103 protein-coding genes and 1 pseudogene (1 of these 104 cut by a window edge) are annotated in these 97,264 nt (G+C 38.9%); 83 read left to right on the top strand and 21 right to left on the bottom strand.

Features of this window, described 5'->3' with window-relative positions; genetic code table 11:
• The 8 genes from ACFSUO_RS05850 to ACFSUO_RS05815 form a co-directional block, all read left to right on the top strand.
• Positions 1-575 (top strand): helicase-related protein (locus ACFSUO_RS05850; RefSeq protein ID WP_382392010.1); only part of this gene is annotated, 575 nt, incomplete at its 5' end.
• A gap of 318 nt (positions 576-893) precedes the next feature.
• Positions 894-1,487: a transcription factor FapR gene (fapR, locus tag ACFSUO_RS05845; protein WP_382392008.1), complete on the top strand. Its 594-nt coding sequence runs from the start codon at positions 894-896 to the stop codon at positions 1,485-1,487.
• On the top strand, positions 1,471-2,475 hold the full coding sequence (gene plsX / locus ACFSUO_RS05840; protein WP_382392006.1) for a phosphate acyltransferase PlsX: 1,005 nt from the start codon (positions 1,471-1,473) through the stop codon (positions 2,473-2,475). Before fapR ends, plsX begins: the two co-directional genes overlap by 17 nt.
• Entirely contained in the window at positions 2,476-3,417 is a 942-nt protein-coding gene (fabD, locus tag ACFSUO_RS05835; RefSeq protein ID WP_382392004.1) for an ACP S-malonyltransferase, read from the top strand.
• Positions 3,417-4,157: a 3-oxoacyl-[acyl-carrier-protein] reductase gene (fabG, locus tag ACFSUO_RS05830; protein ID WP_382392002.1), complete on the top strand. Its 741-nt coding sequence runs from the start codon at positions 3,417-3,419 to the stop codon at positions 4,155-4,157. Before fabD ends, fabG begins: the two co-directional genes overlap by 1 nt.
• Positions 4,158-4,273: 116 nt before the next feature.
• Positions 4,274-4,510: an acyl carrier protein gene (gene acpP, locus ACFSUO_RS05825; protein ID WP_382392000.1), complete on the top strand. Its 237-nt coding sequence runs from the start codon at positions 4,274-4,276 to the stop codon at positions 4,508-4,510.
• A gap of 111 nt (positions 4,511-4,621) precedes the next feature.
• Complete coding sequence (rnc, locus tag ACFSUO_RS05820; protein ID WP_382391998.1) at positions 4,622-5,305, top strand: ribonuclease III; 684 nt, start codon at positions 4,622-4,624, stop codon at positions 5,303-5,305.
• Between the two features lie 199 nt (positions 5,306-5,504).
• Positions 5,505-6,077 carry a Uma2 family endonuclease gene (locus ACFSUO_RS05815; RefSeq protein WP_382391996.1) on the top strand — a complete coding sequence of 191 codons (573 nt, stop codon included), beginning with the start codon at positions 5,505-5,507 and terminating at the stop codon, positions 6,075-6,077.
• Positions 6,078-6,174: 97 nt separating this feature from the next.
• Here the strand turns inward: ACFSUO_RS05815 and ACFSUO_RS05810 are convergent, their stop codons facing one another.
• The 4 genes from ACFSUO_RS05810 to ACFSUO_RS05795 form a co-directional block, all read right to left on the bottom strand.
• Entirely contained in the window at positions 6,175-6,399 is a 225-nt protein-coding gene (locus tag ACFSUO_RS05810; RefSeq protein WP_382391994.1) for a DUF1128 domain-containing protein, read from the bottom strand.
• Between the two features lie 152 nt (positions 6,400-6,551).
• The gene (locus ACFSUO_RS05805; RefSeq protein ID WP_382391992.1) at positions 6,552-7,748 is read right to left on the bottom strand and encodes a site-specific integrase; all 1,197 of its coding nucleotides are present in this window, start codon (positions 7,746-7,748) and stop codon (positions 6,552-6,554) included.
• Between the two features lie 28 nt (positions 7,749-7,776).
• Positions 7,777-8,262: an ImmA/IrrE family metallo-endopeptidase gene (locus ACFSUO_RS05800; RefSeq protein ID WP_382391990.1), complete on the bottom strand. Its 486-nt coding sequence runs from the start codon at positions 8,260-8,262 to the stop codon at positions 7,777-7,779.
• Between the two features lie 111 nt (positions 8,263-8,373).
• Entirely contained in the window at positions 8,374-8,730 is a 357-nt protein-coding gene (locus tag ACFSUO_RS05795; protein WP_382391988.1) for a helix-turn-helix domain-containing protein, read from the bottom strand.
• A gap of 163 nt (positions 8,731-8,893) precedes the next feature.
• Between ACFSUO_RS05795 and ACFSUO_RS05790 the strand changes: the two genes are divergently transcribed.
• The 26 genes from ACFSUO_RS05790 to ACFSUO_RS05665 all read left to right on the top strand — a co-directional run bounded on the left by ACFSUO_RS05790 (position 8,894) and on the right by ACFSUO_RS05665 (position 33,508).
• On the top strand, positions 8,894-9,124 hold the full coding sequence (locus ACFSUO_RS05790) for a helix-turn-helix domain-containing protein (protein WP_382391986.1): 231 nt from the start codon (positions 8,894-8,896) through the stop codon (positions 9,122-9,124).
• A 48-nt stretch (positions 9,125-9,172) separates the two neighbouring features.
• The gene (locus tag ACFSUO_RS05785; RefSeq protein WP_382391984.1) at positions 9,173-9,490 is read left to right on the top strand and encodes a hypothetical protein; all 318 of its coding nucleotides are present in this window, start codon (positions 9,173-9,175) and stop codon (positions 9,488-9,490) included.
• Between the two features lie 24 nt (positions 9,491-9,514).
• A complete protein-coding gene (locus ACFSUO_RS05780) occupies positions 9,515-10,426 on the top strand; it encodes a transcription termination/antitermination NusG family protein (protein ID WP_382391982.1) in 912 nt (303 codons plus the stop codon).
• Positions 10,393-12,594, top strand: coding sequence for an SF1B family DNA helicase RecD2 (gene recD2 / locus ACFSUO_RS05775; RefSeq protein WP_382391980.1), 2,202 nt, complete (start codon positions 10,393-10,395; stop codon positions 12,592-12,594). The genes ACFSUO_RS05780 and recD2 overlap by 34 nt, the downstream gene beginning before the upstream one ends.
• An 84-nt stretch (positions 12,595-12,678) precedes the next feature.
• Positions 12,679-13,338, top strand: a complete 660-nt coding sequence (locus tag ACFSUO_RS05770; RefSeq protein ID WP_382391978.1) for a hypothetical protein — start codon at positions 12,679-12,681, stop codon at positions 13,336-13,338.
• 316 nt (positions 13,339-13,654) lie between these two features.
• Positions 13,655-13,903: a hypothetical protein gene (locus ACFSUO_RS05765; RefSeq protein WP_382391976.1), complete on the top strand. Its 249-nt coding sequence runs from the start codon at positions 13,655-13,657 to the stop codon at positions 13,901-13,903.
• Between the two features lie 219 nt (positions 13,904-14,122).
• Positions 14,123-14,572 (top strand): metal-dependent hydrolase, encoded by a 450-nt coding sequence (locus ACFSUO_RS05760; RefSeq protein WP_382391974.1) that lies wholly within the window; start codon positions 14,123-14,125, stop codon positions 14,570-14,572.
• Between the two features lie 118 nt (positions 14,573-14,690).
• A complete protein-coding gene (locus tag ACFSUO_RS05755) occupies positions 14,691-15,743 on the top strand; it encodes a ParM/StbA family protein (protein ID WP_382391972.1) in 1,053 nt (350 codons plus the stop codon).
• A 3-nt stretch (positions 15,744-15,746) separates the two neighbouring features.
• Positions 15,747-16,100, top strand: a complete 354-nt coding sequence (locus ACFSUO_RS05750) for a hypothetical protein (protein ID WP_382391970.1) — start codon at positions 15,747-15,749, stop codon at positions 16,098-16,100.
• A 180-nt stretch (positions 16,101-16,280) separates the two neighbouring features.
• Positions 16,281-16,502: a hypothetical protein gene (locus tag ACFSUO_RS05745; protein ID WP_138600728.1), complete on the top strand. Its 222-nt coding sequence runs from the start codon at positions 16,281-16,283 to the stop codon at positions 16,500-16,502.
• Between the two features lie 35 nt (positions 16,503-16,537).
• Positions 16,538-17,611, top strand: a complete 1,074-nt coding sequence (locus ACFSUO_RS05740) for a conjugal transfer protein (RefSeq protein ID WP_382391968.1) — start codon at positions 16,538-16,540, stop codon at positions 17,609-17,611.
• A gap of 34 nt (positions 17,612-17,645) precedes the next feature.
• Positions 17,646-17,867 (top strand): TcpD family membrane protein, encoded by a 222-nt coding sequence (locus ACFSUO_RS05735; RefSeq protein ID WP_382391966.1) that lies wholly within the window; start codon positions 17,646-17,648, stop codon positions 17,865-17,867.
• A gap of 74 nt (positions 17,868-17,941) precedes the next feature.
• A complete protein-coding gene (locus ACFSUO_RS05730) occupies positions 17,942-18,406 on the top strand; it encodes a TcpE family conjugal transfer membrane protein (RefSeq protein ID WP_382391964.1) in 465 nt (154 codons plus the stop codon).
• A 15-nt stretch (positions 18,407-18,421) separates the two neighbouring features.
• Positions 18,422-21,007, top strand: a complete 2,586-nt coding sequence (locus ACFSUO_RS05725) for an ATP-binding protein (RefSeq protein ID WP_382391962.1) — start codon at positions 18,422-18,424, stop codon at positions 21,005-21,007.
• A gap of 110 nt (positions 21,008-21,117) precedes the next feature.
• The gene (locus ACFSUO_RS05720) at positions 21,118-21,777 is read left to right on the top strand and encodes a hypothetical protein (RefSeq protein WP_382391960.1); all 660 of its coding nucleotides are present in this window, start codon (positions 21,118-21,120) and stop codon (positions 21,775-21,777) included.
• Positions 21,778-21,837: 60 nt separating this feature from the next.
• Positions 21,838-24,069 carry a CD3337/EF1877 family mobilome membrane protein gene (locus tag ACFSUO_RS05715; protein WP_382391958.1) on the top strand — a complete coding sequence of 744 codons (2,232 nt, stop codon included), beginning with the start codon at positions 21,838-21,840 and terminating at the stop codon, positions 24,067-24,069.
• A gap of 19 nt (positions 24,070-24,088) precedes the next feature.
• Entirely contained in the window at positions 24,089-24,763 is a 675-nt protein-coding gene (locus tag ACFSUO_RS05710) for a hypothetical protein (RefSeq protein ID WP_382391956.1), read from the top strand.
• Between the two features lie 15 nt (positions 24,764-24,778).
• On the top strand, positions 24,779-25,864 hold the full coding sequence (locus tag ACFSUO_RS05705) for a peptidoglycan DD-metalloendopeptidase family protein (RefSeq protein WP_382391954.1): 1,086 nt from the start codon (positions 24,779-24,781) through the stop codon (positions 25,862-25,864).
• 263 nt (positions 25,865-26,127) lie between these two features.
• Complete coding sequence (locus tag ACFSUO_RS05700; RefSeq protein ID WP_382391952.1) at positions 26,128-26,775, top strand: hypothetical protein; 648 nt, start codon at positions 26,128-26,130, stop codon at positions 26,773-26,775.
• 272 nt (positions 26,776-27,047) lie between these two features.
• Positions 27,048-28,115, top strand: coding sequence for a replication-relaxation family protein (locus ACFSUO_RS05695; RefSeq protein WP_382391950.1), 1,068 nt, complete (start codon positions 27,048-27,050; stop codon positions 28,113-28,115).
• A gap of 139 nt (positions 28,116-28,254) precedes the next feature.
• The gene (locus tag ACFSUO_RS05690) at positions 28,255-28,830 is read left to right on the top strand and encodes a biotin transporter BioY (protein ID WP_382391948.1); all 576 of its coding nucleotides are present in this window, start codon (positions 28,255-28,257) and stop codon (positions 28,828-28,830) included.
• 102 nt (positions 28,831-28,932) lie between these two features.
• A complete protein-coding gene (locus ACFSUO_RS05685) occupies positions 28,933-31,104 on the top strand; it encodes a type IV secretory system conjugative DNA transfer family protein (protein WP_382391946.1) in 2,172 nt (723 codons plus the stop codon).
• Positions 31,105-31,167: 63 nt separating this feature from the next.
• The gene (locus tag ACFSUO_RS05680) at positions 31,168-31,500 is read left to right on the top strand and encodes a hypothetical protein (protein WP_382391944.1); all 333 of its coding nucleotides are present in this window, start codon (positions 31,168-31,170) and stop codon (positions 31,498-31,500) included.
• A gap of 51 nt (positions 31,501-31,551) precedes the next feature.
• Positions 31,552-32,397 (top strand): S1 RNA-binding domain-containing protein, encoded by an 846-nt coding sequence (locus ACFSUO_RS05675; RefSeq protein ID WP_382391942.1) that lies wholly within the window; start codon positions 31,552-31,554, stop codon positions 32,395-32,397.
• A 15-nt stretch (positions 32,398-32,412) separates the two neighbouring features.
• Complete coding sequence (locus tag ACFSUO_RS05670) at positions 32,413-33,111, top strand: hypothetical protein (protein ID WP_382391940.1); 699 nt, start codon at positions 32,413-32,415, stop codon at positions 33,109-33,111.
• Between the two features lie 313 nt (positions 33,112-33,424).
• Positions 33,425-33,508 (top strand): putative holin-like toxin, encoded by an 84-nt coding sequence (locus ACFSUO_RS05665; protein ID WP_382392258.1) that lies wholly within the window; start codon positions 33,425-33,427, stop codon positions 33,506-33,508.
• Between the two features lie 243 nt (positions 33,509-33,751).
• Here ACFSUO_RS05665 and ACFSUO_RS05660 read toward each other — a convergent pair whose 3' ends face one another.
• On the bottom strand, positions 33,752-33,874 hold the full coding sequence (locus ACFSUO_RS05660; protein ID WP_382391938.1) for an FbpB family small basic protein: 123 nt from the start codon (positions 33,872-33,874) through the stop codon (positions 33,752-33,754).
• Between the two features lie 126 nt (positions 33,875-34,000).
• Between ACFSUO_RS05660 and ACFSUO_RS05655 the strand changes: the two genes are divergently transcribed.
• From ACFSUO_RS05655 to ACFSUO_RS05620, 8 genes are all read left to right on the top strand, one after another.
• On the top strand, positions 34,001-34,186 hold the full coding sequence (locus ACFSUO_RS05655) for a hypothetical protein (protein ID WP_382391936.1): 186 nt from the start codon (positions 34,001-34,003) through the stop codon (positions 34,184-34,186).
• Between the two features lie 606 nt (positions 34,187-34,792).
• A complete protein-coding gene (locus tag ACFSUO_RS05650; protein ID WP_382391934.1) occupies positions 34,793-35,371 on the top strand; it encodes a cupin domain-containing protein in 579 nt (192 codons plus the stop codon).
• Positions 35,372-35,569: 198 nt separating this feature from the next.
• Positions 35,570-36,589: a DUF3231 family protein gene (locus tag ACFSUO_RS05645; RefSeq protein WP_382391932.1), complete on the top strand. Its 1,020-nt coding sequence runs from the start codon at positions 35,570-35,572 to the stop codon at positions 36,587-36,589.
• 1 nt (position 36,590) lies between these two features.
• Complete coding sequence (locus ACFSUO_RS05640; protein ID WP_382391930.1) at positions 36,591-37,049, top strand: hypothetical protein; 459 nt, start codon at positions 36,591-36,593, stop codon at positions 37,047-37,049.
• A gap of 784 nt (positions 37,050-37,833) precedes the next feature.
• Positions 37,834-39,081 (top strand): RecT family recombinase, encoded by a 1,248-nt coding sequence (locus ACFSUO_RS05635; protein WP_382391928.1) that lies wholly within the window; start codon positions 37,834-37,836, stop codon positions 39,079-39,081.
• 5 nt (positions 39,082-39,086) lie between these two features.
• Positions 39,087-39,845: a hypothetical protein gene (locus tag ACFSUO_RS05630; RefSeq protein WP_382391926.1), complete on the top strand. Its 759-nt coding sequence runs from the start codon at positions 39,087-39,089 to the stop codon at positions 39,843-39,845.
• A gap of 62 nt (positions 39,846-39,907) precedes the next feature.
• Positions 39,908-40,330 (top strand): single-stranded DNA-binding protein, encoded by a 423-nt coding sequence (locus ACFSUO_RS05625; protein ID WP_382391924.1) that lies wholly within the window; start codon positions 39,908-39,910, stop codon positions 40,328-40,330.
• 69 nt (positions 40,331-40,399) lie between these two features.
• The gene (locus ACFSUO_RS05620; protein WP_382391922.1) at positions 40,400-41,122 is read left to right on the top strand and encodes a RecB family exonuclease; all 723 of its coding nucleotides are present in this window, start codon (positions 40,400-40,402) and stop codon (positions 41,120-41,122) included.
• 471 nt (positions 41,123-41,593) lie between these two features.
• Here ACFSUO_RS05620 and ACFSUO_RS05615 read toward each other — a convergent pair whose 3' ends face one another.
• From ACFSUO_RS05615 to ACFSUO_RS05605, 3 genes are all read right to left on the bottom strand, one after another.
• Entirely contained in the window at positions 41,594-42,355 is a 762-nt protein-coding gene (locus ACFSUO_RS05615; RefSeq protein ID WP_382391920.1) for a DeoR/GlpR family DNA-binding transcription regulator, read from the bottom strand.
• A gap of 81 nt (positions 42,356-42,436) precedes the next feature.
• Positions 42,437-43,693 carry an MFS transporter gene (locus ACFSUO_RS05610; RefSeq protein WP_382391918.1) on the bottom strand — a complete coding sequence of 419 codons (1,257 nt, stop codon included), beginning with the start codon at positions 43,691-43,693 and terminating at the stop codon, positions 42,437-42,439.
• A 16-nt stretch (positions 43,694-43,709) separates the two neighbouring features.
• Positions 43,710-44,786 carry an alcohol dehydrogenase catalytic domain-containing protein gene (locus ACFSUO_RS05605; protein ID WP_382391916.1) on the bottom strand — a complete coding sequence of 359 codons (1,077 nt, stop codon included), beginning with the start codon at positions 44,784-44,786 and terminating at the stop codon, positions 43,710-43,712.
• A gap of 184 nt (positions 44,787-44,970) precedes the next feature.
• Between ACFSUO_RS05605 and ACFSUO_RS05600 the strand changes: the two genes are divergently transcribed.
• From ACFSUO_RS05600 to ACFSUO_RS05590, 3 genes are all read left to right on the top strand, one after another.
• A complete protein-coding gene (locus ACFSUO_RS05600; protein WP_382391914.1) occupies positions 44,971-46,638 on the top strand; it encodes a ribulokinase in 1,668 nt (555 codons plus the stop codon).
• Positions 46,639-47,190: 552 nt separating this feature from the next.
• Complete coding sequence (locus tag ACFSUO_RS05595; protein ID WP_382391912.1) at positions 47,191-47,841, top strand: thermonuclease family protein; 651 nt, start codon at positions 47,191-47,193, stop codon at positions 47,839-47,841.
• Positions 47,842-47,873: 32 nt separating this feature from the next.
• Positions 47,874-48,128, top strand: a complete 255-nt coding sequence (locus ACFSUO_RS05590; RefSeq protein WP_382391910.1) for a hypothetical protein — start codon at positions 47,874-47,876, stop codon at positions 48,126-48,128.
• Between the two features lie 237 nt (positions 48,129-48,365).
• Here the strand turns inward: ACFSUO_RS05590 and ACFSUO_RS05585 are convergent, their stop codons facing one another.
• The 3 genes from ACFSUO_RS05585 to ACFSUO_RS05575 all read right to left on the bottom strand — a co-directional run bounded on the left by ACFSUO_RS05585 (position 48,366) and on the right by ACFSUO_RS05575 (position 51,299).
• The gene (locus tag ACFSUO_RS05585; RefSeq protein WP_382391908.1) at positions 48,366-49,373 is read right to left on the bottom strand and encodes a ketoacyl-ACP synthase III; all 1,008 of its coding nucleotides are present in this window, start codon (positions 49,371-49,373) and stop codon (positions 48,366-48,368) included.
• A gap of 315 nt (positions 49,374-49,688) precedes the next feature.
• Positions 49,689-50,048, bottom strand: coding sequence for a hypothetical protein (locus tag ACFSUO_RS05580; protein ID WP_382391906.1), 360 nt, complete (start codon positions 50,046-50,048; stop codon positions 49,689-49,691).
• A gap of 462 nt (positions 50,049-50,510) precedes the next feature.
• Positions 50,511-51,299, bottom strand: a complete 789-nt coding sequence (locus ACFSUO_RS05575) for an HAD family hydrolase (RefSeq protein ID WP_382391904.1) — start codon at positions 51,297-51,299, stop codon at positions 50,511-50,513.
• A gap of 1,306 nt (positions 51,300-52,605) precedes the next feature.
• On the opposite strand from ACFSUO_RS05575, the gene ACFSUO_RS05570 reads away from it, so the two are divergent.
• Positions 52,606-54,402 carry a PepSY domain-containing protein gene (locus ACFSUO_RS05570; RefSeq protein WP_382391902.1) on the top strand — a complete coding sequence of 599 codons (1,797 nt, stop codon included), beginning with the start codon at positions 52,606-52,608 and terminating at the stop codon, positions 54,400-54,402.
• 334 nt (positions 54,403-54,736) lie between these two features.
• Here ACFSUO_RS05570 and ACFSUO_RS05565 read toward each other — a convergent pair whose 3' ends face one another.
• Positions 54,737-55,453, bottom strand: coding sequence for a hypothetical protein (locus tag ACFSUO_RS05565; protein WP_382391900.1), 717 nt, complete (start codon positions 55,451-55,453; stop codon positions 54,737-54,739).
• Between the two features lie 572 nt (positions 55,454-56,025).
• Between ACFSUO_RS05565 and ACFSUO_RS05560 the strand changes: the two genes are divergently transcribed.
• From ACFSUO_RS05560 to ACFSUO_RS05525, 8 genes are all read left to right on the top strand, one after another.
• Positions 56,026-56,268: a hypothetical protein gene (locus ACFSUO_RS05560; RefSeq protein ID WP_382391898.1), complete on the top strand. Its 243-nt coding sequence runs from the start codon at positions 56,026-56,028 to the stop codon at positions 56,266-56,268.
• Entirely contained in the window at positions 56,265-56,633 is a 369-nt protein-coding gene (locus tag ACFSUO_RS05555; protein ID WP_382391896.1) for a hypothetical protein, read from the top strand. The genes ACFSUO_RS05560 and ACFSUO_RS05555 overlap by 4 nt, the downstream gene beginning before the upstream one ends.
• A gap of 116 nt (positions 56,634-56,749) precedes the next feature.
• Positions 56,750-57,400 (top strand): RadC family protein, encoded by a 651-nt coding sequence (radC, locus tag ACFSUO_RS05550; RefSeq protein WP_382391894.1) that lies wholly within the window; start codon positions 56,750-56,752, stop codon positions 57,398-57,400.
• 80 nt (positions 57,401-57,480) lie between these two features.
• On the top strand, positions 57,481-57,660 hold the full coding sequence (locus ACFSUO_RS05545; protein WP_382391892.1) for a hypothetical protein: 180 nt from the start codon (positions 57,481-57,483) through the stop codon (positions 57,658-57,660).
• A gap of 27 nt (positions 57,661-57,687) precedes the next feature.
• Entirely contained in the window at positions 57,688-57,975 is a 288-nt protein-coding gene (locus ACFSUO_RS05540; RefSeq protein ID WP_382391890.1) for a hypothetical protein, read from the top strand.
• Positions 57,976-58,088: 113 nt separating this feature from the next.
• Positions 58,089-59,219, top strand: a complete 1,131-nt coding sequence (locus ACFSUO_RS05535) for an AAA family ATPase (protein ID WP_382391888.1) — start codon at positions 58,089-58,091, stop codon at positions 59,217-59,219.
• Between the two features lie 68 nt (positions 59,220-59,287).
• Entirely contained in the window at positions 59,288-60,730 is a 1,443-nt protein-coding gene (locus ACFSUO_RS05530; protein WP_382391886.1) for a vWA domain-containing protein, read from the top strand.
• Between the two features lie 171 nt (positions 60,731-60,901).
• On the top strand, positions 60,902-60,982 hold the full coding sequence (locus ACFSUO_RS05525) for a putative holin-like toxin (RefSeq protein ID WP_382392256.1): 81 nt from the start codon (positions 60,902-60,904) through the stop codon (positions 60,980-60,982).
• A 203-nt stretch (positions 60,983-61,185) separates the two neighbouring features.
• Here the strand turns inward: ACFSUO_RS05525 and ACFSUO_RS05520 are convergent, their stop codons facing one another.
• Complete coding sequence (locus ACFSUO_RS05520; RefSeq protein WP_382391884.1) at positions 61,186-61,464, bottom strand: hypothetical protein; 279 nt, start codon at positions 61,462-61,464, stop codon at positions 61,186-61,188.
• A gap of 738 nt (positions 61,465-62,202) precedes the next feature.
• On the opposite strand from ACFSUO_RS05520, the gene ACFSUO_RS05515 reads away from it, so the two are divergent.
• The 22 genes and pseudogenes from ACFSUO_RS05515 to ACFSUO_RS05410 all read left to right on the top strand — a co-directional run bounded on the left by ACFSUO_RS05515 (position 62,203) and on the right by ACFSUO_RS05410 (position 83,996).
• On the top strand, positions 62,203-62,589 hold the full coding sequence (locus tag ACFSUO_RS05515) for an ArsR/SmtB family transcription factor (protein WP_382391882.1): 387 nt from the start codon (positions 62,203-62,205) through the stop codon (positions 62,587-62,589).
• The gene (locus ACFSUO_RS05510) at positions 62,579-64,693 is read left to right on the top strand and encodes a heavy metal translocating P-type ATPase (protein WP_382391880.1); all 2,115 of its coding nucleotides are present in this window, start codon (positions 62,579-62,581) and stop codon (positions 64,691-64,693) included. The genes ACFSUO_RS05515 and ACFSUO_RS05510 overlap by 11 nt, the downstream gene beginning before the upstream one ends.
• Positions 64,694-64,810: 117 nt before the next feature.
• Positions 64,811-65,677, top strand: a complete 867-nt coding sequence (locus tag ACFSUO_RS05505) for a cation diffusion facilitator family transporter (RefSeq protein WP_382391878.1) — start codon at positions 64,811-64,813, stop codon at positions 65,675-65,677.
• Between the two features lie 96 nt (positions 65,678-65,773).
• Complete coding sequence (locus tag ACFSUO_RS05500; protein ID WP_382391876.1) at positions 65,774-66,394, top strand: class I SAM-dependent methyltransferase; 621 nt, start codon at positions 65,774-65,776, stop codon at positions 66,392-66,394.
• Between the two features lie 158 nt (positions 66,395-66,552).
• The gene (gene merR, locus ACFSUO_RS05495) at positions 66,553-66,951 is read left to right on the top strand and encodes an Hg(II)-responsive transcriptional regulator (protein WP_382391874.1); all 399 of its coding nucleotides are present in this window, start codon (positions 66,553-66,555) and stop codon (positions 66,949-66,951) included.
• Between the two features lie 45 nt (positions 66,952-66,996).
• On the top strand, positions 66,997-68,658 hold the full coding sequence (gene merA, locus ACFSUO_RS05490) for a mercury(II) reductase (RefSeq protein WP_382391872.1): 1,662 nt from the start codon (positions 66,997-66,999) through the stop codon (positions 68,656-68,658).
• A 543-nt stretch (positions 68,659-69,201) separates the two neighbouring features.
• The gene (locus tag ACFSUO_RS05485; protein WP_382391870.1) at positions 69,202-69,693 is read left to right on the top strand and encodes a PCYCGC motif-containing (lipo)protein; all 492 of its coding nucleotides are present in this window, start codon (positions 69,202-69,204) and stop codon (positions 69,691-69,693) included.
• Between the two features lie 15 nt (positions 69,694-69,708).
• Positions 69,709-70,359, top strand: coding sequence for a c-type cytochrome (locus tag ACFSUO_RS05480; RefSeq protein WP_382391868.1), 651 nt, complete (start codon positions 69,709-69,711; stop codon positions 70,357-70,359).
• Between the two features lie 196 nt (positions 70,360-70,555).
• Complete coding sequence (locus ACFSUO_RS05475; RefSeq protein WP_382391866.1) at positions 70,556-71,257, top strand: response regulator transcription factor; 702 nt, start codon at positions 70,556-70,558, stop codon at positions 71,255-71,257.
• A gap of 1 nt (position 71,258) precedes the next feature.
• The gene (locus tag ACFSUO_RS05470; protein WP_382391864.1) at positions 71,259-72,635 is read left to right on the top strand and encodes an ATP-binding protein; all 1,377 of its coding nucleotides are present in this window, start codon (positions 71,259-71,261) and stop codon (positions 72,633-72,635) included.
• 277 nt (positions 72,636-72,912) lie between these two features.
• On the top strand, positions 72,913-73,128 hold the full coding sequence (locus tag ACFSUO_RS05465) for an SHOCT domain-containing protein (protein ID WP_382391862.1): 216 nt from the start codon (positions 72,913-72,915) through the stop codon (positions 73,126-73,128).
• An 87-nt stretch (positions 73,129-73,215) separates the two neighbouring features.
• Positions 73,216-73,479 carry a hypothetical protein gene (locus ACFSUO_RS05460; RefSeq protein ID WP_382391860.1) on the top strand — a complete coding sequence of 88 codons (264 nt, stop codon included), beginning with the start codon at positions 73,216-73,218 and terminating at the stop codon, positions 73,477-73,479.
• A gap of 829 nt (positions 73,480-74,308) precedes the next feature.
• Complete coding sequence (resB, locus tag ACFSUO_RS05455) at positions 74,309-75,946, top strand: cytochrome c biogenesis protein ResB (protein WP_382391858.1); 1,638 nt, start codon at positions 74,309-74,311, stop codon at positions 75,944-75,946.
• Positions 75,947-75,976: 30 nt separating this feature from the next.
• Positions 75,977-77,167 carry a c-type cytochrome biogenesis protein CcsB gene (gene ccsB, locus ACFSUO_RS05450; RefSeq protein WP_382391856.1) on the top strand — a complete coding sequence of 397 codons (1,191 nt, stop codon included), beginning with the start codon at positions 75,977-75,979 and terminating at the stop codon, positions 77,165-77,167.
• A 252-nt stretch (positions 77,168-77,419) separates the two neighbouring features.
• Positions 77,420-77,956, top strand: a complete 537-nt coding sequence (resA, locus tag ACFSUO_RS05445) for a thiol-disulfide oxidoreductase ResA (RefSeq protein WP_382391854.1) — start codon at positions 77,420-77,422, stop codon at positions 77,954-77,956.
• Between the two features lie 21 nt (positions 77,957-77,977).
• Positions 77,978-78,685, top strand: a complete 708-nt coding sequence (locus ACFSUO_RS05440; RefSeq protein ID WP_382391852.1) for a cytochrome c biogenesis CcdA family protein — start codon at positions 77,978-77,980, stop codon at positions 78,683-78,685.
• 58 nt (positions 78,686-78,743) lie between these two features.
• Positions 78,744-78,905 (top strand): annotated as a pseudogene (locus ACFSUO_RS05435) (NAD(P)-binding protein); the annotation flags it as partial.
• Positions 78,906-79,132: 227 nt separating this feature from the next.
• Entirely contained in the window at positions 79,133-80,047 is a 915-nt protein-coding gene (locus tag ACFSUO_RS05430; RefSeq protein ID WP_382391850.1) for a F510_1955 family glycosylhydrolase, read from the top strand.
• 554 nt (positions 80,048-80,601) lie between these two features.
• Positions 80,602-81,993, top strand: a complete 1,392-nt coding sequence (locus ACFSUO_RS05425; RefSeq protein ID WP_382391848.1) for a sensor histidine kinase — start codon at positions 80,602-80,604, stop codon at positions 81,991-81,993.
• Positions 81,986-82,660 (top strand): response regulator transcription factor, encoded by a 675-nt coding sequence (locus ACFSUO_RS05420; protein WP_382392254.1) that lies wholly within the window; start codon positions 81,986-81,988, stop codon positions 82,658-82,660. The genes ACFSUO_RS05425 and ACFSUO_RS05420 overlap by 8 nt, the downstream gene beginning before the upstream one ends.
• A gap of 84 nt (positions 82,661-82,744) precedes the next feature.
• Entirely contained in the window at positions 82,745-82,987 is a 243-nt protein-coding gene (locus ACFSUO_RS05415) for a hypothetical protein (protein ID WP_382391846.1), read from the top strand.
• 361 nt (positions 82,988-83,348) lie between these two features.
• Positions 83,349-83,996 carry a YdhK family protein gene (locus ACFSUO_RS05410; RefSeq protein ID WP_382391844.1) on the top strand — a complete coding sequence of 216 codons (648 nt, stop codon included), beginning with the start codon at positions 83,349-83,351 and terminating at the stop codon, positions 83,994-83,996.
• Positions 83,997-84,249: 253 nt separating this feature from the next.
• Here the strand turns inward: ACFSUO_RS05410 and ACFSUO_RS05405 are convergent, their stop codons facing one another.
• The 3 genes from ACFSUO_RS05405 to ACFSUO_RS05395 all read right to left on the bottom strand — a co-directional run bounded on the left by ACFSUO_RS05405 (position 84,250) and on the right by ACFSUO_RS05395 (position 87,799).
• Entirely contained in the window at positions 84,250-85,773 is a 1,524-nt protein-coding gene (locus tag ACFSUO_RS05405; protein WP_382391842.1) for a Na+/H+ antiporter NhaC family protein, read from the bottom strand.
• 111 nt (positions 85,774-85,884) lie between these two features.
• On the bottom strand, positions 85,885-86,175 hold the full coding sequence (locus ACFSUO_RS05400; RefSeq protein ID WP_382391840.1) for a hypothetical protein: 291 nt from the start codon (positions 86,173-86,175) through the stop codon (positions 85,885-85,887).
• A gap of 703 nt (positions 86,176-86,878) precedes the next feature.
• Positions 86,879-87,799 (bottom strand): hypothetical protein, encoded by a 921-nt coding sequence (locus ACFSUO_RS05395; protein WP_382392252.1) that lies wholly within the window; start codon positions 87,797-87,799, stop codon positions 86,879-86,881.
• Between the two features lie 308 nt (positions 87,800-88,107).
• On the opposite strand from ACFSUO_RS05395, the gene ACFSUO_RS05390 reads away from it, so the two are divergent.
• Positions 88,108-88,539, top strand: coding sequence for an IS110 family transposase (locus ACFSUO_RS05390; RefSeq protein WP_382391838.1), 432 nt, complete (start codon positions 88,108-88,110; stop codon positions 88,537-88,539).
• Positions 88,505-89,338, top strand: a complete 834-nt coding sequence (locus tag ACFSUO_RS05385) for an IS110 family transposase (RefSeq protein WP_382392250.1) — start codon at positions 88,505-88,507, stop codon at positions 89,336-89,338. Before ACFSUO_RS05390 ends, ACFSUO_RS05385 begins: the two co-directional genes overlap by 35 nt.
• Positions 89,339-89,482: 144 nt before the next feature.
• Here ACFSUO_RS05385 and ACFSUO_RS05380 read toward each other — a convergent pair whose 3' ends face one another.
• Positions 89,483-89,743: a thioredoxin family protein gene (locus ACFSUO_RS05380; protein ID WP_382391836.1), complete on the bottom strand. Its 261-nt coding sequence runs from the start codon at positions 89,741-89,743 to the stop codon at positions 89,483-89,485.
• A gap of 2 nt (positions 89,744-89,745) precedes the next feature.
• Positions 89,746-90,153, bottom strand: coding sequence for a MerR family transcriptional regulator (locus ACFSUO_RS05375; RefSeq protein ID WP_382391834.1), 408 nt, complete (start codon positions 90,151-90,153; stop codon positions 89,746-89,748).
• A 201-nt stretch (positions 90,154-90,354) separates the two neighbouring features.
• Here ACFSUO_RS05375 and ACFSUO_RS05370 point away from each other — a divergent pair, with 201 nt between their 5' ends.
• Both ACFSUO_RS05370 and ACFSUO_RS05365 read left to right on the top strand, forming a co-directional pair.
• A complete protein-coding gene (locus ACFSUO_RS05370; RefSeq protein ID WP_382391832.1) occupies positions 90,355-91,437 on the top strand; it encodes a multicopper oxidase family protein in 1,083 nt (360 codons plus the stop codon).
• A 450-nt stretch (positions 91,438-91,887) separates the two neighbouring features.
• Positions 91,888-94,002: a heavy metal translocating P-type ATPase gene (locus ACFSUO_RS05365; protein ID WP_382392248.1), complete on the top strand. Its 2,115-nt coding sequence runs from the start codon at positions 91,888-91,890 to the stop codon at positions 94,000-94,002.
• Between the two features lie 274 nt (positions 94,003-94,276).
• On the opposite strand, the gene ACFSUO_RS05360 is transcribed toward ACFSUO_RS05365, so the two are convergent.
• A complete protein-coding gene (locus ACFSUO_RS05360) occupies positions 94,277-94,471 on the bottom strand; it encodes a hypothetical protein (RefSeq protein WP_382391830.1) in 195 nt (64 codons plus the stop codon).
• A gap of 142 nt (positions 94,472-94,613) precedes the next feature.
• On the opposite strand from ACFSUO_RS05360, the gene ACFSUO_RS05355 reads away from it, so the two are divergent.
• Positions 94,614-94,958, top strand: a complete 345-nt coding sequence (locus ACFSUO_RS05355; RefSeq protein ID WP_382391828.1) for a four-helix bundle copper-binding protein — start codon at positions 94,614-94,616, stop codon at positions 94,956-94,958.
• 129 nt (positions 94,959-95,087) lie between these two features.
• Here the strand turns inward: ACFSUO_RS05355 and ACFSUO_RS05350 are convergent, their stop codons facing one another.
• Together ACFSUO_RS05350 and ACFSUO_RS05345 are read right to left on the bottom strand one after the other, a co-directional pair.
• Complete coding sequence (locus ACFSUO_RS05350; RefSeq protein ID WP_382391826.1) at positions 95,088-95,474, bottom strand: cytochrome C oxidase subunit II; 387 nt, start codon at positions 95,472-95,474, stop codon at positions 95,088-95,090.
• Between the two features lie 114 nt (positions 95,475-95,588).
• On the bottom strand, positions 95,589-96,131 hold the full coding sequence (locus ACFSUO_RS05345) for a hypothetical protein (RefSeq protein ID WP_382391824.1): 543 nt from the start codon (positions 96,129-96,131) through the stop codon (positions 95,589-95,591).
• A 205-nt stretch (positions 96,132-96,336) separates the two neighbouring features.
• Between ACFSUO_RS05345 and ACFSUO_RS05340 the strand changes: the two genes are divergently transcribed.
• Positions 96,337-96,627, top strand: a complete 291-nt coding sequence (locus ACFSUO_RS05340; protein ID WP_382392246.1) for a metal-sensing transcriptional repressor — start codon at positions 96,337-96,339, stop codon at positions 96,625-96,627.
• 14 nt (positions 96,628-96,641) lie between these two features.
• Positions 96,642-97,264, top strand: partial view of a heavy metal translocating P-type ATPase gene (locus tag ACFSUO_RS05335; protein WP_382391822.1) — the 5' end (the start) only. Its footprint extends 1,786 nt past the window's final position; only the first 623 of its 2,409 coding nucleotides appear in the window; the start codon lies at positions 96,642-96,644; its stop codon lies off the right edge, out of view.

Below are 97,264 nucleotides of genomic sequence, written 5' to 3'. Positions count from 1 at the left end.
ATGGCCAGCTGGAAGAGTTTTACCAGAATGACGTGAGTGTTGGCTTGATGCATGGCCGGCTTGCCACGGACGAAAAAGAGCATATTATGAAACAATTTGCCGATGGAAAAGTGGATGTTCTTGTCTCGACAACAGTGGTTGAGGTTGGTGTGAATGTTACCAATGCAACCATTATGGTTATCTATGATGCCGAACGATTTGGCCTTTCCCAGCTGCATCAGCTCAGAGGTCGGGTCGGCCGCGGCGAGCAACAGAGTTATTGCATTCTGATTGCCGATCCAAAAGGGGAAACAGGCAAAGAGCGGATGCGGATAATGACGGAAACAAATAATGGTTTCGAATTGTCCGAGCAGGACCTTCAACTGCGCGGACCGGGGGATTTCTTTGGAAAAAAACAAAGTGGCCTGCCTGAGTTCAAAGTAGCTGATATGGTTCACGATTACCGTGCATTGGAAACAGCAAGAAATGACGCAGCCACGATTATTGAGAATGATTTACTTAACCGTGATCCAGCATATCAGCAATTGAACATGCATTTGGAGGATAGTGCGATGCTCTATGAGAAATTGGATTAAAGAGGTTGTTCAAAAAGTCCGGTAAATATGACACATCGAATTTCTTTGTTGGCTTGTTTCTCCGCTGCTCATGTATCTAAATGCATACATTCCGCTGCTCGAAACTACGCCGCCTCGAAATTCTCGGTCCTTTTTATCCTCCTTTTTGAACAAGCACTTAAAGATCACTTGCATACATTGGCCTCATATTATATATTACTATTAGTACCAAGTCATAGGATTAACATATAATATAAAACTATAAGTATGTATAAAATTAGATATCATTGGCACATTCGTTGGCGGTGGCCATGTTTGTGCATTGGATGGTGCAGCATAATGAAACGCAGCAAATCAGAGCGGCAGCGGTTATTGAAGGAAACAATCGATACGACACCTTTTATTACCGATGAAAAATTAGCAAAAAAGTTTGGCGTCAGTATACAAACGATCAGGCTTGACCGGATGGAACTTGCCATTCCGGAACTCCGGGAACGGATTAAATCGGTCGCCTCGGATCAATGGAATGAAACCGTTAAAGCCCTTCCACTGGAAGAAGTGATCGGGGAAGTAGTTGATCTGGAACTGGACAATCGCGCCATTTCCATTTTGGAGATAAAAGAGGATCATGTATTTTCCCGCAATAAGATAGCCAGAGGACACCATTTATTTGCGCAGGCAAATTCATTGGCGGTGGCTGTCATGAATGATGAACTGGCCCTGACAGCTAAATCGGAAATTAAGTTTACCAGACAGGTCAAACAGGGTGAACGTGTGGTTGCCAAAGTTTTCGTTGAGGATGTGGATGATAAAGGCAGGACTGTTGTCCGGGCAGACAGTTATGTTGATAATGAAAAGGTATTTACCGGTGTCTTTCACATGTATCGCTCAAACGAGTCAAAAGGGGATAATTCATATGAAAATAGCAATTGATGCCATGGGAGGCGATCACGCACCGGAAGCAATTGTAAAAGGTGCCGTGGAGGCCGTCTCGCAAATGGAGCATTTGCACATAACGTTAGTCGGTGATGAACAGCAGATTAAGCCGCACATGGCTGATGCTAACCGAATTGACATCATTCATACAGACGAGATGGTCACTGCAGATGACGAACCGGTCCGGGCAGTACGGCGTAAAAAGAATTCGTCACTTGTACTGACGGCGAAAGAAGTGAAGGAAAATCGTGCGGATGCGTGCATTTCAGCCGGAAATACCGGTGCCCTTATGAGCGCCGGGTTGTTTGTTGTTGGCCGGATTCAGGGAATTGACCGGCCCGCTTTGAGCCCGACGCTGCCAACAACAGACGGAAATGGATTTCTGCTTCTGGACGTTGGTGCCAACGTGGATGCCAAAGCACACAACCTTGTTCAATATGCGATTATGGGATCTATTTATACAGAAAAGGTACGGAAAGTCACTAATCCGACGGTCGGCCTATTGAACATCGGAACGGAAGAAGGGAAAGGAAACGACCTGACCAAAAAGGCATACAGCCATTTGAAAGAAGCACCGGTCAACTTCATTGGCAACGTAGAAGCACGCGATATCCTGTCAGGTGCCGCTGATGTGGTGGTAACCGACGGATTCAGTGGAAACATTGCACTGAAAACGATTGAAGGGACGGCCATGACCATGTTTTCGATGCTGAAGGAAACATTTATGGCATCCATGAAAACGAAAATTGCTGCCGGAATGGTGAAAGGTGATCTAAAGGGACTCCAAAGCAAGCTCGATTATTCCGAATATGGTGGTGCGGGACTGTTCGGTTTAGCTTCCCCAGTTATTAAAGCACACGGATCATCGAACACCCGGGCGATTTACAACGCGATCCAGCAGGCAGTACATATGGTTGAAAATGACGTGACCGGAACAATTAAATCAACAGTCCAATCGATTAATTGGGATAAGGGGGAAGAATGAATGAAACGAGTTGCGCTTCTTTTTCCAGGCCAGGGATCCCAGACGCCGGGCATGGCAAAAGCATTATACGATGAATTTCCCGAAGTAAAGGAACTATTTCAGCAAGCTGACAGTCTGCTCGGGAAACAGTTGTCCAGTCTAATGTTTGAAGGTCCTGAAGCGGAATTGACAGAAACTGAGAATGCACAGCCGGCACTATTGTTATCAGGCATTGCTGTATATGAGCTCTTAAAGAAGGAAGGTGTCCAGCCGAGTATGGCTGCCGGGCACAGCCTGGGCGAATACAGCGCACTTGTCGCTGCTGGTGCCATGACGTTTGACGAGGCATTGCCACTTGTCGCTGCTAGAGGAAGACTGATGGAAGAGGCTTTTCCAAAAGGAAAGGGATCTATGGCTGCGGTACTGGGCATGTCACAGGAAGCGATTGAACAAACGCTGGAACAGGTTAATGATGATGAAGTGGTAGATATTGCCAACTTGAATTGTCCCGGGCAAATTGTTATTTCCGGATCAAAAGAAGGTATTGATGAAGCCGTTGACCTGCTGAAAGAAAATGGGGCGAAACGTGTGTTACCTCTAAATGTCAGTGGACCGTTTCACTCCGGGTTAATGAAGCCGGCTAATGAACAGTTTGCGAAAGAATTGGACACCATTGCATTCCAGGATGCAGATATACCCGTTTATGCCAATGTAACGGCTTCTCCGGTGACAGACCAAAATAGTATCAAAGACTTGCTTCTCAGGCAGCTGTATTCACCGGTCCGATTTGAAGAATCTATTCGTCATATGATGGACGCAGAAGTCGATGCGTTTGTTGAGGTCGGCACCGGAAAAGTATTGAGCGGTTTGGTCCGGAAAATTAATCGCAGAGCCAAGACATTCGCGGTTCAAGATCCAGAATCGCTGAATGAATTTCTAACATGGTATAAGGAGGACTCCTGATGCTGGAAGGAAAAAACGCGTTAGTCACCGGTGCTTCACGTGGCATCGGTCGTGCCATTGCTCTGGAACTTGCCAGGCAGGGTGCCAACGTTGCCGTTAATTTTGCAGGCAGTGAAGACAAGGCGCAGGCCGTAGTTGAAGAAATCGAGCAATTGGGTGTACAATCAGTGAAGGTTCAGGCTAACGTTGCCGATGAAAACGATGCAAAAACAATGGTAAAAGAAGTTGTCAGCCAGTTTGGCGGCCTGGATATCCTGGTGAATAATGCGGGCATTAATAGGGATAACTTACTAATGCGGATGAAAGAGGATGAATTCGATCAAGTTATTGACACGAATTTAAAAGGCGTTTTCCAGTGCACAAAAGCTGTTTCCAGGCAAATGATGAAACAAAAAGGCGGCAGAATCATTAATGTTTCATCTGTTGTCGGTGTCAGCGGCAATGCCGGTCAAGCCAATTATACAGCTGCTAAAGCAGGCGTCATTGGCTTGACGAAATCAACTGCAAAAGAATTCGCATCCCGTAATATTTTAGTGAATGCCGTTGCCCCCGGTTTTATTGAAACAGATATGACCGACGCGTTAACCGACGAGCAAAAGGACGGCATGCTGTCCGTGATCCCACTGGAAAAACTTGGAAAACCGGAAGACGTTGCCCGTGTCGTTCGCTTTTTGGCTTCTGATGACGCGAACTATATTACAGGTCAGACAATTAATATTGACGGCGGCATGGTCATGTAGATCGAAAAGCGCCGGGAGCCGAAGCTGGACAAAATTCTGAGCCTGCTCCCAGACTTGAAATCCGGTGAATGAGCCAAATTCCATGTTTGAGTATTTATTGAAAGGGGGTGACGATGATGGCAGACGTATTTGACAAAGTAAAAGATATTATTGTTGATAAACTGGAAGTAGAAGAATCACAGGTGAAGATGGAAGCATCTTTTAAAGACGACCTTGAAGCGGATTCACTCGATGTGGTTGAACTTGTCATGGAACTTGAAGATGAATTTGACATGGAAATCGCTGATGAAGAAGCTGAGAAAATCAATACGGTCGGCGATGCTGTTAATTACATAAACAGCAATCAGTCCTGACTCCATATAGTTGTTGGAAGTCTCGCATGATGCGGGACTTTCTGTTATTTACATCTCCTGTCAACTTGTGTAAAATAAACTAAATCTACGTTTTGAGTGGTGATAAGCGACATGACTATGGCACAATTGGAAAAAGAGCTTGGCATTACATTTAACGATCATGACCTTTTAAGACAAGCTTTTACACATTCATCTTATGTGAATGAGCATCGTCATGAATCATCTTCGGATAATGAGCGGTTGGAATTTCTCGGTGATGCCGTCCTTGAGTTGGGCGTATCCCAGTATTTGTATCGGCAAAAAGAACGTTCGGCTGAAGGCGATTTAACGAAATTGCGCGCATCGATTGTCTGTGAACCATCCCTGGAGGAGTTTGCCCGGGAATTAAACTTCGGAGAATATTTGCTTCTGGGCAGGGGAGAAGAACAGACAGGGGGCAGGGACCGACCTGCACTGCTTGCTGATGTGTTTGAGGCATTTTTGGGAGCGCTATACCTTGATCGGGGCTTTGATGTCGTCATTCAGTTCCTTCAGCAATATGTTTATCCGAAAATAACGACAGGTGCTTTTTCGCATGCGATGGATTATAAAAGCAAACTGCAGGAACATGTTCAAAAGCACCGCAACCACAGCATAGACTATGTGATTGCGGATGAAAAAGGTCCATCCCATGACAAAGAGTTTATTGCTCAAGTTTTAATCAACGGCAATGTGTCAGGCAAGGGGACGGGCCATACGAAGAAAGAAGCTGAGCAGCGCGCGGCCAAAAATGCGCTGGACACCTTGGATGATTGAATTGGTAGGCACATAGCAAATAGGAAGTAAAAAGCAGTGGATTCGCATTTGAGTTCGCTGCTTTTTTCTGATTTCCATCTATGACTCCATGTTAAATAAACGTGGAATATTGTATAATAAAGTAAGAAACTTGATATGATCGAAATTTTGGCTGGCATTTTCTTTAATGTAATTCCTACAATTTAAGGAGGGATTCAATATGGCTTTGCCAAGAGAAAACAATTCACTGACATATGCTGAGTACTCGAAATTGGGTGAAGAAGTGCAGTATGAGGTGATTGATGGTCGTATTTATAATATGTCGCCGTCACCGAATGTGAAGCACCAGTCCATTGCCACCGAACTTTTGACAGAATTTAATCTTGGATTAAGGACTACATCCTGCAGGGTAATCGCTGAGATTGATGTTTGTCTTTGCGGAAAAGAAGATACAACACGAACTAATGAATGGGTTAAGCCGGACATCGCAATAGTCTGTGATAAGGACAAGGTAAAGAAAAATCGTATTGCAGGTGCTCCGGATTTGATTGTTGAAATATTGTCAAAGGCCACTGCAAAAACAGATAGAATGATTAAGTTCAACCGCTATCAAAAAGCAGGTGTAAAAGAATATTGGATTGTTGACCCTGCACATGAAACAATTGATATTTATGTATTGGAAAATAACTTCTACAGCCATGCAGGCACTTTTGCGAACAATGAAACCGCAGATGTGAATATTTCCGATGGTCTGTCCATTAATCTTGAAAATATATTTAGGGAAGATTTTTGAAGTTGGTAGGGGAGACACTAGAAAAATATGGGGTAAAAGACCAGAAAAACTGGTTCCGCCGAATTGCGAAACCAGTTTTTCTCGTGCCATTAAAATATTATGCTTTCCTCACAGACCGCAGTTCATCAATAAACGCCTGTGTTTCGGATGCGCTCAGCTGGCCTTTTTGTTTAATCATGTTGTACATAAATTTGATGTCCTCGTATTTACCCAAATCATAGTCCTCCGCATCCATCACTTCGCGGTTGACGACACTTAATGTTTCAGCAAGTTCATCCAGCATAAATTTCAAGTTTTCCTGCGTCGGATTTTCCAGATTCACATGAACACTCCCTTTAAATAGTCTCCCAAAAGCTTATGTATCAGATTAAGCCTTCTTTTGCCCTTCTCTTTATGATAACATAAAAAGTGAACGAATCCCTAGTACTCTAAGGTGTGACGTATTTACTATTTGTCTTTGACCATATTTTGACCTCATTGATGGAAATCCACGACCCCGTCCATTAACATCCTAAATTTTTCAGCATCGCGTTTTCGTGTTGCATTCGTTTTATGCAGGTAAATTTGTCTGGTAGTAAGATCGTTTGAATGTCCTAGGCGTTCCATAATACTTTCCAGACTCACTTCTGCTTCAGCTAACAGCGATGTATGAGTATGTCGAAATGAGTGCAGTGTAAATGATTGATTTAAATTAGCTATTTTTAATAAACGCCTTAGGCGGAAACGTATAACAGTTGGATACAAAGGATAACCTGGGTATTTGTGGCGATTAATAAAAATAAAATGTTTGTCATGAAATTTGTTTGGATACCTTTTTCTCATTTCCCGATTTTCTTGAATAACGGATTTTAGTAACTTTGCAACACTGGGATCGATATCAATGAACCGCTTGGACGTCTTGGTTTTGGGCTTCACTAATATGTAATCAACGCTATTTCCAGTATTATGGTATGTTTTATTAATGTCAAGGAAATATCCATCATCTTCTTTTAAATCCATTTCTTTTAATGCACATAATTCCCCGATTCTCAGCCCTGTATAAGCTAAGGTCAAAAAAATAGCAAAGTCAAGATACATCCCATGTGATTTAGTGTATTGCAGAAATTTTGCGAGCTCCTCTTTTTCCATAAACTTTGGGATATTATTATCCTCGTCTTCTATGGATGCCGAAACTTTCCTAATGGGGATATAACTATATCTAGTGGGATCTTTGTTTATTTTCTCTAATTGCATCGCTTTTTTAAAAATCATTTTAGCAGTTGTGTGAAATCCTCTTACAGTGGTATCACTGTATTTTTGTTGTAATTTACGCAGTACTCCCAAGTAATGGTCTAAAGTTATATCAACAAGTTTTATGTCTCTTAAATAATCCAGGAGAGCATTTATCTCAAAATAACGTTTATTGACTGTTTTTGGCTTGAGAACTTTTTCCTCCTGATATAATTGAAACCATTGTTCACAGAATTCCTTAAAGGTTAAAGTGTTATCATTTTGATTGCCAGATTCTAATTCATTTTCCAATTTTCTGGCATAGTATTGAGCTTCTTTTTTTGTCTTGAACCCTCGCCGGGTTGTCGAACGTTTTCGTCCTGTTTTTGGATCGACGTGAGTGTAAAGTTTAAATAACCATTTCTCACCGTTTTTCGTTTTATATTTTTGATAACTAGCCACTTAATGCATCTCCTTTATAAACATAATTTTACAATGCATCTAATAATTCATTCTTGTACATTTCAATCCGTTGCAGAGCGAAATTTTGTTCAACATTAAATGTCTTCATGAGTAAGTGTATATCAATTGTGTTCAATTGTTTTAATAAAAAGGAAGGTACACAAAAATGAAGGGCAAATTTTCTTGCCTGTCCCTCCTGATAATGGCGAAACAGCCTAGGGATTCCCCATTGGCAGCCTTCGTGTACTAGCACATGTCCTAATTCATGACCAAAATCCTGCCACTGTTTTTGACTGGATTGGTTTTGATTTAAAAAAATACGATAGCAACCACCCAAGTTATTAGCCTCACTAGGCTCATCAAAGTAATGTAGTTGGATATTTAAGTAATTAGCTACTTTCTTCATTATAAATAAAGAATAGAACGCATCAACATCAGTTTCATCAATTGCAAAATATAATGATTCGATATTATTTGCAATATCTAAACTCGAAGTTTTATTACAAATTGTCAAGAAATCACCTCTGTAGGAACTTGTGTTCTATTTATAATTAAAAGAATATCCTATCTAAAATTAGATAGGACTTATCGTGTTTTGGCTTTCAAAGCACTTTTGGATGTAATACTAATTATTACTTTTATCATTTTTGATTATTTGCCACATTTTATAAAGCTTCTGCAGGTCCTCTTCTTTGGAATTAGGCAGCTCTTTATACCAGCGCTTCAGCTTTGGGTCTGAGATCGTATCATAAAAGGCTTTATCTTCTTGGATATAGGAAGAAGAGTTATCCGTTCTTCCAGTAAGATAATCAATGGATGTATCAAGGTGTTGGGCTAATTCATACAACGTATTGTGAGGTGGTTTACTATGACCATTCTCATAATTACTAATAGTCCCTTTTGTTGTGTTAACAAGTTTAGCTAACGCTTCCTGTGTTAAATTCGCTTCTTTTCTTCTTTGCTTTAATCTTTTTGCTAACATATAGCCACACCTTTAAAAGTTTGTACAAATATATTGTACTTTGTTTATAAAAAAAAGTAAATATAAATACAAGAAAATAATAATTTTTCCATTGACGTACAAATATATAATACTTATACTGTGGGTATAGTACAAGTAAATCATACATGCGAAGGGGAATAACATGAAAAATTCGAACCTTATTCAAGCGCGAAAAGCTATGGGTTTAACACAAGAACAATTAGCCAGAAAAATGAACTATCGCAAATCCGCTGTTTCAAATTGGGAAAATGGTTATTCCGTTCCTAGTGTGAATGATGCCATGAAATTGGCCATTATTTTAAACACGAATATACCGTTTCTTTTTTTTAATCATTATGTACAAATATATCATACATTATACATTGATGGCTAATTTACTTGTACTCTTATTTATTCTTTATTTTCCGCCGGGAGGGATAAAATGCAGGTTACCATTGATGAATTAAAAGCCAAATTATTGGAAGAAAATTTGAAGGAATTATTTTTGGAAGCATATGAAAAGGGGCTTGAGGATGGACAAAGTAAATATAATTATCCAGATCTTTTAACGAAAAAGGATCTTAGTAAGATTTTTCAGGTGAAAGAGCCTACTGTAAATAAAATCGTAGCAATTCCGGGATTCCCAAAGTCACAATTTGTTTCAGCTAGGTATCCACGTGATGAGGTTTTTAGATGGATGAGAGAAAACACTGATGCTGGACTAATTAACCAAAATCAACCGAAAAGGTTGTTTGGCTAGAAAATTCATGGGGAGGTGAATGGAATGTCCTTTTTTGCAGTTCAAGTTCGTTCGGGATCTGAAATAGAAGTTAAAAAAATGCTTCAAGATGTACTGATTCGGAAAGGTAATCAAACGATTGAAGCTATCTATGCATTGGAATCGTATACGCAAACAATAAATGAAAAAACAGCCAAATTTGATTTAACAGCGTTAACGTCAACGGATATCGATGATCATTTGTATATCCAGCGATTGCAAACAAACGCAAGTAATTTACGAGCTGCTTATGATCAATTGGAGTCTTATAAGGATGATAATTCCATTGAACTTAAACAAGAGTATCAAAAACAAATAAAACATATTACAGCCAAAGTGAAAAATATTCGCGATACAACCAGAAAGATAGGTAGTGTCTTGAAAGGCTATATATTAGTTGAAGTTGACCAAACATTTGATTATCTACCAAACCACTTATGGCATCTTATTAAATCCATTCCCAAAGTAATGGGAATTCCAAGCAGAATGAATATCCCGCAGGATGAAATAGATGCATTCTTCGAAGAGGTAGAAATGTCCAATGAAATCGAAATGCAACTTGATGAAGTACTAGCATTTGAACGTGCGAAGCAAGAAGAAGATAAACTTATCCAACAACTAAATCAAAACGCTGCTAAAGAAAAGCAGGAAACGATCAGTCAACAATTGGATGATATGTATACAGATATTGAACAAGAAGTTCAACAGGCAAAATCCCATGCTATTAATATCATGAAGCGTGTGAAAGCATTTATTAAAAATAATCGTAAGACCGTAAAGCTACCTGTAACGATTTTTAAGCGTCTATATCAAGACTTAGTGCAAAAAGGGTCTTTCCCACCTCAAATGAATTCATCTTCAATATTTATCTGCCGATTACAACAGTGGCTGCAACAAAGCCGGGCGGTGCTGGAATGATGGAGCTGACTGGAAGTATTACAAGCATATTATATCGAAAAGATGATTTTTTAATTGCTGTTTTACGTACTCAAAAGGAAGATATAAAAATCAAAGGTAATATCCATGGGATAGAAAAGAAAGAAGCTTTAACGGTTTACGGCTCTTTTGAAACCCATCAAAAGTATGGGAGGCAATTTACAGTGGAATATTGGGAACGGCCCTTACCACAAACAAAGAATCAATTGATAACTTTTCTTGCTTCACCATTGATAAAGGGCTGTGGCAAGAAACAGGCACAAGAGATTGTCAGCGGTTTAGGAAAGCATGCATTGTCAACTATCTTCAAACAGGGAAGTTCTTGTTTACTAAACATAAAAGGGATAGGCAAGAAACGAGCTGCAAAGATAGCGGATAGTGTCCGTTCTACCCTTGAAGTACAAGAGATTGTTTCACAACTGCTTGAATATGGCATCACAGCAAATATGGCGTTACGTGTTTATAAAGAATACGGTTCTGATGCTGTTAAAACTCTAAAAGAAAATCCATATGTGTTAACAGAATTAAACCTCATTGGCTTTTCTAAAGCAGATGATATTGCTAAACGTATAGGAATCATGCCTACATCCGGTTACCGGATAGAGGCCTGTCTAAAATATATCCTGCACAAATCATGCTTTCAAGCAGGACATATGTATATGGCGGAAGACCAATTACTTGATGAAACTGCACAAGTACTAAACCATCATGCTTATGGTGAGGATATCATATCGGCCAAAGAATTGAAAAACGGTATTATGAACATGGAAGAGAAGTCTATTGTGATTGAAAATGACTGTGTTTATCCGTCTTTTTTATATCACCATGAACAGAATTTGGCACATCAGCTTTCAAGAATGAAAAGGTCGCGGGATAGCATAGCAATGTCCTCTTTAGAAAGACAGATAGATAAATATCAGAAAAAGCACGGTATTATTTTGGTCACAGAGCAACGAGAAGCAATCCGTGAATTACTGGATAAACAATTACTCATTTTAACGGGTGGTCCAGGTACAGGAAAGACAACGGTCATTCGAACAATGATAGCTATTTATAAGCAATTATTTTCCGGACATACCATTCGCCTTGTAGCTCCTACAGGAAAAGCAAGTCGAAAACTGGCTGAAATGACCGGGAAAGAAGCTTCCACCATTCATCGATTAATTGGGTATCAGCAGGGAGAAATGCCCGAGTATCATCAAGATCATAAGCTGCCTTGTGATTTGCTTATTATCGATGAAATGTCCATGGTGGATGTCCGTTTAGCCAATAATTTAATCCAGGCGATTCACAAAAATACGAAAGTGTTATTTGTAGGGGACATTGATCAGTTACCATCTGTAGGACCGGGAAATGTTCTGCGTGACATGATTCAAGCTGGAGTGCCAACAATAGAGCTAACTGAGGTGTTTCGCCAAGCACGGGAAAGTCAAATCATCAAAAATGCTCACCGCGTTAATCAGGGCCAATCAATTGTCTTTGATAAAGAAAAAGATGACTTTTACTTTCTTATGCAGCAAGATCCGAAGAAAATTGCAGCATTACTTGTGAGAAGTGCGAGTCGTTTTCTGGAATTAGGTTATGACCTATCTGATATTTTGGTTCTCAGTCCAATGAAAAAAGGTCCGGTTGGCACAGAAATTTTAAATGAAATGTTGCGGGAAAAGCTGAATCCAATTGATGAAGTGAAACAAGAATGGAAAATAGGTAAGCGTTTTTTTCGTCTGGGAGATAAAGTTATTCAGTTGCAAAATAATTACGAGAAGCAAATTTTCAATGGTGATACGGGAGTTATTACCGGATTCACACAAGCTACCGATGATGACGGGAACGCAATAGATGTGATGAAAGTTGATTATTTTGGTAAAGAAATCTCCTACACCAAAACAGAGACGAAAGAATTGAACCTGGGTTATGCTATTACGATTCATAAAGCACAGGGTGGTGAAGCGCCGATTGTGCTTATTCCTGCTACCGCAAGTCATTACATGATGCTGGCTAGGAACTTAATATATACTGCTATGACACGTGCTAAAGAAAAAATGGTGGTTATTGGGACAGAAGAAGCTTTAAATATAGCTATTGCAAATAACCAGATAGCAAAACGCAACAGTAAACTTGCTGAACGATTAACGAAAAACACAAATTGATATGAACTTGGTCAGCGAAGGGACATACGGAAATGTGGCAACGTTTAAGTCAGAACATTGCTTATTCCGGATAGGGAAAAGTTTATGACAGACAATCTTAGAAAGTCGTTCAGTGAGGCTGAAGCTAAAGCACGGTCATCTACCATGCAACAGGCAGTTGATTTAAGTGAGGTAACCCAGCAGGAAACAAAAGCTAACCAACAAGGATACGGACTTTACAAATTAAAACAGAAAAATAAAGCACTATTTTGCCAGGCGATACAGGAAAATCTGGATATTGTCATACAAAGTAAGCATCTAACCAATAGCGAGCTGGGTTTGTTGCTGTCCCTTATGCCATTAGTACAATTTCATTCCAATGCCATTATTAACCGGGAAACTAATGAATTTATGAGTGTTTCGGAAATAGCACGTTATTTAAATCGAGAGCGTTCAGCCACAAGTAAGACGATATCCCAGCTTCTTGCTAAAGGAATGTTATTTGAGTTTGTGAATGCGCAGGAAATAAAAGCACATAAACGAAATATATCCCAGCGTCCATTGTTTATGAATCCGGAAATTATTTATGCAGGAGATCGTAACCGCATTAATGCGACATTGGCCAGATTAGTGATGGAATTTGATATATTAGAACGCAAAAAAGTGTATCTAGCCTGGAAACTATGGTTGAAAAATGGACACGAGTTTGGCCGCTTGTATCGGCGTAAAACGTATTTACAATTCAAGCGAAATGAAAGGGTGTGATATAAAACCACACCATTAAACCTTGATATGGCGGGATTAGATTGGGTTATAAAATCGTGCTGTGGTATGAAATCACACCTTGACAATTCCAATATTTTTGGCTTGGGGGGTGTGGCAAAAAAACCACACATGTGTGGTCAAAAAACCACACCCTAAAATTGGTGTCATTGTTGTTATGACAGGAATGATGACGAATAAGGGCGAGATTTCCTTTCTCACTCTTCTCTATACAGCTGTCATTCCAAATTATGCGCTCCCGCCAAGATCGTGTAATGTTAGTGAGCCAAAGTAGAAAACAAGATATTTTAAATCAATGGTGTTAAAAGTATCAGCGAACACACAAGGCTGGACTGGACCGAAAATTACCCCAGTTGATGCAGACATTGTTATAACAGCATCCAGCCAAATAAATGCTTTTCCGGGAGGTGAGATAATCAAGATGCAGATTAATTTAATAGAATTAGAGAATTTCTTATGGTATATACAGGACAAAGTGGAAGAAGTTTACCAAGCTGAAACGAAAAAGGCCATACGAAGGTTTTTAGCAGATAAATATAATAAATAAATCGAAAAGAGGGGTAACATGAACCACTTCAAATCAGCGTACACGATTCAAATGTCGCAAGTTACATCATGCCCGAAATGCGGTAGTAACACGTACTTGTTATTAGGGAAAATGTCCAATGATCCTGCTTTTTATATCTGTTTCCACTGTACCTGGGTTGGACAATTAGGAATTGGAGAAGTTGTTATGTCTAATAAGTAAATAGAATGGGGAATGACCATGGAGTGGAGGACGCATTTATTATCCGGAATAGCTGCAGGTTATGTTGTTACAGGTGGGGACTGGCGGGCAGCAGTGGTAGGTGGCATAGCAGGTATTATTCCAGATCTGGATGAGCATAAATCAAAATTTGGAAAAATCGTATTCCCGTTATCGTTTCTGATCAATAAAATGTTTGGTCACCGGACGATAACACATTCGTTACTATTTTCTGTATTAACCGTTTTAGTATTGTACCCTCTTACAAGTGAGTGGGTATGGTTATCAGCAGGTGTTGGGCTGTTGGCCCATATTGCAGGGGACATGCTTACCGGTCAAGTGCAGTTTTTCTATCCAGTCCCAAAAGCAATCGGGTTCAACGTTACACAAAAGACGTTCCACTTGTTGGATCGCTGCACGGCACTGTTGTTACTGGTTTATTTAGGGAGAGAAATGATCACGAACATATAAACCTAATAATACGGCAAAGCTACACACTTTTTTACACAGGAATCTATTTATCGAGAAAAAAGTATGGGAAGAAACCACTATCTAGCTAAAGATAAGGGGTTGGAAAGGAGAGGTAATTATGGAGCATGTCGCAGTTGATTTGGGTTACGGATATGTAAAGGCTATGTCATCTTCCGGAAAACAAATTGTGTTTCCATCATTAGTAGGGAAAGGATATCATCGAAATCTTACCAGTGTTATGGGGGAGGAACCGAGTAATTTAAGAAATATACATGTTCATTTCAAAGGAGAAGATTACTTTGTCGGTGACTTGGCCAAGGAATCACGTTCTGTTTCTCGTATATTTGATCAGGAAAGATTTACTCATGTTTATACGCAGGTGTTATTAAATGTAGCTGTTCAGTTGGTTACAGATGATGAACATGTACAGGTTTCCACAGGGTTGCCATTGGACTTTTATCAGTCACAGGCAAAGGAATTTAGGCAGGCAATACTGGGAATGCAGCCAATTATGCAATGGGATACTGGTCCATTTAAAGGCCAGGAAAAACGCCTGAATATTGATCAGGCGATGGTGTTTCCGCAGGGCGCATCAGCAATTTTTTCAACTCTCTTAAATCATGAAGGGAAATATACGTACCCGCATTTAATGGAGCAGGGAAATTTCCTTGCGTTAATGGATATTGGTTTTCGAACAACCGATTTTGTTGTAGTCGAAATGCAAAAAAACGGATCTTTCGTACCGCATGCTAAATTGTCGGGTACGGTGGATGAGGGCGTTATAAATTTGCATCGGGACATTAGGCAAGTGTTTAAAGCTCAATCAGGTGGTGCCGATCTGAATGAGTTTCATATCAGTCGAATCTTAAAGAATGAGTTTTTAACTTACAAGGGAAAACGTATTGATTTTGCAGAAGCCATCTATAAAAGTAAGGAATCAATAGCAACGAATATTGCCGATCGGCTAAAAAGCGTCTGGGCAGAAGAAAGCGACCTGTTCGACGCTATTTTTCTGGCAGGTGGCGGTGGTAATTTGTTCGAGTCATTTGTCCAGCCCCACTTTGATCATCGTTTAAAACGTATAACGGAAAGCCAGTTTGCCAATACCATTGGTTACCTTCGGCTCGGACGGTCCATCACCAATCAGAAGCGAGACAAAAAGATGGGTTAGTGTATGCATACGAATTGGAAAAAACGGTATAGTTTTCGTTTAACCAGTGATGATCAAGTAATATATGAATATCTAGAACAACTACCTGCCAATCAGCGAAGTGAAGGTATACGAAAGTTGTTAGGTATTGCAGTAAATGGTTCTCAACAAGGACTGGAGCAACAAGAAATGATTGATTCTCTTAAGAAAGATATAGAAATACTAAAAGAAAATCAGGTAGAGATGCTGCGAAAGCTGGATAATAATAATGGACAAGCAAGTAGTAAGGAAAGTACTTCCAATGAAGTAAATGAACAAACCATGCATGAAACTGCCAATGCATTTCTTTCTTCATTTGGTTTTCAGGAAGATGAATAAACGAATATCGATTATTCGTGAAAGAAAGGTTCAGTCAAAGCAAAACATATACTGTAAAGAAAAATAGGCATGAAGGACGTGCTCTGCGGCATCTGCAGGGTATTTTTTATGCCTTGAAAGGGGGAATGTGCAAAGGTTTAGCTTTAATTTTAGTTATTTCATAGAGAGGGAGGTGAACATATGATTCGTTTTTTTCTTGGACTGCTTTTAGGTATATTTTTATTCTTAGTTGTCGGAAGTATCATTTTGGAAGAATTTCCGGCTATTCAACCTTTATGGCAAGAGTTTAAAGATGCCATTGTACGTCTATACGATATGGCTTTAGTTCGGTATGGGGCCGTAACTACCTTTCTTATCATTATTGCCATTTTTATCGTATTTGGTTCCAGTAAAAAAATATAAGATAGCAAAAACAGAACAGGAGGGAGGACAAATGGTTGAAAAACATTCAAAAGAAAAAAGAGAATAAAGAAAACATCAAGGCATTAAAACGTTTTATGCAAAAAATGAAGGTGTTTTTTAGCACAAAACCTAAAAAGGAGAAACCAGCGCGTCCCAAAAGTTATCTTATGCGTAAGTTCGGTGCCATTACATTTTGGCTGTTATTTTCATTCATGTTTTTAGTTGTGTTTGTGAACATAACATCAAATATCAACTCTAGTGCTGAAGTGGAGCAAAGCCAGCCGAAACCAATGACAAATCCTGCGACAAAGCCGGAAGCCATTCAGTTTGCTAAAGATTTTACCAAAAATTATTTCACTTGGAAACGTGATAGTTGGAAAGCTCGTGAAAAACGGCTTTCCAACTTTTTAGCTAAAGGACTTGATAGTCAAGCAGGATTGGTTAGGGACAGCTTAAAGTGGGATGCATCTGTACAGCACGTTAGTCTGCAGAACGTAGAGAAAATAACAGAAGACAAAGCACATATTATTTTTGAAACAACGACAAAAATGAGCCGAGAGGTGCAGGTAAAAAACGGAAATAAGAAAGAAAAGGAAAAAACAAAAACGAAAACTGAAACCAAAGAGGTAGCCAAGTTCTTTGCTGTACCAATTACGTATAACGGAACATCTTATGGTGTTTATGATCTACCATTTATTACAAATATAGATACAACAACGACTGTAACCGAAGATGCTAATAACTATCGAAAGGATTTAAAGGCGGCAAAAGCTAGTAAAGAAGTGACCAATATTAAAAACTTTTTAGACACGTTCTTTGCTAGTTATGCCAAAGACTCAGAAGACCGGTTGAGTTATATTTTGACAGATGAGAAGCACCAAAACGGATTACAGGGAGCGTTAAATTTCGTGGAAGTAGGAAGTGCTGATGTATACCATGGGGAAAAACAATCGAAGTTTATTGTCATTGCTGATGTAACGATGGAGGACCCGAAAACAAGTATTCAATTTGATACCGTATACAGGTTAGTCGTCACCAAGGAGCAAGACCACTACGTTGTATCAAATCTGAAAGCCGATCAAGCAATTGAAAAGCTAGCAACTGAGTAAATAAAAAGACAACTTGAAAGTGGGTGATGGATGAATGAGTTTGGAACCATTGTTTAGTTGGTTTACCGAAGAAATACAATATGTGCTGTTTTTTATCATCATTGTTTTGTTAATGGTGGCTGTTTTTAAGCGTGCATGGTTGTTCGCAGTAGGCGTATTAATTGCTGGTTCAATTATTGGTATATTTGTGTTAAACCCTGACCTTATTTTGGGGTTATCTGAATGGTTTAACAAAAAGCTCAACATTGGGCAGTGAATTAGACATCAACTATTTCTTGAAGGAACAGCATTATGTTAGTGCTGTTCCTTATCTAATTAAAGGAGCATTATATGCAGGATGAACAAAAAAGGCGCATCCCATTATATGTATTAAATAACTTTTTAAAATTTGATCGTAAAATTTATCAGCTGTTCGGCCTGAAATTGGGCAGACCTATACCTTTTAAAGGGCTTCTTTATTTACTTGTATTTAGCATAGGGGAAGTTATTTGGCTAGCAACGCCGGTTTTAGGCCAATTAATTAGGTGGATTCCCGATGGTATTTTATTTCTTTTACCTATTACGATTGCTTGGTTATTAACAGATGTCGGAACAGAAGGACGATCACCAATATATTTCTTCCGTTCCTTTCTGTTATATCATGCACGGAAATTAAGCAGAAAGACATACGTACATGGACGAAAAATACCCAAAGAAAGAACGCATGTCTTCCATAGTCATTATACCTATGGTGTTAAGAAACATCATTTTAAACCTACAACCTATCGTTATAAAGGATTTGTGACTTATAAGTAAGAAAGGAGTTTTGGCATGCCGACAAATATATTAGAATTTCCCATTAGGCATATTGAAAATAATCTTGTTTTTGCACACGATAATACCGTATGGGCCTATTATCGAATTGAAGGATTCAGTTATGATTTCTTAGATTTTGATGATAAAGTAAAACCATTTCAACATCAGTTAAGTTATTTATCAAATAATGGGCACGACTTGCACTTTGTCATTGATCCGACGCCTAAAAATATTAGCGGTGTGGTGAATCAAACCATAAAGGAAATGGAGCGAATGGATTATTCTTTGAAAGAGAATGGAAAGCATTTTATGGAACAAGTCAATCAGCATTTGAACAAACAACGTTCTTTGAATGAGTCAGGCGAATATATCCATTACTTGGGTGTTCAATTAGACCCATCCAAAAATAGATATTTATCACCAAATATGGGGAACACATTGCTTTATCAGTTGAAGAATTTTTTGGATGGTCTGCGTTCACCAGTCTACCGGGCGGTTGGATTAAACCCTTATGATATTCCCTTAGAAGTGATAGAGGCGTATCAGAAACAGGCGGAAAGTTTAATAACAAATATGGCAAACGGTTTTTCCTCTATGATAAAATCAGTCACAACAGAAGAACTTATTTATTTGGCAGAAAAAACCTATTCAGTTTCTCCGACCAATCAAGATGTGACATATCGACAGGCGTTTGCATCAGGTGATAAAGTTGAGGGTGTAGATTCCAATAATATCCATCATGGAGCTATCCGTCCAAAAGAAAATGCCTTTATTGATCTGCAAAATGCGAATATTGATGAAGTGGGTCCAAAAACTTTGCTGCTGAGTAAAATACGCAATAATGAAATTGAAGAGCTGTATACTCAATATTTAGTCTGTAATGATATGAATGATGTCAGTAGTCACCCCGGTTTTGAATGGCTTTACCATGTGCAGTCTCGAATGCCTTTTCCGGTAACTATTTCTATACGAGCACATCACCAGCCCAATCGGTTAGTGCAAAAGAAATTGAGTAATGCACGATTAGAATACAAAGATCAAAGAAAAGAAGCTGCCAAAGGACAGGACAGCATCGATCAAAGCGTTGTTGAATCGGAACAGGGTGCTGTGCAAATGGAAAATTACTTTAAGCAGACAGGGCAGCCGGGATATAGTTGTTCATTTGTATTTAAAGTCGTTGCAAAAGACAAACGGACATTGCAAACACGGGTTGAGCAATTAACGGATGAATTATCCCGATTTGGCGTCAGTATTGTTTCTCCATATGGTGAACAACTCAATTTACTAATGGAAACCATACCAGGATCAAAACAATTTAATAATGATTTTCCTATGTATGTATCTCCAACGATTTTGGCAGGTATGATGTTTGGCGCTACAACGAATATCGGGGATAATCGTGGTTTTTATATCGGCTATACACGTCAATTTCAAAAGCCTGTTTTTATTAAACCGGACCTTGCCGCCAAAGCGTATGAAAATGTCAATAATGTGTTTGACTCTATCTCAGTCATGGTAGCAGGTATGACCGGAAAAGGAAAGTCCTTGTTTATGAATCTATTTGTTTATTTGGCTGCCCTGACTGGTTCCCAGGGGTTAATTATTGATCCAAAGGGCGACCGCAAAAATTGGACAAAGGGACTTCCCTATATTCCTGAAGAGTATATTTCTGTTTGGCAAATGGGGACAAATGCAAATGATGCTGGTTCATTGGACCCTTTTCGAACAAGTACAGATTTGGAAGAAGGTAAAGATATCTGCATGGATATTTTGACACACCTTACAAATGTAGATATTAATGATGATGCTTACGCTATTTTAAGTGAGGCAATAGAACATGTAGCGAAACAAGAAGACCCTTGTATAGGAGCGGTAATAACATATTTAGAAAATCTTTATAACGCGGCAAACCTCAATGCTGCACGTATTAACGCGATTGATAAATTGAAAGGTATGCTAGAAACATTGCGGCGCAACCAACTTGCTAAGTTACTCTTCGGGGAAGTAGGACAGCAATATAAAGTATTGCAACCTGATGTCCCGGTCCAGGTATTAATGGTGCAGAACCTTAATTTGCCAAGTAAAACAACGAAAAAATTGCGACCTCAACATAAAATATCTGAGGCAATTATGATTTCGCTTACAGCTTTTACGAAACAGTACATGTTTAATCAAGACCGTATGCGGCACAAATTCATCCTGCAGGATGAAGCTAGTTCTATTGAACAAAGTGCGGTCGGCTCCGAGTTGATGGACTTTATTGTGCGTATGGGGCGTTTTTACAATACAACGCTCATAAAAGGTTCGCAGAATGCCTCAGATCATGGGCAGGACGTAGCAAACATGGGAATGAAATTCAGTTTTGGTTTACGTAAAACAGAAGAAGCCCAGGAGATGTTAAATTATTTAAACTTGCCACAGACACAAGAAAATATTGATGTATTAAAAAACCTAGGTCGTGGTGATGCATTGTTCCAGGATATCTTTGGACGTTCAGCGGTTATTCATATTAATCCAGTGTTTCGGGATTTATTAGATGCATTCGATTCATCTACCGCAACTGAGGAAGAAAAACAAAGAGAGTTGATGCAGACTTCCTAAGGAATTGTCTATTCCAATACGGATGAGTTAGTGGAAGTAATAAACGAAAGAATGTACCATTTAACAGATTTCCAGCTTCAGTTATTACGATACAAAGGAGAGTAGGTCTAATGCAAAAGAAAACATTATTTATTTTATTGATGATTAGCATGTTCTTACTAATGGCTGCTTGTTCGTCTGATAATGAGGCTAGTACAGGTGAAAAAGAAGGGGATACAAAAAACGAGGAAAAGTCAGAACGTGAAAAGGTATTTGAAAAAACAGACAAATTAGCCAAAAAGTTTTACAAAGCTGGATTTGAATTAAATATTCCTGCTGCATACGAAATGTTGTCTCCTAAAGGTAAAAAAGAGCTGAAAAATCAACCGTATGTTACAGGCATTGTTACTGACAATGGTGATGATATTCATGGGAAAGAACTTATTAATAAGCAAGACTATAAAAAAATCAAAAATAAATATGCCGACCAATTTAAAGACTTTAAGAAATTGAATGATGAGTATGTAATACGTCGATATGGATATGTTTACGGTAAAGATTCAAAAGAAGTGATTTATTATGTGAAACCATGGAATAATTACAAATTTGAAGATGGTGATTCAAACTTTATTAGTTTAAAGCAAGATAAAGATGGTGAATGGAAAGTTAAAACTATGGAAGAGAGCATACCAGAAAAAGTGAAAAAGAAAGACTCAGGAACATTATTGCATAAATACAAGGAATCTGATGAAGAAACGGCAGGAGACGAATATGGTTTTGAAGATAAATGATTAAAATATAGGAAGGAGGAATGACCCTAAAATAATCCCTTACACGAGGGGTTATTTTTTATGGGTAATTTTATGAATGAAGCATGGAAACGAATAATTAAGTTGATTTCAATTTTTCTTATTTTAAACCTTGCAATGGGGGCAACCCAACCTGTTTTTGCCGAAAATAAAAATAAGAGTGAACATGAACAATTGGGTAATTTTAAAAGTAATGGAGAATCGTATTACCATTTAGATGCTGTACCTAAAGATTTTAATGAGAAAAAAAGCTTTGCAGATAAAGTAACTGATAAGTTTTGGTTCCTGGACATGAAAAATAAAGCAGGACAGAAAATGAATGAGTTTTTCAACTATCTTGTCAACATTGCTTTTGATATGAATATCTTAATGACCAATTTTATGATTTCTTCCTTGGATTTTGCTTACAGTTTTGACTTTATCAATTTAATTATTGAAAAATTGGACAGCATTATGCAGGAAATCACCGGTATTACTGGAATGGGTAACTTTTCATCAAATGGGATCTTTGGTAACCTAGCAAAATTCGTTGCCGTTTTTACAGTTATTTATGCTATATTTTTAATGGTTTGGAAGCGATCAATGTTTTCATCATTAGGAACTATTTTGCAAACAGTCCTAGCATTAACCATAGCATTATTGTTGTTTACGAACTACTCCACGTTCTTATCTGGGCTGAATCAAGTGACTACGGAAGCCAGTGCGTTGGTATTAGCGGGTAATTCAAATGAACAAAGCCAGAATGGTACTCAAGAGGTTGAAAATGCTAGGCCAACCAATCTTGATGAAGAAAGCCTAAAGTTAGAGATGAAAAACAATCTTTGGACGTTGTTTGTGGATCGCCCATTTATGTATATGATGTACGGTGAAACCAATCTAAATAATTTAGCAGATAGTAAGGATAAAGCAATTAATCGTGTAAACAATTTATTAAAAGCGAAGCCAAATTCTGAAGAACGGTACGATGCTATAGCAACGGAAACCAAAGATTGGAATAACAATAACTTATATTATGATAATATCAGCGAACGTTTATCTTTCACACCAATGTATCTAACAATAAATGGTATCACTTCATTACCTGTATATTTTTTGGCTTTGGCTTTGCTGCTGTTTCAATTCTGGTTTATGTTAATAGCGATTTTTGCTCCATTTGCCCTTTTATTTGGGGCAATGCCAGGACAATTCAATGTGGTTAAACGATACTTTATCGAGTTGGGATTGCCATTAGTATTAAAAATTGTAGTAGCATTTTCAGCACTGATTATATTCGCCATTTCAGAATTACTTTATCAGGCTGATTTTACGGCAAGCGAACAATCTGGTAATCCATTTATGGGGTATATAGCTGCAGCATTAATTCATTTTGTATTATTTATGCTGCTGTTCTTTTTACGTAAACGTATTAAAAACATTTTTGTTGCCGGATCTCAGGGAGTTCAAGAAATACGAGATGGAATGGGGGACTTCACTAATCCATTGAAAAAAGGAACGCAGGGATTAGCAGCAACTGGTGGTGCCGCAATTGGAGGTCTTACTACAGGTGGAGCGGGAGCATTGGCTGGAGCAAATATCGGGAGTTCTGTTGGGAAATTGGCCACAGGTGAAGGCAGTGTCGGAGATGTAGCCAAAAGTGGTATGCAGGCTAAACGCTCCAGCCAATTAACCTCACTACAAAGGAATGAATCTAATTCAGACGTTGCAATAACATCAGCCAGTGAATCAAACAGTGTAAGAACCCCTGATAAAGATGTACATTCTTCTACAGCGTCTGAGAAATCGGGGACTTCCAATACCGGTAATAATAAGGAGACGACGGAACAAGAAATTGGCCGTAGTGACCCAATGCCGAGTTTACAGCCTGATAATAATAATGTGAAAGCCAATAATAAGGGTACACAAGGAAAAAATGTAGAAGGTGATACGTTGGGAACTTTATCATCAGACACGGTCCAGTCGACTGCAGCTGGAAATAATGTTGGCCGATTAAATTTCGGACAATCACCTGAATCATCTGGTGGTGATACAACAGAAAATACTATAGCATCCCAAGGTACACTTGCTGAACATGCACTTGAAAAAGATGGGTCGAAACCTGAAGGGAAACCACCATCAGGAAGGCTACAATATGTTAAGTCGGTGAATGATGGTATGCAGGGCGCTCAGATGAATAAACGTGATGATTTGGCAGACCTAGCATCACTAGAAGACCATATTCCTCCGGCGGCAAATGAAAAACAGACGGAACAAAATGATTATGCGGAATTGGAGTAAACGGGGGGACCATGCAAATATGGGCGAAAAAGCCAAAAATATTATTGTTTACAGCGTAATGGTAATCATCATTACGCTGTTTTTAGTTTCTATCTTTGTCGGAAAAACAATGCCGGAAGATACATCGAATGACGTGTCAAAAGTAAATACTACTTCGAATCAACCAGTGCGTGCGTATAAAGGTCGAACGGAGGAAACGAAAGGGACAACAACAGACCCAAATGTAATTCAGGAAAATCATGAGCAACAAGAGATAGAAACGCCCGATCCAGATACATTGAAAGAGCCTAAGAGTTTTTATCGTAAGTACTTTTCGGATGAACAAATAAAGCAGTCTAAAAAGGTCGCTAAACAATTTGCAACGAATTATTATGCTTTTAATGGTGATAGGCCGACACAGCATATAAAAAATGCTCGGGCTTATATGACAGATAAGATGTATCAAAAACTTGTAGAAAAAACACCTAAACCAACTGCCACAATATATAAAAAACAAATAGTATCTGCAGAGGTTTATGAGCCTTATGAACCGAGTAAGGAATACTTTGTTTGGAAGGTTCGAATCACAGGTGATATTTACAATAGTAAAGGGAAGAAAACTAAACAGGAAATAGTCAATTACACCCTTAAAATGAAGCAGACAGAAGAAACATTCCAGGTCAGAAATTATATGTTGAATGTCTTACATCATTAAGGATTACCGGTACTTATGAGAGGAATCTTTAAACTAAGTATTGGTATTCTTGTTGGCTTAGTAATGTTCTTTTGTATTGTTTTGTTTGTGGGTGTATTACTTTTAGGTATGTTTTTTGGTGGTATAGGTTTCAATGATAAAAATGACCAGCTTACAGGAACACCTTCTAAAATGGCTGAAAAAGAAATACCGGAACAGTATATCCCTATGTATAAGAAGGCGGGGGAGAGATATGATGTGCCATGGTTATTACTTGCTGCCCTCCATCGTGTAGAAACCTTGTTTTCCACCATTGAGATGGAATCACCAGTCGGGGCAGAAGGACATCTTCAATTCATGCCATGTAGTTGGTTGGGCTGGGACTATCCCTTTTGTAAAGGCTTAGGTGGGACAGAAATTCCTAAAGACATCAAAACAGACCCGAAACAGATTGAAAAGTACGGTGGATTTGGTGTAGACGCTAATGGAAATGGCATTGCAAGCCCATGGGAAGAAAAAGATGCTATTTTTGCAGCTGCTAACCATTTGGAAGCTTATATAACGAAATCCAGTGATCTACGTAAAGCTATACGTGCTTATAATCATGCTGATTGGTATGTAGACGAGGTCATGCATTTTTATAATCTCTATAACGCTGGCTTTGTATCAAAAGAGGAAGCAACGGTGGAGATAAAAGGGGATCAGGCATGGGTTGTTCCTCATACAAAAAACCTAACATCAACCTATGGTTATCGTGTTATAGAAGGAGAAAGAGGTTTTCATGCAGGGATTGATATTGCTGGCGGCCAAGATCGTGGCAAACCTATCACGGCTTTTGCTGATGGTAAAGTTGTATATTCAGCGTTTAATAGGGGTGGATTTGGTAATTTGGTAATCATGCAGCATGAAAATGGATTGCAGACATATTATGCGCACATGATGAAAACGGGTGTTGAAGTGGGAGAGAAAATAAAAGCAGGCCAAATCATTGGACAAATGGGTACAACAGGTGATTCCACAGGCGTACATCTCCATTTTGAAATACATCAAAAGAAGGGTGATGGCACATTTGAATCGGTAGATCCCATGCCATATATAAACAAGTTTTTAGCCAACGAATGAAAGTTACGAATGTCAGACGGGATAATAGGCTTTGTATCCCTGATAAATCAATATTTCATTATAATACGTCAGACAGCTCCAATGTTGGTTGTCTGACGTTATTATGTAGGTGTAACCATTGGTATGGCAGGTGTTTGAATAAACAGTGTCGGACAGCCTATTTTTCGAATGGAAATCAAACATCATATGTCGGACGTTGGTCAGAGTGAGAGCTTAACAATAAAGGCTCCACAACGTCAGACAAAAAGAAAAGGAGAAGAAACATGCTGCAGACGCATTATATAAATATCCTAAAAAGTATAGAAATACTGAAAGAAGAAACGATGGTAAGATTAATGGAAATGCAAAACGATGAGCTCGAGGAAAGAAATTTACCGGAGAATCCACTAGCTGTAAGTAAGCCATGGGTTATTGATGGCTATCCGGTTTTTCAGTTTTCGTATGCCGGGATGTTGCCTTTCAACGTTGAGCATGATCGTGATTATTTTAGTACGCTTCAAAGCTATTACCAACATGTTACGTTTCAAGCCTATAATTATGCCAGTATTGACTGTCAATTCGGCAAATCCGCCTTGCTTATATTGCATTACTTTAAAGATAATGTTAGACGCGATCTTGATAATGGCAACAGTAAATGCATTATTGATGCCATCCGTTACACGCGGTTGATTGCAGATGATAGTTGGAAAGAGTTATCTCTTTTCCAACAGGGACATCCAGACACCCAAAACCATATTCAAACTTATTTAGTAGAAGAACAAAACCTGGTTTCTTTCTTAGGCTATTTACAGGAGCACCATAACGACTTAAAACATATACCGGAAGTTAGTAACCTGGATTGGTATAAGGATAAATTTAATCAAAAGGAGCAATCAATTGCAAGAGAATACGAGGAAAATATTTTTTGGTAGCTGAATTAATATTCTACCTGTCCAGAAAACGTTATACACGGGTAGAACATAATCGATTTGGAACTATCCCTGATATTCTACCCAAATGGAAATTGGATATTCTACCTATTTGAAAAGATAGACTCCTTGATTGGAGACAACTTGCGGTGTAACTGAACGAACAGTAGTAAAAAACCAAAGGGAGAATAGTTTTGTTGAGCCATTTCGGAAGTACTGGAGAACTGGGGAGACAAAACATCCCCGGCCCACGAACAACAAAGGCGGGTGATAAATTGGGAAAAACAAACAAAAAACAGGTCATCAAACGACTGCAGCCATTGGACGTCAATATACTCAAAACCTTGTACGACTACCGCATACTCAGCACCCAGCAGATACAGCAGCACCATGACCTAACATGGCGCTATGCTTATAAAAAAATAAGCATTCTGCGCAATACCGGCTACATCATCAGTAAGCCAACCAAGGGCTACAATGCCAAACAAGCGAGACAGGGGAATCACCACCGCATCAGCGAGACTGGCATAGCCTGCTTGCGAAAGCAGGGTTATCCTGTTGAGCGTCGGGCCGATGACTTACGTGTCCGTACGTATCATGTTCCGTACCTGCTCACAACCAATGAAATATTTCTGCGATTACAACAAGCAGGATGGACGATTCAGGACAGCCGGCATGTGAAGCGTACCTTTAATTTGAATCGCGCTGATAATGTACAGGGTATCGCCACAAGCCCAAGGGGAGCAGCGTATGTAGTCTATACATTTTTGCATGGTATTTCTGCCAAAAACCTAGCCAAAACCGTACGGGAAATGGAAATGCATCGCACCGATGAACGCACGCAATCTGGCGAACGCTATTTCGAGAACTATGCTCTCTTTGCCAAAGGCCAGGACAGCTTTATTCGGGTCATTGATCGTCTCATGGATAGTCGGGCCATGCTACAGTGCAACAGCATCAAAGTGTTTCCACTGGGATTCGGCAAAAGTTATGTAGCTGAATTTGCGGATGACCAAGCAAGCTTACATCAATACTTAGTGCAAAATAAGAACCTGACATTTAAAGCATCAGTAAGGGAAGGCAATCACCCTAAAGGCTTTCACCATATCGTCCAGCACAATGGAGAAGAAAAATATTTTATCAACCTGCTGGACACCGATATAGTGAAAATCAACTATATATTGGCCTATCGTAAAGACCGTTATATACGTAATGGACGGAAGGTGCTTGTGCTGACACACGCGGGCTTGCACCCCATCCATGAACGGTTACTAAAACATATACACCATGTAGAATTTTTACCAATAGATCAGGATTTTCTAAACAAGCAAATGAAAAAGTAGGACTAAGCACAATAATTGTAAAATGAATGAAAAAATACTACTTTTTTTCAAAAAAATATGCTAACCTATTAAATGTAAACTTAATTTTTACTAGGTTTACAATCATTCGCGTGAATAAAAATATAGGGGGGATTGTCTTTTGTCTAGGAGCAAGTCAAAATTAAGAGCAATCATTTTATGTGGCATTTTTGCAGCGGTAACAGCGGTATTGGCACAAATTGAGGTTCCATTGCCAATTGTCCCGATAAGTGGACAAACATTAGCAGTGGGGTTAACGGCAACAATTATTGGTAGCAGATACGGTGCGATTGCAATGATTTGTTATGCCTTATTAGGAGCGGTAGGTTTACCGGTGTTTGCTGGGTTTAAAGGGGGAGCACAGGTATTAGTTGGTCCAACAGGTGGTTACATATTCGGCTTTATTGTTACAGCGTTTGTAACAGGTTTTATTTTAGAAAAAACAAAGTATAATATAACGATGGCAATGGTAGCCAACACTGTTGGAATGATTATTACGCTTATTTTTGGAGCGGTTCAGTTAAAAATAGTATTGGATATGTCTTGGAATCAAGCCCTAGCCGCAGGCGTTTATCCGTTTATTGTAGTTGGAATCATCAAAGCATATTTAGCTAGTTGGATCGGAATTACTGTCAGAAAAAGGTTAATTCAAGCTAATCTAATAAACTCTAGAACGACAAATAATGTAGCAGCATAAAAACTGAAAGCTTCACAACTCAAAATAGCTGAGCAACGAACGCTTGGTGGAAAGCAGCCTTTCCGCCAGGCGTTTTTATATGACAATGAAAGAGGTGGTACGATGCTCATGCTCTATTCCGTACTGGTGTTTAGCATGACAATAACCGGTATGATATTGATGTTTCAGGCCAAGTTCATACCTGATCCGTTGTTCACATTAGGAATGGGATGCATCCTGATGATTCTCTTCTACGTTTTCAAGTGGTGGAAAAAGGTGCACAATCCAAAAGCAAGCCGTTTACTGATATTTGCCATGACATTATGGGTTGTCATGGCTTTAGGAAGTATGGCTTATCAATATTGGCAATGGGAGCAGATGGTTTCTAAAACATTTATGATGAGGATGGCTATGATTTTCTTCGGGTTGGCAGGTGTATATGCCAATATTATGTATATGCGAGCAGAAAAGGCTTATCGGCAAAAGCGTGGCAATCAGCGCATTACGGAAAATCCTGAAGAAGGCTATAAAACCTATAAAAAAGACTATAAGGAGTCCAAAAGCAAAAACAGTAATGAACTGGTTACCGTGCTGGGACATTCTGTTGAACAAGATAATCTGCCAATCGTATGGAAGGGCAAAGATATGTTCACGCATATGTTGGTCGTCGGAGCAACACGTTCTGGTAAAACGGCCTCTGTCCTGGAGCCGATGATTTACCAATTGTTACTGCAAAAGAAACAAGGGAAAAGACTTGGCTTATCGGTTGTGGAACCGAAAGGCGAGTTTGCAGAGAAGGTGAAGGAATTCTGTGATGAAATGGATATCCCCTATATTTACATTGATCCCACCAGTCCTCACACACAAAAGTTCAATCCCATGGAAGGAAATGTGGAGGATGTGGTGGAAGGAACGGTTATTGTATTACGGGGGCTGTTCGGCAAACAGGACGCTTTCTTTGCCAACGTCCAGGAGCTGGCCGCACGTAATGTAACCCGTTTGCTTAAAGAATTGAAAGGGGACAATACCGATTTAATGGAAGTACTAGAAACATTACGGGATTTAACATTATTGGAGCAGCGGACCAATGAATTGCGTATGCAAAAAGGGGAAACCGATTTGGTTCACTCCATTGAAAATGAACTGTTGGGCAGTATGGCAGAAAAATATAAGCAGTTTGTCATTGGCTTACGAGCGCAATTGGAAAACATCACGAGTAACGAGCTGTTAAAAAATATCATGACCGGTAAGAGTGATGTGGATGTTGATGAACATTTTGCCAATGATGGCGTGCTCATCGTCAACACAGCACTGGGTACGCTCAAAAAAGCAGGGGATGCTTTTGGACAATTTTTGATCATGCACTTACAAAATGGCACATTCCGCCGTCCGGGAACGGAAGACACCCGCAGTCCGCATTTCATGTTCATTGATGAGTATAAACGCTATATTAATCCGCAAGTGGAGATTTTTCTGTCGCTTGCAGCATCCTATAAGGTTTCAGGCATTCTTGCCTCCCAGTCACTGGGACAATTGGAAGTGGAAGCAGGCGACATCAGCCCGAAAGCCATGAAACAAGCGATTATGACGAACTGCCGGAATAAATTATGTTTTAATGGTGTCGGCTTTCAGGATGCGCAGGAATTTGCCGATGAATTTGGTAAAGATAAAATCATGATGCGTCAATCAACATATAAACATCGCGTGATAATGCCTACGGTCTTCCCGGACTCTTATCGAGATACAGAATCGGAAGAATACCGTTTTGATCCAACCGATATTATGGACAACTTACCAAAATACAGTTTTATCCATAAAGTTATGTATGAAGCGGCTATGCAGAAACCTGCCCTGGCAAGAGGCGATCTCGTGCCATCGGATTGGAAGGAAAAACGGGAGTGGGAAGATCATAGTGCGAAAGCTAAGTTACAAAGAGCAGTATATCAGGCTGGATCAAAAGCTGGGACTGGACTGAAAAAGCAGTTAAAACGTCTTTCAAACGCAAAACAGCAACAAACAGAACCAATTCACACTTTACCGGAACCAGCAGAAACACAAAACCAAGTGCTGTCTCAACAAATAAAAGATGTTTCAAACGAAGAGTCGCAAAAGACTCCAGAGGAAAATAATGAACCTGTCAATCTAAAAGAACAGCAGGAGGAGCTACAGCACCACCAAGGAACGGTGGAAACAGCTGAACTTTCACTACTAGAAGATGAGGAAAAACAACAAAATATATTAGCCACACCTGCCCAGTCCAAAGGGCAACCGGCGAATGATGGCTTTTGGGATTAACGCGCTTTTGAAATTAAAAGGGTGTTTTTTATATGCAATTAAAAAAGAAAGGAGCAGAGCTACATGGATGCTTATCCTTATCAACATGCAGAAGGAAGCCTGTTGTATCAGGAAGAAACATATCATTTTCGCTTTAAGGGGGTGAGGGCCGCAACCATAGCATTGTATAACGTGCCGGGAGAACAGTACTATTTCACTTGCACGATTGAGCCGAGTAATCAGCATTGGGTCTATCTCCCCGAAATTTTACGATCGTTCACAAGTGCCGGTCATAATCAGTTGGCAGAAGCAGGGGTAACCTGGCCACATGCTTTTTTTGAAACAAGGGAACAGGCACTCCAAACAGCAATAGATATTATCGAGCAATTATTAACGAGGTATCAAAGCAGCTGGTAATAAAGCCAAATGTAGTTTCATTTAAAACAATTGGAAAAGGAGCGATTCAAAATGGCTGAAGAATTGAACGAAAACGTGATGATTGAAGGATTTGACCCATCTAAAATGGTGGACCAGGAACAGGACCACACGATGGAAAATTGGAAAGAGATCTACGCGGCATATCAGAACAGCAAAATCTTGTATGCACCCATTGCCGGTATTGAAAAAATTGGACAACCGGGAGAAGAGAAGCACCCATGTGCAGTCGTAAGGGTAGGAGCCATTCGCGGGTTGATTCCATTGGAGTATACGGGCGCGCAAAATTTGCGCCAATTACGTTCCATGACGGGACAAAACATCGCTTTTATGGTATTGAATTACGATCAGGAAAATGAACTGTTTACAGCATCACGCACACAAGCGCGTGAAAAGTTGGCGGCTATTACCCTGCGCAAACTACAAGTAGGCGATATCACACCGGCTGTCATTCGCCATGTAGATGAAGGGTATTTATTAGCAGATATCGGCGGGATCCATGTCGTCATCCCGATTGATGAAATCCGTTATGGGTGGATTGATAATTTAGATGAAGAATTTCAAGAAGGTCAGGCCATTAAAGTCAAAGTTATGGCCATCGACGAAGAACAACAGCACGTAGAAGTCAGCGCCAAGGCTTTGTTGCAGAACCCGTGGCCGGATTGCGTCACACGCTACCAGAAAAATGGGGAGTATGTTGGAACTGTTTCCGGTGTACGTGAATACGGCGTTTTTGTCCGTCTGGAGCCGGGGGTTGATTCCTTGTCCAGTCATTTGAAGTTTCAAAATGTCCAGAAGGATGACCAGGTGCTGGTGCGCGTTGATAATATTAATACGGAAAAGGAACAAATCCGTACGCGTATCACCCGTGTCTTATAAGAGGGGGAATAGAACATGTCAAGCCCGTTTTCAATTGAACAGCCATGGACCTTGCACTGGCAGCGGCTGCCGTCCAATCTGAAAACCATCAACTATATCAACGGCGAATCACCGAAAGAATGTGCTGCACTGGATGCATTAGCGAAGGTCGGCATAATCAGGGGAAAACAGCTCGCCCGTTTATTCCGGCTCCCCAAAAAACGACAGAAACGCATGGTAAAAGAGCAAAAGATTGTCCGTCACGAAATGCATGTGAACAAGCAGATTATTCCCATCTACACACTGGGGCAGACGGGCGCTATAGTCACAGACGTTCCTTATGAAGCGAATTATTGGGTGAAATATCAAACAAAAGACGTGCTAAAACGTCTCATGTTTTTTGAACTATATCAATTTTTCCCTGGAGCGGTGATTATCCCGGCACCACAACCGTTTATCGCTGCTATTGAATGGAAGGGAAAACCATTTTATGTTTACGTGTGCCGTGGAGATATCAAAGACTTATTATTGCATTTAAAGTGGAAAGGCAGTTCATTTAATGAACGTATGATTGCCATCACTGAATCAATGAAGCATATCGGGCCGTTGAAGACGTATGCAAAAGATATGAAATTACGTATAACAACCGATAAGGATTTAATGGCAGGTGACAAGGATTCTCAAAACGTGTTTTACTTACTGGACGAACAAGGTGAATTTATTAAGGAAGCATAATCGATTTACCGGGTCTAAAGGGAGGGTGACATGGAGAACTTATTGGATGAGTTACTCACACCTCATACAAAATGGCGGTGGATCTGGGACTGGATAAGGCTTTTGGAGAAATAATTATAAAGAAGAGGATTAGTCTGCAGTAGTAGTGACACCAAGGCGGAGATGGGACATAACATTGATATTTTCTCCAGGAATAGGAAAATATGTTCTGTTAGAAAAGATTGATTTTTGTTACAATAGAACTTGTACAATAAGGCTTTCATGGGTGGTGGCTCACTCCTTTTTTCGCACCTTCCTTTAGAGAAAGGGGGTGATGCCTGTGACAGTTTTTGAATCGTTAATCTTAATGATTTCATTCGCAACACTTGTCGTTGCAATGCTGTCTCAAAAGAAATAACCACCCTGCAAGCCTGGTAAGCATAAAGGGTGGTTAATCTTTTCACTCTACAATGTGAGCCGCCCCCTTGAAGGGCTGTTGTACATGACCGTTAGTGTATCTACACTAGCGGTCTCTTTTATTTTATGTGATGTCTTCTAATTTTATTATACCCAATATCAGGCGAAATGAAAACTGTAAAATGATACAAGTTTTCTGTATATCACAGAGAATGGAAAAACTCAGGACTTATACCCGCTGAGATTAAAATTGCTTTGAATATTTTTCATCTATTTTTTGCTCGATTGCCATCAATGCTTCTTTATCATTGAGCAAATCCTTTTTGTTTTGCTCAATAAGTTTCTCAATGTTGGTCTGTGCGCGCATAATTTCTCACATCCTTTATCTTGGTATTTCTAATTTTAGTATAGTACAAAAACATCCTCGATAAGTGATGGAATTATAACAAATGTGTGAAATTTCCTACTTTGATTCCCGGTTATTCTTGATCCGATGGCAGTTGACGGAGCTGGTTTTTCTGCAGAAGTGATTTATGAGATACCGACCATGGTTGAATTCAAAGCAATCCCGCGGCGAAATTACTTTTCTGGGAGGATGGTTTGGACAGAGAAAGGGATCGATTCTGTAATTGAAGAAAATGATTCAGAAGTTGCTGTTGCTGTGTCGAAAAAATATTGAATTTCACAACCGGAAAAACAGATGTGATTATAGCGATCGGATGGCTGCTTTCCTCTCCTTTTGGCCCCTTTGTAAAGGGACAGAATCTAAATTCACATGTAAATTCCTTCAAGGTTTTATGGTGTTTTATGTTAGAATAATTATAAGAATTCAGAAGAAATGAACTTAAACAACGTAGGAGTTAAGCTGAAGAGTGTATTAACTTTATTCAAGAATCGGGCCAGATTGTTGTGCGAAACGTTCCAAGTTCAAATGGAGAATGGTTACATTTCTCTGGTAAAGGCTAGGCAATTTCCCTTTGGGGAATTGAAGGATTATATCGAAGAATCAAATGAAGAGGTAACGCTTGGAAGGGTTCTCTCTTAGTCGATTAGCACTTGATTTAGTAAGAAAGACAGTGTTAAAAGCTCGGTGAAAAGGCGTGAGAATTTACCGTAACAGTTTGGCTGACGAAATCCTACCCGATGGGGTGGTGTGAATCATGGTGCTTGGGTTGAACAGATACGGTGAGAATGCAGTGAAATATAATAAGAATTAGCAATGACCTCCTAAGTACGTGGGGCATATGATGAGTTTATAATCATATGTCTTTGGAGGAATGTCTCAATGAATAACCCTTTATATATGTATCCTTATTATTCGAACACTTATTATGGTAATAGGCCAATGTGTAATCATGGTAATATGTTTGGTCCTGGCTATGGAAATATGTCATATGGTATGGGCTATGTAAATCAATATTGGCCATATCTAAACACTCAGGGATGTACTAGTCCCATATTAAATGACCATGGAAAAGAACCTTTTGTATTGAATATTAATCAAGCTGCTAGGCAAAACAACACATTTCGAACTGCTATATGGACTGGAGATAAGCTGCAAGTGACCTTGATGAGCATCAACGTCGGAGAAGATATTGGTCTAGAGGTTCATCCTGACGTAGATCAATTTTTACGTATTGAGGAAGGTCAAGGATTTGTACAAATGGGCGAGAAAAGAGATCAGTTAAACTTTGTAAAGCATGTATATGATGACTCTGCTATTATGGTCCCTGCTGGCATGTGGCATAATTTAACGAATACAGGCAATATCCCGTTAAAACTCTACACAATCTATGCACCGCCCGAGCATCCATTTGGCACTGTTCATAGAACAAAGGCAGATGCCGAAGCTGCTGAAGGTTAGAGATCTATAGTCTTCTGGAATCGGGCGCATTTCTTGAACAAAGACTTGCGCCCTGTATTGCAGAATTGGGCCAGATAATGGAATAAGGTTGATTGAGCCAGTTTATTGAAAACAAGGGGATAGGATTGTTAGTCGATCACTCATATATGTTCTAGTTTGGGGAACGTTATTCTTAACGTAACAATTAGGGGTGTTTATATGGGTGATAAAAACAATGATATTAATGAAAAATTAACATCAGCCGAAATGGGTAAACTTTGGGCAACTTATACAAGCAATACTATGGCTAAGTGTGTTCTTAGTTATTATCTTAAACATCTTGATGACCAAGATATCAAAAAGGTTGTAGAACATGCTTTTAATTTAAGTGGAAAAATTGTTGAGAATATAAAAGAAATATTTATCCAAGAAAACTTTCCTATACCGATTGGGTTTACAGATAAAGATGTAAATTTAGATGCACCAAGATTATTTTCTGACGAATTTTATCTTCACTACTTGAAATACACGATTAAAGCAGGAATGAGCATTTATTCAATTGCTATACCCTTGATGACGAGAAAAGATGTAAGAGACTTTTTTATTAATACGCTTGATTCTACGGTAGAACTTATAGCAGAAATTAATGATGTATTAGAGGAAAAGGGTCTAATGGTAAAGCCTCCTACAATCCCTATTCCCAAGAAGGTCGATTTTGTTCAAAAACAAAGGTATTTACATGGTTTTATTGGAGATGTTAGACCATCTCACGCTCTTGAGATTGCACATCTGTACGATAACATTGAAAGCAATGTAACAAGTAAGGGATTATTAATTGGTTTTAGCCAAGTCGCTAGAACTGAAAAGGTCCAGAAATTCATGCTAAGAGGAAAGGAAATTACTAATAAACATATAGAAACCTGTTCAAAAAAACTAAATAAAGATAATTTGCCTTCTCCTCCATTATTAGATGACATGGTGAGCACTTCAACTGTTCCGCCTTTTTCGGATAAATTAATGTTATGGCATAAAATAGAAATGTTTTCCATAAAAGTTAGAACTTATGCAAATGGCGCATCACTTAATGGAAGGCGTGATATTGGTGGAATGTATGCTAAGCTTTTAATGGATGTTGGACTGTATGTAGAAGATGGAGCCAATATTATGATTGACAATGCATGGATGGAACAACCACCAGAAGCTATCGATCGTGAAGAATTGGCAAAGGGGCTAAAATAATGTGGCTAGTAAGAAAGAAACATTATTATGGAGCATTGCCCTTCCCGGGTTTGGACAATTCCTCAACAGAAAATATATCAAAGGGATTGTATTGATCTTTTTAGAGTTTTTGGTCAATGTGCAAGGAAATTTTAACGAGGTCATACTTCTAAGTTTTCATGGGGGAATTGAAAAAGCGATTCAACAAACGGATTATCAATGGTTAATGTTTTATCCTTGTCTGTACTTCTTTGCAATGTGGGATGCATATAAAGATGCGGGTGGAGGAAAATCACCATTTGTCTTTTTGCCGTTTGTATTTTCAGCATATTTTGTTACCGTGGGAACTATCTATTCGTCTAAACTAACCCTATTCGGTGTATTGCTTGGGCCAATTTGGTTTCCGATATTAAGTATAATTCCAGGTTTGCTTGTAGGACTTTTATTACAAAGAATCATGAGGAAAATGTTTACCAACTAAGCGATATAACTCTGTTGCAGGTGTAACTTATTTGAAATATAGTTGCACCGTTAAAAAGTCGAACCATTTAAAACAAATCTTGATAAAAAATCCTCTATTGCGGGATTTTTTTATTTCCATTAACGGGCGCCGATCGACAAGTTCTGCTATAAGCGTGCTCAGCCGTGAAAAACAGTAGATGATACAAAATCATAATCTAAACGTTACAACCGAGGATGGGAATGAAGGAACCATGTTTCCCGAAACCATCCCATCAATACTCCTGCATTCGGCAGAACGAAGGCTGGATCCACTTCATAGAAGAAGGTATACCGTCGGATATCCCGCACGGCTGAAAAACTGGATAGGTTGAGAATAGTTTCAATCAAAATGAATTTGGAGTACATTGACGTAATCTTAATATTTTGCTATTTTAGATGTATAGATATTTTGTATTTTCGTCACCATTGGGTGAAGGTCGTCACCTCCCCGTTTTACGAGGAAGATTCGGCATAAAGTATTCTTGTCTTTAGATTCCGTTGGTATTTTAGGAAAGAAAAGACTCGTGTACGTTCACACAAAAAATACACATCATACGTGTATTCATATTCAAGAAATTAAAACAAGTGTATGGCGTTTGCTATACGCTTTTTCTATTGCTTATTAAAAGTCAGTTTATCTCAAGCAGTTGAGATTCACTGGCTTTTTTTATTGGATAAATATTTTCTTAAAGGGGGGATTCCATGTTGTAGTAAAGATTTATATAAAGCGTGGAGTCAACAAATTTTACAAAGGAGCGATAAAAATGGAAAAAGCAATTCAATTCACAGACAAAGAAAAGTCGTTAATCTGGAGCCGTTTTATCCAACCAGTCAATGGGACGGATGCAGAAGCACAGCACTTTGTGGAAATGTGTGAGAATTTTGGTCTCAATCCATTACTGGGGGATGTGGTGTTCCAACGCTATGAAACCAAACGTGGTGCTAAAACCCAGTTTATCACGACACGTGATGGGCTTCTCCGTGTAGCCACTCGTCAACCGGGCTATGTTGGTCCACCTAATGCTAACGTGGTCAAAGAAGGCGATGATTTTGAGTTTCTTCCAAGTGAGGGAGATGTCAAACATAAATTTGGCACCAAACGGGGCAAGATTATTGGTGCTTATGCCATCATGAAGCATAAAAAACATCATCCAGTTGCTGTGTTTGTGGACTTTGCTGAATACTACAATGCCAACAGCGGCAAAGTAAACTCCAAATACGGGAACCCCAACGTATGGGATACATTGCCGAGCGCCATGATTGTAAAAATCGCTGAAACGTTTGTGCTGCGTCGACAGTTTCCATTGGGTGGTTTATATACTCAGGAAGAAGTGGGACTGGATGATAACCTGCAGGAAACCGACAACCGTTCAGACCAACAGCCAACGCAAAAAGGTGAAAAAGAACAGCCGGAAAAAAACAAACCATCCCATGAAGAAACACCTGCTGCTGATTCTGTTACCAGCCGGGAAATGATTGTGCAGTCCTATGCCGTTAAAACGAGTTCTTCCAATAAACAATATGGTCTGCTGACAGCGAAGCCAAAAGAATTGGATCAAACCGTCAACGTACTGGTTCGTGATAAAAACCTAATGAGCGCCTTAAAAGAAACTGCAGAAGGGGAAATATTGAATCTCGCTATCTATCAGGAAAACAGTTTTTACTTCCTGCATGATATGCAAACGCCTTCCACGGTGGAAAAGGAAGAAAACAATCAGCAAGCGAAATCATCGTCCAGCGAACAATCATCGGTGAATGTAGATCAATCCATTCAAGATACGTACAGTGTCATGATTCAAAATGTAACTATCGGTGAAAAGAATGGCGCTAAGTTTGCCAAAATTGCCGGGGAGATCAACGGTGAATCAACGCTAATGATTGCGCGCGGAGAGAAAGAAGTGCAACAGGCTGAACAATTAGCACAAGGTGACCAGGTCACCCTTGCTTTAAAGAAAGAAAATGGCTTTTGGTTTTTAGTGGAAGTTATGGAAGACAACCAGCAGGCAGGGTGATACCCATGTTGCCAAATATTCTTGACGTTGCACAAAAATATGACCTTCAATTCCAGTCGAAATCGTTTGGGAAGAAAGAAAGTCTGGCCAAATGCCCCTTTTGCAAAGAGGATGCCGGCAAGCGAAAGAAGTTTTATCTTTCTTTAAATACTGAAGAGCAACTGTACAAGTGCTGGTACTGCAAAAAGGCGGGGGGCGTTCTTGACTTTGAGGTGCAGTTAAGCGGCAAATCATACCAAGAGATCAAGCAAAACTATTTCGGTACATGCCGTCAATCACTCCATCCTGCCTACCGATTAACACCGTATCAGCTGGAACGGATTGGCTGGAAAGAATACAAGCGCAACGATTTTAGGCAGTTTCAAAAGCATAAAAGCAAGATATTAAGAGATTGGAAGCAATACACACATGAAAAATTAGCATTGCACTATGCGATTTTCCTCTGTATTGCCCATTTGGAAAATCAGCAAAAACGACAAAAGGAATTGCTTGTGTGGTTGATAGACAAATGTTGGCATGCCACGATTCCAAATATGTTTAACCGTATTCAGGACGAGTATCTAAAAGGACAGGAACAAGGCCCAAAAAAATGGGCTGTGGAAGGTACCATTTTGGGACGCCTTTCCTGGGGTACTTGTTTAGAAACGATTGATTTTGATATGGATACACTTTTCGTCAATATTGTGTTTTTGCAATATTTACGAAAAACCGAGCATAAAAAAGGACACGTTCCAATAACGGAAGGTGTCCCTATAGGGGGTTAATCTTGCTTGAATCAGCATAGCAAGTAAGATGATAAAATTCAACAATAAAGGAGTTTCATACGATGAATAACACACAATTAATTGGACGCATGACAAAAGATGTAGACATGAAATATACGCAGAACGGTGTGGCAGTTGCCACTTTCACATTGGCAGTTAATCGTCCCTTCACCAATAAAAACGGAGACCGTGAAGCTGACTTCATTCGCTGTCAGGTATGGCGCAAACTTGCGGAAAATACCGCACAGTTCTGCAAAAAGGGGTCACAGGTTGGTGTCACCGGTCGCATTCAAACACGTTCCTTTGAAGGACAGGATGGCAAGCCTGTGTTCATGACCGAAGTCGTTGGTGACCAAGTAGAATTTTTGGATACTAAAACATCACAGGGAAAAGGAAGTTCGTCTAATCAATCATCGGGGCAGTCTAACCCGTTCCAGGGACAGGGGCACCCCGTTGAAGTGGATGATAAGGAATTGCCATTTTAAATACTTACGACTAGAGAGAGATGATTCGATTCATCTCTCTTTTTTAAATACATTTAGAAAGCAGGTGAGATGATGATTTTTTCGTTCAGTCGGTTAAACCTATATAAACAATGCCCGAATCGATTTTATAACAAGTATGTACTTGAAAAAGACGAACCAATGACACAGCCACTTGCTCTAGGAAAAGCCGTTCATAAGGCAATTGAGGATAAAATCAATGGCATCCCGCATCAAGAATCAATATTGAATGGTTATGCTGAAGCTAATTTTCATGAAGAGCTTACACAATCGGAAATAGCTGATTTAGTGGAAAAAGCACCAGTTCAATCAGCCATGGGAGACACCGAAACGTATTTTAAGTTGAAGTTGGCAGACGAAGCCAATGCACCGCAGCTACAAGGATTCATTGATTTGATTCAGCCCAATGGCAGGATTACTGATTGGAAAACGAATCGTGTTCCTTATAAGACACTGGATAATCACCAGTTAGCCCTATATGCTTGGGTAGTCAGTCAATTGAAAGGACTGCATTCTGTAGAAGGCTGTTTATATTTTATTCGTTTTCGTAAAGAGAGCAATCATGTGTTCACACCAGAAGAAATGGAGCAAGCAAGGCAATGGGCATTAGATACTGCAAATGAAATAAATGGTAGACTAGCTTTATTAAAAAGTCATCCCGATAATGCTGGAATGCTATTTCCAGCCCATCCTTCAAAGTTATGCCGTCATTGTCCATTTGCTTGGGAATGTTTGAAAAATAATAGTAACGTTTTAACATCGCATGGAGTGTAATCTGTGCGATGTTTTTTGTTGTGATAGATTAATAGTGTTTTAATCCTGAATAGATGTACTAAATCAAGGTGTTTAGTGTGAAATTAATCCCTGATATTTAGCCAGAGGGATATAGTCGTGAATGTGGTCCGTCGATTCTGTTACTTCTATTTCAATTAAAATATGTTTTGAACAAAATCTCTAGTTGTAAAGTGCTTTTTCATGGCTTTATATAGCTAAGCTAGAATAATATCGGGTGGCTGGTGGAATTAACAACATAAGTTATAAAATTAATTCATATAGGAAACCTTTGTAAATTAAGAGAAAGGGGGAGGAAATGTACAAGAATCAATTTAAAACTTATTGGATAAAAATAAGGCATTAAATAAATGATAGATTTAATTCTCCATAGATAATAATGGTAATAGTAACATAACAAACAACCATTATTAAAAGCAGCCATTAAATTTTAATGGCTGCTTTGCTTAGACCCTATGCAAGATGCACAGTAGTATCTGTGTCCTGCCACTTACCCATGTCTGAGTCTGTTATTTCTCGACCAGTAATCAAATGATTAATTTGTTTAGGTTCTGCCACTTTGTGTAATGAAATCCCGCCGATTTTGGTATGATCGGCTACCACAATAATTTCTTTGGCTGCACGTATCATACCGCGCTTGGCAGGTACTAATTGTTCATCGAAATGTGTCAGACCTTTTTTATGATGTAAGGCAGGGGTGGCAATAAATGCTTTATGTACATGGAGTGTACTCAGCACCTCATCCGTTATCATTCCATTTAACATATAGCTGTCCGGAAATAACTGCCCACCTGTCACAATAACCTTTATAGACTTTGCAGATCGTAACTTAGCTGCAATGTTTATATCGTTGGTAACAACGGTGAGGTTATCCTTTCCTGTAATTGATTCCGCTATATGCAATGTTGTTGTACCCGAATCAAGGATGATATTGTCACCATCTTCCACCATTTCCGAAGCAATAACACCGATACGCTGTTTCTCTTCATATTGAGTGGATTCCCGTTCATGAAAAGATGGTTCAGATGATACATCTTCAGTAAGTACGACACCACCATGTGTACGGTTCACTAAACCATTCTGTTCTAATGCTGATAAATCCCGTCTTATTGTTGCTTCATGAACCTCAAATTGAGAAGCCAGTTCTGATACAGTTGCGACACGCTTTTGTTTAACTATTTGAACAATTTGTTTTTGCCGATCTAATGCAAGCATTAATCAAACCCCATCTCATCAATCACTACTCTTATCGTATTTATTTTCTGCTAAAAATTCAATAGAGATACGGTTATCAATTTAATTAGCCTCAGCTATTTCTGGATCATCCTCTTTGAAGTCCTCCGGAAGCGTAATGAATTTTGTCAACAAAGCGCTTACAAAGTAGAGAATAGCCAGAACCCACATAACTCCACCATTACCTATTGGCCCAATCAGCAAACTGACGATTGCAGGACCAATAAACGTAGGAAGGCCTGCACCCAGATTTAGCACCGACATCGCGGCACCCTTTTGAGACTTGACTAGTGATGGAACAAGAGCTGATAATGGCACATAAGCGGCAAGTAAAGCTCCCCAAATGATACCAATCGTTCCTACAAGCCATACATTTCCGGCGAACCATGCTGGAAAATAGTACAAACCCAACGTTGTAATACCACAGCCAACGCCACCAAACCACATGACTGTATTACGCCAGCCGAACTTATCTCCAACTACTCCAAAAATCAGATTAAAAATAATGTTACTAGTAAATATTGCGCCCCAAATTGATAGCCAAGTACTTGTTGGAATCCCATAGTCCGATAAGTATATGGGAAGGAAAACAGGAAAAGCAAATTGGGCTGTTGTATTGATTGTCCGTACAATCCCTCCCAAAAGCACTTTTGGCTCTTCTTTCATAATGGTGATACCTTTACCAAGTTCTTTCAACTTATCTGTTGATGATTGATTGGAATGTCGTTCTAATTTATCCCGGTTGATTACCAATGCGAATAATGCACCAAGCAACACCCAAAAAACAGATGTCCATAATGTACCGACATTACCGAAAACTTTGATAGCTACTACAGAATAATAAGCACCAAGTACATTTAAACCACCTGTAAATACGAACCAAAACCAACCAACAGCCGTTCCAAGCTGATGTTTTTCCGCCCGGTAGGCAATCCATACTAAGAACGAATATGCAAACAATGGATAACCAAAACCCCGAATCGCATATGTTGGTATCATCCAGACTAAATCTAAACTGGAAATCCCGAAACTAATAAATGCTGAAGTACCAATTAGATAGACTAAAAGTCCAGCCAGCATTGCCTTTTTTGTTCCGAGTATTTCAACTAAAACACCAGAAAACCATGAGGCAATAGCGACCGTTACGCCATACGCAGTATATAATAGGCTTGTTTGTTGAACCGACATCCCCTGTTCGTGCAGCCAGGCGCTTAACCAGCCAATTTCAAGTCCATCACCCATCATAAAGATGAGTACACCTAGGTATCCCCACGCAATTTTTGATGGAATGCCCAAGCGCTCTGTCCAATTCAATCCCATATTTACACGCTCCTATCTACCATTTAAAATCTAAAATTGCTTTTTGCCAGCCCTTGTGTTCGGCTGTCCGATCCATTGCATATTTTAAATCATCCACATTTTCAATCGTGTCATGCTGATCAGGTAATAATTTTGATAATGTTTTTTGATAATTAGTATCACGAAACAGCAACATTAACTGTCTAAAGTCATCAGATGTGCTTCGCGAACTGCCATAAATTTTTAAACCTTTTTCTAGTACATCGCGGGTATTAATAGGTACACGCTCCTCTGAAACGCCCATTAAAACGAGTCTTCCTTGTGGCTCAATCAAATCAATAGCTTGATCAATAGCTGTTTCGCTAAATTTGCCACCTGTGCATTCAATCACAGTTGTTACACCCCGAAAATTTCTGAAATCAAATGTTTTTACATTGTACGTTGTTGCAAAATCAAAGTGGGCTAGTTTTTCTTCTACGGCACCAAAGACGATGAGATTGGACCGATCAATTTGATACACATGTGACAACATCGCTGCTGTCAAGTAGCCAACAGGACCGTCGCCGAACACAGCCACTTGCCCATCGCTCAATTCTTCGCTCACATGTTTAAGCGCTTGGTAAGATACGGAATTCAGCTCTGCCAATACTGCAATGTCATCAGAAATACTAGCAGGTATTGGAACAACATTCTCGCCAGGCAATACTAAATGTTCTTGACCAATCCCATCATAACCGCTGCCTAAAAAGGCGCTATTTTTAGAATAGTTATCCGCAACCTTTCGTTCTGTTGAAATTTCACTGCCAGAATTTATTAATCTTTCAGGTATATTAGGTACAATAACAATGCGTTGGCCAGAATGAATACTATCATTTTTTGAAGTGACTACTTCACCAATCCCCTCGTGGAATAGAGACATAGGTAATTTACGCTCCAAAGCTTCTTTACGCCGTTGACCGGTATAATAACGTAAATCAGCATGACAAATACTCACCATTGAGGGTTTGACTACCACGTCCCCTTTCTTTACGTCATGTTCTAAAATAGTTTCTTTGAATTGCCATGGTGTCGTTAATTGATAAGCCTTGGATTTAACTGTATCTTCTGCTCTCACTTTAAAAACCCTCCATGTTTATTATTGATTATTTATATTTCTTTATGTTCATTTTTATACCTATATTCCTTGAATGTCAATAGTAATGAACAAAAATATATTTGTTTGTGCTTGTTATTGCTCTTGATTGTTTATTTGTTTTTTATTATTATAGAATAAAACCGCTTACATTGGAGGCCTTAATATGTCCTACTCAATTGGCATAGATTATGGAACAGAGTCAGGAAGAGTATTAATCATAAATAACAATAATGGTGCCATTCAGGGGTCCAGCGTCATTCCATATTCCCACGGTGTCATTACTGAGGTATTACCTATAAAGGATAAAATAACATTACAATCTGATTATGCTTTACAGCACCCTGGCGATTATCTGGACGTTCTATATAAAGGAATTCCTCAAGCAATGGAGAGGGCCGGTATATCCAAAAGTAAATTGTCTGGAATTGGCGTTGATTTCACATCATCAACTATGGTAACGACAAATGCTGAATTAGAACCGCTTTCTTTTCATTCTGAGTATGTAAATCGACCTCATGCCTGGGTTAAACTCTGGAAACATCACGGTCCAACAGAAGAAGCAAAAGAATTATTAGACCGTGCGATTCAGGATAAACACGATTGGTTGCGAAGATACGGCTTTAACGTATCTCCTGAATGGCTTATACCAAAATGCCTAGAAACGATATATGAGGATGAACGTTTATACGATGAAGCTGATTTATTCTTGGAGGCCGGGGATTGGATTGTGAGCTGGCTAACGAATGACGTTGTCAGAAGCAATTGCTCTCTTGGGTTTAAAGCTTTTTGGAATGAAGCAGATGGTTTTCCGGAGGGCTTTTTAACCAGTATTCATCCTAAACTTGGAGAAATGCTTTATTCAAAGCTTAGAGGACGTATTGGAAAAATTGGCGAATGCGCTGGCGGTTTATCATTAAAAATAGCTGATGAATTGGGATTACCGCCTGGACTACCTGTTGGCGTTGCCATGATTGATGCTCACTCAGCCATTCTTGGGGTTGGGGCTTCGAAATCCAACCAACTTACAATGGTAATGGGAACATCAACTTGCCATATGATGCTTAATGATAAGGAAATTCAGGTTCCAGGAATTTCAGGAGTCGTTAAAGATGGCATTATCCCTGGCTTGTATGCATATGAAGCAGGCCAATCCGCTGTCGGGGATCTTTTTGGATGGTATACTCAACAAGTTCCTCAAACATTTCTCGACGAAGCCAAACAAATGCAAATGTCTGTGTTTGACCTTTTAGAAAAACGAGCAAGCAAAAAATCCCCAGGGGACTCGGGTTTAATTGCCCTTGATTGGCATAATGGTAACAGATCAGTGTTATCAGATGCTGATTTAACTGGATTACTTGTTGGTTTAACCTTTCATACAAAGCCTGAAGATATATTTCGCGCTTACCTGGAGGCCACGGCATTTGGGGCAAAAATCATTGTTGACAATTACCAAAATTGGGGACTTCATATTGACGAAATATTTGCTTGCGGTGGGCTTCCGCAAAAAAATGCTTTGCTGATGCAAATCTATGCTGATGTCTTGAATACTGATATTCATGTCTCATCCACTGACTATGCCCCAGCAATTGGGGCTGCGATATTGGGTGCAGTCGCTGCAGGGGACGAAGGAGGGGGTTATAACCATATTGAGGATGCTGTTCATAGCATGAAACAACCTTTTCAAAAAACCTATCACCCTATTAAAGAAAATGTACAAAAATATGAAAACCTGTACAATATGTATAAGCAACTACATGATTATTTCGGATATAAAAACAATAACTTTATGAAATACCTAAAATATCCCGATGAAAACCCTGTTATGAATTGAACAAATAGTAGACAAAAAAAGATTTAGTTTTAAAAGTTTACAGAGTTGAGTTCTAAATTAGATTGGCTCCCTTTAAGCAGACCTATAAAAATCAATATGCTTGAGGGGAGTATTTTCATGTGTCAAAAAGAAATGTACCTAGTAATAAAAAATTAGAGGTACAGGAATTTTATGTAAATTGGCTTCATTCCATCAAGCACATTTATCGTATGATAAAGGTCTGGGGCAGAAAGGAAACCTGCACGTAAATCAAATCGAGCCCACAGCAGTACATTGACAAAAACATCCTAAACCGCGAATCTACAGCGAACCATCCGAACGAAAAATGGCTGAATGGATGTAATGGAATGCCAATAAATGTAATTTCAATAATAATCTTGTGTGCAAGATGGAGTATAATCTGTGCGATGATTTTTATAAGAAAGTTTTCTTAGGTAAGCTATATCCCGGAAAGATAAAGCGAGTTAGTTTTTTGGTGTAAACTTAATCTATAGAATTTATAATTCTATTAAAACCTTGAGGAGTACATAGAAAGGGGGGGCTCGTAACATATTGGAAATCATACTATTGTTTAGCTTTATTGCGGTGTTGTCAGCAATTATTTTGGTGCATCGGCGGGAAAGAATCACCATTATCCCTTTGACCGTGATTTTTGTCTTTTCATTGATTGGCTGTTCAGCAGAAAATAGTGAATCAGAAGAACAAAAAGAAGAAATACAGACGGTCCAAACGGCGGATCAAGACACTGCAGTGACAGATAAAAGCAACGAAGATAGCGAAAGTTCAAATGGACAACAAAATAATAACCGGAAGAAAGAAACGAGGCAATCTAGTCAGGTAATCCCGGACCACGCCGAAAAGGCAACAGTTAATCGGGTGGTGGACGGCGATACGATAGAGATCAATTATAATGGCTCTATTGAGGATGTTAGGTTGCTTCTAGTTGATACACCTGAGACTGTTCATCCGTCAAAGCCGGTACAGCCGTTTGGTCCGGAAGCATCGAACTTTGCTAAAGAGAAATTGGAACAAGTCGAAACTGTTTATATTGAATTTGATGGGCCGAAACATGATCATTACGACAGGTTGCTCGGTTATATTTGGGATGACGGCAAGAATTTTAATAAGCAGCTACTAAGAAAGGGGTTGGCGCGATACGCCTATGTATATGATCCATCGTACACGCATCAGGAAGCACTCTAAAAAGCGGAGGATATCAGTTAGGAATTTGGAGTATGGAGGGTTATGTGACGTCGGACGGATACGCCTCCCAATCGGAGGGCTTAGGCGATACAGAAACAGAATCAGCTTCACCGTCAGGAAGCTCTTCCTCAGGATATGATCCGAACGGACCTGATAGGGACTGCAGCGACTTTGATACGCAAGCTGCAGCACAGAAGTTTTATAAAAAAACAGGTGGAGCTGAGCAAGATCCGCATCGTTTGGATGGGTCTGACGGGGACGGGAAAGTGTGTGAATCGTTACCGTAATCTTAAGAATGGTCATATGAATGTTCCACTTTTGGAATGTTTTTTACCAAACGATTGTAACTCTATTTACCATTTATCCAATGTATTTGCCAGCGAGTATCGTTAAGAAATCGGAATTTATAAAATTAAGGGCCTTCGAAGATAAAAAGCCTAATCCCTCCGTTTTTTAAGTGAGGAATTAGACTTATGATGTTCCGTAAATGCGCCTGTTAATTTATATTGTTTCACAATCTTATTCTACAACGGTGCAGGATTATTAATTTGTTCGTCAAAATTCAACTCTAAAAGTTGGCCTGCATAAACCAAACCGGATCCGAAACCGTGCATAAGAACTCTCTCTCCATTTTTAACTATTCCCCCACGGATTCCAAGGTCCAGAGCTAGTGGAATAGTTGCAGCCGAGGTATTTCCAAACTTGACCAAGCTATATAGTGTTTTTTTCATCGGGTATTCTAACTTTTCACAAATTGGTTCTATCATTCGCAAGTTAGCACTGTGGGGGATAAACCAATCAACATTTTCTAAACTTGTTTGCGTGTTTCCTAAAATTCGTTTAATACTATCAGGAATATTCCTTATAACCCATCGAAAAACCTCTCTGCCATTTTGAACAAGGTATTGAGTATCAATTAACTCGATTCCATTGATTTTTTTTGAAAGTCCAGTACGATATACGTGTTGCGCCCCTTTTCCATCACTTCCTAAATCGAATCCGATGAAATCTTTTGATTGTTCATCTTGTTCAACTAAAACTGCACCAGCCCCATCACCAAATAAAATGCAGGTACTTCTATCAGTATAGTCCGTGATTTTTGATAATGCATCCGCACCAATAACAAGTACCTTTTTGTGGAGTCCGGATGCAATATAAGTGTGGGCCGTATGCAATGCGTAAACAAACCCTGCACAGGCCGCACTTAAATCCACAGCCCCTGATTGTGATATATTTAATCGGTCTTGAATGATACTCGAGACTGATGGAAATGGAAAATCTGGTGTGCTTGTTGCCACAATAATCATATCAACATCTTCAATATTTTTATTATATCTGTGCATTAAATCCTTTACAGCAGATACACATAAATCGCTTGTAAATTCATCGGGACGGCTAATTCTGCGTTCTTGAATTCCAGTTCTTTGGACAATCCACTCATTATTTGTTTCAACCATTTGTTCAAGTTCAAAATTTGTTAGTTTTTTCTCTGGTACATAAGTTCCAATAGCTGTAACCCTTGCCCCTTTCATGTAATTCACCTCAAATTAAGAGTTAATATTATTACCTGGTACCAATTATAGCATATAAACACACTATTTTCACAAGACATTATTTCATTATTTGGCCCCGATTGAGCCACGAAAGGAAGTACATACCATTCAAAATTTACTATTAAGAAATCTGTTCCCCCTGAACTTTTTAAATCGGCATCAGACTCAGTTTGCTTACGTATCATATTAAATTTGTGCGCTCGATTGATTGATGAAAGTATAATGAATAGACCTCAATAAAAATCACCCACTTATTTCGTTCAAGTAGGTGATTTCTGCATCCTTATGAATAATTTATTTACGCATGGCTTCTATAAAATTAAGCGTGTTTAAACCGAACAATTTTAATGCCTTTTTTGAGCCATCCACGCCATGTCCGGCTTCAAGGTGTTTGAAAATGGCGCCGCCAAGAACAATATTGATCATCAGCGCACCGATTCTCGTAAATTTTTTCCCGGACTTGGATATTATTGATATAAATAGAAATATGGAACCTATCAATTCAAGAAGGCCTGCAAACTTCATTGCCTTTCTGGACAATTTAAAGCCTTCTTTAAATTGCGTTGCAGCCTGGTCATCATCTTGCACCTTTGGCAAACTGCTTTGAAAAAGGGTTTTTGCGACATAACCATTGGAAAAATGTTGTAGCAGCATGTCTATTCACTCCTGAGTCTATTGTGTATTTTCCAAACGTTTTCCACGTTTAATGGTAGTGATAAAAAACATTAACATCGTATATCATATCAAAATCATCTACAACATCCAAAGGTATTGCTTGTAAAGTTAACTCCTAAAATCAACGCCGGCTGCAAAGACTTATCAAATAGCATTCTCTCCTTTTTCCTTCAACTTGGATGTCATAATCAATAGTATTTAATGGCCTGAGAAGCCAAGAAAAGTCGTATATTATTCCATTCTTGCGCTCGTTAGCTTAACAAAGAATCTAATACAAATGGTATGATAATTAGCAATATAGCATTCAATCATGACGATTAGACTGATGTGGTTCGGTTTAGGGAGAATGATTGGAGGTTGTACAAAGAGGACCACCTATATGGGAATGATCATCTGCTAAACGATTTCTTCACGTTTATCGTTTTTTAGTTCAGTCACACCTCAGACGGCAAATGACTGAACGAGGTATTTTTCAATAAATTCAGCCAAACCATCCTGTTCATGATGACCGGTTGTAACATCTGCGGCCGCTTTCACTTCTTGGTCAGCATTCGCCATTGCGGCGCTGATTCCGGCATAACGCAGCATTTGGATATCGTTCGGGCCGTCACCGATGGCTGCTGTTTCTTCCGGATTAATGCCAAACGCTCTAATAAGCACTTGAATGGCAGCCCATTTAGAAACACCGGGGGCAACTATCTCAAACCCGTCTTTCCAGTCAATGACATCCGCTTCATCACTAAATAAATGTGACATATGCGAACCATGGCTACCTGTCCTGACACTGTATTTCAGCACGTTCCGGTAATCTACATGCCGCAAGTCGCCGATATACCTCGGCGGAACCTTACCTTCCCTGGTCCACTCATCAACCTCCTTGCACGTCTCGTTGCAATAGAGACCATCAGTTGTGTGCACAATGATATTGCACGGGATTTCATTCGTTACACGATGAAAATGCGCCTCATCCAGCACAACCGGATTCATCTGGACAACTCTTCCCGTGATTCCATCATGAATGGAGGCACCATTCAGGCAGATCATCGGTTCTTTCAAGCCAAGCAGACTATGGTAAGGTGCTGTGATCTCATATTGACGCCCTGTCGCCAGAAAAACTTTAACACCCTGATTTGTCAATCTGTTGATCGTTTCCGCATTACGTTGTGAAATCTCATTTGATGACGTCAGCAATGTTCCATCCATATCAATGAACAATGCACGTATATTCATTTTTTTTCCTCCTTCCTATTACACATCAACCATATCATCTAAATGTAAAGAGGGCATTAACTGTGTGTAATGACTTCATGAAGAATTGAGGGGGGGAGTGTGATATGAAAATGATATAAACCGTCGATGTTTGTAGTACGGATTGTGGTGCTAAATCTTTGGCAGGTGGTTCTTCCGACTGCAAAAATACACCCTGTATTTTTAGCATATTATCGGTAAATGAAAGCTAAAGCCATTGAGGATTTCCTGTACTCCGTCTCACAACCCCAGTATGATCAAAAGAGGTACTTCTCCTTTTCCAAAGACAACTTAGTGCATTTCTATATTTCCAATCGTAAAGGTTTTCGCCTTTGTTTTGCAGTATAGTGATAATCCGTCCAAATAACGATATTATAGGTGCTGGCAGAATGGGTTAGTCTTTAAATGCAGTTAAAGTTCTTAAAGGACCCCGTGTTTTCCATTAATGAGATGTGTGTCCAATTTATACTTAAACCACCCATCAGGGGGAAATTAAGAGCATAAAAAAGCAATTAGTAGCATTAATATAAAGGCCGCTTGTGAATTTTATACAATATCTATTTTGGCAATATTTGCCTGTACAAACCAATAAAACAAATTTTGTACAGTATAAATTTTATATTAAACTTATAAACTATGGAGTTCACAAAATAGAATTGAATTTCTACATAGTTATTTCAGTTCTAGACCTTATGTTAATAACGGCTTCTACGTGGGAGACAAGAAAGGAGGACTAATGTTAGGCACTAAACCTCATTGATGATCCATCAAAATTGAAAGACAAAAATCATAACGAGGACAACCGGCAATAATTCACACCGGGGGGAAGACAACGGAGAGTCAACAAGACCGAAAATTCAAACAGAAGGAGCCGTTGAACTCCAATCACAATGATTCTTGAACAAAAAAATAAGGTGCATCCAAACAACTGAAATCAAAGATCTATCATTATCAAAAGGATGGGAAAGGTCAGCATGAAAAAGCTTCCCAAGGGAATCACTACACTGTTTTTGATTCTTCCTGTGTGTATGGTAGGAGTTGTGATTGCAACACAGGCATCCGGTGAACGTAATCCGGAAATATTCGGTTACCAAACTAAGAAGGTCTTTTCCGTATCCATGGAACCCCAAGACAGGATTTGTGATTGGTATCAAGTCCGACAATGATTCATATGACTTCCAAAAAGGAGATGTTGTGACCTATCGAACTGAAATTAACACATTATAAAGAAAATGTTCCTTGTTTTAAAGTAATCTAAAAAAATTAAATTAAATTGGGAGGAAAGCAAATGAATAAAAAGATATTATTGACTTTATTGTCTACATTCTTTTTCGTTATAATGATGTCTCCAGAGATAATGGCATCACAATCGTCAGAAGGTTTCCGGCCCACTATTAACCCAGGACAGCCAGCACCAGGTTTCGATCCCGATGACCCTTACGGAATGTATATAAAGGCCGATACTGAGCACTACTGGAAAGGCCGCTATTCTAATGGCCGGGTCTTCTCTGAGTATATTGCGAACGAATTGGCTGGTGATTATGATAATTTGGTTAATTATGCTGTTGGCGGTGCTTTTACTGGTGTTTTGACAGGCACTAAGGGCACAATAGATGCACGTTCCAACTGGTCCCCTTGGTTGAAAGGGTGGGGCGGTGTACAACAAACCGAAAGATTTCTCCTGGATGTGGACGGGCAAGCCGATCCCAAAGCCCTCTATATTATCAGTGTTGGCGGAAATGATTCTTATGCCGTCGAAAAACTAGGGGCTAAACGTACAGCCGAACTTTCTAGTGACGCTGCCCTTAAGATGGTCCAGAATCTTGTGGGAGCCGGCGCCAAATATATCTTGCTTCCGAACCGTTTTGTGGACAAGCGTACTAATTTGACAAGTTTTCGTGACATGCAAAATCAAATGGTTGTCCAGAAAATTGAAGATTATCTTGCCTTGGACACCACCCCCGACGATGTAGAGGTTATCTACGGGCACGATCAGCGTTTGCATGCCAATATTGAGAAACAAGGCTTTAAAAAGTTTGGATATAAAAGTATGGGCTTTTATATGATTTCCGACTGGGTTCCAGCTTATGGTTACGGCTTAACCTCTAAAGACAACAGTGACATTTACCCTTCCAATGACGCGGAAGACATATATGGTGGTTATTCCAATTATTCAACCGACAGCAAATATTATCAGCCCGAAACTGCTGATTGGGAACCTAATGATCTCTACACCTATGATGAATACCATCTGAGCAACAGAAGCCAAAAACACTTGGCTACGTATCTCCTGAATTCTGACATTAAAACAAATGATGGGATTTTCAAAAAGGTTTATAACGGTAAAGAGAGCGATTTTGCTAAAGCGATTGAAAATGGTACCATTCCTTCAAAATATACTAAAGTCTACACTTTCGGTGAAAGCAGCATTGATAGTGGACGGGCGTTAGAAGTTACCACTAATCTGGTGAAAAAGCGAGATAATGGTGAAAAGATGCCGACGAAAATAAGTGAGTTGAAAACCCGTACAAAATCACTTGTACGAAAAGGCGAAATTGAGGACGAGCAAAGTATTCATGCCCTTAACTCACATTTGATAGTGTTAAAGCATTATAGGAGTGTGGGAAAATCACAAAAGGTAGTTAAACATTTAAAAAGCTTTAAAGCCTTGTTAGAACATCAGACTCATAATAATCAAATTTCAAAAAAGGCATATCTAGTCCTCAAATCCAAAGCTGATGTACTTTTATCAAACTTCAATCAGAATGCCATACTGACTCGTAGTCAGAACGCTATGCAAACAGAGAGCGAAGGTGCCGAAGATGATGAAAATGAAGTTGATGAGGGTGAAGACACCGAGGACGATGAAAATGTTGATCCTTCGACAGTAAACATCAGTAAGAAAGAAGCTAAAGAAGCCGCTTTACAAAAGACAAGCGGAAAGATTGTTGAAACAGAATTGGAGAAAGAAGACGGAACTGCTGCATACGAAATAAACATCAAAACAAAAAACGGTACGTTTTATGATGTCACCGTCAATGCAGAAACCGGAAAAGTTACCGATACCGAAAAAGAGGATGCCTGAGACACAAAAAATAATGGTTAGGTAATTTTAACAAAAGGTTGCAGGCAGATCATTATCCTCCTGCAACCTTTTCACTATAGCCCAGTCTAAAAACCGGCAACACGTAATATCACATTGCACTCCGCTTGAACAAGTGGCCCTATAAGATATTGGCGCGATCTCTTATTAGCGAATCGCGCCCGGTAAATGAATAAAGTTATTGTACTTTTTCTGAAAAAGGTGATAAACATTTAGTGTAAGGTTTTTCCTAATTGCCTCGCTTTTGTATAAAAGGGAATCTGGAAATTAAGTGAACATCTGGCATGATTTGTAAGATTTCTAGTTTAAACCTTAGCTAGCGTAACGTGATTTCAAAAGGTTCATCTCCTAATATTACTGTAAGTATTAAAGGTTTATTTGTTTTAGAAACAGGCTTAGGTACCTGAAAATAAACATGGATCTTCCCTTCTGTTAATGCATCTATGTTTGAGGGGCCTAATTTTGTGCCATTTTCTTCTTCAGCCGAACTAATATTTTGAAACTCATGTTCTCCATCGTAAAGTAAAGAAAAATTAATCTCACCTAATTTATTTCCAAAAGAAAATGAATTCTTGGTGTCATTTTTAATTTTTCCTGTTAAATGGAGATAAGTTTGCGAATCACTCGTTGTTTCACGGTACGCCTCGTCATTTTCCGGACTAGCATTCGATGGTCCGAATTTTTTTGTGAATTCAGCTTTTGTAAGTGTCATGACTACTGAACCATCCTTATATTTAAACACTTTGTTTTTGTTTAACAAATTGCCAGAAGTTTGAGGATCACTCTTCTTATCAGATGATGCTGTATATACGTCTTCTTCAGTTTCTTTTTTATCTTTATCCTCTACTTGATTATTGTCATCCGATGTTTTGCTTTTAGGTTTTTCAGTGCTTGTGGTTGAATTCTCGACAGAGTTTGATTTAGAGTTACTATCTTTTGATGATTTAGAAGGATTTTCTTCATTTCCACAAGCCACCAAAGATATTACTATGAGAATTGAAGCGAATAACCAAATAACATTGTTTTTTCTCATATCCTTTTCACCCTCCACTATAAAATTTGTAGTTTAATATTAATAAATAATATTACCATTTTTCAGCCCGTTTGAATACCAGTGACTAGTATTTAATAAAATGGCCCGTTCGTATTGCAGAAGACTGGTAATATTTAAAATCAGTTAACTCACCTAAAACTTAAATATATTCATACAATATTATATAATTACCATTATTATTATGTAAAAGATTATTTGTTCTCAATACACCTTGACCATAGTCATTTAATTCGATACCATGAGTATATAGTATTTTAGTTCTTGTGTTACTCGTTTCGAGTAAAAGTCGTTACCCCTTCATTATGATGGAGGAGATTCGGCACAATGTCTTTTGGTTCGGATAATCCTATTTTTATCTAGGAAAGGCTGAACATCGGCATTTATTTCTCTGCCATAAAATTATGCACGAAAAAGTGTATCATCTCAAGGTTGTAAAAACAGTATTGCATGTAGCAATGCTTTTTTCATGCTAATAAAAAAGTCGATTGATCCCTTAGCGGATTAGTCGGCTTTTTTTATTATATAAAATTTTTACAAGGGAGGTATGAAACATGTCACAGGCATGGTTCAAAAAACAGCAAAAGGTCTTCATCGCTTATGCTGATGAAACAAATGAGAATCAGTTTTTGGTTCGGAAAGGGAAACAGTATTTTCATTTATCCAGCCAAAAAGAGGTCAGGAAAATAAGTTTAAAAGAGGCTTATCGCATTTTTCTTATGATCTCCTCCAGGGAAGTAGTATTCCGTGGGATTGGTTCTTTTGAAAATATGCAGAAGGGAAGTGCTGTACAATGAGCAACGCAGTCAAACTGCAACATGGCCTGCAGTCACACGATGAAGCAGTTCAACTGGCTAATGAAATTAACCGAACGGAAGCTGCCTTGAAGCAGATGAAGGATGAGCTAAAAGCCTACGTCAAAGAACAGGGCGGCGTGGATACCGGTGAAGAAGTCTGGGATTATTTTGAGTCCGTCTCATGGCAGTTTGACAGTAGTAGTTTAAAACAGGTTGCAAGGGAAATGGCGATGGAAGGAATCGATCCTTGGTCGATGTTGTCGATAACAAAGACAAACATCAATAAATTAGGCTGGGATGAACAACGTCTTTCCCAATTAGGCACAAAAAAAGTGACGCAAAGATTTACGTCACGTAAAAATTAAAAAATTAACTTAAAGGTAGTATAACTAAAAATAAGCCTTCCATCAAGGCATAACAATCAGATGGCATGCAAGACAGGTGCCATCTGGTTCCTGTCTTGTATGGAAAGGAGATAAACATGACTGTTATTCAAAAGGCTCGAGAGGCCGTAGCTCAATACGATTCCATTGGAAATCATGCGATTCTTCATACAAGCGATATGCTGTCTGTCGTCCTGGGGCCGTTCGCCAATAAAGAAACGGTGCAGGGCCTTAGCGAATATACGCTGCCGGAATTGGCTGACATGTCTGTCGAAGAGATGGAAGCAGAGGGGGTAACGCGTAATCAGGCATTAACACTTCATGCAGCTTTGCTACTGGGTAAACGTTATTCGCAAAGTAAAGCAGCCTCAAAAATGATTATTCGTTCACCTGAGGATGCAGCTGATTTTCTGATGGAAGAAATGCGGCAGTTAAAACAAGAGTGTTTTGTTGGGTTATTCTTGAATACGAAAAATGAGGTTATTCGTAAAAAGACGCTATTTGTCGGTAGTCTCAACAGTTCGATTGTTCATCCAAGGGAATTGTACCGGGAAGCAGTTAAATGTTCGGCTGCATCTGTCATTGTTGCACATAACCACCCAAGTGGGTCACCAGATCCGTCACAGGAAGATGTGCATATTACACGCAGACTGGCTGATTCCGGTAAAACCATTGGCATTGAACTATTAGACCATGTGGTAATTGGGGACCGGCAGTTTGTAAGCCTGAAAGAAAAAGGATTTATGTAAAAAAGTGATAAGAGTTATAAAAGGCATTCTGAATTTCAATTCGGAATGTCTTTTATTTGAAATCAAAAGGAGTTGCTAAAATGCGTGAAACAAAAGTGATGTGTGAAAGCTGTGGCAGTTATCTCTCGTTAGATAATGCGCTGTTCGATGAACATGTGGAAGTCTTTTTCTGTCAGGATGATTGTTTGTATGAATGGGCGGATGATCATTTTGAAGAGATTGTTGAACAGTACAAATCATTCCGTGTTTATGCAGGTTAAAAAGGTTAGAAGGGAAGGGATTATTTCATGATAAAAGAATGTTTTGTGGTTTTGACACCAAGTGTAGAAGAATATATCCAGCAGGGAGTGTTGGATGTTACAGATATAGAGCATATGGTGAAAACAGCAGCAACATTTGCAAAGGAAAGCTATTTTATCGCTTTCCATTCAAATAAGACTACCACATCTGTAACAGATGGAAACGGCAATGTTTTGGATGAAATATCATTAAACATCCCGGAAAATATATGGTTCATTTTTGATGAATCCGATGATTCTATTATCTGTACTGGGTTATTACCACATGAATATTAAAGAGACTTAAATTCCGTCTGACCATAGGGCGGAATTTTTCCGTCAAAAAGGGTACAGATGGTGCTATAGCTTAATGGCCAGCAATAAAAACAAGAAAAGGGAGCAATGATACGATGGATAATCTTCAAAAGTTACAACAAATGCAGCAAGCATTAAATGTAAAATATATGGAACGGGAAAAACAGATCGAAGGCATGCTGATTGCTTTATTAGCCAAAGAGCATATGCTTATGGTCGGCCCTCCCGGAACAGCTAAAAGTGCACTGTCGGAAGAACTATCCACCATGATAGACGGGTCAACCTATTTCCAGTGGTTATTGACTAAGTACACGACTCCGGATGAAGTATTTGGGGGTGTGATGCTGAAGGATATGGAAGAAGGTATTTATAAACATAATACTTATTCCAAAATGCCGGAAGCACACCTAGTCTTTCTCGATGAGATCTTTAAAGGCAGTTCGGAGATTCTAAATGCTTTATTAAAAGCTATTAATGAAAGAACCTTTGAAAATGGGAATGAACAGATAACGATGCCATTAATGACGCTTGTCGGTGCTTCGAATGAGTATCCAGAGGACGATGAAGGATTAGAGGCTTTGTTTGATCGTTTCTTAATACGTTTTGATGTAGGTACGATTAAAGACCGTAGCAACTTCCTGCACATGCTCAAAGGAAACGAACAGCCAGTCACCATGCCAACAATCACGTTAGAAGAGCTTGAAAGTCTGCAATTTCTACGGGAAATGATAGAAATTCCTCACGAGATTCATGAAAAAATAGCCGATATCTGGGTGGAATTGAGCGATGAAGGCATTCATCCGTCGGATCGTCGTTTTCGAAAAGCTCATGCTGTGTTACAGGCAAAGGCTTTAATCGAACAACGTCAGGTGGTTGCGCCGGAAGATCTGCTGTTTTTACAACATGTCTTGTGGGAACATATTGAACAGCGTGATACTGTAATCACTGTGATTCGTCGAAATGCACAGGATGAAGTGGCCATGATGCAGGAATCTATTGAACAGGAAGCAAATGAGATTATGCAGGGGTTAAACGATAATGACTCTACTGATTATGTGCTGGAAGCTAATCGCAAATTAAAAACATTAATGAAAGAAGTGCAGGAACTACAGCAAAGAAATCCTGAGCGCCAGCAAGTGTTGGAGGCCATGGAAACTAAATTGAAACAGCATGCAGAACAGCTTACCAATTCTATATTGGAACCGGTGGAGGAACAGACATTATAAAATAAACGCACGCAAAGTCAGAGCTGTGAGTCCTGGCTTTTCTTGTATATAAGAAAGGATGAAAAAACATGTTACCGAAAACAATAGATACAGCCGAGTCAGTCATTAACAAAGACCAGTTTGATAAAAGACGTTTCGCAAAGCTTTATCAACAGTCACAAGGGTTGCAAAACTTGAATCAAGAGAAGGCATTCCCAACCTATGAAGTATTGCTGGGGGATATTTGGGCTGGTTTGTATAAAACCTCACCAGAGTTAAAACCAATTGAAGATGTTGCGAAAACGTATCAAACAAATCATGCTTTCATGGAGCGCATCATGCGTGATGAAAGATTTGAATCCTATCGGGAGTATACAATGCTTGATGATCTTGCTTCTGCAATTGCTACGGTCCAATTTGGAAAACAAACGCAGGCCTGGCTGGAAAAGCAACGTACACAGGATAAGGCGTTAGACAAGCATATGCAGAAAGTAAATGCCATGCAACGTCAGCTTGAAAAACAAGAAAGGGACGATGGAGCGGACAAGGTTAATCAACAACTTCATGCAGATGCACAGCAAAAAACAGAGGAGCTGCAGGCCCATGTTACAGATGCACTTCAACAAGATAGTCATGGATTCAGTCAAGGAATGGAAAAGGCTATGCAAGATACCCAAAACACAAAAGCGGCAGTAAAAGCTCTTGTTGGTGGCACAAAAGCCGGTAGTGGTGATGCAGAACTTCGAAGCATGCCGTTACGCGATCAACTTACTTTAGCTGACCTTATCCAGAAAGACGAATCGATTCAAAAGATTGCTGCATGGGCTGGACAGTTGAAACAGATTGCCCATAAAAAACAGAAAAACAAATACAATAGTCCAACCAGCCGCGGCGGTGTTACCCTTGGTAACAATCCAGAGAGACTTCTGCCGTCAGAGTTAGCTTTATATCAAAATGAAGTAACAAAAGGGGAATTCTTACGCCGGTTCGCTAAACGAAAAATACGTCAGCATGATACGAAGGGCAAAAAAGCATTAGGAAAAGGCCCGATTGTATTGTGTTTAGATCAGTCCGGCAGTATGAAGAATTTGGATAACCAGGCAAAAGGTTTTGCATTGGCTCTAATGAGTATCGCCAAAAAACAGAAGCGGGATTTTGCATTTATTCCCTTTTCCAGTCACGCAGAACGATACATTTATAAAAAAGGAAACATGTCGTCACAGGATATGGTAAATCTATGTCAAAGTTTTCTAGGCGGTGGTACGAACTTTCAAGGTGCTTTGCAGAAAGCAACAGAGGCGATGCAAAAGAGTGCCTTGAAAGATGCTGATATTGTTTTTGTGTCGGATGGGGAAGACAACCTTTCCGATCAGTTTCTCCAACAGTTTCATCAGCATAAAAAGAGGGAGCATTTTAACGTACTATCCTTATTAATTGGGGCAAATAGTGAAACGGTAAAGCTTTTTTCCGATAAAATCGTGAAGGTTCAGGATTTTACAGATGAAGGAAGTTTTACTGCATTTGAAATATAAATGAGCGGGAAGACTCTAGAAGGTAATACTCTAGGGTCTTTTTTGTACTTCAATAGAAATAAAATAAGATAGGAACTCCCCATAAAATAGTTATTTTTGTTACAATGATAGAAGGTGTAATAAGGCTTTCATGGGTGGTGGCTCACTCCCCTGGAAAGGGGGTGATGCCTTATGACAGTATTCCAAACACTTTTACTAATGATTGCATTTGCAACGTTGGTGGTGTCGATAATGTCAAACACAAAAAAATAACCACCCTATAAGCCTGGTAAGCAACTAGGTGGTTATCCTTGTTGTGAGCCGCCCCCTTGAAGGGCTGTTGCACTCGACCGTTTGGTGTTGGCGCACCATTCGGTCTTTTTTAGTATATGATTATCTAATATTATTATACCTCAATTTGCTATGTTTTCAAACACTTAGAGTTACTGATGGTGTTAAAATAAATAATCGGATGATTATTTATTGGTATTTTGCTGCAACCAAGCATCGAATTCCTTAATGTTTTGAATTTCTTCTTCTGTTAGGTGTTGTTGAACATCCTCAATAACTTCTTTTTCTGATATTTCTTTATCGTTTTCTTGCTCTTCTTGAGAAACATGATCATTATTTGTTGTCAGCTTCTGATGGAGGTAATACTCTTCGAATTCTAGCCATTCTTCCCAGTCAGTCCAAATTTTATCACGTTTTTTCTGTTCCAATTGCGCTCGTGTTTGAAACGGGATGATTTTTGTCACAGTCTCATTCCTTTGCCTCTAAAATATTACTTTCTTGTATAGAACACAATAACAAATTGTATGTGGTTCTTTCCATTTTAGCGGAATACTAATATGATTGTTTCACAATCCAATAAGTACAATGTAAATTCCCCCCACAACTATATCACTTTTTGTGGAAAAAAAGAGAACCCTTGTTTAAAAAAGAGGATTCTTAGTTAATTTTGCCGAATATTAGAGTAATAAGGATTTACATTTATGGGTAGAAAACTTAATAAATATAAAGGGGATGAGCCTGTGACAAGACTGTGTTGTGCCGAATGCGGTAATGTTGTTGAATATTATGAGGAAGTCTGTTTGGATGTCTTGAATTCAGTGATGCATAAAGATTGCTATGCATTGCAATATGCGTTGAAGGATTTCGGAACGTTTAGATATATCGTGGATAAATATGATTTTTTTGAAACTCTGAGATAATACTTTCAATAAGCTGGATTAAAAAGTAATTAGGGAAATTGTAGGTGACAATAGGGTTCCACAATTGGTCAATGAATATAAAAAAATAAAACCAGAGTACGTATAAGGGATCTTCTTGTAAGGTCTCTTTTGTTTTTATTATATAAAATGTTTGGGGCCATTGTCTAATGCCTTGTTTTCACATTCAAATAGACATTAGATTGTTTTTATTGACATCCAATTTGTAAAGACATAAACTACCAAACAAATAATCAAATAATCATTAGAATGAAGGTGAATCAAATGAATGAAGATATAGTGAAAACAGGTTCTCCCGATACATGTGATACATTTTGTTACGATGAAGAGATCGTTAATCGGGTACAACCTCAAATGGAGAAAGTTCAGGGTGTTGAATTGATTTTCAAGGCACTATCCGATGCCACACGTTTAAAAATTGCCTACGCTCTAACATTAGAAACGGAGCTATGCGTGTGTGATGTCGCCAACATCATTGGTTCAACCACGGCAACGGCTTCCCATCATCTACGTTTATTACGAAATATGAAATTGGCTAAGTACCGAAAAGAAGGTAAGCTCGTCTTTTATTCTCTGGCTGATGAACATGTACATCAGTTAGTGTCTATCGCGATGATTCATTCAAAAGAAGGTGTTTCTAATGGAAGATAATAAAAACGTTTATCGTCTTCAAGGATTGTCCTGCACAAATTGCGCCGCCAAATTTGAAAAAAACATACGTGATATTCAAACCGTTAATAATGTCGATCTTAACTTTGGTGCATCTAAAATAACAGTCTACGGTGATGCCTCTATTGAACAGTTAGAACAGGCAGGAGCCTTTGACGGAATCAAAGTTTATCCTGAACGCCAACGACAAACGGAGAAAAAAGAACCTTTTTGGAAGAACCGTGAAAATGTTATGGCGATGGTTTCTTTATTCTTCATCGGGATTGGGTATGTCCTATCATTTCAATTAGGTGAAGATAACGTTTTAACGATTGGTACATTTGCGACAGCAATTTTAATTGGTGGCTTTGAATTATTCAAAGTAGGGGTGAATAACCTAACCAAGTTCCAATTTGATATGAAAACTCTAATGACCGTTGCCATTATCGGTGCTGCTGTTATTGGGGAATGGGGGGAAGGTGCCGTAGTTGTTTTCTTATTTGCTTTGAGTGAAGCACTGGAAGGCTACTCTATGGATAAGGCACGCCAGTCCATTCAATCTCTCATGGATATTGCGCCCAATAGAGCTACCATTAGACGTGGCGATGAAATTATAGAAATGGACGTTGAAGATGTTCGAATCAATGATGTTATGATCATCAAACCGGGTCAAAAAATCGCCATGGATGGTGAAGTCGTTAATGGGCAGTCATCGATCAATCAATCAGCGATAACAGGAGAATCCATACCAGCCCATAAAAACGTCGGAGATGAAGTATTTGCCGGAACTTTAAATGAAGAAGGTGTATTGGAAGTTCGTGTGACTAAACACGCAGAAGATACGACAATATCCCAAATCATTCATTTAGTTGAGGAAGCGCAAGCTGAAAGGGCACCATCCCAGCAATTCGTCGACAAATTTGCCAAATACTACACGCCCGCCATTATGGGAATCGCTTTTTTTGTAGCCGTCATCCCTCCTCTTTTCATGGGTGGATTATGGTCTGAGTGGGTTTACCAGGGTTTAGCCGTCTTAGTCGTCGGTTGTCCATGTGCGCTTGTTATTTCAACGCCTGTTGCCATTGTGACAGCCATTGGAAATGCTGCGCGTAAGGGAGTACTCATCAAAGGTGGGATTCATTTAGAGGAAACCGGTCGTTTAAAAGTCGTGGCCTTTGATAAGACGGGAACCCTAACTGAAGGGGTACCTGAAGTGACAGATGTGGTGCCTACATCAGGAATGGAACAGGATAAGTTATTAGGTATTGCAGCTGCTATTGAAGAATATTCGCAACATCCCCTTGCTTCAGCAATTATTCGTAAGGCTGAACAGGATAATACGGAATCCTATAATGCTGAAGATTTCCAATCTATTACAGGGAAAGGTGCAAAAGCATTAATCAAGCAGATAACGTACTACATTGGAAGTCCATCTTTATTCCATGAACTGGGCTCTGTTTCAAACAAAATACACCAACAAATTAAAGACCTGCAAACACAGGGTAAAACCGTCATGCTGGTTGGGAACGAGCAAGAAATAAACGGATTAATAGCCGTGGCTGACCAAGTTCGTAAGGGTAGTCCGTCCATCCTTCAAAAATTGCACAAATTAGGTGTTAAAAAGACAGTGATGTTAACAGGAGATAATGAAGGTACAGGAAAGGCCATAGGTCAACAGTTAGGGATAAGCGAAGTCAAAGCTGAACTCTTGCCTCAAGAAAAACTTGATGCAATTAAATCTCTTCGGGAGCAACATGGGAATGTAGCCATGGTTGGAGACGGTGTGAATGATGCTCCTGCCTTAGCAACGGCGACGGTTGGTGTCGCTATGGGAGGAGCTGGAACTGATACAGCCTTGGAAACAGCTGATATTGCCTTAATGGCTGACGATTTAGATAAGCTTCCTTACACCATATCCCTAAGTCGGAAAGCTTTAAATGTGATTAAACAAAATGTGATCTTTGCCCTTGGATTAAAAGTTATAGCTTTGCTATTAGTTATACCAGGTTGGTTGACGCTTTGGTTGGCTATATTCGCTGACATGGGGGCCACATTAATTGTCATTTTAAACTCCTTACGATTAATGAAGTCAAAATATAGTGATTAAATAAACCCCCTTTCCCTTTTTCGAAAGGGGGTTTATTAATAATGTTATTGCAACTTCGTAAACCCGAATAAATCGTTTTTTTGAGTGGAACGTAAGGAAAGTAAAGGAGGAACGAACATGAAACTGAACAGCCCTAGGTTTGGAGCATGGTTTAGCACATTTGCCTATCTAATAGTTGCTTCCATTAAAATTATAATTGCTTTACAAACTACCTCTGTGGCGTTATTAGCAGACGGTTTAAATAACCTTACCGATATTGTTACTTCTGTAGCACTTATTATTGGGTTATACATAGCCAAGAAAAAGCGTGATGATAATCACCCTTATGGACATTTACGGGCTGAAAACGTTGCTTCTCTATTAGCCTCATTTGTTATTGCTATGATCGGCTTTCAGATTTTAATGGATACAATTCGTTCCATTATTAATAATGATTATGCTACTCCCGATCCTTTAGCTACTTGGCTTGCTTTTGGAAGTGGGGCTTTCATGTTTATTGTTTATTATATAAATAGGAAGATTGCATCCAATACCGATAGTCAAGGTCTAAAGGCCATTGCAAAGGACAATTTTTCTGATGCCTTAGTAAGTATTGGCACAGGAATTGGAATACTAGGAGCACAGTTTGACCTTCCTTGGTTGGATCCACTCACAGGTGTCGTAATTGGTCTTGTAATCCTATGGGCAGCATGGGAGATTTTTGAAGAGACTTCATTAATTTTAACGGATGGCATAAATCCGGATGAAATAAAAAAATACAAGAAAACAATTTCAGCTATTGATGAAGTCAAAAATATCAAAGATTTAAAGGCAAGGACCTCAGGTAGTCAAGTTATGATAGATGTAATCATAACACTACACCCAAACCTTACAGTTAAAGAGGTTGACGATATTGTTATCAAAATAAAAAAATTAGTGGAAGAAAAACATAATGGTGTTGTCACATCTGTAGAAACGCAAATGGCAGATACCTTCAAGTTCTGAATTTTTGTTTAACAATCGTAGGGCTTTCCTCAAGAAAAGGTGATATGTATATCAGGATAAAATATAATGGAAATTTTAGTGGGGGGAGAAACTTAAGTGAATAACTCCTGGAATAAAGTGATATATAAACTCTGGTCTCCGATATATGATAAGTTTTTTAATTCGGGTCCTTTCTCGAATGTCAGAAAAGAAGTGCTTAAAAGCCTATCAACAAAAGAGAGTAAGAAAATTCTAATTGTTGGGGTGGGGACTGGATTAGATTTAGAATATATAGATGGCTCTAAATTTGAGATAACTGCTATTGACCTTTCCCCACATATGCTAAGAGAGGCGGAGAATAAATTTTCTGGTACTTCCATTACCTTCTTAGAAATGGATGCACAGAACTTGAAATTTGACGATGATACGTTTGATTATGTAGTTGGAAGTTTAATCCTCTCGGTGGTACCGAATGCTAATCAATGTTTTAAGGAAATGATACGGGTTTTAAAAAGGAATGGACAACTTCTTATATTTGATAAATTTGTACCTAAAAATAAAAGCCTAACGTTCATTCAGAAGCTAATTAGACCAATTATTGCTTTATTAGGAACAGATATAGGATTAAATTTTGATAGGATGATTCAAAGTTGCAATGAAGGTTTAGAAGTAAAAGAAGATGTTCCTGTGATGTTGAAGGGGATGTATAGAAAGATTATTATTAAAAAGTTGGCGTAGGCTATTCAGATAACGGAGCTTTTATATAACAACGGGATCGTCAATCGACGGTACTTTTTAACCCTATAGGGGAAGGATACTTGAAGAAGAAAAACTGTATAATATATTTGACCGTGTACCATGGTACACGGTTTATTATTTTTCCAGGGGTGAATTATGTGAGTTATTTCATTAGTGCATTTGCAGAAAAATGTGGCGTGAATAAAGAGACGATTAGATACTACGAAAAGAAGAAATTATTACAGGAACCTTCTCGAACAAATGCTGGTTATCGGATATATTCAGATAATGATGTTAGGCGTGTAGGTTTTACTAAGCGGATTCAAGAGCTTGGTTTTTCATTAAATGAAATTTATAAGCTACTTGGGGTTGTAGATAGGGATGAAGTTCGCTGTGAAAATATGTTTGAATTTGTTTCAAAAAAAGAAAATGAAGTCCAAAAACAAATAGAAGATTTAAAGCGAATTGAAGTCATGTTAAAAGATGTAAAACATCGGTGTCCAGATGAAAAACAATTACACGCTTGTCCAATAATTGAAACACTTACTGAGGAATAATAAAAGCAATAAGAAAAACTAATATAGGAAAAGGAGCATAAGTAAATGAACAAATTTAAGATAAGCATTCAAGGAATGACTTGTACAGGTTGTGAAGAGCATGTAGCAGTAGCGCTTGAAAATATAGGCGCTAAAAATATTGAAGCCAGTTTTCGTCGCGGTGAAGCAGTATTTGAGTTACCCGAGGATATTGGGGTTGAAACTGCAAAAAAGGCAATTAATGAAGCAAAATATCATCCTGGGGAAATGGAAGAATTAACATCATCACGAGAAAATGTGATGGCAGATAATGATAGCGATTATGACTTACTTATCATTGGTTCTGGGGGTGCTGCTTTTTCGGCTGCAATCAAAGCGATTGGACACGGGGCAAAAGTAGCGATGATTGAGCGTGGAACCGTTGGAGGAACATGCGTAAACACTGGTTGTGTGCCATCAAAAACACTTCTTAGAGCTGGGGAAATCAATCATTTAGCAAAAGTGAATCCATTTACAGGGTTACAAACTTATTCTGGGGAAGTGGAATTAGCATCCCTAATCAAGCAAAAGAATGAACTAGTGAGTGAGCTTCGCAATCAAAAGTATGTTGATCTAATTGATGAATATGGTTTTGATTTAATTGAAGGTGAAGCGAAATTTATTGATAAAAATACAGTTGATGTCAATGGGGAGAAACTTTCTGCAAAACGTTTTTTAATTGCAACGGGTGCTTCTCCTTCTTCACCACCGATTTCAGGACTTGAAGAAGTGAATTATCTAACAAGTACAACTCTACTTGAATTAAAAAAGGTACCAAAACGCTTAACAGTAATTGGTTCAGGGTACATCGGAATGGAACTTGGACAACTTTTTCATAACCTAGGTTCAGAAGTTACACTGATGCAAAGAAGTGAGCGTCTTTTAAAAGAATATGACCCTGAAATATCTGAAACAGTAGAAAAAGCTTTTGTTGGAAAAGGAATAAACCTTGTAAAAGGAGCAACTTTTGAGCGTGTAGAACAAGATGGAGAGTTAAAAAGGGTTTATGCAACAGTAGATGGGAAGCAAAAGGTTATTGAAAGTGAAGAGCTCCTTGTTGCAACAGGAAGAAAGCCGAATACCGAATCTTTAAATTTAAGTGCTGCGGGGGTTGAAGTTGGATCTCACAAAGAAATAAAGATCGATGACTATGCTCAAACAAGTAATGAAAAAATTTATGCAGCAGGAGATGTAACATTAGGATCACAGTTTGTGTATGTAGCAGCTTACGAAGGTGGAATTATCGCTGATAATGCTATTGGTGGCTTAAAACGAAAATTAGATTTGTCCGTTGTACCGGGTGTTACATTCACAAATCCTTCGATTGCAACGGTTGGGTTAACGAAAGAACAGGCGGAACAAAAAGGGTACGAAGTAAAAAAATCTGTATTACCTTTAGATGCTGTTCCAAGAGCGATTGTAAACCATGAAAAGACAGGTGTATTTAAATTAGTAGCAGATGCGGAAACATTAAAGGTATTAGGTGTTCATGTAGTGGCCGAAAATGCTGGAGATGTTATTTATGCGGCTACGCTAGCAGTTAAATTTAGTTTAACTGTGGAAGATTTGCATGAGAGTCTTGCACCATATTTAACAATGGCAGAAGGGTTAAAATTGGCTGCCCTTACGTTTGATAAAGATGTTTCAAAGTTATCCTGTTGTGCTGGCTGGTTAAACATCGTAGGTTAGAAAATTTTAATGAATGCATTTGTAAAGTTGGTGGTGTTGTCAAACACAAAAAAATAACCACCCTGTAAGCCTGGTAAGCAACTAGGTGGTTATTCTCCTTGTTGTGAGCCGCGCCCCTTGAAGGGCTGTTGCACTCGACCGTTTGGTGTTGGCACACCGTTCGGTCATTTTTAGTACAGGAAAGGGGACTATCTTTAAAATCAAATACGATATAAATGATAGTAGTAGTAATTCCAATTATCAATACTAAAGCAATTAGCGATTCATGCGGAAAGGTTGCATAGTCCAGTGCAATTGGAGAATTTTTTGCCAACGTCGTTAAGTATAAACTGACTGATTGGTCTTATTAAACCTAAATATTCGGCTTATAATCCGTCCAATTATAAATCCTCACAAATTCCACACATTTAATTAATAAAATAAATAATGTTTCTATATTGTACTTTTGTTGGAGAAATTATATGTATCATACTTTAGTATACCATAAGCAATTTTCTAAGCTATACGTTTTTTACTCTAGCTAATAAGTTTGGAGGAACCATAATGAAAAGGATTATCTTTTTAGGCATCACAATAATGTTAATTACCCTTGTAGGCTGCAGTAATAAGAAAGAATCCGGGGAATCCATTATTGATGGACCGTCAGAGGAAACGGTTTCTATGCTTTCAAGCAAGGCAAAAGGAGTTGATATTGAATTACCTTCATTTGTAGCGGCTCGTCCCGCTCTCGTTCAAGAAAACTATGCTTTAAGCTACCAATATGCGGATGTGTTACAATACATGCCTTGTTTTTGTGGATGTGTCAATCAAGGTCACAAAAGTAACTATAATTGTTTTATAAAAGAACATAGTGAGAAAAATGTAACATGGGATAAAATGGGGTTAAATTGTGATATTTGCAACTCCATTGCCAGAGAATCGATTGCTTTATATGAAGAAGGAAACTCTTTATACGATATCAGAAATTACATTGATGATAAATTTGGAAGTTATGGTCCGTCAACCGAGACGCCAATGCCCGAAAAAACGATGTAGTAAAGAGGTGCAACTATGTTAAACAAAAAGATCATCATTATTCTTTTTGTTGTAGCTGTATTTTTCATTTTGCTGATTGTATATAATTATACGTTTACTGATCCTTTCGTGAAGTCTTCCGTCGAAAGTGGAGAAGAAATCTATGAACAAAATTGTATGCAATGTCATGGTGAAAATGGACGCGGCAGGAAAATGAATACTGCCACTACCCTTAACAATCAGGAGTTTTTAACGTTAGCATCAGATGAATTGTTAAAGGGAGTCATTTCAGAAGGACGTAAGGGGACTAAAATGCCTTCTTTTCACGTTGACTATGGAGGAAATTTGACTGGGGAACAAATAGGAGATGTTGTATTGTATATGAGGTCTTGGCATAAACAAAACGTTGAGATGGAAACACCAGATAAAATCACAGGTGATCCAAATCTTGGACGCAAACTATACAAAAATAATTGCCTTTCTTGTCATGGTAAAGGCGTAGGACCATCAGTGGTGAATAAAGCGTTTCTTGAACAAGTATCGGATGAATTTCTATGGGATACGATTGCATATGGAAGGTCTGATACAGCGATGGGGCCGTCTTTAAAAGGGACTGGTGGAATTAGGGAGCTAACTAAAAAAGAAATAAGTGCTATTGTTCGTTATTTGAGGAATATGGAAGACTAAGGGAGGGGCTGTCCAGGAAATGAATTTAACCAACTTTTTAGGACAGCCTCTACTCTATACTATAGGAAGTACAATGTGCCCTACGAGTATAATTGTTATAATTTAGAAAAATGAATAGAGATTAATTAGAAACCTCACAGATAATACAAATTTTTCAACTAAAATGAATGATGCAATCAAAAAATGAGGGTTGTATATGAGCAGTAAAATTCTAGTTGTTGATGATGAATGGAACATGAGAAATTTAATTAAGATTTATTTATCAAAGGAGAATTTTCAGGTTGATGAAGCAGTAGATGGAAATGAAGCTATACAAATGGCTGAACAAATCCCTTATGATTTAATGGTTTTAGACATCATGTTACCAGATATTGACGGATGGGAAGTTTGTTCAACCATTCGTAAGAATGAACGAATGCCCATCTTGATGTTGACTGCTCGAAATGATATTAAGGATCGAGTTCATGGCTTGAATCTTGGTGCTGATGATTACCTGATAAAACCATTTGCTCCGGAGGAATTAGTTGCCCGTGTTAATGCCTTGCTTCGCCGGGTGAATGTTAAAAAAGAGGAAACCAATGGAACTATAACATACTTTGGAGATTTATCAATCGACAGTGAAAGTAGAGAAGTCAAGGTTGAAGACACTCCAGTTGAGTTAACGCCAAAAGAATTTGATATTCTTTATTCAGCAGCGAGTCAACCCAGAAGGGTATTTACTCGTGAGATATTATTAGATAGAATTTGGGACTCCGATGAGATTCGTGATTTGAGAGCGATTGATACACATGTGAAAAATATCCGGGAAAAACTTCGAAAAGCAGGACTGTCCTTTAATCCAATCAAAACGGTTTGGGGTGTAGGATACAAATTTAATACACAAGAGGATCAAACATGATATGAATAAAATTGTTCTAAAACTCGGTGGAACCATAATGGTCTTATTTTTAGTCGTGTTGTTACCTCTTGGATATGTTGCGAATCAAATCTTTACCAGTTTCTATTATAATCAAGTTCAACAAGAGGTAGATGAACTATCTCAAAAGTATGCTCTTACCATTACTTCTCTTAAAAATGAGAAATATTTAAATATGTTTAAAACACTGGCTGACTTAACCAACAAAGAAGTTTATATTATTAATGCTAATGGAAAGGTCATAGCAGACTCCGGGATAAAAATAGAGAATCTGTCCAGTAAAGATATAGGCCTGTTATCGAAAGGGGAGCCTATTCAAAAAAGGTTTAGTGATTCAAGAACAGAGAGCAGGTATCTTGGTTCGGGCTATCCTATCATCCAATCGGATACATTTAAGGGCGTATTCTTTGTATTGGCTTCCATCAATGATGTTAAGGAACCTGTTAATAAAATCAGGGATTTATTAATATTGTCGGCAGTTGGTGCGTTATTCTTAGCACTTGGTTTCACATTTTTACTGTCTAAGAAAATGTCAGATCCGCTTTTAGAGATGGAACAGGCAACTCGCGAAATTGCAAAGGGGAATTTAGACATACAGGTAAGTATTCCTTCAAACGATGAAATAGGTTCATTAGGAAAAGCAATTAACGATCTTGCACTAGAAACGAATAGATACCGATCTAACCGAAGAGAGTTTTTTGCAAATATATCGCACGAATTGCGTACACCGATATCATACCTGAAAGGATATGCTCACGTGTTAAAACAGGGTCTTTACCGAACAGAGGGAGAAAGGCTTCATTATTTGAATATCATTGAAAATGAAACCGAGCGGATGGTCAGATTAATCAATGATTTGTTTGATTTATCCAAAATGGAAGAAGGCAAAATTGACCTTCAAATGTCTACTATCGACCTTACAGAAGTGTTAGAAAATGCCCTTTTGAAAGTCAAAATGGATTTCGAAAAGAAAGGGCTGACGTTAAAAACCCAAATCGATGAGAATGTTCCTTATATCGAGGCTGATGGTATCCGTTTAGAACAAATTTTTACAAACCTGCTGGGGAATGCGGTTCGATATACAGAAAAAGGATCCGTCAGTGTTAACGTATGGAATGCAGGTAACAAAGTACATGTAATCATTGAGGACACGGGTGTTGGAATTCCTGAAAAAGATCTTCCACTTGTTTTTGAACGTTTTCACCGTGTTGAAAAGTCCCGCTCAAGAAAACTTGGTGGAACAGGATTAGGATTGTCCATTGTAAGGAATTTGGTTGAACTGCAAAATGGGACTATTTCGGTGAGTAGCCAAGTAGGAAAAGGAACGAGATTTCAGCTAAGTTTCCCTGTAGCTGAGTAAGGAGGCAATATGAAAAAGATAGAATGGTTAATCGCCGCACTATTGATTGCAATGGGCTTAATGTGCCTTACTGTTTCTGCTACAACGATGTTGAGGACTGAATCCATAGAGCCCTATCTGAAAACGTTCCTGCATCTTTGTTTATGGATGTGTTTACCAATCTTAATTATAGGGATTGTATATTTTGTATTTCTCAAGAAACGTAGGAATAAGTGAAGGCAAACGTGAAAGAAACTAATGATAAAAACTGCTATTAAAAATGATGGAGGTAGTAACTATGATGTCTATGATGGGTGGAGGCATGATTCTAAACATGGTAATTTGGATTATTGTGCTGGGATTTTTAATATATGGAGTAGTCTTATTAATAATGAAACCCTTTGAAAAGAAAGAAGATTCATCAATAGAAATTCTTAAAGAAAGATATGCACGCGGGGAAATTGATGATCAAGAATTTGAAGCTAAAAAGACTGTTTTAAGAAATAAAGATTAAAAATTTCTTTTATCCTCACAAATTCTACAAATTTGTTGTCTATACTAAAGATGTCCTAGTATTAATGAGTAGAAAGGAGATGAAGACATGAAACTGAAAAAAGTGCCATTTGCATTATCGTTTGCCTTTGCCGCTTTATTAGTAATAGGAACAACAGCATTTGCCCAAGAACCAGATAACAATGGAATGGGTAACATGATGAATGGCAATGGCAACGGAATGATGAACATGATGGAAAATGGAAACATGTCTCAAATGATGGAAGCAATGAATTCACCTGAAGGGCAAAAGATGATGAACGGCTGCGGTGATTTCATGGAGTCCTATAGTGATAAAAAAGAAGATAAGTAACTTTTTGCAATCCCCCTTCATTAATAAGGCCCCAAATTGGGGCCTGATTTTTATGGCTCCTTCAGAGGTGAATGATTAATGGAAAAATGGTTTCTGTCAATTTACGATATGGTAATGAGACCGCTTGGAGGAAATTCAACAAATGAGCAAACCAGATGCTAAAATTTTGCTGTTCAAGCGTGTTAGGAGGATTCAAGCGTTTTTAGGAAAAACAAAGGGTGTATTAACTCCACTATGGAAAATGTGATGGGTGCCATTTCATTTGAACCGTGACACGCTAGTTCTAATAGAGCCATCAAGTCGATTTTAATAAAAAATCCTTTTGTAAGGGATTGCTTTTATCTATATTCACAAAGTTGTCAAATTACTCTCGTCACTTTTAGTTATTTTTCTTTATTAAGAGAGAACCCAACACCAAAAAGGATTGTTGGGTTTATTGTTGCATTAATGTGGGCTACAAATGGTACGGAATATGAGAAAAATCATTCCCTCACAAAATCTACATATTTTATGACTATAATCTATAAAGGTTAAATTTCAGGAATGTTCTTCTCAATTCCAGGTCCTGAGTACAAAGATAAAGGGATTGAAATTGTTGTAGTTAGTGTAGTGTAGACGCAACAGATTGGTCATCTTTTCAACTCACAGATCAGTATGTTTAATATTGCTGGTCAAGTACGGAATAGGACCTATTCCCACTATGGTTTTTATAATCCATGAGGTGAAGTGGTCAAAAGGTGTTAATGGTGCTTTAAAACTGATTAGAAGGTTATTTATAAAAGGTTTAACCGTGGATAAATTTTTGAACACAATTATGCGGGGGATACAAATGAATAAAATTAAATGTGAATGTGGACACGTGAATCCGGAGGGCACAGTGCTTTGTGAGGCATGCGGCAAACCAGTGGAAGAAAACCAGCATATCGATGGCAATGATAAACGCAAATTGCTCAATATGCGATATGACGGAAGTGCCCGCCGATCACAGACATACAATAAATCGATTGTTGATAAAACATGGAATTTCTTTTCCTCGGTAAAAATCGGGGTCTGGCTGATTGTTCTGGCTTTGGTTGCCTCGGCCATTGGAACCATTTTCCCGCAGGAACAGTACATACCGGCAAATGCCGTTTCTAGGGATCCGGCTGTTTTTTATGAGGCACGGTATGGAATGCTCGGGCAAATTTACTATCAGCTCGGCTTCCATAATTTGTACGGTTCATGGTGGTACATGCTACTGATTGCACTTATCGGTATTTCTCTGATTATCTGCAGCATTGATCGCTTTGTTCCGCTTTACAAGGCGCTGAAAATGCAGAAACCGAAGCGGCATGCAACGTTCATTAAACGGCAGCGCCTTTTTAGTGAAACGGATCAAGTAACGGTAAGTGAAAAAAGCAAATTGTTTTCCGGTTTGCGGAAACAGCGCTATAAAGTGCATGAAGAAAATGGTCATGTATTAGCAGAAAAAGGGCGTTTTTCCCGCTGGGGGCCATACGTAAATCACATTGGTCTTATTATCGTCCTGATTGCAGCACTGCTGCGTTTTACGCCCTTTATGTATCTTGACGAGTATGTCTGGGTCAGGGAAGGTGAACAGACTGTCATCCCTGGAACAGAAGGGGAATACTACATCAAAAATAAACAATTCATTTTGGAAACGTATGATAAGGACGATGAAAGATTCAGGGAAGCAATTGCGCAAGAGGGAGAAGTAGCCAAAAATTATCAGACAAATGCTGTTATCTATAAGGAAACAGGGGAAAGTGTAGCAGGCGCTGATCCAAAGCTGGAGAAAGTAAAAGAAGAAGAAATACGCATGAATCATCCGCTGAAATTTGACGGTTACACGCTTTACCAAGCCGGCTATCAGCAAAATGAATTCAAAAGCATGACCTTTAAGGTTCATCGAAAAGAAGACCCTGATGAAAAGGCACTCGGTTCATTCACGATTGACTTGACGGAGCCAAAAGATGAATACAAATTGGACAGTGGATTCCGTGTTGTTGTTAGTCAATACTACCCGGATTATGAGCTGGACGATGCAGAACCGGCATCCAAGACAAATTACCCAAGAAATCCTGCATTTGTTTTCTCGGTACATCCTCCTGGGGGAAATGAAGAACCTGAGATGAGCTTCGTCGGCATCGGAAAAAATGTTGATGCAACCGACGAAAATGATTACAAATTGGGTATTCAGGATTTTGAAACAAGATATGCAAGTGGACTGACCGTCCGGCGTGACCACACATTGCCATTGTTCATCATCGGTGCTGCTATTTTCATGATTGGTGTTATTCAAGGCATGTATTGGCATCATCGCAGAATTTGGCTGCATCCGAATGGAGAAGGCATGATGATCGCGGGTCATACAAATAAAAATTGGTTCGGTCTGAAAAAAGATATTGAACAGATTATTTCCGACACCAATGTAAACATGGTTGATGACCAGCAGGAACTGGAATAAAAATTCGGACGGATTCGGAGGAGGATATGAATGGATTCACTAATCAGCATCAGCAGTACCATGCTATATACGGCGTTTATTCTTTATTTGGTCGCTACCCTTTTCTTTGGTGCGACCATTAAAGGAAAAAAAGAGGATACAAAGAAAAGTGTCAGCGGGAATATTGGAATTACTATAACAATTATTGGATTTCTAGCGCAGCTCGTCTACTTTATTACAAGGTGGATGGCAAGCGGACATGCTCCGGTGAGTAACTTATTTGAATTCATGACATTTTTCGGTATGGGACTTGTCTTTGCATTCATCATCATCTACTTCATCTATCGACTTAATATTTTAGGCTTGTTTGCATTGCCGATTGCAATCATAGTTATTGCCTATGCAAGCATGTTTCCGACCGAAATTGCACCACTCGTACCGTCATTGCAGAGTCACTGGCTGTACATCCATGTAACAACCGTTTCCCTGGGTGAGGCCATTTTATCCATAAGTTTTGTCGCAGGACTAATTTACTTGATTAGACAAATTGATCAGTCGGTCAGCAGCAAGCGTACTACTTGGCTGGAGGCAATTTTGCTATGCCTGTTTATATTTGCAGGCTTCAGTATCATTTCTGTTGCATTTAATATAACCGGATACTCTGCTGAATTTGAATATTCCTATAACGGACAAACAGTAAAAACTGATTACCATCTGCCTCCGATAGCAGGCCCAAATGAGGGGAAACTAATCACAGGTGACCGGATGAATCCCTTGTTTGATGCGCCAGGCTGGATGAAAGGTGTCGATGCGGCAAGGAAATTTAACACGATTATTTGGTCTGTGCTGACCGGGTTAGTATTATACGGTTTGGCCAGGATAATTCTGCGCAAGCGTATTGGCGCTGCTATCCGGCCGTTTCTGCAAAAGGCCAAACCGGATATGCTTGATGAAATATCGTACAGAGCAGTTGCCATCGGATTTCCGGTATTTACACTTGGCGGTATAATCTTTGCATCCATTTGGGCACAAATTGCCTGGGACCGATTCTGGGGATGGGACCCTAAAGAAGTATGGGCACTGGTCACATGGCTCTTTTATGCGGCATTTTTACACTTGCGCCTTTCACGGGGGTGGCATGGTGAGAAATCTGCATGGCTTGCTGTCGGCGGATTCGCGATTATCATGTTCAATTTGATTGCGGTTAACTTGCTATTAGCGGGTCTTCATTCGTACGCATAAAGAGGAACTTCATCCATTAGGGGCTCTTGCTTACCTTAATTGTAAAATTTATTGCATTAATTCTTATATTCGGGGGGCTTACACTTTGTTTAGCTGTATTAAGCGATAGAGGAACTACTCTAATTGTAATTCTAAATGCATGCATTACGCCTATTAAAAGTTAAAAGTCAAGGGATAAACGGGAAAGACTGTTCTAAATGAACAGTTTTTCTAGTAAATCAATAATTAGCCAATTAGTGAGGTGAAACAAAGGTGAATAGAGAAAGAAAAAGAAAAAGAAGAAAGTACTTTAGAATATTTTTATTGCTAATAATGCTGTCAGCCGTCATATATGCACTTTATTTAAACATCTTCAAAGAGCAATATAACGTATCAAAAGGTGATGATGCTCCAAATTTCTCCTTAGAAACACTTCAGGGTGAACGTGTCCAATTAAAAGATTACAGGGGGAAAGGGGTGTTTTTAAACTTCTGGGGTACTTGGTGCAAACCTTGTGAAACAGAAATGCCTTATATGGAAAATGCATATAAAGTCTTTAAAGAACAGGGTGTTGAGATTCTTGCAGTTAACATTGAGGAATCCAATTTAGTAGTCAGAAACTTTGTTGATAAATTTGGGTTAACCTTCCCAATTCTGATGGATAGGGGTGGAGAAGTAACAGAGCTGTATGGCATTGGTCCTATACCTACAACTTATTTAATTGACAAAAACGGCAAAGTAGTGAAAATCATTACAGGAAGTATGACTCAACAAGACGTAAAAGAATATATGAACTTGATTAAACCATGAGTTTTAAAGGGAGATACTCTTATGCAGGATTTAAATATTTTATTTGCATTCGGAGCTGGTTTGTTATCTTTTCTTTCACCCTGTACGTTGCCTATTTATCCAGCTTTTCTGTCTTACATAACTGGAATGTCCGTTGATGACTTAAATAATAAAAAAAGTGTTCGAAAAGTTACAATACTGCATTCCGTTTTTTTCTTAGTTGGATTTTCCGTTATATTTTTAGTGTTAGGATTATCTGGTTCTTTCATAGGTTCTCTGTTCATTCAAAATAAGGAGTTCTTACGACAAATAGGGGCCGTTCTAATTTTCTTTTTCGGGCTCGTAATTACGGGTATTCTAAAGCTAGATTTTCTTATGACGGATAAAAGGATTAAGTTTAAAAGAAAACCATCAGGTTATCTAGGGACCGTTTTGATTGGGATGGGGTTTGCAGCTGGATGGACTCCATGTACAGGGCCAATTTTAGCTGCTGTAATTGCATTGGGTATGACAAACCCGAGTGCTGCATTATTTTACATGATGTGGTATGTAATAGGGTTTTCAATTCCATTTCTCCTTCTAACTTTCTTTATTGGGAAAGTTAAATGGATTAACAAATATAGTAACCGCATTATGAAAATAGGTGGCTATATAATGGTTGTAATGGGAATTGTACTATACTTTGACTGGATGACGAGGATTATTTCATTTTTAACAAACCACCTTTTTGGTGGATGGACTGGTTTTTAATATGGATTTAACGATAATGATGTTTAATATGCTTTGTAATGTGTACCTTGTGATAATTATGTTCCACACTATAGTCATTGGTGCAGGACAAGCAGGATTAATAATGGGTTATTGCTTAAAGCAATCTAATCGTTCTTTTCTCATATTAGATAAAAATCAAGAAGCAGGAGAAGTATGGTATAGGCGGTATGATTCCTTAGTTTTGTTTACCGCAAGAATGTAAATAACATTATATATTGAATAAATTGAATACAGTCTAATTATGTTAATTGAGGACGTAAAAGGTGAGATAGATGAATCAGAGTATGAACAATTAAAATCAATTGTAAAAGAATAAAAACGAATGCTGCACAAAAAATGGTGCTTATTTTTGTATGGTAATATAGGATTATCTTTCTCAACAATCAAGGTGAGAAAGTATTATAATGAGGCGGAGGATAAGTTTAAATGATAAAAAAAGCAATGATTACTGTAACAATTTTTTCAGGTTTACTGATAGCAGGATGTAGTAGTAATGATGGTAACAAAGAAGCAGCATTCGAAGTCCCTTTTGACGGTTCTATAGAACATGTTCATGGTATGGGTTATGCTGGAAATGATAATGGATTGTATTTTGCTTCCCATACTGGATTAAAGATTTATCGTGAAGATGAATGGTTTAAAACCTCAAATAATTTTAATGATTATATGGGATTTAATGCGGTAGATGAAGGTTTTTACACATCAGGTCATCCGGGAGAGGATTCAGATTTACCTAACCCAATCGGCATACAGCGTAGCTTTGATGGTGGTAAAACATTGGAAAGTCTTAAGTTTGAAGGGGAAACGGATTTTCATGCAATGGCAGTAGGTTATAATAGTCATGATATCTTTGTCATGAACCCAGCAAAAAATTCGAAGTTAGAACAGGGTTTCTACAAAAGTCAGGATGAGGGTGAATCATGGGAAAGTGTGAATGCTTCTGGATTAGAAGGTGAAATATTTGCTTTGGCCATCCATCCTTCCGACTCAAACCACTTTGCAGTAGCAACAACAAATGGTGTTTTTGTTTCAAATGATGGAGGATCAAATTTTCAAATAATCACAGAAGCAGTACAAGGAACGGCAGTATTTTTTAACGAAGAAAATTTATACTATGCAAGCTATAGCACTTCTCCATCCCTAGTTAAATATAATATTGAAAGTGGTAAACAAGAAACAATCAATTTACCCGATCTAACAGAGGACGGGCCTGTTTATATTGCTCAAAACCCACAAGATAATCAGGAGTTTGCTATCTATACAACAAAAGGGCAGGCCTATATAACAAAAGATGGTGCAGAATCTTGGGATCAAATTTTAGAGAATGGAAAAGTAAATTAAACCATAGTGAGTTGAATGAAAATGTTTGACCTTTTTAATCCAATTAGCGGTTTGTTAAGTGGACCAATTCATGGACTGGCATATGGATTCGAACATATACCGATACTATTCGCTTTTTTCCTAGGTGTAGTTGGAGCAGTTGCCCCGCGTCAGCTTACAGGTAATATTAGTTCAATTACTATTTATGGGAATAAATCTTTAGTAGATAAGGTTCCCTGGATACAGGTTACTCTTATTTATATTAGGGAAGATTGTCGTATTTTCTACACTCGGGATTATTATTTGGCAATTGGGGCAAGAAGTCCACAGTGCTTTATCACAAATGTTTCCAATCCTACGTAAACATCCTATGGTGTCATCCTCCCTTCCATATTTGGAATTGGTACATCCTTTCCGCTTGTGTTGTTATCTTTTAATTTGGTGTTTTGGAGTAAGTGGCCCTATTAAATAAAAGTACAAAAAATTGGTGCTATTACCAAAAAGGTGGCTAGGGTATTGCTCCTTCTTATTGGTATCTTTAATACACTAACCTATTGGTAGTAAAGAGGTCCATTATGTTTAATAAACTATCTTTTAAAATTGGATTACTATTTTTCGTGTTTATCTTAATCATTGAGTCTTTTTTATTTTTTATACTATATACGAACCTGGTCAATGATCGCATTGAAGAAGTAATGGGTAATTTATTGGCACGTGGAAATACCCATAGTGCTGTACTTGAAGATGATTTCGAAAGTCCAACATTAAAACATGTTGGACTAATGGAATCTGCCTCTGATTACGTAGTTATAATTACCGATGCAACTGGAAATATCCTGATTAACTCTGACCCTGTTGAAGAAGAAATGTTGGAAGTAATCGAACATACTGATTATGAAGATATGCCGGTTGAAGGTGAAATTGTTGAAGAGCGATGGAATAAGAGAGAATATATTGTAACAGATAGCCCAATTACTATTGATGGAACGCATCAAGGTCACGTCTTTATGTTTGCTCACACAAATAATATTAAAAAAATTGTCGATCAATTAAGTGATCAATTTTTCATTGCGGGCATCATTACGTTAATTCTAACAATTATTACGATTTTTATACTGTCTAGGTTTATTACACTTCCATTAATTAAAATAAAGGAAGCAACTGAACAGCTGAATGAAGGTAGTAATAAGGTTGAGTTATCTGCGGAACGAAAAGATGAACTAGGAGAGTTAGCGAATTCTATTACACTATTATCGCAAGACCTGGATCGATTAAAAAATGAGAGAAATGAATTTTTGGCAAGTATATCACACGAACTTAGAACACCATTGACCTATATAAAAGGGTATGCTGATGTTGTCAACCGTCAGGATATAACTGAATCCGAAGTAAAAGAATATGCAGCAATCATTCGAGAAGAAACAGAGTATTTATCCGTATTGATCAAAAACCTTTTTGATCTGGCAAGACTGGACCAGAGCCGATTTATCATTGAACGTGAAGAGGTTCAGCTGTGTGATTTGATTCAATCAGTGGCTGACCGGATGAAGCCGGCTTTTGAAGAGGAAAATATTATATTTACAGCCAATTGCACAGACGGGGGCGAAGTGGCTTTTGTGGATCCGGAACGCTTTCAGCAAATTTTATTGAACATCCTTGACAATGCCAAGAAACATTCATATGAAAGTGGTGAAGTCTTTCTTGAGGCAGCTCATACGACGGGGGGAATCCATATTACCGTTTCGGATGAGGGGGAAGGAATACCTGAAGAAGACCTACCGCATATTTGGGATCGGCTGTATCGTGTAGAAAAGTCCCGCTCAAGAGAAAGTGGCGGTTCGGGACTTGGTTTGGCTATTGCTAAAGAGATTGTCGAATCACACGGTGGACGAATTGCTATTGAAAGTGAATGGGGAAAAGGGACCCAGGTTCGGATAACGCTGATGCGAGGTGGTTATGTTGTATAAGGTTCTGCTGGTTGATAATGAAAAACGGATGCTAGATCTGCTAGCCCTATATTTAAAGCCCCATCATTATACGTGTCAAAAAGCGCAGGATGCTCAGGAAGCATTAGCATATATCGAGAAGGAAACGTTTGACATTGTTTTGCTTGATATTATGATGCCTGATATGGACGGCTGGGAACTTTGTCAGGAAATCAGAAAAATATCGGAAGTACCGATTATAATGGTAACAGCCCGGGATCAGAAGGATGATGTCGTCAAAGGGTTAATGCTTGGAGCGGATGATTACATAACCAAACCTTTTAACGAAGATGAATTATTAGCAAGAATTAAAGCTTTACTAAGGCGCCAAAAGCCTGTCAATCATATTAAAATCAATGGTCTTCTCTGGGACGGAGACCGATATGAACTTTCCTATCAAAGCAGGCCAATTAAATTAACACCTAAGGAATTTATGGTACTGGGCCATTTAATGAAACATCCCAATCAGGTGTTCACAAGAGAACGACTGATCGAATTAATCTGGGGGTTTGATTCAGATACAGAAGGAAGAACGGTTGACTCCCATGTTCGGAATATGCGGGAAAAAATCAAGCAGGCAGGTTTCCCGGTTGAAAATTACTTTAAAACAGTTTGGGGCATAGGGTATAAATGGTTGGAGGAATCCTGATTGCTTATGAATAACTTGTCACACTTTCTTGATAATTTCTCAAAAACATTTCTTTATGATAATCATTGAAGGGAGGGACATACATTGAAAAAGAAACTTTTGATTATTGCATTGACGTCTTTTTTGGTATTGGGTATCGGTAATATTGTTATGGCAAAGAGCACACCTGACAATGGTGGCCAACCCGGATTGAGCTTTGAAGAAATGGTTCCTTTTATGCAGAATATGCACCCAAATATAAATGAGCAGCAAATGGAGAAAATGTATCAGGATTGCCATGGCTCAAACGATAATAGAACCGGCGGAAGTATGCAGTTCCAGAGGTAGACGTGAGTCAATAATTTACTATATATTGGTTTTACCCCTTAACATGAAAAACAGGGCTGTTCCCGTTAAAACAGCCCTGTTTTTTTGGTTTTCTAACGCGGGAAGCTTGCCTTTTTCTAGTATGTTTATATCCATTCACTGGCCGGGTATATTTTATAGCAAAATTCATACAATAATTAGGTGGTGTAGTATGTAAATACATAATTCAGATTATCAAATATAAAAAGTGGCCATATTTTGTGCAGAGTTTCATCATCTCTCCTTTATCCATTTTTACTAGTTTGTTACAAATTCTGCACAAAAAATGCATATAAACTACGTAGACTTATGAAGTGGAATACTTAAATAGAGGAGGCTATTCATGAGAAATAAAAAATTATTGATTGGGTTTGTTCTACTCATCTCAGCAATTCTCCTAGCTGCATGCGGCGGTAACAATGAAGACACAAATCAGGATCAAAACGACGAAACGACCCAGGAAGAGAACCAAGAAAATACAAATACAGAATCGGAAAGTAACGAAAATATGGAGTCGGAATCCGGTTCTGATGAAAACATGGATCATTCCGACATGGACCATTCCAGCTCGGGCGAAGTCCCTGATGACCTGGCAATAGCTAATACTCCAACCTATGAAGTCGGAAGCCAGGCAATTATAGAATCAGATCACATGGAGGGGATGCAGGGGGCTGTAGCAACAATTGATGGAGCCTATAATACTACAGCATACACTGTTTCTTATACACCAAAAAATGGCGGGGATCCAGTGGAAAATCATAAATGGGTTATCCATGAAGAGCTAGAAAATCCCGCGGAGGCCCCATTGGAACCAGGTACACAAGTTACTATTAATGCCTCCCATATGGAAGGGATGGATGGTGTAACTGCCGAAATTGACTCCGCCGAAAATACTACTGTATATATGGTGAGCTACACTCCAGCGAATGACGGTGAGAAAGTGTCAAACCATAAATGGGTAACAGAAAGTGAACTTTCGCCTACAGAATAAAGGTCGTATAAGTGTTATATTTTTGATTCTCAAAGAGCCTATTCTTAAACGATAGGCTCTTTCCTTAATGAAGATGGCATGTTTGAGTGGATGGCAATCGTTCATTACATTTGCGAGCCCTTCAAAACCAAAGCATCTTATTGGTTTATGATGCAAACTGCAAATGATATTAGGATTCATGACCAGTTATCCGGCCAATTTGGTCTTGGTTAAAAATAACTGAAAGAAGAAATGTAAAACTCTTTAATTTTTATTAACCAGTAACAAAAGGAATGACAGCAAATAACCCTGCTGCTATAACGGCAGCTGTCATATTATAGGGACTCATCGCTCTGACATATGTCATATGATCTGCCCCTGAAATTCCTGATGACATGGCAGTCATACCGGAAACTGGCGATGTTACATCTCCAAAGGTACCACCAGAAAGGACTGCTGCAATCACTAATGGGAGGGGGCTTCCAGTTGATGCCGCTAATGGAATTGCGACAGGCATCATGAGGGCCCAAGCACCCCACGATGAACCAATAAAATAGGTTACAGCTGATGTTATAGTGAAAACAATCAGCGGTATCCAAACAGCTGGTATTGTTCCGCCCAGTGTGCGTTGAATAAGTTGGATCATCCCCAAGTCCTGGGAGACATCTGAAATCGGCCATGCCAAAACAAGAATGATAATAGTTGTCATGAGTTTATTTCCACCTTTGACAAAACGATCCATTATCGTTTTTAGCTTCAATCCTTGTATCAGATATAATACGACAGAAGCTATTAATGTAATCAAAAGGGCAATTAGCATCATACGGGAAGGGGTGTTACTATTCCACATAAGGATAAAGCTTAAAGGAATCAGGAGAGCGATGGGGATGATCAGATTAAGAAGTCTTGGTTTTAAAGCTGGCTCTTCTTGTTTCATACCCATATCCATGCCGTCATCCATTTGATTCTCTTCCTTTGCGGCTACCCCCATTTGATCTTCAGCTGTCTCAGCCTTTTCTAAGTTATCCTTGTTTCTGCTGATTTCATCAGATGCTTCAAAAACCAAATCTTTATTAATATTGCCTCCTGTCTTTTGTTGACGGCTCTGTTCAGTTCCATTCTGTTGGATAATGGTTTTCATTTTTGGGAAGTTCAATGCAGGGACCAATGATGTTAAAGCCACAATAATGGATGTATAACTGAAAAACTGAAACGGTATGGAACTTATAAACATACTAATGGCAGACCCCTGTATACCAGCCGCATCCATTCCCTTCTTGATAACACCTGTTGTGTAACCGACGAAAGTGGTTGCCATTGGTATCAGGATGATGACTGGGCTGGCAGAATTATTAAGCATATAGGCAAGGCGCTCCCGTGCAACATGATAACGTTTGGCAAGAGGTTTAATAATGGCACCTCCTGCAACGACACGGAAGCCGCAATCCATGAATGTAATTGGTAGAAGTCCCCAAGATGTCAGAAGCGTTTTATTGGGTCCTTTTATATAGTCTGAAATAACGGATGCAAAAGCCTGTACGCCACCGGAGATCTGAATCAAGGCCACTAGACCGCTGAATAAGTAGAGAAACAGGAGAACGTCTAAGTTACCGGTATCCGTTAATACACCCATAATGTATCCAATTGTTTGATTGAAGGAACTGATTAACGAACCGGTATATAGTAGACTTCCTATCCACAGACCAATAAGCAGCGAGGGAATCACTTGCTTTGTCCACATAGCAAAAATAATGGCAGATAAAGCCGGTACAATGGAAAACCATAAGTCAGCAGACATAGTAATACCTCCAATAAACAAATGTAATGGTTTAGTTTTATCCATTTGTATAAATTTAAATTACTCTTTGTAATTTTAGGACGCGTAATTTTGCGATCAATCTAATTTATTTTAGTTGAAATGATTTGGTTGTTGATTAGTTGTCATTCCAGAGTTCGGAATGGTGTCTAAAGGGGTGATTTCGGAAGTCTGTTCAGAAACAGATGCATTTGGTTGGTTCGTCCACCCCATCTGAGCCATTAAATCCTCGTACAATCCAGCAATGGTCGACTGTTGTAAGGCCATGCCCGAATGTATATGCTTCACTTGCTTATCTTTCATGTTTTCTGATGAATTGAAGTTTTCTTTTGCCATACTGCTAGTGGTGAAATGAGCATCAATGGTAATATCCTGTTCACTCATTTCAAAAGTAGTATCATTTTGATTGTTGAACATTCCTGAATTGTTCGGAATTGGGGGGGAATTCACTTTTGCATGTTATTGATTCATTACTTGTACATGATTTTTTATAATCCTTATTTTTGCTTTTCTAAAATAGTTAAGATTTTTTAATTTTGAACATGATTTGCATACAGTTCTAGACGCTTAATAATTGACTTATGTGCCAGGTAAATGGTTCGCCATTAACCCTACATCTAATCATTAATATTCCTCCCATGACACTTATTTTTTATATTGCCCGAAAAAATATAACCTATTTATGTGGAATTTGAAGGTATGGTTGATCTGAAAAAGGCGGAAATAATTTGAAAGTAATATTGCAGTAAAACATGAATAGGAAGAGGGGAGACGGATGGGGTTTATAAACTAAAAAAGTGTATTTGGTATTTAATTAATTAAATGGCAGTATAATTTTTCATCAAAGAAATCCCGAACATACAAGGATTTAAAAAGAAATTTGTTTATTTGGGATTCATAGTTTGTAATAAATTTAGACAATCGTGGTCGATTTGGCATAAGAAAGAGCTTTCGTGCTGATGAAGATTTTCCAATATGCCCTATTGGTGGCGAAGATACAACTTGGAAAAATGGAATCATTAATTTCTATTAAAAATAAAACAAGGGTAGATTCTACCCTTGTTTTATTGGCCTAATCTCGTCTTTATTAAATTTGCATTACCTTTCCACTTCGCTTTATTTCAAGCTTTTTATACGCTAAAACTGAACCAAACAGTAATACACATGTAATTAATGAACCTAACGGCAACATCCCTACGACTTTTTCTGGAAAGATGAACGGGAGCAGTGGAAAAGCGTAGACTGCTGGGATACGGATAGCAACAATACGTAACAGAATGTACATTAATATCATATCTATCAGCGTTAGCAATATCCACGAATCAAGAGTGAAGTACAATAGCGTGCCGACAGTCGCAGAAATTGTCAATACCAGACTCTGCTTAAAAGCTACTTTCCCATTGTACATAGGCTTCTGCAGTGATTCATAAACAACGACAAGAATTGGCGGGATAGCTGCCAGTTGGGGATACCCCACGGCCCAAGTCAAACTAATCCAGATGAAGTTCAACACTAAAAACACTACCATGTACTTATAATGTATCTTTACTTCCGCCTCAATTCCGTTATTTAATCTAAATATAAGAACCCCAAGCATCAGTATGAAAGTAAGAATGGAAGTCGATATAATAAATGACCATCCATCAACATCTATCACAATTGGCAGTAGCCCTGTTGCAATAGATGGTGCTAGGTTCGATTGAATAAGACGCAATAAGAGCATCAAAAGCACAAGTGCGATACCTACTTTTCCTACATAAAAAATTGGTAATAAATTAACCATAAATCCAATGACAGCAGTGAGAGAAGGGGCAAAAAGAATCTTGGATGGGTGCCTGATCCATCCGGCTTCCCGATATACCCACATGGCAATTGCCATTGCAGCAAGTTCCGGCAAAATAATTTGATGATTATTCAACAGGACTGAAGTCGTAATCATGGTGATAATAAATGTAATAGCAATGACATACGAAATAATTGTTACATTCTTTGAAACCGCCGTATTCACGAGCAACTCTCCTTTTTTTACATAAGAAACCAACATGGCTACGCCTTCTCGTAGCCACCATCTACCATGAAAATGAATGGCTGCATCAGCTATCGTATAGCCCGTTTATACATGGTAAATGATGTAATTAACAATACAACCAGGTCGAAAGTTTTTTTGGTGGATCTTCAATGAAGATACCCTGAATAAGAAACTGGTTTGTGACAGTATAGAAGTACCATCTACTGTGCCCTAAGCACGTATATAAAAATTTCGAAATATACCTACTGTCATTTGTATTGTTAATTTATCTTTGAGGTGGTTTTCCAATGGAAGCAATGATTGAAAGGTGTGCAGGACTAGATGTACATCAGGAAACTGTAGTCGCTTGTGTATTATATGGGCCTTTAGAGAAAAGGCCAAAAAAATCCATTGAGTCTTTTTCAACTGCGACGGATGGGTTACTTGAATTAAGCGATTGGCTATCGTCTTTTCAAGTAACGGATGTGGTGATGGAAAGTACGGGTGTTTTTTGGAAACCAGTGTGGAATATACTGGAGAGTCATTTTCAACTGGTGCTTAATGCAAAGCATGTTAAAAATGTTCCCGGACGTAAAACGGATGTCAAAGATGCTGAATGGCTTGCCAAGCTGCTGCGCAGTGGACTAATTGAAAGGAATTTTGTGCCATCGGAAGATATTCGCAATTTACGCGATCTAACCCGGTATCGGAAAAAAACTCATACACCAACGTACTGCTGAGCAAAACCGTATTCACAAAATCCTACAGGACGCCAATATCAAGCTTACATCTGTTTTTTCTCAAATATTTGGTGCATCCGGACGACGTATTCTGGAAGCTATTATAGACGGCGAAAAAATTGAGATAAAGGATCTTCAACAAATGGTACATTGGAGAACGAAGGCAAGCATTCCGGATATTGCAAAGGCTATTAATGGCCGTATTCGCCGTCATCATCGTGATATGTTGAGATTTCATTGGGATCATATGATTTATTTAGAACAAACCATTAAGCAATTGGAAGAACAAATTGATCAGTGCCTAACCTCATACCGTAAAGAAGTTGAACTATTGGAGACAATCCCTGGTGTCAGTGAATCCGGTGCAGCCACTTTTATTGCAGAGATGGGTGTAGATATGTCGGTGTTTCGATCGGCTAAACACCTTGCTTCCTGGGCAGGTGTAAGTCCGGGAAATAATGAGAGTGCCGGTAAAAAAAAAGACAGTAAATCAACGAAAGGGAACAAGGCATTAAAGACAATGGCGGTAGAGTGCGCGCTATCTTCACTTAAGCAAGATAATCGAATTTCTGCACACCAAAAAAGGATTATGAAGCGACAAGGGAAAAAGAAAGCACGAATGGCTTCGGCTCATTTAATTTTAACCATTGCTTACAACATCTTACAAACGGGAGAACCATATAAAGAACTAGGTCCAAATTATTTACAGGAACAGAAACAAAAGAAGGAATTAAAAATGATTGAATACCTAAAAAGAAAAGGATATAAAGTAACTTCATCAGAAGGGCAAACAGCTTAGACAGAAATCATTCATTGGAATTATTTCAATTTTAAGCCCTTCAAAAAAGTTGAAATATGAAGGGCCTGGTTTAGTATTGTCATTTTTAAGGAGTTGTTTTCATACAAAAACAAGGATGAAAATCTCACCCTTGCTGTTCGTTATTTATTGACCTAAGCCAGCTGCCTTTAACGAATCGGTGTCGATACCGTTGTTGCTGACCAATTTTCCATTGATTACAACGGCTGGAACAGATTTTACGTCGTATTCTTTTGCTTTTATTTCACATTCGAGTGTGTCGCATTTTTTGTTTAAATCATAAACCACTACTTCGCAATTGTCACAAGCTAAATCTTTCACTTGTTGCACATCACCTTCACAAACACTGCAACCCGCCGTAAATACTTCAACTAATCGTTTTGCCATTTTTAATTCACTCCTTGAAACTTTTTAATAATTGGACATTCGCTTTTTGAAATCCCAGAACCAGGACACTTTTCGGTCAAGTCTTCAAGTAATGTTTTCATATGCTTTAAATTATGAATTTTTGTTTCAATTTCTTCCATTTTATTTATTGCAAAAGCGTGCATTTCCCCTGAACGAAACTTTTCATCATTTGAAGCAGCTAAAATGTTTTTTATTTCCTCGAGGGTAAACCCTAAATCCTGCGTTCGTTTGATGAATTTAATATCTTCTACGACTTCTAGAGTAAATTTTCTATAACCTGATTCCGATCGAGGTGGCTCAGAAATTAAACCACGCCTTTCATAATATCGAATAGTTTCAATATTGACGTTTGCTTTTTTGGCTACTTGGCTTATTGTTAAACCTTCCATTTCATCCCCCCTCAGTTATTAGTATGTACTCTCGACTATGGTACAGGGTCAAGAGTAATTTTATCTTTATTATTAATGTTTTTCCGTCGGTTTTTATGTTGTTTTAAAATAAGCTTGCAATGGTGATTCTCTCCATACTTTCTTGACAATTAAATAGTAGAATAATAGATGTTTAACAATTTACTAAAAGGAGTGGAAAGTATGCAAAAGAAATGGATGGTTATCTTGACTTCGGCCATCACTTTAGGTTTAATATTTACTTTTATTCAATGGGTCAGTACATCAGAGGCACAGCAGAGCTTAAGTAAGCCGAAAAGTAAGTATGCGAATATTGAATCGCCTAGTTTAGAAACGTTGACTGGGAAAGAGGACAATGGAATAAAAAAATACGAGTTGACAGCAGAAACAGTGACTCAAAAATTCACAGATGGATTCAAAGCAGAAGCATGGGGATTCAATGGCGGTGCGCCTGGACCTACCTTGGTTGCTGAGGAAGGGGATACAGTAGAAATTACTGTTCATAATAGCCTGCCTGAAGCAACATCTGTTCATTGGCATGGTCTTGAAGTACCAAATGATATGGATGGGGTTCCTCTAGTACAGGATTCGCCGAAAATTCAACCTGGTGAATCTTTCACGTATAAATTCACCTTGGAACAATCAGGAACCTATATGTATCACTCCCATACCAACGTTTCAAAGCAGGAGTTAATGGGTCTTACTGGCTCATTTGTTATTAAACCAAATAAACAAAATCAACAAGTGGATAGAGATATCGTCATGATGTTGCAAGAGTGGACACTTGATGGCGCTGGTGGTCACGGGGACATGAACATGAACGCTGAACAAGAACATCGGATGGGTACAGAAGAGTACGGTATGGAAGATGCAGAAAACGAAACAGGAGTCTATAAAGTCGACCCAATGGGAATGGAACCGAATATGTTTACTATCAATGGGAAATCCTACCCCTCAACAGAACCTATCGAAGTCAAAAAAGGCGAGACTGTCCGTATACGTTTTACAAACTTAAGTGGTAATTCCCATCCGATGCACATGCACGGGGATGATTTTAAAGTGGTTGCGGTAGACGGCAACCGGATTAATAAGTCAGCACAACTTGAAAAAAATACGATTAACGTTGCAGCGGGAGAAACGTGGGATATTGAATTCACCGCTGAAAATGTCGGTACATGGCCGATTCATTGCCATAAACCACATCACACGATGAATGCTAATGGTGAAACAGGCGGTATGTTTACCACCATCGAGGTTACAGAGTAATCTTTACTGAAAACAAAACAAGTATTGCCTTTCAACGAGTTTATCTTTCATCATCTTGTATTTAAGTGTTTATATGAAAGAGCTGGATCTAATGGGTCCGGCTCTTTGCTATATTGGGTTTATTCATTAATTTGTCTTATTTAAATCATTTGCCTTTTAAAAAAGGTGAAGATCTATAACAAAGGGATTAATATGCTCTAAATCATAGAGCGCGGGATAAATGAAAAGCTTTGGCAGTTTGTCTTTTTGAGAAATGAGTATTACATTTATATGTTTACATTTTACCGTACGGGGGTATTGTATTATAATAAGTAGATAATAATTTGGGAAAATTAAAGATGATTCCCTGAAAGGAGAATATAAATGGCTAAATTTGAAGAGGAAAATCATAACGCAGATACTAATCAAGATGATCACCGGTATCATGATAGTCATCATTACCATCATCGAATGGAAGAAGAGCAAAATAATAGCCATTCTGAACATGATGTGCACAGTCATCACACCGATGATCATGAAGGCCATGCGGACCACAGCAGTGGAGAACATAAGCATCATGATCACAACTACGGTGGCCACCACCACGATCATGGGGGGCACAATCATCATAGTCACGTACACCATGATCATGGCGATATGGTCAGTGATTTTAAGAAAAGATTTTATATATCCCTGATTTTCACGGTCCCCATCCTGATTTTGTCGCCGATGATTCAAGATTTTATCGGTGTTGACTGGGGTTTTCCGGCTGACCAATACATCTTGTTTGCCCTTGCGACATTTGTTTTCTTCTACGGTGGCTGGCCGTTCATTACTGGTGGGATTAGTGAGTTGAAAGAGAAAAATCCGGGCATGATGACACTGATTGGCCTAGCGATCCTCGTCGCGTATGGTTACAGTTCACTGACTGTTTTCGGCTGGGAAGGCAAGGATTTCTTCTGGGAACTTGCCACATTGATTGACATTATGCTGCTTGGTCATTGGATTGAAATGCGGTCAGTGATGGGGGCATCGAATGCACTTGAGGAACTGGTTAAACTAATGCCGAGTGAAGCACATAAGCTTGATGAGAACGGCGACGTGACAGATCTGCCGACAGCAGAACTCAAACACGATGACAAAGTGCTGGTAAAACCGGGTGAAAAAATCCCAGTCGACGGAACGATTTACGAAGGCAATTCAGCGATTGATGAGTCGATGCTGACCGGTGAATCAGTTCCCATAGAAAAGAATAAAGGCGATGAAGTGATTGGTGGATCTATCAATAAAGAAGGCTCAATAAAAGTAACGGTTGAGAAAACCGGTGAAGATTCCTATCTATCCCAGGTCATTACACTGGTCAAGGAAGCACAGGAGTCCAAATCAAAAACGCAGGATCTGACTAACCGTGCTGCCAAATGGCTGTTTTACATCGCTCTCGCATCCGGGTTTATCACTTTATTTGTATGGCTAATGCTTGGATATTCCTTTGATGTTGCACTTGAGCGGATGGTCACAGTGATGGTCATTACTTGTCCGCATGCGCTTGGGCTGGCAGCACCATTGGTTGTGGCGGTGTCAACATCCATTTCAGCCAAACAGGGACTGCTTATTCGGAACCGTGCCAATTTTGAAGGGGCACGAAATTTGAATGCCGTTGTATTTGATAAGACAGGTACCCTGACCCAAGGCGCATTCGGTGTCACCAATATTGTGCCGAATGACGGCTTCGAGGAAGATGAAGTGTTATCATGGGCGGCAAGTCTTGAGCTAAATTCAGAACACCCGATTGCGGCCGGCATTGTCAGCTCGGCAAACGAAAAAGATCTTGAACTGAAAAAAATTGAGGAGTTTGAATCCATTACCGGTAAAGGAATCGAAGGAAAAATCGAGAGCAAAAAAGTAAATGTCGTAAGTCCTGGCTATGTTGACAATAACAATATGGAATATAACCGGGATATGTTTGAGAAATTGTCCGAAGAGGGCAAAACGGTTGTCTTTGTCCTGTTGGATGATGAATTGATTGGAATAGTTGCACTTGCGGATATGGTTCGAGAAACAGCAAAAGAAGCCATTGCATCATTAAAAGAAAACGATATCCACTCCATTATGTTAACTGGCGACAATAAAAAGGTTGCGAATTGGGTCGCCAAGCAATTGGATATTGATGAAGTTTATGCAGAAGTTTTGCCCGATGATAAAGCTAATCAGGTGAAAACAATTAAAAACAAAGGCTGGGAAGTTGCTATGACCGGTGACGGTGTTAACGATGCGCCTGCACTGGCAACCGCTGATTTAGGTATTGCTATCGGTGCTGGAACAGATGTAGCCATGGAGTCGGCTGATGTCGTACTTGTCAAAAGCAATCCAAAAGATGTCGTATCACTGATGGACCTATCCAGAAAAACGTATCGCAAAATGGTTCAGAACCTTTGGTGGGCGGCCGGCTATAATATTTTTGCAATTCCACTTGCAGCAGGTGTGCTGGCACCAATCGGAATTGTGCTCAGCCCTGCAGTTGGAGCGGTATTAATGAGTCTGAGCACGATCATTGTTGCGATTAACGCTAAATTATTGAAAGCATAATAAGACCGGTAGCCCAGAGGCGTGTAGCCTTTGGGGCACAGTTACTAATACAAGAGTAAGAGAGCTGATACCAATACGCATCAGTTTTTACGGTGTTTTACAACTGCTATTTCTATTTCATCAATTTATCGTTTTTGGCGAGAAGCAGTACGCTAGACGGCTCGAGTCCAACGTACAAAATCTTTGTTCCTACCGTTGGGACGACGGGTAGAGCCTGCTAAGATAACTGGCGGTTACGCTGGTGTTCGCAGGAATCCCCCACTTCAAGCGTCAGCTAAGTGGTGGGTAGTTCAATTTCTATCCATTTAAACCTTTCATTCATGTCGTACACCATTTGTCTGATTTCTTCTGTCATCCGCATATGTTCCTGCATCATCTCCATCATTTGCTGGTTGTCTTTGGACATCATCATGTCCTCCCGGTTTGGCGGATAAGGATAATACCACATATTTGGCTGTGTATAGTACAACTTTATCACTCCTCCAATAGATATCACGTTATCCTATGATTGTAATAGGTTACATGTGTAAATATCAGGGTAATTACATAATGCATATAACCATTAATGATGGACAAAATAGTGAGGACTTATCGTGAAAGGAGAATGCCTAATGGGGGTATTATCAACATCACCAACAGCTATGGATAAGTGTATTGAAGCGTGCCTTAAATGCATGAGAGCTTGTGAAGAGTGTACGACGGCTTGTTTACAGGAACCGGATGTACAGGCTCGGGTGACATGTATCCAGACGTTAAATGACTGTGCGGAAATATGTGCGCAGGCGGGGCAATATATGTCCAGAAGTAGTACATTTTCAGCCCAATTGTGCGGTGTATGCGCGAATGTCTGTGAACAATGTGCCGCAGAATGTGAAAAATTTAAAGATACCCATTGCCAAGAATGTGCAGCAATATGCCGGCAATGTGCAGAAGAGTGCCGGAAAATGGCCGGATGATCAAATCAGTTGCGTGCAGAAAGCGTTTAGTTTTCTGCACGTTATATTTTAGCACATCGTAGGTTTCCATTTGGGATAAAAGATAAAAAAAGAAGCCATTCCATGAAGAACAGCTTCCTTATATCTGTATTACTCTACAACCAATGTAGATTGCATGTCGGCATGTCCTTCACCACAAGGGACACTGCAGTAGATGGTGTATTCACCTGGTTCTTCAGGGGTAAAGGATGCTTCGCCTTCACCTTCTACATTCAGATCAAATTCGTCAATCGCAACCCCGTGCATGCCTTCTTTATTTGTAAGGGAAACGTTAACTTCCTCACCGGCAGCTACAGTGTATTCATCCTGGTCAAATTCGAAATTGGATGCTGTTATATTAAGTTCATTGCTGGCTGTTCCCGATGAATCGTTATCGGTACTTTCCGTATCACCCGAATCGCCGTTGTTACTTCCACCGCATGCCGCAAGAAACAAAACAAGCCCCAGAGCCAGCACTGCTAATAACCCTTTTTTCATTTTAGCCCTCCTCAATCATTCATATTATTTTATTTTCCAGTGCCAATTGTATTTACTGAATGTGCATTATTTATGGAGAAATTAAGACAAATAGTTGAAAAAAATGTGTCGTGGTTATTTTCCGTCAATAACCGACCCTGATAAGTCTAATCCTATAAAAAGAATTGCTAGGATAAATAATACCAAATAGGGATGTTTTAACACGAAAACAGTTGCTTGGCTGGATTGTTTTCGAATCAGATCTTCAGCCATATATAAAACGAGTAGTAATACCATGGTCACGAACAATGTCACTGTTTTAATGATGGCATCGGGGCTGGTTATAGCCAACATATCCCCAAGCATGGCACCCATCATTCCACCCATTAATCCGGAAAGCATACCGTCAATGACCGCCGGCAATCCGACAGGTATCCCGGCGAGGACTCCTGCTGTTAACCCAATCAGGATGCCATATAGTGTTGATACAAACAAGTTACCTTGGAGGAATACTCCCAAGATGGTTCCCATTAAGATGCCAGCTGTCATACCAACTGACATGGAAATAACCATTCCGCTCATAAGTGATAGCCACTTACGGTAATACGTGATGTAGGTGACGATGATAAGAACTTGACTAATAAAAAGTCCGATAATGAGAATTAATGCAAGAGACATGATTTCAACTCCAATCATAAGTTGTCCATAAAAATATATTCAGAACTGACTTAAATTATGTTTTACCCAACTAGGGTATTTGGTAAATGATAATATCGGTTATTTTACTTTGATGTTCTGTCACTTTTATTCATTGACAAATAATACGTAAGGGGGGTATACTATAAACAGAAATTGAAAGGAAGTGAGGCAGTTGGGTGAATATATGCATGACCATCCGGTAACACCCCGGACAGAGGATGAGAAAAATGCTGTCGTTAATCGCTTGAAGCGAATTGAAGGACAAGTGCGGGGTATTCAAAAAATGGTTGAAGAAGACCGTTATTGTGTTGATATTTTAGTTCAAATCAGTGCTATTAATGCTGCCTTGAAAAAAGTCGGATTTTCCGTAGCTGAACGGCATACAAAGCATTGTGTCAGTGATGCGATTCAAACCGGGAAAGGACATGAAGCCATCGATGAACTGATGGAGGTTATGAAGCAGTTTTCCAAGTAAGGGGGGTATCATCTATGAGTGAGGCAAAACAACTGAATGAAGTAAACCAGCAGCATACACAGCTTGGTGTAACGGGGATGACCTGTGCTGCATGTTCCAATCGTATTGAAAAAACATTAAACAAAATGGATGGTGTGGAAGCACAAGTTAATTTAACGACCAAAAAGGCAACTGTAGACTATGATTCAGAAAAAACATCCATTGAAGATATTACGAATAAAATTGAAAATGTCGGCTACGGTGTTTTAATGGATAAAACAGAATTAGATGTTTTTGGGATGACTTGTGCAGCTTGTTCTAACCGTATTGAAAAAGTATTGAATAAGCAAGAAGGCGTTACATCTGCCAATGTCAACTTAACAACAGAAACGGCATCTGTAGAATATAACCCAGGACTCACAGATACGAAAGCATTGATTGATAAAATCAAAAATGTGGGTTATGATGCGAAACCTAAAGCTGAAGCAGCAGAAAAGCAAACGCATAAAGAAAAAGAACTAAACAATCAGAAGACGAAGTTAATCATTTCAGCTGTGTTAGCTGCACCGCTATTAGTAACCATGCTGGTTCATTTATTTAATATGACTATACCAGCTATATTCATGAATCCATGGTTCCAGTTTGCTTTAGCAACGCC

Origin of the sequence: Lentibacillus juripiscarius (genome assembly GCF_042685205.1) — a bacterium.
GTDB classification, from domain to species: Bacteria; Bacillota; Bacilli; order Bacillales; family Amphibacillaceae; genus Lentibacillus; species Lentibacillus juripiscarius.
Note: the sequence above shows the minus strand (reverse complement) of the source record. Positions and strands in the feature narration are given on the sequence as shown.

What these genes read in the sequence shown, in the direction of transcription:
- fapR (WP_382392008.1), top strand. Translation starts at nt 894, where the DNA reads ATGAAACGCAGCAAATCAGAGCGGCAGCGGTTATTGAAGGAAACAATC.
- plsX (WP_382392006.1), top strand. Translation starts at nt 1,471, where the DNA reads ATGAAAATAGCAATTGATGCCATGGGAGGCGATCACGCACCGGAAGCA.
- fabD (WP_382392004.1), top strand. Translation starts at nt 2,476, where the DNA reads ATGAAACGAGTTGCGCTTCTTTTTCCAGGCCAGGGATCCCAGACGCCG.
- fabG (WP_382392002.1), top strand. Translation starts at nt 3,417, where the DNA reads ATGCTGGAAGGAAAAAACGCGTTAGTCACCGGTGCTTCACGTGGCATC.
- acpP (WP_382392000.1), top strand. Translation starts at nt 4,274, where the DNA reads ATGGCAGACGTATTTGACAAAGTAAAAGATATTATTGTTGATAAACTG.
- rnc (WP_382391998.1), top strand. Translation starts at nt 4,622, where the DNA reads ATGACTATGGCACAATTGGAAAAAGAGCTTGGCATTACATTTAACGAT.
- ACFSUO_RS05815 (WP_382391996.1), top strand. Translation starts at nt 5,505, where the DNA reads ATGGCTTTGCCAAGAGAAAACAATTCACTGACATATGCTGAGTACTCG.
- ACFSUO_RS05795 (WP_382391988.1), bottom strand. Translation starts at nt 8,730, where the DNA reads ATGTTAGCAAAAAGATTAAAGCAAAGAAGAAAAGAAGCGAATTTAACA.
- ACFSUO_RS05790 (WP_382391986.1), top strand. Translation starts at nt 8,894, where the DNA reads ATGAAAAATTCGAACCTTATTCAAGCGCGAAAAGCTATGGGTTTAACA.
- ACFSUO_RS05785 (WP_382391984.1), top strand. Translation starts at nt 9,173, where the DNA reads ATGCAGGTTACCATTGATGAATTAAAAGCCAAATTATTGGAAGAAAAT.
- ACFSUO_RS05780 (WP_382391982.1), top strand. Translation starts at nt 9,515, where the DNA reads ATGTCCTTTTTTGCAGTTCAAGTTCGTTCGGGATCTGAAATAGAAGTT.
- ACFSUO_RS05770 (WP_382391978.1), top strand. Translation starts at nt 12,679, where the DNA reads ATGACAGACAATCTTAGAAAGTCGTTCAGTGAGGCTGAAGCTAAAGCA.
- ACFSUO_RS05760 (WP_382391974.1), top strand. Translation starts at nt 14,123, where the DNA reads ATGGAGTGGAGGACGCATTTATTATCCGGAATAGCTGCAGGTTATGTT.
- ACFSUO_RS05755 (WP_382391972.1), top strand. Translation starts at nt 14,691, where the DNA reads ATGGAGCATGTCGCAGTTGATTTGGGTTACGGATATGTAAAGGCTATG.
- ACFSUO_RS05750 (WP_382391970.1), top strand. Translation starts at nt 15,747, where the DNA reads ATGCATACGAATTGGAAAAAACGGTATAGTTTTCGTTTAACCAGTGAT.
- ACFSUO_RS05745 (WP_138600728.1), top strand. Translation starts at nt 16,281, where the DNA reads ATGATTCGTTTTTTTCTTGGACTGCTTTTAGGTATATTTTTATTCTTA.
- ACFSUO_RS05735 (WP_382391966.1), top strand. Translation starts at nt 17,646, where the DNA reads ATGAGTTTGGAACCATTGTTTAGTTGGTTTACCGAAGAAATACAATAT.
- ACFSUO_RS05730 (WP_382391964.1), top strand. Translation starts at nt 17,942, where the DNA reads ATGCAGGATGAACAAAAAAGGCGCATCCCATTATATGTATTAAATAAC.
- ACFSUO_RS05725 (WP_382391962.1), top strand. Translation starts at nt 18,422, where the DNA reads ATGCCGACAAATATATTAGAATTTCCCATTAGGCATATTGAAAATAAT.
- ACFSUO_RS05720 (WP_382391960.1), top strand. Translation starts at nt 21,118, where the DNA reads ATGCAAAAGAAAACATTATTTATTTTATTGATGATTAGCATGTTCTTA.
- ACFSUO_RS05715 (WP_382391958.1), top strand. Translation starts at nt 21,838, where the DNA reads ATGGGTAATTTTATGAATGAAGCATGGAAACGAATAATTAAGTTGATT.
- ACFSUO_RS05710 (WP_382391956.1), top strand. Translation starts at nt 24,089, where the DNA reads ATGGGCGAAAAAGCCAAAAATATTATTGTTTACAGCGTAATGGTAATC.
- ACFSUO_RS05705 (WP_382391954.1), top strand. Translation starts at nt 24,779, where the DNA reads ATGAGAGGAATCTTTAAACTAAGTATTGGTATTCTTGTTGGCTTAGTA.
- ACFSUO_RS05700 (WP_382391952.1), top strand. Translation starts at nt 26,128, where the DNA reads ATGCTGCAGACGCATTATATAAATATCCTAAAAAGTATAGAAATACTG.
- ACFSUO_RS05685 (WP_382391946.1), top strand. Translation starts at nt 28,933, where the DNA reads ATGCTCATGCTCTATTCCGTACTGGTGTTTAGCATGACAATAACCGGT.
- ACFSUO_RS05680 (WP_382391944.1), top strand. Translation starts at nt 31,168, where the DNA reads ATGGATGCTTATCCTTATCAACATGCAGAAGGAAGCCTGTTGTATCAG.
- ACFSUO_RS05675 (WP_382391942.1), top strand. Translation starts at nt 31,552, where the DNA reads ATGGCTGAAGAATTGAACGAAAACGTGATGATTGAAGGATTTGACCCA.
- ACFSUO_RS05670 (WP_382391940.1), top strand. Translation starts at nt 32,413, where the DNA reads ATGTCAAGCCCGTTTTCAATTGAACAGCCATGGACCTTGCACTGGCAG.
- ACFSUO_RS05665 (WP_382392258.1), top strand. Translation starts at nt 33,425, where the DNA reads ATGCCTGTGACAGTTTTTGAATCGTTAATCTTAATGATTTCATTCGCA.
- ACFSUO_RS05660 (WP_382391938.1), bottom strand. Translation starts at nt 33,874, where the DNA reads ATGCGCGCACAGACCAACATTGAGAAACTTATTGAGCAAAACAAAAAG.
- ACFSUO_RS05655 (WP_382391936.1), top strand. Translation starts at nt 34,001, where the DNA reads ATGGCAGTTGACGGAGCTGGTTTTTCTGCAGAAGTGATTTATGAGATA.
- ACFSUO_RS05650 (WP_382391934.1), top strand. Translation starts at nt 34,793, where the DNA reads ATGAATAACCCTTTATATATGTATCCTTATTATTCGAACACTTATTAT.
- ACFSUO_RS05645 (WP_382391932.1), top strand. Translation starts at nt 35,570, where the DNA reads ATGGGTGATAAAAACAATGATATTAATGAAAAATTAACATCAGCCGAA.
- ACFSUO_RS05635 (WP_382391928.1), top strand. Translation starts at nt 37,834, where the DNA reads ATGGAAAAAGCAATTCAATTCACAGACAAAGAAAAGTCGTTAATCTGG.
- ACFSUO_RS05630 (WP_382391926.1), top strand. Translation starts at nt 39,087, where the DNA reads ATGTTGCCAAATATTCTTGACGTTGCACAAAAATATGACCTTCAATTC.
- ACFSUO_RS05625 (WP_382391924.1), top strand. Translation starts at nt 39,908, where the DNA reads ATGAATAACACACAATTAATTGGACGCATGACAAAAGATGTAGACATG.
- ACFSUO_RS05620 (WP_382391922.1), top strand. Translation starts at nt 40,400, where the DNA reads ATGATGATTTTTTCGTTCAGTCGGTTAAACCTATATAAACAATGCCCG.
- ACFSUO_RS05615 (WP_382391920.1), bottom strand. Translation starts at nt 42,355, where the DNA reads ATGCTTGCATTAGATCGGCAAAAACAAATTGTTCAAATAGTTAAACAA.
- ACFSUO_RS05610 (WP_382391918.1), bottom strand. Translation starts at nt 43,693, where the DNA reads ATGGGATTGAATTGGACAGAGCGCTTGGGCATTCCATCAAAAATTGCG.
- ACFSUO_RS05600 (WP_382391914.1), top strand. Translation starts at nt 44,971, where the DNA reads ATGTCCTACTCAATTGGCATAGATTATGGAACAGAGTCAGGAAGAGTA.
- ACFSUO_RS05590 (WP_382391910.1), top strand. Translation starts at nt 47,874, where the DNA reads ATGGAGGGTTATGTGACGTCGGACGGATACGCCTCCCAATCGGAGGGC.
- ACFSUO_RS05585 (WP_382391908.1), bottom strand. Translation starts at nt 49,373, where the DNA reads ATGAAAGGGGCAAGGGTTACAGCTATTGGAACTTATGTACCAGAGAAA.
- ACFSUO_RS05580 (WP_382391906.1), bottom strand. Translation starts at nt 50,048, where the DNA reads ATGCTGCTACAACATTTTTCCAATGGTTATGTCGCAAAAACCCTTTTT.
- ACFSUO_RS05575 (WP_382391904.1), bottom strand. Translation starts at nt 51,299, where the DNA reads ATGAATATACGTGCATTGTTCATTGATATGGATGGAACATTGCTGACG.
- ACFSUO_RS05570 (WP_382391902.1), top strand. Translation starts at nt 52,606, where the DNA reads ATGAATAAAAAGATATTATTGACTTTATTGTCTACATTCTTTTTCGTT.
- ACFSUO_RS05565 (WP_382391900.1), bottom strand. Translation starts at nt 55,453, where the DNA reads ATGAGAAAAAACAATGTTATTTGGTTATTCGCTTCAATTCTCATAGTA.
- ACFSUO_RS05560 (WP_382391898.1), top strand. Translation starts at nt 56,026, where the DNA reads ATGTCACAGGCATGGTTCAAAAAACAGCAAAAGGTCTTCATCGCTTAT.
- ACFSUO_RS05555 (WP_382391896.1), top strand. Translation starts at nt 56,265, where the DNA reads ATGAGCAACGCAGTCAAACTGCAACATGGCCTGCAGTCACACGATGAA.
- radC (WP_382391894.1), top strand. Translation starts at nt 56,750, where the DNA reads ATGACTGTTATTCAAAAGGCTCGAGAGGCCGTAGCTCAATACGATTCC.
- ACFSUO_RS05545 (WP_382391892.1), top strand. Translation starts at nt 57,481, where the DNA reads ATGCGTGAAACAAAAGTGATGTGTGAAAGCTGTGGCAGTTATCTCTCG.
- ACFSUO_RS05540 (WP_382391890.1), top strand. Translation starts at nt 57,688, where the DNA reads ATGATAAAAGAATGTTTTGTGGTTTTGACACCAAGTGTAGAAGAATAT.
- ACFSUO_RS05535 (WP_382391888.1), top strand. Translation starts at nt 58,089, where the DNA reads ATGGATAATCTTCAAAAGTTACAACAAATGCAGCAAGCATTAAATGTA.
- ACFSUO_RS05530 (WP_382391886.1), top strand. Translation starts at nt 59,288, where the DNA reads ATGTTACCGAAAACAATAGATACAGCCGAGTCAGTCATTAACAAAGAC.
- ACFSUO_RS05525 (WP_382392256.1), top strand. Translation starts at nt 60,902, where the DNA reads ATGACAGTATTCCAAACACTTTTACTAATGATTGCATTTGCAACGTTG.
- ACFSUO_RS05515 (WP_382391882.1), top strand. Translation starts at nt 62,203, where the DNA reads ATGAATGAAGATATAGTGAAAACAGGTTCTCCCGATACATGTGATACA.
- ACFSUO_RS05510 (WP_382391880.1), top strand. Translation starts at nt 62,579, where the DNA reads ATGGAAGATAATAAAAACGTTTATCGTCTTCAAGGATTGTCCTGCACA.
- ACFSUO_RS05505 (WP_382391878.1), top strand. Translation starts at nt 64,811, where the DNA reads ATGAAACTGAACAGCCCTAGGTTTGGAGCATGGTTTAGCACATTTGCC.
- merA (WP_382391872.1), top strand. Translation starts at nt 66,997, where the DNA reads ATGAACAAATTTAAGATAAGCATTCAAGGAATGACTTGTACAGGTTGT.
- ACFSUO_RS05485 (WP_382391870.1), top strand. Translation starts at nt 69,202, where the DNA reads ATGAAAAGGATTATCTTTTTAGGCATCACAATAATGTTAATTACCCTT.
- ACFSUO_RS05480 (WP_382391868.1), top strand. Translation starts at nt 69,709, where the DNA reads ATGTTAAACAAAAAGATCATCATTATTCTTTTTGTTGTAGCTGTATTT.
- ACFSUO_RS05475 (WP_382391866.1), top strand. Translation starts at nt 70,556, where the DNA reads ATGAGCAGTAAAATTCTAGTTGTTGATGATGAATGGAACATGAGAAAT.
- ACFSUO_RS05470 (WP_382391864.1), top strand. Translation starts at nt 71,259, where the DNA reads ATGAATAAAATTGTTCTAAAACTCGGTGGAACCATAATGGTCTTATTT.
- ACFSUO_RS05465 (WP_382391862.1), top strand. Translation starts at nt 72,913, where the DNA reads ATGATGTCTATGATGGGTGGAGGCATGATTCTAAACATGGTAATTTGG.
- ACFSUO_RS05460 (WP_382391860.1), top strand. Translation starts at nt 73,216, where the DNA reads ATGAAACTGAAAAAAGTGCCATTTGCATTATCGTTTGCCTTTGCCGCT.
- resB (WP_382391858.1), top strand. Translation starts at nt 74,309, where the DNA reads ATGAATAAAATTAAATGTGAATGTGGACACGTGAATCCGGAGGGCACA.
- ccsB (WP_382391856.1), top strand. Translation starts at nt 75,977, where the DNA reads ATGGATTCACTAATCAGCATCAGCAGTACCATGCTATATACGGCGTTT.
- ACFSUO_RS05440 (WP_382391852.1), top strand. Translation starts at nt 77,978, where the DNA reads ATGCAGGATTTAAATATTTTATTTGCATTCGGAGCTGGTTTGTTATCT.
- ACFSUO_RS05430 (WP_382391850.1), top strand. Translation starts at nt 79,133, where the DNA reads ATGATAAAAAAAGCAATGATTACTGTAACAATTTTTTCAGGTTTACTG.
- ACFSUO_RS05425 (WP_382391848.1), top strand. Translation starts at nt 80,602, where the DNA reads ATGTTTAATAAACTATCTTTTAAAATTGGATTACTATTTTTCGTGTTT.
- ACFSUO_RS05410 (WP_382391844.1), top strand. Translation starts at nt 83,349, where the DNA reads ATGAGAAATAAAAAATTATTGATTGGGTTTGTTCTACTCATCTCAGCA.
- ACFSUO_RS05405 (WP_382391842.1), bottom strand. Translation starts at nt 85,773, where the DNA reads ATGTCTGCTGACTTATGGTTTTCCATTGTACCGGCTTTATCTGCCATT.
- ACFSUO_RS05400 (WP_382391840.1), bottom strand. Translation starts at nt 86,175, where the DNA reads ATGAGTGAACAGGATATTACCATTGATGCTCATTTCACCACTAGCAGT.
- ACFSUO_RS05390 (WP_382391838.1), top strand. Translation starts at nt 88,108, where the DNA reads ATGGAAGCAATGATTGAAAGGTGTGCAGGACTAGATGTACATCAGGAA.
- ACFSUO_RS05380 (WP_382391836.1), bottom strand. Translation starts at nt 89,743, where the DNA reads ATGGCAAAACGATTAGTTGAAGTATTTACGGCGGGTTGCAGTGTTTGT.
- ACFSUO_RS05375 (WP_382391834.1), bottom strand. Translation starts at nt 90,153, where the DNA reads ATGGAAGGTTTAACAATAAGCCAAGTAGCCAAAAAAGCAAACGTCAAT.
- ACFSUO_RS05370 (WP_382391832.1), top strand. Translation starts at nt 90,355, where the DNA reads ATGCAAAAGAAATGGATGGTTATCTTGACTTCGGCCATCACTTTAGGT.
- ACFSUO_RS05365 (WP_382392248.1), top strand. Translation starts at nt 91,888, where the DNA reads ATGGAAGAAGAGCAAAATAATAGCCATTCTGAACATGATGTGCACAGT.
- ACFSUO_RS05355 (WP_382391828.1), top strand. Translation starts at nt 94,614, where the DNA reads ATGGGGGTATTATCAACATCACCAACAGCTATGGATAAGTGTATTGAA.
- ACFSUO_RS05350 (WP_382391826.1), bottom strand. Translation starts at nt 95,474, where the DNA reads ATGAAAAAAGGGTTATTAGCAGTGCTGGCTCTGGGGCTTGTTTTGTTT.
- ACFSUO_RS05345 (WP_382391824.1), bottom strand. Translation starts at nt 96,131, where the DNA reads ATGTCTCTTGCATTAATTCTCATTATCGGACTTTTTATTAGTCAAGTT.
- ACFSUO_RS05340 (WP_382392246.1), top strand. Translation starts at nt 96,337, where the DNA reads ATGCATGACCATCCGGTAACACCCCGGACAGAGGATGAGAAAAATGCT.